This is a genomic window from Liquorilactobacillus aquaticus DSM 21051, assembly GCF_001436755.1.
In the GTDB taxonomy this organism is placed as follows: domain Bacteria; phylum Bacillota; class Bacilli; order Lactobacillales; family Lactobacillaceae; genus Liquorilactobacillus; species Liquorilactobacillus aquaticus.
In genome coordinates, this window is sequence record NZ_AYZD01000001.1 from 57,672 (window position 1) to 173,014 (window position 115,343).

Below are 115,343 nucleotides of genomic sequence, written 5' to 3' on the forward strand. Positions count from 1 at the left end.
AGATAGCCGCTCCGCCCAAGACCCAAACACTATGAACCTTTGTCATTGCCAAAACACCGATATTTTCACCATATGAAGTCGTAGGCGGCCCACCAACAAAACCAGCGATAACAGAAGACAAACCATCGCCGAACAAAGTCCGATGCAAGCCAGGGTTTTTGAAGAAGTTTCGTTTAGTTAACTTATTCAAAACCATCACATGGCCCATATGTTCCGTCATCGTTACAAAAGCGATCGGTGCCATCGCGATGATAGCGCCAGGGTACAATTTGAAATCATAATTAACAAACATCACTTTGAACGCTGGCAGCGAAAACCACTTTGCAGCTGCAACACTTTGAAAGTCAACAATTCCAGCAACAATAGCACCGATATACCCGCATACAATTCCAAGCAACACAGGTATCATGCTCGCAAATCCCTTTAAAAACATGTTGAAAATAATTGTAATAACCAGTGTGAAAATTGCTACCGCAAAATATTTTAAATCATAATGAGAATTATTCATCATCGCGTCATTTGCAGCCGTTGTCGCAAGCGATAGTCCGATAACAATAATAATTGGCCCAACAACAACTGGCGGCAAGAGACTGTCAACCCAGTTTGAACCGAAACGGCTGATGAAAAGCGATACAATCACATAAACTAAACCAGCTGAAATTGCTCCTTGCCCAACTGCAGGATATCCATAAGTTTTCATTAACACCTGCATCGTCCCTACAAATGCAAAGCTCGAACCTAAATATGCCGGGATTTTAGCTTTTGTACAGAAGATATAGACAAGCGTTCCTACTCCCGAACTGAATAAAGCAATACTTGGGTTAATTCCTACTAGCAGCGGGACCAAAACCGTTGCTCCGAACATTGTGAATAGATGTTGGATCGATAAGACCAGCCAGTGTCCAAATGCTGGCTTATCCTGAATGTCCAAGATTGCTTCTTCATTTCTAAATTCTTCTTTTTTCTTCTTGCTCACAAAAAATCTTCCCTTCTATACAAAAAAACCTGAATCTTTTTGATCCAGGTCAGCATAAGGTTTGCCTTGAAGTTTTTTGTCTCTTCAAAGTATTTCATCAACCTTTTTGCCCTCTCTGGAGTCAATTAAAATGGTTGTACCAATTAAATTTCTTTGATCTCAATTGCATCTTTATTGTCGATTTCTTCGACAGAGACTGAGATCTGTTCGTCAAGCGATGTTGGAATGTTCTTGCCGACAAAGTCTGCTCTGATCGGTAATTCACGATGCCCACGATCAACTAAAACAGCGACATTGATTTTTTGGGGTCTCCCATGATCCATCAAAGCATCCAGTGCTGCACGGATTGTTCTTCCTGTAAACAAGACATCATCAACTAAAATAACTTGTTTATCCGTGATATCAACATCTAATTTAGAAGAATTAACCACTGGTTCGCTCTTTTGTGATAAATCATGGCGATCATCGCGATAAAGTGAAATATCTAATTCAGCTACTGGAACATCAGCTGCTTCTAATTGTTTCAATCGATCTGCAATCCGATGCGCTAAATAGATTCCACGTGTTTTGATTCCAACTAAGACTAAATCATCAATACCTTTGTTCTTTTCAATAATTTCATAAGTCATTCTTGTCAAGGCCCGTTTCATTGCCATTGAATCAATAACTTCTTTTGCCATTTTTTTCTCCCCTTTTGTCCAATAAAAAACCACTTAGCCGTAGACTAAGTGGGTAGACTAATGTCTTCATTCCGAACTCAAACGAGACGCTGCCTTCTTAGCCTCACTGGACTATCTTTAAAGGACCTTAATTGTCTTAAATTTACTAGACCATATTGTTTTTGTCAAGTACATTCAGTGTTTTTATAAAAATACTTGGTAATGGAACTTCAAAGATCATTTTTTCATGTGTTGTCGGGTGTTCAAACCCCAACTTCCCTGCATGCAAGAATTGTCCCTTGCCCTTGATTGTTTTATTAGGACCATAGATCGGATCTCCTACCAACGGGTGACCAATATATTTCATATGCACTCGAATCTGGTGAGTGCGGCCCGTTTCTAAAATACATCTCACAAACGTATAATCACGATAGCGTTTTAGAACCTCAAAACGAGTTACAGCGTGCCGCCCACCCGCAACGACCGCCTGTTTCTTACGATCTTTAGGAGAACGTCCTAAAGGCGCATCTATCTTTCCTTTATCTGGCTTAATCTTGCCATGAACAAGCGCCACGTACTCGCGCACATTCGTTTTGTTTTTTAACTGTGCCGCCAAACTGCGGTGGGCCAGATCATTCTTAGCAATCATCAACAGTCCTGATGTATCCTTATCAATTCGATGAACGATACCGGGGCGATACTCGCCATTTATCGTAGACAGCGGGCAATGATACAACAGTGCGTTCACCAATGTATGCGCAGGATGTCCAGGAGCAGGATGAACAACCATTCCTTGCGGTTTGTTGACAACAAGCACATCGTCATCTTCATACACAATGTCCAATGGAATATTTTCCGGCTCAACTGAAATACTCTGAACAGCTGGTCGCTCAAGTTCCAACAGATCACCAAACTTCACTTGATACTTTGGTTTGGCAATCTTACCATTTACCAATATATTTCCTGCTAAAAGCCATTGTTTGATTTGCGAACGCGAATGATCAGGAAAAAGTTCTGCAGCAACTTTGTCTAATCTTCCTTTTTGCGAGGTAATTCTGGTCGTCTCAGTCATTATTATCATCTCGTAGCAATGCGATTATGAAAATCACTACACCAATATTCAATGCAATATCAGCAACATTAAAAATAGGAAAATTAATAAACAATAGCTGAAACATGTCGACAACATACCCTAGGCGAATCCGGTCGATAAAATTACCGATTGTTCCCCCGATAATAAAACTTATCCCTAATGCATACATCCAATTTGTCCACATTTTTTTAAAAAGATAGCCCAAAACTCCAAGCGCAATAATTGTTATGATGTATAATAGCCATCTTTGACCTGTAAAAATATTCCAAGCTGCTCCATAATTTCGAATATGTGCGATCCCAAGAACATGATGAATGAAATCATAACTTGTATCAAGCGGAACATTATGCACAACATAGAATTTTACTAACTGATCGAGTAAAATGATTGCTCCTATCAGTAGAAAGTAAATCACCATTACTGGAGGGCACCTCTTTTCTTTTTTATCCAGTTATCTGGACTTGAATACTTATTATACAACAATTAATTAGAAGTCTCCAAAATTTTTTTTTCAAACTATCGCAGCCTTTTTAGCTAAGTAAAAAGGTTCTTTCCCCCACCTGATTTGATGGTCTACTACCCTATGCTATTAAAAACATAACATCAAGGTTTTCAAATCTGTCTTTCAGATCACTTTCGATTTCTTTTTTAAATTTTGTAAGTCCTTCGACTTGCACCGATGCAGATATTTTATGCAAAACAATCTTAACATCCCACCTCATACCTATCTTGACAACCTCAAAATTAAAATCCTGTAATACGCCTGCTAATCTCTTCTTTAAAATCCTGCTTATGTCATCGTTAATTTTTTCATCTGTTACAGTTCCATGTGAAAATTCGATAAAACTTCGATACAAAAGCTTAATCGGTTCTTTTATTGTCAAAGCCACCAGAAGAAGTGTAAGCAACGAATCACCGATTATCGTTATAAAATGAAATCCTGGCATTGTTCCTAAAAAATAGGCCAGCACAATTCCCAAGCCTACACCAACGGATAAGATACCATCCATGAATGCTATCTTGCTCTCAGCTAGCAACATTGTACTGGCATTCATCATTTTTTGATTGTTTCTACGACAGTAGTAAGACAAGGCAAAACTCATCGCAATCATGACTAGCGTATAGGGCAGCACGGGCCCCAATTCGAGATGTCTGCCAATCTTCAGTGTCACATAAACGATAATAGCCTGGATACTCCCGAGCATTGCGATTACCGTTATGACAAGAGAAAACAATGCCTTAAATATTCCATACAGGGGTTCAAGTATATATAGTCCATGCGGAAAACGAGCGGTTTTTTTGCCGCTAAAATGTGAAATAAAAATAGCTGCAACACTGGACAACATCGCAATTACTGAAAAGTACGCATCAAGAAAAATAGCCTGAATATGTGTACTGTGAAAAGCAACTACACCCGAAACAGCCATTATTAGATTTGTAAGAGCACTGAATATTAATGCATTTTGTTCGACTTTCTTCAAACGATCAGTCATAAGGATTCCTCCATTTTTCCAAACAATTTCAGCAGCAGCAAGACCTCTTCGGGTTGCAGCTTTGATTCCAGTTTTTGAAATATATCATCAAAAATCTGATAACTCTTTTGATAGTAAGTAAGAAGTTTCTCATTTAGTTCCAAATAATAAACACGTTTATCAGAAGTTGAATGATTTTTATACACTGCGCCTAATTTCTCAAATTTTCCGACAATATGGGTCGCACCTGGTTTTGTGACCTTTGCCAGCCTAGCAAATTCAGATAAAGTTATACCTTTATGGCGATACAAAATATCCAAATAAAATTCCTCATTTGGTGTGATATTCTCAAAAGGCAGAGTCAAAACTTTTTCCCGTCGGAGCTGCTCGGCCACTATTTTGTCATACAGTTTATAATAAGCTTCTTTCAACTGGGGCATAAGGATCCCTCCATCTTTATAAATTATTTTAGTTAACTTACTAAACTATATTACTTGAATCGTTGTCATCTGTCAAATTTCTGTTCCTAAATAATTGGTTATATATCAAAAAGATCAGCCAAACAAAAAACTGGTCCCAAAATTTGGGCCCAGCCTCTGCAGTATTATCTTGTGCTATCCATCCTTTAAAATGTGGCGCTTCAGCAGCGAATTTTTTCAACTGCCAGCACCGTGCTTCATTGACATTATTACAATCTCGGCAAAAAATTTTAGCCTAGCCGTAAAGTTTTAACCTTGCTCAACTAATCGTTGTAAAACATCAATGAATCCAGCATCATCATTCAATGCAGGCAGCATTCTAAATTCACCTCCGCCATTATTCAAGAAATAATCACGGTTCTCAATGTCTAATTCATGGAGTGTCTCTAAACAATCAGAAACAAAACTCGGTGATACCACTAGAACTCTTTTAACGCCTAACGCCGGTAATTCTTTTAACGTTGTGTCTGTAGAAGGAGTTAACCATTCGTCTGGTCCAAAACGAGATTGGAAGGTTTGCAAGTAAGGAACACCTTCTAAGCGCTGAGTAAGGAGTTTGGTTGTCAGATCACAACGTGCTCGATAAGGATCACCCTTAGCAACATAACTGACAGGAATGCCATGATATGAAAAGAGTACTTTGTCAGGTTTAAATTTGTTATATTCCCTTTTTATTTTTTCTGACAGCACACGAATATATGCCTCAGAATCACAAAAGTCAGTGATAATATGTAATGCAGGTATGCGCGCCCGTTTATAATAGAATTGATTGATATCATCAACAACTGACCCGACAGTCGTTGTCGAATATTGAGGATAAAGTGGGATAATTGTTAAAGAATCTATTCCAGCGACTTCAAATAACTCCAGTACGTCTGCAATAAATGGCGCGCTATAACTCATAGCGTATTTTACAATATAGTCAGGCAATCGTTCTTGGAGCAGTTTTGTCTGTCGTTCAGTGTAATACTGGAGGGGCGATCCATGCTCATCCGACCAAATCTGCTGGTATAATTTGGCTGACTTAGCTGGGCGATGTGGTAAAATCATTAAATTCAGAATCGGTTTCCACTTCCATCTGGGCATATCTATAACCCGAGGATCACTCAAAAATTTTTTTAGATAAGCACGTACATCCTTCTCTGTTGGTGTTTTGGGAGTTCCCAAATTAATTAATAAAACCCCTTTTTTCACATCCATCACCTCTTCTAACATTAATCAATGTTCAACTAAAAATACACGCAACATCTTATGCGGTGTTGCCTGTCTTCAAGCAATAATATTTTTTAAAAAGATCTTTTAGCCCAGCGAATACATCGTCAGACGAAATGGCACAAGTTTTTTATTGGTCATTTTTATTAATTAATGCCGCGTGCATGCAACACTTCTTGACCACGATCAGTTTCTTCGAACTTTGCTAGTAAATCCTTTAACTCATTTTCGTTAACATTGGCTCCAAATACCGCACTTCCTGGCTCCATTCGAATTCCTTCAGCTAAAGAACCAACATGAACCGGATCAAAACCAAGCTTGTCGATGACCTCTGCTGCTTTCTTAACGTATTCACGCTCATTGCCAGCGATCGCAATCGCCTTTCTCCCAGCTTGACCATGCGAACGGGTCTCATCAAACAAATCATGATAACCCATATGATTAAAAGCTTTGACAACATGACTTTCTTTGAGGAAGCTTTGAACCAGTTCACTTGAAGAGTAACGCGGATCTGTTAAATCAGGTCTTGGTCCATCGACTTCCCACCAATAATTCATGGCATCAATAACCAATTTTTTAGCCAAGGCTGAAGGTGATAAAGTCTGATACTTACCTAACGGAATCGCTAAAATGACAATATCAGCTTGCTGGCAAACCTCGATCGCAGTTGCCGGAACCGCGTCTGGCACAAGTGTTTCAATTGTTAATTCAATTTTTGTCGGGCTTCCTGAACCTGCTATCAAAACACGATATCCCGCAGCTGTCGCTAACTGCCCCAAAACCGTTCCCAATTTCCCAGCACCCAAGATTCCAAGCATTTCCTTCATTCCTTCACTCCTCAGCTATAATTTCACGCACACGTGGAATTACTTTATTTGCATATAACTCAATCATGTGCAGACGAGCTTGGGCTGATAATTCTCCAGCCCCGTATGCTAATTCGAAACGTCCTGCACCTAGTAATTTAATCGTTGCTGCCAGTCTTTGTGCGACTGTCTCCGGTGAACCTGCATAAATAGAGCCCTGCTTAACCTCACGTTCGAACTGTTCACGCGACATTGGAACCCACCCACGTTCGTTTCCAATGCGCACAAGACTTTTGCGCGTGTGCTTCCAAGCAAGCTCGACAGCCTCACCATCACTATCCGCAATCACTCCATGTGAATGAATTCCAACAGGGTAAGCATGTGTTTTAAACTTTTTGGACGCCTTCTGATAAAGCTTGACATAAGGTACGAAACGTCTAGGTGAACCGCCGATTATAGCCAGAATCATCGGAAAACCATAGCGAGCTGCGCGCACAACTGAATCAGGTGAACCACCAACAGCAACGTGCGTATCTAAGCTCCCCTTCTCGGTTTTTGGGAAAATTTCAACCTTCTTGAGCGCCGCGCGCGTTTTGCCTGACCAAGTGACTGGCTTTTCATCTAACAATTTCGAAAAAAGCTCAATTTTTTCTTCAAAAAGCAAGTCATAGTCACTCAAATCATAGCCATATAAAGGAAATGATTCTGTAAATGATCCACGTCCAATCACAACCTGCGCACGACCATTAGAAAGTGCATCGAGTGTTGCAAAACGTTCATAAACTCTTACTGGGTCATCAGAGCTAAGCACTGTCACGCCTGAAGCTAACGTAATATGCTTTGTTCGTGTTGCAATTCCTGCAAGCACAGTTTCAGGGCTGGAAATTGCATATTCTGGACGATGATGTTCCCCTAACGCAATTACGTCAACACCCAGACGATCGGCTAATTCAGCTTCTGTAACAACTTGTCGAATGGCTTGCGCTTGGTTCATCAGTTTCCCGGTCTCATCGGTTGGAAGATCACCAAATGAATCAAGGCCAAAAACTATTTTTTGCGGATCAATCACTATAAATCACCCTCAATTCTACTCAATTACTTTTTGTAAGTATAATTACTTTATTATTTTCCTTTGCAGATGTCAATTTATCGCGCTTATCATCTGAGCGGATGATCAATAGATTAAAAGTAATCTAATACCAAAAAAGGACTGCAGCCAAAAAATTGCTGCAATCCTTTAATTAACTTGCTCTGGGCATATCAGCAAGTCCGACAAATCAGTTTTCTCCGACCAAATACTAATTGCATAATATCAGAACTGGACTATTCGCATACCAGTCCGTAGAATTCAAAAATTCATGGTTTTGTGCCATCTACCTTTTAATATAATCCCGCGATCGTTCCATCATCACTAAGTTCCATACCATTTGCAGCAGGAACTTTAGGCAACCCAGGCATTGTCAACACATTACCCGTCAATGCTACAATAAATTGCGCACCAAGTTTGGGCATGAACTCACGAACATGAATCGTAAAGTCTTTAGGTGCCCCCAACGCTTTAGGATTGTCCGAAAGCGAATACTGTGTTTTGGCCATACATACCGGCAAATGCTCCCAACCAAGCTCTTTGAAACGTTTTAATTGACGTTTTGCCTTGACCCCATATTCAACCTTGGCACCACCATAAATTTCGGTGACAATTTTTTCGATCTTGACTTCAATTGCATCTTCTGGATTGTACAGTGGCTGAAACTTGCTTTCATGTTCACAATTTTCAAGTACCTTTTCAGCTAGCTCAAGCGCACCTTTTCCACCTTGTCCCCAAACGTTAGCAACAACTGCTGTTGTTCCATCATTTTTACATAGTCTTTTGAGCTCCATAAGCTCTGCTTCCGTATCTGAGACAAACTGGTTGATCGCGACAACAACTGGAACGTTGTATCGTTTCATACTTGCAATATGTTTTTGCAAGTTGACATAGCCCTTCTGCAACGCATCAATATTTTCTTCTTCAAGTTCATTTTTGCTGACACCACCATGCATCTTAAGCGCGCGGACAGTTGCAACAATCACGACCGTATCCGGTGTTTTGCCAAGAACTGGTGTTTTAATATCCATGAATTTTTCAGCACCTAGGTCAGCTCCAAAACCAGATTCAGTCAATGTGTAATCAGCCAATTTTAATGCGGTCTGAGTTGCAAGAACACTATTGCAACCATGCGCAATATTTGCAAAGGGACCGCCATGAATAATTGCAGGAGTATGTGCTAACGTTTGAACAAGATTTGGTTTAATTGCATCTTTCAGTAAAAGTGCGATGGCACCTGTTACACCTAATTGATCAACCGTCACAGGCTCTTTAGCACTTGTATAGCCAACAACAATCTGGCCAATACGTTTTTTTAGATCAGCGATATCTTTCGCCAGACAAAGGATTGCCATTAATTCACTTGCGACAGTTATATCGAAACCATCTTCGCGCGGAATTCCTTGGGTTACACCACCTATACCTATCACAACGTGGCGTAATGCACGATCATTGATGTCCAAAACACGTTTCCAAATAACCCGGCGCTGGTCAATATGTAACTTGTTGCCTTGATAAATGTGATTATCAATCAGTGCAGCCAGGGTGTTGTTAGCTGTGGTCAATGCATGCATATCACCTGTAAAATGTAAATTGATGTCTTCCATTGGAACAACCTGCGAATATCCACCGCCTGTTGCGCCGCCCTTCATTCCCATCACTGGTCCTAGAGAAGGCTCACGCAATGCGATCATGACCTTCTTTTTCAAAAGACTGAAAGCATCTCCAAGTCCGACCGTGACGGTTGATTTTCCTTCACCAGCTGGAGTCGGATTAATTGCTGTAACTAAAATCAGTTTTCCTTTTGTCTTTTGTTTAGCTGTCACCGGTAATTTAATTTTTGCCTTGTATGTACCATATTGCTCGATATCATCTGGACCTAACCCGATTTTCTCTGCAACATCGGTTATTTTATTCATTTTATTTTGTTGTGCAATTTCAATATCTTTCACTTTTTAGTGGCCTCCTGAGAAGAAAATTAGTAAAAGCACGATTCACAACTAACAGTATAGACTAAACATATCTCAAAGTCATCATTCTAGCCTGTTTTTGTTTATATTTTTAGTTAATAAGACCGTTATTCAGTTAAAAAGCGAACATTAAATCAATTTCATTATGCTATCGTACAGTTTTTTAGCTGACTTAGAGCGCAAAAAAAAGCTGTATTTCTGATATTTTGTCTGAATTGTTAATTTAGATTTTTTTATTGAAACACTTTTGATATCATTAAATTTAAGCCTTTTTGCATTTTGTGGGATAACCGTATGAAAAAGCAAGCCATCCTGACTCAACTCGACCCTTCTTAATAGGCACTGCAAACCAGCTGTGATTAAAAAAAGCGTCAATGCAATCAATGTCCAGATTTGAAATACTGTTATCTCAAGCCACAAAATAAAACCAAAAAGTAGTATTATGAAAGTGTGTGACCAGCAAATAACACTTGTTGGAAAATCAGGTTGGTAAAAAAACTTTTCTTTCATTATTATTGAGAAACCTCCCAAGGATGTGATTTTAACGATTAAACTATATACAGATGCTGCCACACGAGGAAATCCAGGTCCAAGTTCCGCAGGCGTGCTTATCGTGACAGAAGTCGGTCAACAGCAACTTTTTTATAAATTACCACCAACTTCAAACCACCATGCGGAATTTCTGGCAGCCATCAAGGGGTTTGAGGCTATTATCAACCTTTACGGAACCACTGAAACAATTCTTTTTCACTCTGACAGCAAAATTGTAATTTCGAGTATTGAAAAAAACTACAGCAAATCATATCCAGAAGCACTTGCTACGCTGGTATCGCTCCAAGAACAGTGTGAACTTGTGATTAATCGCTGGATTTCTGAAAAAAATAACAAAGGTGCACATGCCTTAGCCCTTCAAGGGTTGCACAAATTCTATTCCGCATGAAGCCTATTATATACTATATAATAAAAAAACAGGTATTCTCTTTACGAGATCTTCTGTTTTTTTAGTTTAGCTTAATGTTTATTTCGTTGTCCCCAATATTGGAATAGATCCGTCCGCAAGGATCCATTGTACAGCTTGCGACGTTTGCTAGCACGTTGTCCATAAAAAGTCTCAAACTGAAGATCACTTGTCAGTATATACTTACTCCATGTCTTTAATGGGCGGTAGGTATCTCCCATCTGGCGATAAAGTTTCCGCACTTCCTCTTGATCACTTAGACGCTCTCCGTAAGGCGGATTAGCAACGATAATACCATTTTCTTTAGTTGTTTTGAAATCCTTTAAGGCCATCTGTTTAAATTTTATACTGTGCAACAGCCCCGCTTCTTGCGCGTTCAGCTTGGCAATGTCAACCATTCGTTCATTGATATCATACCCACAAATATCGAGCTCGATATCGTAATCGGCTTGAGCATCGGCCTCAGCCCGTACACTTTTTGAAATATCGGCCGGTATCCATTCCCAGTTTTCACATACAAAGCTGCGATTAAACCCTGGCGCAATCTTGTGTCCAATCATTGCGGCTTCAATCGGAATTGTCCCTGAACCACATACAGGATCGACAAAGGGCTTTTCTGGATACCAATGAGCTAGCAGCACTAATGCTGCAGCCATATTCTCTTTAAGCGGCGCCGGGCCTTTTTCAATTCGATAACCGCGCTTAAAAAGGCTTGAGCCCGTAGTATCCAAGGTCAAAAGCACACGGTTCTTATTGATCGCTACTTCTAATGGAAACTTTGCGCCGGTTTCTGGCAAACGTGTCCGTCTATGATAGACTTCACTCATCTTATCAACAATCGCCTTTTTGACGATCGCTTGAACATCTGGCACACTGTGCAGAACTGACTTCTGTGATTTACCCGCAACTGGAAATGCTGCATCCAAAGCCAGATATTCATCCCAAGGCAAAGCTTTCGTCTGTTCAAAAAGCTCATCAAATGTCAGCGCTGTAAATTCAGCAACAACAATTTTGACACGATCCGCCGTACGAAGCCACAGATTGGTCTTAATAATATCCTCAACTGTTCCTTGATAGCGAACGCGGCTATTCTCAACTTGAACATCATCGTAGCCTAAATGCCGTAATTCATTTCCAACTAATCCTTCAATTCCAGCAGCAGCTGTCGCTATTAAATTAAATTTTTTCATAATTGATCCATTCTTTCACTTTTATTTACGAAAATAAAAATACATTTTCGCCTTAATTTTTGTCTTAATATCTCTCTAACAATCAAAAAAAGAGGTTAAGGCAAAACAATGTTTTGTCCTAACCCCCCTGATATGTAGGCCTCTATAAGCCACGTTCCGTACGTCATCCAACTCAGGAGTTGGAATCGGTGGTAATCATCTATCTCCGAATCTAAAAGATTCGCCCCCATGATTTGTTCATTTCCGTCATGAAGCGCCCCTACCAAAGTTTGGGTTACCTGCTCGTGGGGTTTACCGCGTTCCACCAATGCCGTTTCCAACATTGCTTCGTCACTGTGGCACTTTCAAGACTACTCGGACATAACCTAAGCCTTAGCCCTTTTATCTGCCGTTATCCCAATTAGAATACCTTGCCTTATTTTTTCAGCAAGCACGATCACTACAAGCATCTCAGCCTGTGCAAGCTTGGACTTTCCTCAGCCTACTAAAATGTAGACCGCGATTACCAGAAACCTACATAAAAATCAAATCATTTTACTAAAAACGATTATCTTGATTCATATCATCATTCAACTGTGCGCCAAAAACATGACGTTCGAGATTGGATAAACGTTTCAAGATATCCATATTAGTGACACTAGCACTCGGTCTTGCCGCCTGCCCGCTCTTACCAACAGCAAGCTGTTTTGTCAGTTCATCAACTTTGCTGACAAGGCGATCATTTTCCATTTCCAAGCGTTGCGTTTCTTTAGAATACGTTTCATAATCCTTGATAACGTCATCAAGAAATTCATCCACATCTGCTGGATCATAGCCACGCATCTTTGGTTTAAAATGCTTATTAACAATGTCTTTTGGCGTAAAATTTATCTTCTCCACAGAAATGCACCTCATATCCTATTCGAAACTTTCTCAATAACCTTCCTTATTATATCAAATATCATTTCTAATGCAAATCATTTTCACTTTTTCTTTCAAAATAATCATTTGCACTGGTTTGTAACTGATCCATATCAATCATATCAATTGCGTAATCATGGGATTCTTGGTATTTTTTTGCCATTCCATAATCATATTTTGTCTTTCCTTCAAATTCAGGATCATAAATCAATGCCATCTGATCAGTATGTTTCAACATAAACTGCTGCCAGTTTTTCAACTGACGCGGCGTTTTATACTGCTCAGAACTTGTATTTGCAGAAAAATCCACTTTCTCTTTCAATAAATTGAAAGCCAATTGTTTTTCTTCCTGCCAATTTTTTTCAAAATCGCTATAAGGAAGTATCATTGCTATTTTCAGTTCTGGATACTCTTTTTTCAATTCAAGCGCGACTTCAATACTCCATTGTTCAATTCCTAACTGTCCACCGGAAAGGACCCACTCTAGCCCTTCTTCTAGTTTTTGGGTCAGCACGCCTTTCAATACATTTTTCAAAACCTCTATCTTAGGATCATCTTTTTTGAAAACATTCAATTCATAACTGCGATATCCAGTAATCCACAAACGCATGTTCAGACCTCTTTTTTATTTATAATAAAAAGTTTAAACCACTTGATTATCCTACCACTTAGCATATAATAACAAGATTAATATATAGTAGCATATCTGTTTTTTTAGTATGTTCTTTATTTTTTTATACAATTCCTAAACTTGCAAAGAACCTTATACAAAGCATTTTTGCCAAGTTTCTTTGTTGTTGGTATAATAAGTCGAATGGGAGTGTGATGCAAGTATGGTCCTCCATTATCCGAATGGTCAAACGTACCATCAGTCTTCCTCTTCTAATATGTTGCCTCGCCGCAAGCATCCTGATGTCATTTTTGGGAATCGCGGCATGTCATTAGAAGAGGAAATAAATCAAAGCAATACCTATTATCTTCAAAATGAAATTGCAGTAATCCACAAAAAACCTGTGCCGATTCAAATTGTTCAAGTGAGCTATCCTAAAAGAAGTGCCGCCGTAATTAAAGAGGCTTACTTCAAACAATCATCGACAACTGATTATAATGGAGTCTACAAAGGATGTTACCTTGATTTTGAAGCAAAGGAAACTAAAAATAAGAATTCCTTTCCTTTAAGCAACTTTCACGAACATCAAGTTGAGCACATGAAAGCATGTACACGACAAGGTGGGATTTGTTTCGCAATTATTAAATTTTCGGTTACACAACAGCTTTTTTTATTGCCAGCAGCTATTTTATTTGACTACTGGGACAATCAAACCAAAGGACGAAAATCAATTGAAAAGAAAGTTATTGCAAGCTCTGGCTATGCAATCAATTACCATGTCCAACCGCTTATCCCGTACTTAAAATATGTTGACAAGCTGATCAATAAATAATATTCGTTCTGTAAAAGGAGAAAATCATGAGCAATCAAGATCCTAAATATTCACGTGTTGCACAAAAAAATAAAAAAACAAAGAAACGTCGTTCGGTTAAGCAAGAAGATGGCAAGTTTAAAAAGTTTTTTAAGCGTTCGATCATCGCTTTGATTCTTTTTTTGGAGGTTGCTATTGCCGTGGGCGCTACTGCATTCTTTTTGTATGCTAAAAATGCTCCAACACTTTCTGAGTCTAAATTATCGAGCACTGGTTCGACAGTGATCTATGATGCTAATGGCAAAAAAATCACTTCTTTAGGAACACAGAATCGCTTAAAGGTCGAAAGCCAAAATGTTCCACAACAATTAAAAGATGCCATCGTTTCAATCGAAGATCGGCGTTTTTACAAACATCATGGTGTTGATCCCGTTCGTATCCTTGGAGCAGCTCTATCCAATATTAAGAGCCCTTCTGAAGGCCTTCAAGGTGGTAGTACCTTAGATCAGCAGCTGATTAAATTATCGTTCTATTCAACGAAACGTTCCGATCAAACGTTTAAACGAAAAGCCCAAGAAGCATGGCTTGCACTTAAAATGGACAATACTTACAGCAAAGATCAAATTCTCAATTTTTATATCAACAAAGTATTTATGGGCTATGGAACTTTTGGGATGCAAACCGCTGCACATTACTACTACGGTAAATCTTTAAAAAATCTCACGTTGGCACAAACAGCTCTGATAGCCGGCATTCCAAATGCACCTTCCGATTATAATCCCTACTCTAATCCTCAGCTTGCAACAAAACGAAGAAATGAAGTTCTTTCAGCGATGGTCGCGAATAAAAAGATTACTTCTGCGCAAGCTGAACAGGCTGAAAATGAAAACATCAAAAATGGTTTAGTTACAACACATCAAACTCAGAAGACATCGCAAAAGGCTAAAATTGCTGACGCATATATTAAGGAAGTTATCACTGACGCTAAGAATAAGGGTTACGATCCATATAAAGACTCATTGAAGATCTACACAAACCTTGATATGAATGCGCAAAAGAATTTATATAATTTAGCTAATTCCAATAGCGAGATTTCTTATCCTGATGATAAGCTTCAAGTAGCATCGACAATTGTTAATCCTAATAATGGTAAAGTAGTCGCAATGATTGGTGGGCGAAAAACCGGAGATGTAACATATGGTCTAAATCGAGCGGTTCAAACGGATAGAACAAACGGTTCAACTGCTAAGCCTTTAATGGATTATGGTCCCGCAATTGAATATCTCAGTTGGGCAACATACCACCATTTAAAAGATACTGCATATATATATCCTGGTTCGAATATTTCTCTTTATGATTTTGACCGCAGCTACAAAGGCTCAATGACAATGCGAAATGCGATTATCCAATCACGGAATATCCCTGCTATTCGTGCACTAGAAGCCGTTGGTATTACCAAAGCACAAAACTTCCTTAGCAAGTTAGGGCTTAAATATTCTAAGACACTTGAGTTTCAGAATGGAATTGGCTTGCCTTCTTCAACATTGCAGAATGCGGCTGCCTACGCAGCATTCGCAAATGGCGGGACTTACTACAAGCCTAGCTATATCAACAGCATCGAAACTAATGACGGCGAAGTTAAAAACTACTCCAGCAGTGGTAAGCAAGTTATGCAGTCATCAACTGCTTATATGCTGACCGATATGATGAAAGATGTCATCACAAACAGCTCTGGAACTGGACGCTATGCTAATATTAGTGGGCTCTATCAAGCTGGAAAAACAGGAACTAACAGCTATCCTTCAGATGTAGCAAGCAAGTTTCCGAGCTCTGCTGATATGGATTCTTGGTTCAACGGTTATACAAAGCATTACTCAATCTCAGTCTGGGTCGGTTATGATCATCCATATGAGGCTAATAATTACTTAGATACTGCCTCTGCACGAATTGCTTCTTACTTCTATAAGTACGCAATGGAAAACATATCTCAAGGCAAAACCAATACTGATTGGGAACGCCCAAGTAATGTTCTTGTTAAAACGGTCAATGGCGTGCGTGAATTGTATCTTGCAGGTTCTTCCGAATCAACTGTGGCTGACAGCTCATCTGAAAAGAAAAGCTCCAGTTCATCCTCGGACAGTATCAGCTCAATAACATCAAGTTCGTCATTCTTTAGTGATAGTTCGTCTGAAGAAAGCTCATCCAGTGAAGACAGCAGCAGTTCAAGTTCTTCATCAAGCAGTAGTTCGAGTTCTTCATCTTCTTCATCTGAACCTTCTACAACTACTTCTTCATCTTCGACGACTTCTGAACAGCAGTCATCATCAAGCAATAGTTCAAATCCTTCGTCAAGCAGCAGTAGTTCAAGCAGCAACAATAATAACAACGGTCAGTAATTAGTAATTAAAGGCTGATTACACGCTAGCTACAAATATTGTAAAAATCTTAAAAGTGGCTGGGTCAAAATGAAGTGCTCCATAATAGTTAGACAAAAATCTAATTATTATGGAGCGCTTTTTTATGACCAAATACACATATGAATTCAAAGTTAAATTAATTCAAGAGTACTGGAATGGAGATATTTCTTATTCTGATTTAATGCGTAAATATAATATTTCAAGTATGACAACTATTCGAAGATGGGTTATGCAAAGTTGTGGCAAAATACACTCATTGGTATAACAATGAACGAATCTCCATGAACAAAAATGGTCTGACACCTGTTGAATACAAGAATCAGACCATCGTTGCATAACACAATTCAAATTTGTCTAACTTTTTTATGGCACTTCAAAACATATGTTTTGATCCAGCCACTTTTTATTTTTAAAAAGAAAATAGTTTAAAAATTGTATTTTTTAAAACAAACTTCTTTGCCCAAAAATCTAAGCACCAAGTTCCCAGAGTGAATTTTTACAGTACCCGTTTCTGCCCTTCCGCACACATTAAAAGTAGCGGGCACTCCTCACAAAGAGGCTTACGAGCCATACATTGATAACGGCCCCAGAAAATCATGCAATGATGTGCTTTTATCCATAAATCTTCAGGTAACTTTTTCATTAGTATTTTTTCAATCGTAAGCACATCTGCTTTTTGAGGAACAATATGCAAGCGTTTAGAAACACGGGTTACATGCGTATCGACAGCTATCGTCGGGATATTAAAACATTCTGCTAAAACAACATCCGCGGTTTTACGTCCAACGCCCGAAAGCTGCATTAATTCTCTTCTTGTTTGGGGAACCTGACCATTAAACTTGGCAACAATATCTGCCGCACAAGCAATAATATACTTACCTTTGTTTCGATACAGACCAATCGATCTAAGAAATGGAATAACTTCTTCAAGGTTAGCAGCAGCTAGGTCTTCCGGCAAGGGGTAGCGTGCAAACAAGCGTGGAGTAAGTAGATTGACTGCCTTGTCAGTTGTCTGCGCACTTAAAATAACTGCTAAAAGAAAATGAAAATCAGTGTCAGCTTTAAGCGATGTTCGTGCGTCAGGAAACTTTTCACCCATAACTTCAATTGCTTTAACAGTATCCTTGTTACTCAACATCAATTTTCATCTCCATCCTTTGGATCATCTGACCAATGATAAAGGGGAATATCAGGTTTATCTTTTTCTTGTTTGCTTTGGTTATTCTTAAAACCTTCATTCTCTTTGCGTTGTCGCATCTTTTGCTTCTCACGCTGGACATCTTGCGCGGTTTTGATATGCTGTCTTTCCCAGTTCAGCAACACCCGATCAATATACTTCAAACTATATGCTTGATTCAAAACCGCTTCGCGTAAAGCAAGTAAAATCAGTGCTGGATCATAATGGTCTTCGTTAAGCCACAGATTGATCGTCTCCAATTCAATTGGGGATAATGATCTGCCAAACTCGACCTCAATGCTGCTGAAAACTTTATCTCGATTAACTTCACTTTTGCTATTAAGTTGAATCTCTTCTTCTTGATGTTTTTTTGTTAGCAGCTTTTCAAATAAAAGATCGAATTGGTAGACATCTTGTTTTTTCCCAGCATCATCTGAAACTGTTTTAATTTCCATTAGTTTTTTCTCAATTAGGCGATGCAACATCTGATAAACAGCTGCTGGACTCTTTCCCATTTTCTCGGCTATTTTTTCAATAGCTGGAAACGGCTCACCCTTTTGGATAAAACTATCTATTTGGAGGTATAAAACAAATTCACTGTCATCCATTCCCAAAGAATGGTAATTATGAAGAATTAAATTTGAAACAGTCATTTGCCCTTCGTGCAAATATGCTTGAAATATTTTATCCATCTTTGTTTCCATCCTTTTTGTTAGAAAAATTATGACTATAAAAAAAGCAGCCAGGATATTTTTTATCATAGCCACTTTTTGTCCCTTATTATGGATAAATACGGTTCAACAAACGTGGGAACGGAATCGCTTCACGAATATGTTCCTCGCCTGTAATCCACGTAACGGCACGCTCCAAGCCGAGGCCAAAGCCAGAATGAGGAACACTACCATAACGCCGCAAATCCAAATACCATTGATAATCTTCTTTATTAAGCCCTGCTTTTTTTATTTGTTCTTCTAAATAAACAAGATCTGTTGCTCTTTCAGAACCGCCTATAATCTCTCCATAACCTTCTGGCGCTAGAAGATCAGCGCAAATAACAACGTCATCCCGAGTTGGGTGCGGCTTCATATAAAATGGTTTAATAGCTTTAGGGTAATTCAAAACAAACACCGGCTTGCTAAAATGCTCTGCCAAATATGTTTCCTCCGGTGAACCAAAATCTTTTCCCCATTCAACATCTGGAAAATCACCAGATTTTTGCAATAACTTCACTGCCTCATCGTATGAAATCCGTGGATAGGGAAGTTCTGTATACCGCTGCAAGACCTGAGGATCGCGCCCCAGAAGTTTCAATTCGTACTGACAATTATCAAGAACAGTCTGCACAAGGTTGGCAATATAACGTTCTTGCAGCTCTAAGCTTTCTTCTTGATGCATAAAGGCCATCTCTGGTTCGATCATCCAGAATTCAATTAAGTGTCTTCTTGTTTTTGATTTCTCAGCCCTAAAAGTCGGTCCAAATGAGAAAACCTTACCATAGGCCATTGCTCCGGCTTCTTCATACAGTTGGCCAGACTGAGACAGATAAGCGTCCTTATCAAAATATTCTGTATGGAACAATTCTGTTGTCCCTTCTGGTGCTGATCCAGTCAATATCGGTGCATCAAATTTAACAAAACCTTCTTTATGGAAGAATTCATATGTCGCTCTGATTAGTTCACTGCGAATCTTCATAACGGCAAATTGACGCTTCGAGCGCAACCACAGATGGCGATGATCCATCAAGAAATCGGTCCCATGTTCCTTAGGTGAGATTGGATAGTCCTTGCTTGTTCCAACCAGCTCAATTTCATCAATCTCTATCTCATATCCAAAATGCGAACGCGAATCTTCATGAATCGTTCCGATTACGTACATGCTTTCTTCTTGTCTAACTTCTTTTGCCAATGTGAAAATTTCTTCACTGACATTATTCTTCACAACAACTCCTTGAAAGAATGCTGTCCCATCCCTCAACTGCAGAAATGCAATCTTTCCACTGGAACGTTTATTCGTCAGCCAAACACCAATTTTGACTTTTTTATCAACATAATTTTTAGCATCAACAATACTAATTGTTTCCAAAAGAAACAGCCCCCTACAGATGTTTTTCAATAAATGTTTTCATTCGTTTTAAAGCTTCATTCAAGCTATTCATATCTGTTGCATAGCTTAGTCGGATATGCTCAGGCATTCCAAAAGCCGCACCAGCTACGACTGCAACATGTGCTTCTTCAAGCAGAGCAGAAGCAAAATCTTCCGTTGAGGAGAAACCAGTCATTTTAACTGTTTCTGCAATATTCGGGAAGAGATAAAAAGCTCCTTCAGGTTTATTGGCGAGCTTTACGCCCGGAAGAGCTATAAGCTGCGGATAAACTGTGTTCAATCGTTTCTCAAATTGAACACGCATTTTTTCTACGACGTTCTGATCTCCTGTCAGTGCCTCCAAGGCAGCATACTGACTTACGGCTGCTAGATTACTGGTCGCATGACTGATGACAACATTCATTTTCTGGATAATTTCTTTTGGTGCAACTGTATATCCAACACGCCAACCTGTCATCGCATATGCCTTAGATAAACCGCTCACTAAAATAGTCTGGTCCTTGATCTCTTGGCTAAACCCAATCAAAGAAACAAATTTATGCCCATTATAGACAAGCTTGCCATACATATCATCCGCAATCAGAATAATATCATTTTTGACTGCCCATTCACCGATTTGAAGTAGTTCATCCTGACCATAAATCAAACCTGAAGGATTCTGAGGTGAATTAATGATCACAGCGCGCGTCTTAGATGTACGAGCTTTTTCCAATTCATCAACTGTTACTTTAGCTCCATCAGCTGGCATAACAAAAACAGGCTTCCCTCCAGCCAATTTAACCTGTTCACCATAACTAACCCAATATGGTAAGGGAATCAGGACCTCGTCATTATTATCAAGAAGTGTCTGTGCCAGAACATATAGAGAAAATTTGCCACCGACAGTAACCGCAACTTGATCAACGGTATATTCAGTGTCGAAGTCTGCTTTTAAACGATCACAGATTGCTTGTTTTAATTCTGGAATTCCTGTCGCAGGAGTATAGAAATCGGATTTTCCCGTTTTTATCGCATCAATAGCAGCTTCTTTGATTTTTTGCGGTGTGTTAAAGTCTGGTTCACCGACACCGAGATTAATAACATCTATTCCTTTAGCCATCATCTTTTTTGCTTTTGCTGAAAGAGCTAACGTTGCTGATGGTTGGACCTGCATAACTCTGCTTGCTATTTTCATTTTCTACACCTTCATTATTCTAGATATTTTGAATCGTTTTAAGCATTGAACCATTCTTAAATGAAACCAAGTCATAACACAAACGGTTACTCTTGTTAAGATATGTTATTTCCCAGACTGGTTTATTCTTCCACATTCCCATCGCGATTTTAGTTATTTTTTTTGGTTGATGCTCTTTTCGCACAATTGATCGCGCCTGTGAATCGCTGATTCCCTTATCATGAGAATAAATATTTATCTGACCGCCTTTTTGGGCAATAACTACATAAATATTCTGCCCACTGTTATTTTGGCCGTCGACTGTAAAATAAGTCTTTTGACGGTTATACCAGTAAAAGTTCTTCACCGTTTTCAGCTTCGCATATTTTTGTGCCAGCTTAGTAGCCTCTGCTCTAGCCTCTCTCCTGGGTGACGTTAACTGCGAATAAATAACAAAGGCCCCAAATGCAACAATAATCACTGTTGCGAGGACTATTATTCTTTTCAAATTATTTCGATAATACTTTGTTCTTCTCATAGACCCCTCTCATCTCTTTTGCGATTATTGCTAAGAAACTATATGCCCGTTTCATTATAGCAATAATCAATTTTTTTTTGAAGTCACGGTCGTTGATTTTCCCAAAAATTCAATAAATGTTTTTTTATCTCATCCGTTTTAATTATTTTGAGCGGCATCGTTGTTGGAAAGACTTTCCGCATCTGTTCACCATAATTTTTTGTAACTACCCGACTATCAAGTAAAATTATGATCCCGCGGTCAGTTGGTGTTCGTATCAGACGTCCTAATCCTTGTTTCAAGCGCATCATTGCTTCTGGTAAAGCAATGTTTTGGAATGGATCCTGTCCTTCAAGTGTCAGATTACGATATTTAACACGATTAATCAGAGTATCCGGCGCTTGAAACGGGAGACGCGTAATCACTAGCAGCTCCAACCGATCTTTAGGCAGATCTATCCCTTCCCAAAAAGTCCCTGCCCCTAATAGAATTGCCTTTTTAGACAATTTGAAACGTTTCATGATCTTTTCGTTACTACCGGTCACTCCTTGAGCCAAAATTTCACGCTGCAGTGTAATCCCACTCTCACTTAGAAGGTGGTACACCTTCTCGATCATCGCTAAAGAATTAAACAAAACTAACGTCTGGCGTTCACTATCCATAATTATTTTTTTTAAGGTTTCTGCCAAATATTCAATGTAATTATCCAGTTCGTGTGTGACATCAGGCGCATCCGCTGTCACCAACGCCAATGCTTGCTTATGGTAATCAAATGCTCCAGGAAGTTGCAAAATTTGCGTTTCATGCGGAAGATCTAGTTGGTCAAGCGTATAATCTGCTGCATTCGGAAGTAATAGACTTGCACCCACAAAAAGAACGTGCCGAAATTTATCATAAATATAGGGACGCAAGAAATTCCTAGCTTCCAGCAAGCCAAATTGCAGTCTTAGATGTGCATTGGGATTACCCCGAGGAATTGAAATCCAAACGATAGTTTCCTCTTCTTGTCTTTCAAGCCGAGCCAATTCCATTCGCATCCAGTACTTTCGATAATCGGCTAATTTTCGTGAAAGCTCAAAAAAATCGTTCAAAAATCGAACCGCTTTTTTGTCTAAGCGATCTTCATTTCTAAACTGTTCGAAGCGTCGCACTAATTCTTGCTGCGTGTGTTCAAAATTTCTAAAAGCATTACTGACATGTTTAATGCTTGCATAGTTCTCTTTAATAAAACCTTTGAGACGATTTATTGGAATAATATTCTCAAAAAAATCCTGTTTCTTTGAACTTTTTGGAACAAAACGATACATCATATTATCCCTTATTTCAGGGACACACTGATCGATAACACGAATATTCGTAGCTATTTCATGATTTTCAGCATGTGTAATAAATTTTTGTTCTTCAAGTTGTTCAAAAGCAAACGAAATGTGTGATTCAATCTTCACTAGTAGCGAGTCACAAAGAATCTTTAGCTCATCAAAATCGATTTCATCACGATTACTTGCAAGTGCCATGCTAGAAAGATGCTGAGCTTCATCAATAATCAGACTGTTCTTTGTACTACCTAAAAGGTCCACATGATTTAGCAAATATGAATGGTTTGTGATCAGTAGATCGGCATTCTCTTGATACGCACGCTGCCGGCGAACAAAATCATAAGTATAAAAAGCACTCCCAGTCTCAAGGCTATCTATCCCATGATGCCTTATTTCACTGAATAAGGGGTTTTGATATTTTGTCAAGTGTAGTTCAGAAAGATCCCCTGTTTTTGTAATAGTTAACCACACAAGCAAGCGCAGCTGCAATAATCGCGTCTGCTTGCCTTGAGGCTGATGCAGCGATTGGCTAAATTTCTCTAAATCAAGGTAGTGCTGACTTCCCTTAAGAACTGCCGCTTCGATCTCAAACGGTAAAATTTGCTGCAGAAGAGGTAAAACCTGTTCTCTCATCTGGGTTTGCAAGGCTGTGGTCGCAGTACTGATTACTACTTTTTTCCCTTTGCCAACAGAATAAGATGACGGTATTAAATAGCCGAGTGTTTTACCTAAACCTGTTGGCGCTTCGAGCACCAAGCGTGCTTGCTCTTTGCTTTTAAGTAGTTTATGCACATGATCCATCATTTCTATCTGTGCTGGACGCCATTCAAGTACGTCCGCAAAAAGCTTTTTTTTCGCAGCAGTCGATTGAGGATAAGGTTTCTCTTCCTGCGGTCTCGTTGACAGTTCAAAACGACGCAGTATGATCCCACCGACTTCCTGGAGATGCGTTGGTAAAATATTATTTTCATGTTGCTTTTTCTCAAACACTTCCTTAAAACATAGTCCCGTTTGCATTAATAAGCTATTTTGATATGATGCAATCAATTCAAGGCAGCGAAGCGGCAGATTTTCAATCGCCTTCAATAAGAAAATCAGCAGCTGTGCTGTTGCTTCGGCATCACTGTCAGCATGATGCGGATGGCGATGGCTCAAATTAAGGTATTCACTCAAATAACTCAACTTAAAACTCGGTAGTGTCGGCAACAATATTTGACTCAGTTGAACTGTATCAATTCCCTGAAGTTCACATGCGGGATAACCTACACGTTCAAATTCAGCGTTTAAAAAACGATAGTCGAAGTTTATGTTATGTGCTACGAATGTTGTTCCCTGCAAAAGAGCAAAAAGCGTTCCCGCCACATCCTCAAACAAAGGGGCTTTTTGAACATCTTTATTTGTAATCCCGGTTAAATGCTGAACCTCTTTTGGAATCGGCATTAAAGGATTGATCATCGTGCTGAAATCATTGATTATTTTTCCGCCCTTAACAAAAACACAGCTAAACTGGATCATCCGATTAGTCCCGTCTATACTGGTTCCGGTTGTTTCGATATCAACAACTGCATACATGCCTGCCAAGCTCATTGTTCCACCGACTTTCTTAGCATAATCTACTCGCCATTTTAGCACATATCCAACCTCTTAAGCGTTCTAAATTAAAATCTATTAATCAATTAAGAAAACGAAAAGTCATTAAAATTGATCAGCTCCAAAAAACACTAATATAAAAAATCAAGTTAAAGCTATTCTATAAGCTTCTACTTTAGCCAATATTTAACACCTTTAGAGATTGTTATATTGTCAGAATGTTAATAAATATGTATAATCTTATTTGTTTGCAGCAAAGCAATATTTAGAATAATTTAAGGATCTTTGTAGTATGATATTAATGTTAGCAACCATTCATAGTAGAAAGGAAGCATTGATTTGACCCAAGTTATGCGTTCCGGAAATGGAGAAAGCCACGCTAAAATTATCCTGATCGGAGAGCATTCGGTTGTTTACGAGCAACCGGCAATTGCTCTGCCTCTGTCAAAAGTAAAAACCAAAGTACATATAAAAGAATCCAATGAAGGTCGCCAAATTTTGCATAGTCGCTACTTTGATGGTGAGCTTTTGCGTTCCCCAGCTTCTCTATCTGGGATAAAACATCTGATCAATTATATCCTAGATGCCCACTCTGTGGCTAATAGTTCTTTCGTCATGACAATTACAAGTGATCTTCCTGCTGAAAGGGGGATGGGTTCCTCAGCTGCAGCCGCTATTGCTGTAGTTAGAGCCCTCTATGCTTACTTTGGATGGCATCTCACACATTCTAAGCTTTTACAACTTGCCAATATAGCTGAAAAAGATATTCACGGCAATCCAAGCGGTCTTGATGCAGCTACTTCTGCAAGCTCACAACCAGTTTGGATGATTAAAAATAAAGAACTTTTTACACTGCCGCTTAAACTAAACGCCTGCCTTTTAATTTGCGACAGCGGCATAAAGGGGCGCACGGGTGAAGCAGTTGCTAGTGTAAAAAAACGGATGGAGATCGATCCCGAAACTACACAAACTTTGATCGATAGACTTGGAAAGCTGGCTTTCGCGGCACGCACTCAAATTGCCAACGATGATTCACTTGGACTAGGTAAAACCTTTAATCTCGCTCAAGCACAGCTTGCCACACTTGGCGTCAGTAATAAACAACTAGACGAGCTTATCAAAACAAGTCTTGCTCTTGGTGCATTAGGCAGCAAACTGACCGGTGGAGGACGTGGAGGTTGTTTCATTTCGTTGGTTAAAAATCAAAAAACAGCGAATAAAATAGCCCAACAGTTACGAAAAAAAGGCGTCACCGAAACATGGATCCAGCCATTAGGAAACCACTGAGGAAGGAAAAAAGTTAATGATTTCAAAAGCATTCACAGCTCGCGCCCATACTAATATTGCTTTAATAAAATACTGGGGCAAAAAAGATCAACAACTGATAATTCCAATGAACAATAGCCTCTCACTGACGCTGGACCATTTTTATACGGATACCACGGTATATTTTGATTCATCTTTAAAGCATGATGTTTTTTATTTGAATGATGAAGAACAAGATGCTTCAAAAATTTCACGTTTTATGGATCTTGTTCGTGCACAGGCTGAACTAAAAACATTTGCGCATATCGAGTCAGTCAATCATGTACCAACGACAGCTGGCTTAGCCTCCTCCGCTTCAGCATATGCCGCATTGGCACTGGCAGCCAGCAAAGCGGCGGGGATGCAATTAGCTCGCCAAGATCTCTCGCGTCTTGCACGCAGAGGTTCTGGTTCTGCTAGCCGTTCAGTATATGGTGGTTTTGTCGAATGGAAGCGTGGAAATGATGATTTAAGTTCATTTGCCGTTCCAATTGAAGAGAATACTGATTGGAACATTTGTATGATTGCAGTCGTAATTGATAAGAACAGAAAGAAAATTTCAAGCCGCGTTGGAATGCAGCGAGTTGTTGAAACCTCGCCTTTTTATCCTGCTTGGATCAAGAGTTCCGAACATGACCTTGCAACTATTAAAAAAGCAATTAAAGAGCGCAACTTAAAAAAAGTTGGCGCAATTGCTGAAGAAAATGCAATGAAGATGCATGCACTAAATATGAGCGCCAGCCCTCACTTCAGCTACTTTGAACCCGCAACTATCGAAGTACTGCATCTAGTGGAATTGTTGCGTTCAGAGGGTATTTGTTGTTATTATACATTGGATGCAGGTCCAAACGTTAAAATACTCTGTTCTGCTGAAGACAGCGAGCAAATTTTAAAAAGACTTGCAGTTAAATTCGATAAAAAACAATTATTGGTTGCACATCCGGGACCGGGTGTTGAACTAATCAGTAAAAAATAAAATTATATTTAATTCGTTGAAGGGGCATGATTTTTTGATTACGGTCAAAGCACCAGGAAAACTTTATATTGCAGGTGAATATGCAGTCGTTGAGACAGGATTCCCTGCAATTCTTGTGGCTCTTAATCAGTTTGTAACTGTTACGGTCACAGAAAGTAATGACTACGGGTCAATTTACTCACAACAATACCAAGAGAATTCACTTCTTTGGAAACGCGAAGGAAATCACATGGTTTTCGATAATCGTGACAATCCGTTCCATTATATTCTTTCTGCCATTAAACTGACAGAAGCATATGCGCAAGAATTGGGCAAAAAAATGAAATGTTATCACTTGAGAATCGACAGTGATTTAGACAGTCCGGATGGCAAAAAATACGGTCTAGGAAGTTCAGCCGCAGTTACAGTTGCCACCGTCAAGGCCTTATGCCGCTTTTATAATCTTACCATGACTAAAAGCAGGCTCTTCAAGCTATCTGCAATTGCACATTTAGACATTCAAGGAAATGGATCACTTGGTGATATTGCAGCAAGCGTTTATGGAGGATGGATCGCATATAACTCCTTTGATCGTGCTTGGCTAAAAAAAGCCCGGTATCGTTATTCACTGACTGAGTTAATTGATTTAAAATGGCCACAATTAAAAGTTGAATTATTAACCCCGCCTAAAGAACTTTCTTTGTTGATCGGCTGGACTGGTTCGCCAGCATCAACATCACATTTAGTTGATGCCGTCGGACTCAAAAAAGCTGAACGCATTAAGAGCTATCAAAGCTTTTTGAATGAAAGCAAGCAATGTTTAAAGCGAATGATCAAAGGTTTTCGAACCAAAAGTTTTGATGTTATAAAGAAAGAAATCCGCTACAATCGTAAATTACTTCAATCCTTAGGTGAGCTGAGCGATGTTCAGATTGAAACACCGCTCCTGCACCTATTGTGTGAAACTGCAGAGAAATTGAACGGTGCTTCCAAAACCTCGGGTGCTGGCGGCGGTGACTGCGGTATCGTTTTGATCGATAACTCCGTCAATATTCAACAGCTTTTGAATAATTGGAAAAAAATTGGAATTGAACCTCTTAATCTTCATGTCCATCGCGTTAATGATTGATAAATTGAATTGAAAGGAAGGTCAAATCAGTGAATTCACACTCTCATCGAAAAGACGAACATGTTTTTATTGCGGAAAAGCTCTATCAGCCTGAATGTGCAAATGGTTTAGAACAAATCAAACTTTTTCCGAATAACCTTCCTGAAATTGCGTGGGACGAGGTTGATATGACAACTACGTTAGCTGGAATACCAATTCCAGCTCCTTTTTTTATCAATGCTATGTCTGGTGGGAGTCCAGCAACGGCTAAATTAAATGAAAAATTAGCTGTTGCTGCTGCAGCGACCGGCATTCCAATGGCAACTGGTTCTGAGAGCATTGCGCTTAAGCTTCCAGAAGTTGAAAAAAGTTTCAGTATTGTTAGAGAAAAAATACCCAATGGGATCGTTTTGGGTAATTTAGGAGCTGACCACGATCTTCAAGATGCTAAAAAAGCTGTCTCGCTTTTAAAAGCCAATGTACTTGAAATTCATCTGAATGCTGCGCAAGAAATTGTTATGCCCGAAGGTGAACGTGATCTTAAATGGCGTGAAAATATAACGAAAATCATAGAAGAGCTTGAGGTCCCAGTCTTAGTTAAAGAAGTCGGCTTCGGGATCAGCCCACGTTCACTGCAGCAATTGGCAAATATAGGGATTAAATATGTTGATCTCTCAGGGCGAGGTGGCACAAATTTCGCTAAAATTGAAAATCAGCGCCGACATGCTAAAGAATTCCCGCTGCTTGACAGCTTTGGCCTTTCAACTGCTGAGACACTGATAGCTAGTAAGCCATTCCAAAAAGAATTCTCCTTCACGGCCTCTGGAGGCATTAGAGATGCACTTGATATTATTAAGTGCTTAGTTCTTGGAGCTGACAATGTCGGCATATCGGGCTTGTTTCTCCACACTGTTCTTAAACAGAACAGTGCTGGCTTGATTGAACTAATCGAAAAGCTTAAAGATCAAGTAAAGGCTCTGATGGTCCTCCTTGGCTGCCACAATATTGCAGAGCTTCGTCATGTTGACTTTAGTTTGTCTTCCGAATTATATGCTTTTCAAAAACAATTGAAAAAATAAAACAAGAGAAAATAACATATTTTAGATCGAATATGTCATTTTCTCTTGTTTTATTTTTTTAAAATCGGATGAAGTCGAAGTCCCTTTGGAAAGAAGTTTTTAACTGTTCCATTCACAAGTTTTCCAAAACAAAAGCTTTTATTTTCACAACAAAGTAAATACCAACCATTCGCGTGTTTTTCGCTGCTATAAGCAATAGTGTTTCCTTGGACATAGCTCGCCCACTGTTCATGACTAAAGGTCAGCACACGCTCAACACATTGTGGACTTAAATAAAGAGCTAATGCATAACTCGGTTCAAACCTTTTCTTCTTAAAGGTCCCCAGTTCTAGACCAGGCCTCATAAAACGCAAACCACTTAAATCAGGACTATTTTCAGGAACCCAGTACAAGTGCTCATTCCAACAACGTAAATCGACTTCTGGGAAAAAATCATTTTTGGCGAACATTTTTTGCAAGAAATCATTCCATAAAACGCGCTCGCTACTCGTTATCTTTCTAAGAATACGAGCGCTATTCTTTTTTTTCTTGTTATTTTTAACCGGTTCTTGTGAACGACGGTCCTGCAATTTAGCAATAAAGTGGCCTTCTCCATTAAAATGGTGTGGAAACAGACGGACAGTTCCCAATAAACGCTGATCATTGTCTGCAAAAACAGGCATCCCAGCATCCATGCCCTTCCATTTTTTTAATGGTACAACGTCAAAATACTCATACTGTTCCAGCAACCATGCAATAATTTGCTCATCCTCTTCAGGAGCAAAAGTACATGTCGAGTAAATCAACTGTCCTCCTGGGCGCAGCATTTTAACCGCATCTTCTAGGATTTTGCGTTGCCTTTGCGCGCATTCATCCGCATACTCCGGATGCCAATAATTCTTTGCTTGCGGATTCTTGCGAAACATTCCTTCTCCCGAGCAAGGAGCATCAACCAATATCTTATCGAAAAAACCTGGTAATTTTTTAACGAGATTTCGTGGATCCTCATTTAGTACAACTACATTCGATGCCCCTACACGTTCAATATTTTCAGACAAAATACCTGCTCGTTTGCGATCTATTTCATTTGCGACTAAAAGCCCCTTTCCGCCAAGCTTAGCAGCAACTTGAGTTGATTTTCCTCCTGGAGCTGCACAGAGGTCAAGAATACGCTCGCCAGGAACAACAGCAGCAACTTCCCCTACATACATTGCACTTGGTTCCTGACTGTAAACATAGCCTGCCTGATGTTCTAAGGAGCGTCCTGAAACTTCGCCATAATAACCCGTTGGCACATATTTAATCGGATTAGTGAGGTCAAGTGCAACATCATCAGGATTGTCCTTTAATGTGTTAAGTCTGAATCCCTTCTTAACTTCGCCGGCCAAACTCAAGAAAAAAGCCGGTGCTTCATCTCCCAATATCTTTTGATATTTAGAGACAAAACCTTCTGGTAAATCCATTTAATTAATCCCCTTTGTTCAACTTTTTGATTTGTCTTTTCAATAAGACAATATACAAGCAGTTGGTCAATAGATATACTGCAAAATTATAAACAAAAATAGCAATATATTCGGTAATATCAAAAGCCAATAAACCAATTATGATTCCAAAAATAGTTCCTAATCCATTAAAAAGTGCGAAAAACTGCCAGTCATCAAAAATAAATTTTTTGATATCCCGCTTTAAGAAAATAGCCTCTAAATACCTCCTGCGCGCAAAAAGTATACAAAGTAGTGCTCCACTCAAAAAAGCAAGTGTAACAACGGCAAGCCCCAAAAATTCACTTAAATGCGATACAACCCATGAATCTTGCTGGATCAAGAAATGTTTGCGATTAATATGACGAACGCTCGATGCACTCAAAACCTTTTTGACGCTTTTTTTGTCTAAAGCGCGCTTACCATCAATCACAATTCGAAAATTATTAGCTAGTACTTTGGCACGCTGCTGTTCGCTTATCGAAATAAAAATCTGATTATCCAGATCTGATCCTTGATGGTTACCCATCACGCCTAACACTGGAATGTATTTATTATCAATTTTTAAATAACTTTGATCCTTAGGTGTATATAATTTATTTTCAAGATTTTTTCCAACAACTGCAACGTTAACTTCCGACTTAAAATCAGCGAGTGCAAAAAAACTGCCACTAATCATTGGCGGTACTGCAAAATTACCTACACCGTAAAAATATGTGATGTTCTTGCTTTTTTTATCCTGATAGTGTACCTGAACATCCTCCAGCTTGGAGGAATTTTGTAACTTATTATCAAGCTGCGCGATTGTCATTCTATCTTTCAATTTGATTAAATAGGCATCTGCAGAGAGATTATGGTTGTTCAGCTTAATCGTCAGATTTCGTTCCTGAATCTTCAAAAATAGCGAAACGCTGAGGAAAGCCAGCAGGGTTGCATAGAGCACCAACCAAACATTTTTCTTTATCACAGCATTCTCTCCTTACTAACCAACTTAATGAATGCCAAGTGCCATCTTAGCATACCTTGTCATTTTATCAATTGACCATGCCGGTTCCCATACAAATTTAACATCAACCTTCTCTATTTCGGGAACTGAAACAAGTGCTCGATCCACCATATCTGCTAAAACATCCGTCAGCGGGCAGCCCATTGTTGTCAAAGTCATTTTTATTTCACACAGGCCGGCTTCATTCAAATTTATTTCATACACAAGCCCTAAATTAACAATATCGACGCCTAGTTCAGGGTCGATCACGTCTTCTAGTTTTTCAAGTATTTCATTTTTTATTGTCTCTTGATCTCTTTGATTCTCCATAAGAAATCCTCCTAAGATATATCACTTATATTTATGCCAGATAATCTGCAAATTTATCTGCCATTTCAACTGTTGTTTCATATGATACCTTATGTGCCGCACCTTGGGTAGTGGTAAACGTCACATTTTCTGCATACGAATGATTTTTTATTTGGTCAAAAAAAGCTTTTGTCGGCTGATAGGGTACCATTTCATCTGCAGTTCCATGCCAGAAATGAACTGGACGCGAAGCAATTTTTTGAGGATTCAAGGAAAGATCCACAACTTCCAAAGCCTTGACCTGCTCTTCTACGTAATTCGGATCGATATCTTCCATCCCTGGTATCGCATGCAGAAGCTGCCGCGCAAATGAACATGGCGCTGGAGAACCCATTAAACATACGCCTGCTGTTATCTGTGGATAGGTCCGCAGTAACGCACATGTGGTGATTCCTCCCATTGAAAGTCCACTGACACCAACTTTCTCATCCTTAATTCCGAAGTTTTCTCGATAATAAGCAAGCAAGTCTGGAAATTCTTTAATCGAATTTACAATTATTTTCCAAAACTCAAGCTTATGCTCTGAAGCTTTGCCTGAAACCAGCCGATCCCCATGATAAAGGGCATCTGGCAAGACAACCCTAAAACCTCTTTTAGCTATCTCATAACCTTGCGTTAGCACTTTCTCCTTGCATCCTGTCCAACCGTGATAGAAAAACACCAGCGGCAACACATCCTCTTTCTTATCAGACTGGACAAGTTCCAGTACAGGAATTTTTTTAATTTCTTTTGATGTAATTGTAATCATGCTGTCGCCCCCATAGTAGTATGCTCATATTATACAACGACAGTAAAGGCAAACTCTAGTAAATAAGTTGCTTTTATGGTATCTTAAATCCTATGAATCTTCCTAATATGAGGTGAATGACGTGCAACAGAAATTAATAGCATTAGATTTAGACGGAACAACTTTAAATGGACAGTCGATGATTAGTCCGAAAACAAAAGCAGTTTTACAAAAAGCCAGCCGTGCCGGACACATTGTCTCAATTGTTACGGGACGCCCTTACCGCATATCAAAACAAATCTATGATGATCTAAACATAAAGACTCCTATGATTAATTTTAATGGTGGACTCGGGCACATTCCACATCAAAATTGGGATAAAGAATATCAAAAAACTTTTTCGCGTGAGATCGCTTTTGACTTATTGAAAAATATGGATACTTTCGGGATCAAGCTAATGGCTGCTGAAAAGAAGTCGATGATTTTGGCCAGCAATCCGCATGCTATCGTAGACGACTTCTTTCCAGTGCCTCTCAACTCAGAACAGATTTTAAACCAGCAAAACTTAAAATCTGATCCAACTTCATTGACGATCTTAATTGACGATAAAAAGAAAGATAAAATTATTCAGCATTTAGAGCAAGTTTACGGTTCAAATGTTGAAGTAGGTGTTTGGGGAGGCGTTAACCCTGTTCTGGAGCTCGAACCGAAAGGTGTGAATAAAGCTGTTGGGATCAAACATTTGGCTGATAACTTCAAAATTGACCGCAGTAACATCATCGCTTTTGGGGATGAACATAATGATCGTGAAATGATCGATTATGCTGGCTGGGGAGTTGTAATGAGCAATGGGACAGACGAGCTGAAAAAGTTAGCAAACGATATCACAGCTAAAGATAATACTCAAGATGGTTTAGCAACTTATCTTGAAAATTACCTCAAATTAGCTGAATAGCAATAAACTGCCTGTTGTTCTCAGTATCCATATCATAAAAAGCAGTTTAAGAACGAGATTGTTTCTGCCCCGTTCTTAAGCTGCTTTTTTTGTTTTCCTGCCATCTAAGCTTTAAAGTTGATCCAAGCTACATGCCCAAGTCGCATTCCAACATATCCTCATAGGTCTCACGTCGTATGATCAGTTTATCCTTGCCATCTTCACAGAACACAACAGCTGGCCGCGGGTTACGATTATAGTTGCTGGCCATTGTGTAACCGTACGCTCCAGTTGACGGAATTGCTAAGATATCTCCCGGATGAGTAATTGGCAATTGTGCATCTCGTACAAGAATGTCTCCAGATTCACAATACTTACCAACTACTGTTACAATCTGTTCCTGCAAAGCTTGAGGTTTATTAGCCAGCCATGCTTCATATTTTGCCTGATATAATGCAGGGCGAATGTTATCGCCCATCCCACCATCCACAGAAACAAAATGACACACACCTTCAACATCCTTGCGTGAACCGACCGTGTAAAGGGTAGCTGCAGATTCACCAGCTAAAGAACGTCCTGGTTCAATCCAAATTTCTGGCATTTTTAGGCTAAATTCAGCTATCCTTTTCTTAACAGCTGCAATGATTTTTTCAGCAAAAATCTCTGGCGGAAGTGGTTGGTCTTGTTCCGTGTATCGAGTTCCAAAACCGCCTCCTAGATTAAGTACCTCAGCCACAAAAGCATATTTTTCGTGCCAATCGTTCAATAGTGAGACCATCTTTTCAACAGCCATGACAAAACCTTTGGCAGAAAAAATCTGTGAACCGATATGACAGTGAACCCCTTTAACCTTCATTCGCGGATTTTCAATAAGCTTCTTAAGAGCTTTCTCTGCTTGCCCACTATGCACATCAAAACCAAACTTAGAATTTTCTTGTCCTGTTGAAATATATTTGTGCGTTTCCGCCTCAATTCCAGGTGCAACACGCAACACAACTGAAATTGAAGTTTTCTTTTTCCGCAAAATAGCGTCCAGAAATTCTATTTCCTGGAAATTGTCAACAACAATACATCCTATCTTGGCATCAACCGCCATTTCCAATTCGGCTGGTAATTTATTATTACCATGAAACTCGATGCGCTCGGGGGGCATTCCACCTTTTAATGCGGTAAAAAGCTCACCACCAGAAACCACATCACATCCAAGGCCTTCTTGCGCAACCAACTGATACATTGCCATCGCTGAAAAAGCTTTACTTGCATAAACTACGCGATAAGGGACCCCGGCATCAACAAAGGCCTGTTTGAAGTGTTTTATCTTGGACTTTATCTTGGCAACATCATATGCGATCAGAGGGGTTCCGTATTTTTGCGCTAATTTAAGCGTATCAACCCCGCCAATCGCTAAATGTCCAGCTTGATTAACTTCGAATGAATCTGATAAATTTGCCAACTTCAAACATCCTCTCTCATCTTATAAGTAGTCTTAAATAATAAAAAAAGCCAGGTATATCGCCCAGCTTAAAATCAAAACAATTACTTCTCGTCACTCTTAAGAACTCCGCCCACACTATAGCGGTTCTTTTGCATCTCACTTAGAATAACGTGGACATGTTCAGCCGGTGCCCCTGTATTTTTAGAAACAGCTTTTGTAACATCCTCCACTAAGTGTTTAAGTTGTTCTTGCGAGCGCCCCGCAATTAAGTCAATATGCACAATTGGCATTTCTTACTCCTCTTTCCAAGTCAACACTACTATTAAACATACTCTTTAAGTATACTTCGACTCTAATTACTCTATGTATATTAAACCAGATATGCGATTAGAAAGCAATTAAATTTCCAACAAATAATTCGACTATACAGAGACTCGTATTTTGCTCCGAAATTCAAATTTTCATAGGCTCCTCTGTTCTTTTATTCAATTTTTTTGCTTGTTTAACTGTGCGGCACGTGCACTAAGTTTTGCCTGCTGATCTTCATCGAAAAAGTTCCCCGCAATATCAGATGTGTTTACAAAATTAACAAAAGCAGTTGGATCTTCTTGGATGATGATCTGCTTGAATCGGTAGAGCTCGTAACGAGTAATGACAATCATTAAAACTTGACTGTCCTTCCCCGAATATCCCCCTTTAGATGGCATAATTGTCACACCTCTAACTAATGACTGACGTAAAACTGGGATAATGTTCTTGGCCCTATTCGTCACAACGAATGCTGTCAGCTTTTGGTGTGAGGTGTGAATCCCATCAATCACCCGCGTCATAGCATAATTGGAAATAATCGTATAGAGTGCACTTTGCCAACCAAATAAAAACCCGGCTGTTAAAATGATCAGCATATTAATCACTAACATGACAAAACCGACGGATTTGCCTGTCGTCTTATTCAAAATGACCGCGATAATATCCATACCACCCGTCGAAAAACCATAACGCAAGGCAGCACCGACCCCAAAACCAGTCATCACACCACCAAACAATCCACTCATTAAAGGATCTGGAGTGAAACGCTGCACTGGAATTATAATAGCAAAAAATGTTGTTGAGATAATCGTAACCACACTATAGTACGTAAAGTTTCGCCCGACTTTCAGCCAGCCTAAGATACCTACAGGAATATTCAGCAGCAGAATGAAGTAGCCAGTATCAATTCGAATGTGGAACATTTTGTTAAGAACTGACGACAAAAGTTGCGCAATCCCATTGAAACCTGAAGCAAAAATATTACCAGGTATTAAGAAAAAGTTTAAGCTAGCAGCCAAGACAACCCCAGCAAAAATCGCAATAGCAACTCGTTTTAATTCATCGGAAATTTTAAAATTCATATTTAACACCTTATTCCTACTTCCCATCAAACATGGGCAGATTTTATTCAAAGTATTTCAACATAAATAAGTATAAACCAATCTGTTAAAATACAACATTAGAAAAAAATTAAACGCATTGTTATGATAAAATCATTTTAACGAACAAAAATCAAAAAAGAAAGAGGTTTTACTTTGACTTTCAAACAAAAAAAATTATCCGCATGCACAAGTATTTTAGTCGGCAAAAAAGCAACAGCAGATGGTTCAACTCTCATTGCTCGCAACGAAGATTTCAATGCAACATGTCCAAAACATTTCATTGTTCACCCACACAAAGAATTTGAACAGCAACAAACTTTTGTATCGCCGGATAACGGTTTTACCATTGGGCTTCCCAAAACTAGAGGAAAATACACTGCAACACCTGAGTGGACTCCAAAATTTGGTATTTTTGAAGAAGACGGGATCAACGAGTATGGCGTTGCCATGAGTGCGACTGAAAGTGCGTATGCGAATGAACGTGTTCTCGGTGCAGATCCGCTAGTTGAAAATGGTATTGGCGAAGAAGCTATGGTAACCGTTACACTCCCTTATATCCATTCTGCGCGCGAAGGTGTAGCCCGTTTGGGAGCTATCGTTGAAAAGTACGGCGCCAGTGAAACTAACGGCATTTTATTCTCTGACAAAGATGATGTCTGGTACATGGAAATTGCTACTGGACATCATTGGGTTGCTCAGCGAATCCCTGAGGATGCATATGCGGTTGTCGCTAATCAACTGGCTATTCAGAATATTGATTTTGATGATTCCAAAAACTTTATGTATGCACCCAGAATAGCCACTTTCGTCCAAGAAAACAAACTAAATGTTTCTCGCACCGAATTCAACTTCAGAAAAATTTTTGGAACTCAGGAATTAAGTGATGAGATTTACAGCACACCACGTGTCTGGTATGGTCAAAAATATTTAACTCCATCGCTAAAACAAGATCCTATGAGCGAGGAGCTCCCTTTCATACAGCGAGCAGATCGTCTGCTGCATAATGACGATCTTGAATACATTTTAGGTTCACATTTTCAAGGAACAGCTTATGATCCTCTGGGAAATGCAGATTCTAGCACCTCAAAGAAGTTCAGGCCAATCAGCCTTGCTAAGACCCAAGAATCACATATTCTGCAAATACGCCCAGATCTTCCACTTGAAATCAGTGGTTTGCACTGGCTTGCGTTGGGGGTTACAGCTCAAAGTGTCTTCATTCCTTTCTACGCCTCCATAACAGATACACATCCAGCCTATCAAAAGGGCAACGGAACTTATAGCTTTGATTCCGCTTACTGGCGCTATAAACTGCTTGGTATTCTCGTTGACGCACATTACAAAAAATTCGGTGAGAAACTTCATTCCTTACAAAAGGAGTTGCGCGCCCATCTTAAAACACGTGTGCATCAGACTGACAACAAGGCTCAAAAACTCACCCATCAAAAACAGATAACCTTTTTGACGGAAGCAAGTTATGCTAATGCACAACTCGGACTCGATAAAATAGACAAACTAACAGCCCAGCTAATAACCGAATCAGCTGATCTTTCTCCACTTAATTTCCAAATTGATGAAAATCTTTAAGCAGTTCGAATAGCCTGCAAATTAAGACTATGTTCTGCTTTTAATTACCGATAATTCACAAAAAAGTGATCATGCTTTTGGACCGCTATATATTAATAAAAGTGGGCTTCATGACAGAAAGTTCTTCTTGTCATGAAGCCCGCTTTTATTAAAAAATTATAGTAAATTCCTTCATACCAGTCCCTGTGTCAAGTTTTTATGCCTTTTCTTTCTCAATTCGTTCAATGCGGACAGCGGCGGTCAACTCACCTGAATTAGCACCTGTCAATCGTAACATCTGATTAGTTTCGTTAACATCTAATTTCATTTCTTCGTCCATATACATCTCGCTATAACCCTTAATTCTAAATGGTCCGATATCAGAATCAACTTTCTTATCATAATCGTGCGAATCAATATCATCAGAAACAATTAAAATACGGAAAACGGAATCAAGTGAACAAACACCCACACGTGAGAGCGAGCCCACACCATCGTCAAAGTCCAATAAAAGTTCATCATTAGAATCTTCGAGATAAGACATGATCTTTTTCCGCGCTTCCTGCGTAATTGTTAAATACATGCGAATCCCTCCATTTCTAAGCATATTGTACACGATGTAAGTCTGTATGCCAAAATATATGTTTGAGTCCATTCGCAAATAATAGGCAGCTAGTTTATAATTTAGCACAGAGATACCTATAAGAAATGAGGAATAACAAGTGACTGATACTGACAAAAAAATCAATAATTCATTTTCTCTGAATAAAAGCTTAGTTGCACAAAAAGACAATACTTGCATTTTATTTGATCCTGCTGTTTCGACTTTTAAAAAGTTTTCTGTCTTCCAGGATGACTTCGTTCTTCAAGTAGTGATCCTTACCCAGCTATCTGAAAACAATTTGCAGCTTCTGTATTCTGCTCCGTCCAAAGTTTTATTCTACATGTCACAAGAACTCTTTTTACTGCTTCAGAAAATGCAGCGCTTTGGCTTGGTCCCTAAAATTACGAACATGGGGAAAATTATTCCATATGACTTTCCCCAGAAAATCGGTCCTTTTAAAGTGACAGCATATAAAAATGATGACTCACTATACGGTTCGCTAGCACTTGTTATTCGTGATACACAAACTGCCATTGGTTACGTTAACGCCTTCGTACTTTATGGTGGGCATAAAAAAAGAACGAAAAAATGGCTCAAAAAAATGGCTGGCTCAAACTTAACAGCATTTATTACAAGCAGTACCATGTTCACTGACAAGTCCGCGCAACTTCCAAAAAGTGAAAATGGTATTCAAAAATACTTCAGCAAACAACTCAAAAGTATTCAGCCAACTGAACCGTTTAAAGTTTTACTTTCACCTTGGAACCCAGAACGTTTACACCGTTTTAATGAGACCTGTACGGAACTCAATAAAAAATTAGTTCTGCCAGTTTCGATTGCCGAGTTTCTTCATTTCTTCTTTCCTGATGATACGATCTATTGCTACTCTACATCGGAAACCGTACAAGAACAAGAAGTTCAAAATAAGATGCACTATATCAGTGAACGTCAATTAAAAGAAAGACCGAGTGACTTCGTTTTACAAGATGATGCCAACCCACTTTTCGTTGACCCTAGTATTCAAAATAGCCAGGCCTGTCAAAAAAAATCTTGGTTAAACAAAAGTAATTTTAACCGTACGATTGAACCGCTAGACGAAAAAATGCTTGCTGATTTAGAAAACAGATTAAACACCACTAACATTCTGCAATGTTAGCTCTCTCACCTTACTTAAGCCATTGCTTAAAAAAGTTTCCAACCTTCTGCCGATATACTTTAGGATACTCGTAATAAGCCATTGCATGCCCTGTCTTAGGCGCAACCCAAAGCTCTTTATATGCTGTAGTCGCACGATAATTCTGATAAACCATCTTGGTCGGTACAAATTTATCAGCTCCCCCATGGATAAAAAAAATGGGGAGCTTATTTTTTTTCAACTGTTTAACTGAGCTGCCTTTTTTAAAGTCAAACCCGGCCTTCATTTGCGTAAACCAACTTGCGGTGGTGATTAACGGCTGCTTGGGTATTCCAAAACGCTGTTTTAGTTCATAAGTCAGTTCTTCCTCAATACTAGAATAGCCACTGTCTTCAACAATCGCTTTGACTTGATGGGGCAGTTGCTCACCACTAGTCATCATAACTGTGGCACCACCCATGCTGACACCGAATAAACCGATCTGCGAATCAGACCCACCTTTTTTAACAACCTGTTTAATCCACTTAACATAGTCAAGTCGGTCAGGCCAACCAAAACCAATATATTTGCCCTGACTCTTTCCTGCCCCACGGTCGTCTGGTGCTAAAACATTGTAACCCATTTGATGAAACATGTGCAGATAACTCGCCATCTGAGTATGTTCCTCCTGATAACCATGCGCCACAATGATCGTTTTATTTGTTTTGTGTGCTGCTGGAATATATACTGCTTTCAGCCTTAAGTTTTGACCAGCAGAATTTTCCTGCCATCGCTGCTTGTCAACCTCAGCAAGCCATTTTTTGTCATGTTTCAGCGGGGTCTTCTTTTTGGAACTCATTCCACTATTCAAAGGCTTTTGCGGTTCGAAGGCAAAATAGTATAAATAAGCACTTGCACCTGTAAGCCCAAGTATTATGGCAATTATCAACGTAAGTAAACTGTAAGCAAAAATTTTTTTCTTTCTTTTAAACAAACTACATTCTCCTATACTATTACTTAAAAGAGGGATTGCGACAAAATAATATTTGCCACAATCCCATAACTGCTACTAAAATATTTCTTTGCGTAAGAATATATCCGTTTCCTATTTTTTGCCTTACTCAATTTTAAGCAAGTGAAGTATTTATAATTTACATTTTATAGAATTGGAGATAGCAAACGTGAAAAGTATTGCTTAAATTTAAGCCAGAGCGATTGATCTTTGAAATATTCAGGTGTAAGTTTTGTAGATTCTTTTTTATCTTTTTCAAAAATCTCCGTTAACTGTTCACTAACTTCTGTATCATATATAAATGCATTCGATTCAAAATTCAATTTAAAACTACGGTAATCCATATTGGCGGAACCTACTGCGGCTATTTTTCCATCAACAACCAGTGTTTTTGAATGCAAGAAGCCTTTATTGTATTTATAAATTTCCACTCCAGCTTCAATTAATGATTTTGCATAAAACTGAGTAGCACGGTACACGAAAGCATGATCCGGCATTGAAGGAATCATCACCTTAACCTTAATCCCAGAAAAAGCTGCAATACTGAGCGCCTCTAGTAAAGAATCATCAGGTATCAGATATGGTGTTTGAATCAGCACATAATCTGTTGCATTGTTGATCATTTTAATGTAACCGAGTTTAATATTCTCGACCTCACTGTCAGGTCCACTCGAAACAATCTGAATACTTGCTTTTCCTTGCTTAGATGCAAGCGGAAAATAATTCTCCTTATAACCAATATGCTCTTCCTTGACAGTTGCATTCCAATCCATGAAGAAACGTGACTGAAGAGCAATTACCGCATTGCCAGTGATCTTGATATGTGTATCTCTCCAATAACCAAACTTCGGACTGCGTCCGAGGTACTGGTCTCCAACATTGAACCCTCCGATATAACCTATTCGACCATCAATTATCACCAACTTGCGGTGATCACGGTAATTCAGACGAAAGTTAGGAAAAGATCTACGTGATCCAAAGAAAGGCTCTGCGTGGCCTCCGAGGGCTTCTAGTCGTGCAAAAAAGCGGTGTGTTGTCCCGCGCGAACCAAAACTATCGTAAATAACCCGGACTTCAACACCCTCAGCAGCTTTTTTTTCTAATATAGTCCGCAATTCGTTACCAATCCGATCATTGTAAAATGTATAATATTCAACATGGACGTGATTTTTAGCTGCCCTAATATCATCGAAAAGTGCTTTGAACTTCGCATGGCCATCATCAAATATTTCAATATGATTATGCTTCGTCAAAATCGCATTGTCCGTCTCCAGAAAAAGATGCACCATTTCCCTGGCAGTATCAGTTATTTGATCTGCCGGCAGCAGCTCCTTTTCACGCCACTGCTCTTTCTGGAGAGAAACCAACTGTTCAATCCCCATACGTTCTTGCGTTTTAATATCATAGATTTTATCCCGCGATATTTTTTTACCCACGAAAAGATATAGGATAAAACCAATAATTGGAAGAAAGGTAAGCACTAACAACCATGCCCATGTTGCAGAAATATCCCTTTTTTCCTTAAAAACTGTAAAAACAGCCGCGATAATATTGATCAACCAAATTACCCTGATTATCCAACCTACTACATCCAAAAACGACACCACCTTCTTGTTAATTACTGTGATCTAATGCTTAATTGAACACTCAACAAGAAGTGTACACTTTCTTTTATCATTTGTCATCGACTGAATTATCAACTCCAAACCATTTTTCACTTATTCTTCTCATAGTTTTATCTTGATAAAGTTCGTGTAAAGCACTATTGACCTTTTTTTGCAGAGTTTTATCACCTTTACGCATTCCCACTGCAAAATCTTCTTTTGGGAACCCAATTGGCATCTTGCGATAGTCTGAAGCATCCGCTTGATGTTTAATGTAATAATTGGCATAGACACTGTCAATCAGCAATCCCTGTATCCGTCCAGCGTTCAAATCTAAAAAGGCATTATTGAAAGTATCGTATTGGACCGAACTCTTCACATACTGTTTTAAAAGCTTAGGCGTGTCCATATAGGACTGGTAACCCGATGACCCACTTTGTAGCCCCAGTGTCTTCCCCTGCATATTTGCAGCTTGCTGAATATTATCGGCTTTTCTCGTTACCAGTATTTGCTCATTTTTGAGGTATGTGTTACTGAAAGCAACCGTTTTAGCTCGTGCTGGTGATTTCGTATAACCATTCCAAATCAAATCAATTGTTCCATTGCGCAATTCCGTTTCCTTCATTGACCAGTCAATAGTCTGAAAATCGACACTGATTCCATATTTTTTAAAAACTGCACGTGCCAGATCTATATCGTAACCGACAAGTTTCCCATTTTTTTCACGGAAACCCATTGGAACAAAACTATCATCCAATCCCACAATAACTTTATTGCGTTTTTTTATCGTCGACCAAGTATCAGTAGTATTAGCTCTCTTTTTAACATTCGTACAGCCAGATAGTATTATAGTGGTTGTCAATAGAAACATTATACTGAGCAAAGTTAACCTAACCATGTTTTTTTTCACAGTAACCTCTCCTTGTATATGGCTTTCTTTAACCGCGCGAAGGCTTAACCTTCAAAATACTATCAGCAATTTGTTTAGCAAAATCCATATCGTGTGTTACAACAATTTGTGTCATCCCACTCTTTTTAAGATCCAAGATTATGTTTTTGACCGTATCGCGTAAACCCGGATCTAGAGCTGAGGTCGGTTCATCATAACAAAGAATTCGAGGTTTCATTGCCATCGCGCGTGCAATAGCGACCCGTTGCTTTTGACCACCTGATAATTGATATGGATACAACTTGGCTTTGTCTGCTAATGATAATCCTTCTAGCAGTTGCATTGCCTCTTGCCTTGCCTCAGCTTCTTTCTTTTTTAAAACCATGATGGGAGCCAAAGTAATGTTTTCAAGTACTTTTAAGTGCGGGAAAAGCTGATATTCCTGAAAAACAACTCCAATAACCGAATCATTATTTTGATTACTGTATGGGTCAAATTCTTTACCATCAATCAAGATCTGCCCACCATCAATTCTCTCAAGCCCGCTAATGCATCTCAATAACGTTGTTTTCCCGGCACCTGATTCACCCACGATGCACATGATTTCTCCGTCCTCGACAGTCATATTAACATGGTCCAAAATCACACGTTTATTATATTCTTTCGAAATGTTTTTTAATTCTAACATATGATCCCCCTCTTATTTCCAGTAACTGTAATGCTGTTCAAGTTTGCGCAAAATAAATGTTAAAACAGCTGTCATTAGAAGATAAATTACTCCGACCAAAATCAATGGAACCAATGTAACGTCACGACTTGTTGCAACATTCCCAGCGCGAAGAAGATCGCCTAATCCGATAACGTATACTAAACTCGAATCTTTAACTAAATTAATAACTTCATTCCCGATCGATGGGAGGACAATTTTCAAAACTTGAGGTGTTATTACCTTCCGAACGGTTTGCAAGTAAGATAAACGCAAAACTTTAGCACTTTCATACTGTCCATGATCGATCGATTGAAGACCGCCGCGAAAAATTTCAGCAAAATACGCGGTATAGTTGAGAATAAAAGCAAACAAAGCTGCATCGTAACGCTGCAGAGTCAAAGCCCCACTTCCTATTAGAGGAAGTCCATAAAATACAAAAATCAATTGCAATAATAGCGGTGTTCCACGCATCAACCAAACATAAAACTTCAAAATAGCTTTTAATGGAACAAAATGCGATGTTAGACCTAATCCCACGATCAGGCCTAATGGGATCGAGCCAACAACAGTCCATAAAAATATTTTTAAGGTCAACTGAGCTCCTTCGAGCAGCGAAGGAAGTATTTCTAAAATATATGACATTTCATTACCACTCCTTTTTCAAAATGTGACACAAAAACGCCCTCTTAGACTTTATCTTGTCTAAGAGGGCGTATATTACGCGGTTCCACCTCATATGTGCCAGTTCTTCACAAAACTGACCTTATTGAGTTCTTTTCAGAACTCGGAAGACAACGGCTTCCTCCGAACAAACCTAATAATCAATTCAGTTTGCCAACTCACAGATGTGATTCACATATAGCTGCCTTACCTTCTCACCAACCAGGTAATCTCTTATATCAGACTATAAGTTACTCTTCTGTTCCTCGTTATTATGCTATAACTAACCATTTTAAAAAATAACATCAAACTCTAATTCTGTCAATATGGTTACTTTTTCTTAAACCACGAACTAATTCGTTGAATAAAGCCTTTCTTTTCTTCCGCATCAAGATTCATCAGCGGAACTGTTTCTCCTTGAAGACGCCGCGCAATATTTCGATATCCTTGCGCTGCTAAATTCTTTTCATTGAGAACTATCGGCTCACCTTTATTTGAAGTGCTAATAACTTGATCATCATCAAAAACGATTCCAAGAAGTTTTATCGAAAGATGACGAGTTATCTCATCAACATCCATTACCTGTCCGTCATTCATCATATGCGTCCTTATACGGTTAATAATCAACATGGGTGGTTCATCAAGTCCTTCTTTTTCTAAGAGACCGATTACACGATCTGCATCGCGCACTGCCGATATTTCAGGAGTTGAAACGACAATCGCAATATCTGCACCGGCAACTGCATTGATAAATCCTTGTTCAATTCCAGCTGGGCAATCGATCAAAACGTAATCAAAATCAGGCTTCAACTCATCCACGATGTCCTTCACCTCTTCAGGTTTCAAGACAGATTTATCTGCATTCTGCGCCGCGGGGAGCAGGAAAAGTTTTTCATCAAAACGCTTGTCTTTAATCAACGCTTGATGTAATTTCGCTCTTCCTTGAACCACATCCACAATATCGTAAATAATACGATTATCAAGCCCCAGGATGACATCCAAGTTTCGCAAACCAATATCCAGATCCAACAAACATACTTTTTTGTCAGACAATGCTAACGCTGTGCCCAAATTAGCTGAAGTCGTTGTTTTACCAACTCCGCCTTTTCCTGAAGTAATAACAATTGCTTTACCCATCTTAGTATCCCCCCATTCGTGTAAATAATTTTGGCCTGATCATCTTTACTTTCTCACGTTCGGTATATTCTAAGACGTGGAGGTCATTTACAAAAACGACTGTTTCAGAACTATCTTCAAGCTGATCTTCTTCAAGAATATCAACTACATCAGCTATCCGAACTTGTTGTGTTGCATGAATATTGCCTACAATGATCGCTTCCGCATCATTTGGATAGCCCGCATGGATAATGCCTTCATTTTTTCCAAAGGTAAACACATTCCCGCTTGCCCTTAAAATTCCTCCTTGATGCAATTCACCGACAAACAACACGTCTCCCTTCACATTCTCAACCTGACCATTTCTGATCGTGCTGGCATTCAAATGCACCGTGCGACTTTCAATCATATCTAACGCATCCTGGATCTGCATCACACTGGACGTAAATCTATGTATTGAAAACAGAGGATACCGACTCACAATTTTTTCAACTTGTTGTTTTTGTTCCGCATCCAGCAAACGTGTGCCAGTACTGATATCGAAAGAGATTGATTTAGCTTCAACCTTTTCTTTTTCTAGCTGCAACTCTGCAAATAACTTAGTCAGGTCAGTCAAGATAACCTTAAAATCAGCCTCAGCATTTAAAGTTATTTCATAGCCGTCTTTATATCCCTTCAACACAACATTCTGCATTAGTCAGACTCCCCTTATCTTGAGAAGGATTCAAAAAAACGCTGTAAAGGAAAATACAACAACACGAACACTGCAAGATTGTAAGCAAGCGTCGAGCCTAATGATAGTCCAATAAATCCAGCCATTGAAACATTAGTGAATCCTATCAACAAATTAATCCAGTAAGATATAACAGTCGCAACTGTTATATCTATTAGATATATTAATAGTACCACAATAAATGACGGTGTAAAAAATCTATACATCAGTTTTGTCAAATACACGATCAATGGCAGTATTACGACAAAAGCACCAATAATTCCCGTATAATACAGGTCAAAAACCAAGCCTGCAAGAGTCGTCCATAACAAAATATGGTCAATTTTACCGAAACAGGCAGCCATAACGACCCATAGTAAAACCAGTCTGCTTTCGATTGCCAAGGTCGAGGTGAACATCACTCCAGCAAACACTTGACTAAGTGCACCATCAAGAAAAAGGGCAATAAACAAACCTAATGGAAAAAAATACCGCATTCTTGAAATCCGCATTTACATCATCCTCTAATCAACTCTTTTTGCAACAGTAACGACATCTAAATCTGTAAAATCAGCAGCTGGTTTCACGTAAACCTTGGAAGCCAAACCATAATCGTCTTCTTCTACTTTAGCAACAGTTCCAACATACAAGCCCTTCGGTGAATTTCCACCGAGACCAGATGTAATGACTTTATCGCCCTTTTCCATCCCTGTTTTAACAGTTATCTGTCCCATGACCAAATAGTTTGAGGTCGCATTATATCCAGTAATCAACCCGTTAACCACTTTGTTGTTTTTGGTCATCACCTGTGTCGCAAAACGATTAGCAGAATCGTTGGTCGTACTCAGTAACTCAACCTTACTATTAGTCTTGTTGACCTCAGTAATGCGTCCTACCAATCCTTTTTTTGACATGACAGCTGCATTTTTCTTGACTCCTGAAAGAGAGCCTTTACTGATAACGACCTGGTTTTGCCATGCTGAAGGGCTTCGCGTCAAAACAGAAGCTGAAATTTTTTCGTAATCAGTCAACGTTTTGTTGAGTTTAAGTTGTTCTTTCAACTTCTTGTTTTCTCTTTTCAGAGTCTGATCTTTGACTTTTTCAGTTGCTAGGCTATCAACTTGACCTTTCAATCGCTGGTTTTCACTGTAGGTGTTCATGAGATCTGAAAATGAACCCATCGCACCTTTTAATCCGTTCACTGGGTAAGCCACCACCCGATCAACCATTCCGGCTGCATCGTTTCCCATCTGCTGAACCAATGGAGGTGTCGCTTTATTATTACGCACAGTAATTGAGAAAGCTACCAAGACAAAACTAATTATCAATACAACCAATACAATAATAAGTCTTTTGTTAAAAAAGAATCTTTGCATAATTTCCTCCATAAAAACGAAAGCCGCATCATAACCAAAAGGCTGGACGACTAAATCCCAACCTCTCAATACGATACGCCTTTAATCGTCTGTATTATCTTTTCTTCATTACATCAATACTTTTCAATGATTCGCCAGTACCGATAGCAACACAATCTAACGGTTCAGACGCGATGAATACAGGTACCTTTGTTGCTTCTGAAATCACTTCAGTTAAATGACGCAGCTGTGCGCCACCACCTGTAAGAACAATCCCGTGATCAATGACATCAGCAGCAATTTCGGGTGAGGTTTCTTCTAACGTTTCTTTAATCGCTGAAATAATTTCATCTACGACTTCTTGAATTGCTTTTGCGACATCCGTTGCCTTAATATCAATTGTTTTAGGTAATCCTGTTACCAAATCACGTCCTCGGATTGTTTGATCATCCAATTCTTGTGCAAGTTCAATTGAAGCTGACGCAACATCGATTTTCAACTGTTCAGCCGTTCTCTCCCCAATTAACAGGTTATGATGCTGGCGAACATAATAGATGATTGATTCGTCGATTTTGTCTCCAGCCATCCTTATCGAGCGGCTCGATACAATACCACCTAAAGAAATCGTAGCGACATCTGTCGTTCCGCCACCAATATCAACCACCATGCTACCTGTAGGATCCATCACCGGCAAACCTGCACCAATTGCAGCAGCAAAAGGCTCTTCGATCACATAAGCATCCTTCGCTCCAGCGACGCGTGTAGCGTCAATCACTGCTCTTTTTTCAACTTCTGTGACACCACTTGGAACACATACCATAACGTACGGTTTCCCTGTCTTGTGACCTAACGCTTTGTCAATGTAATACTTCATCATTGCGACAGTAGTATCATAATCCGCAATAACACCGTCTTTCATTGGTCGAATAGCAACAATGCTCGCGGGTGTACGCCCGATCATAGCACGCGCCTCTGAACCAACAGAAACGATTTCTCCAGTTTTTGTGTTTTTAGCTACGACTGATGGTTCACGTAATACGATTCCTTTGCCGTCAGCATAGACAATCGTATTTGCAGTTCCCAAGTCGATTCCAATATTTTTCGTCCCGATTCCGAACACTTTTTTTCATCCCTTCACTTTTGCCTCAGTAAAATGACGCTTTAATCCGCAATACCCGTATTATATCATAATTATGCAGTGCCGTTTAGACAAATTGCAATACGTCTTTTAGGATACAAGACTAGCTCCAAAAAAACTCGCATATTTGTAATTCTTAATTAATTATTAATTAAGAGCTAACTTACAGGAACAACATTGACCGCTTGCGGTCCACGTTTTCCTTGCGCAACCATAAAACTTACCTTTTGACCAACTTCTAAAGCCTTGTAACCGCTGATCTTAATCGCAGTATAATGGACAAAAATATCCTCTTTTCCTGTTTCAGGTGTAATAAATCCATAACCATTTTTACTATCAAAAAAATGGACTTTCCCCATGAGCATAGCGGTACATCTCCTATAAATTTCAACTAAAATGAGTGTATCATAAAATTTAAAGCAACGAAAGGAACTAAAAAGCTGTTCGGCTTTTTAACGAATGATTTTTTCTTCGCGCATACTGTAATACGATGTAGAACCAACAATAATATGATCTAAAAATCCGATTCCAAGAAGTGTACTGCCGTGCTCTATTCGCCTTGTCAACTTTAAATCATTCTCCGAAGGCGTCGTTACACCACTGGGATGATTGTGGGCAATCATCAAGCATGCAGCTGAATAACGTAACGCAAATTTAAAAATCTCGCGGGGATGAACTGTCGCTGCATCAAGCGTGCCTTTAAAAATAATCTTCCGCGCCAATACCTGATTCTTCGTATCCAACAAAATCACCACTAAGACCTCTTGTTCAAACATTCCGATCTCGTCAATCATCTCTTCGCCAATACCTTGACTCGAATAAATTTTTCCCAGAATCAATTTAGGCCTGCGCTCCAAACGTTGCGCAAATTCACACAACACTTTAGCAAGGGGGATACTGTCTTTATTTTTCAATAGGCAGCCCCACTCTTCGTCCGAAAAGTATTTTAGCTGACGCAGATCGGAATACTTCTCCAATCCTGCAGCCTTAAAGTTTATATTTTCGTTTCCGTTTACTTTTCCAAAAATTATCGTCAGCAATTCATGATCACTCAACGATTCCGCTCCAAATTTTTTTGCTCTCTTCAGTAGTTCCTGTCCTGTAATTCTGTTCGTTAACTTCATCCATATCCCTCCTGTCATAAAATACGCCAGTTAGAGATCAGGATACTCATTACTGGATAAAGGTTCGAACTTTTGCAAGATCATCTAAGACCGCAAGCGGCTTCTTTCTGAACTTTTTCGGTGGATCTATCAAATCAGGAATCATGATTGCAGGAATGTCAGCACTGGCAGCTGCATTGATCCCATTGATCGAGTCTTCCAAAACCAGTGTCTTTTTCTTATCTGGCTCATCTGCAACCGACCAAGCTTTATTAAAAATATCAGGTGCAGGTTTCGCGTGTGCAACATCATCTGTCGAAACTATGAAATCGAATTGGCTTTGCAAATTAGATTTACTCAAAAAATAATCAATAGCACTTTTATTGTTACTGGAAGCTAGCGCCTTATTGATGTGACTATCATGCAAATATCGGCTGAGTTCCATAAATCCCCTCTTCAATGGCAATCCATTTTGTTCAACTAAACTGTATACATTTTCACGACTTAATTTAATAAATTCATCAACAAGTTCCTGACTTCCATAGTCATGACTCATTTTTTTTAGCATTTCTTCAGTTCCAGCCCCAATATACTGCCGATAATATTCAAAGGAATATGGCATTTTAAGAGCCTCAGCCGCAAGCTTATTAGCTTTAAAATAAACTTTTTCTGAATCAAAAACCAAACCATCCATATCAAAAATAACTAAATCTAAATTCATATCATTTTCTCCTCATCAAAGATTGACTTACGTTGTGAAATATCCACGTACTTCCGAAATAAAATAAAGAGATCCTGTAATTAGCAAAATATCTGTTGCTGACATCTGATGCAGTGTCTTAACGAGCGCACGCTGCCACTGCTCTTCATAATCAAGCTGTCTGGTAGTTCTCACAAGCGAAGTGACTTGAGCCACTTTGCGAGGAGCATTGAAAGTTGTTACAACAATTTGAATATCTGGAATCTCAGCTAATGTTTTGATCATTGTCTGTGGCTGCTTGTCCGCTAAAATCGCGATGATCACAAAAATTTTTTGGCTTTTGAAATGTGTCTGCAATGTCTTCTTGATCTCTTCAATTGCCGCTTCATTATGTGCCCCATCAAGGATAATCATCGGTTCGTGATTAATCAACTCAAATCTACCAGGCCAACTTGTTTGCCCCAAAGCACTACAAATCTCCGCCTCTCTAACTGGCCATCCCTGTTTTTGAGCCACCAGCAAAAAAGCAGTGAGTGCGGTCGCCGCGTTATCTATCTGGTACCCTCCTAAAAGTGATTCATGTAATTTAGAGAAGTGTCTGCCCATCCCAGTATAATCAAAATTTTCTCCCCAACGGTTCGATCTGCCGACAGGAGTTGCTTGATACTCGTCACCTAGAGCATAGAGTGGCGCTTTCTTCACGACTGCTGTTTCAGCAACAACCTTTTTTGTTTCTGGTGTCAATCTGCCAATCACAATTGGACGATTAGCTTTGATAATACCTGCTTTGTGCGCAGCAATTGAGGTCAAAGTATTACCAAGCAACTTAGCATGATCCAAAGCGACTGTAGTTATGACCGAAACCATTGGCATTATAACATTTGTCGAGTCGTATGTTCCACCGATACCAACCTCTATAACTGCAATATCAACTTTTTGTTCCAAAAAATAGATAAACATTAATGCTGTAATCAGTTCAAATTCTGTTGGTCCACCTTCTTGACCCCTTAATTCTACATCCATTTTCTCGACTGTTGGAAGAATGTCGTTTACAAGTCTTACCAGCTCATCATCTGGGATCATTTGTCCATTAATTGCGATTCTTTCATTAAATTTGACGATAAACGGTGATGTGAACGTCCCCACGCGCAGACCCTGCGACATAAATAAATTCCGCAAAAAAGCTGTTGTTGATCCCTTTCCGTTTGTTCCTGTCACATGTACTGATTTAAACTTTTTTTCAGGATGCCCCAAGTAAGCAACAAATTTCCGCATCCTATTCAGTGAAGGGCTTTTTTTAAATTTAGTCCGCCCGTGGATAAAGGCAAGTGCTTCCGCATAATCTTTAACACTCATTTCAACCAACCTTTCATTGGATAAACTGCTATAAGATTTAACTCAAAATAAACGAGGTCAGGACAAATATTATTTGGCCCAGCCCCGTTTTTTTTAAAACTATCAGTAATTATTTTCTACTAAGGTGCTTAATATCCTTACTACAAACCAGATATAGATTTCTATTTATGAAATGTAAAACTTCTCGATTTGTCTAGAGCTCTTTTTCCAACTCTTTGATTCTTTCATTTGTTGCTGTCAGTTTTTCCTTATATCCACTCAGCTTTTCACGTTCCTGCTCAACTATTTCAGTCGGAGCATTTGTAACAAAGCGTTGATTAGACAGCTTAGATTCAGCTCGTTTAACTTCAGATGTCAATTTCTTCACATCTTTTTGAAGCCGTTTAATTTCTTCATTGAGATCGACTAAATCAGCAAGTGGCAGATAAACTTCAGCCCCCGTAATTACAGATGTCATCGCAAGTGCAGGAGCATCGATCGTCGCTGCAATTTCAAGTTTTTTAGAATGACAGAATCGTTCAATATAATCTTTGTTGGCTTCAAAAACTTGTTTTGTCTGATCATCTTTAGTTTTGATTAAAATATCAACAGCGCTTGAAAGTGGCGCATTAACCTCAGCACGGCTGTTTCGAACGGCTTTAATCAACTCAATTAAATTGTCCATCTCACGTTCTGCCTGCGGATCGTCGTAATCAGCAACAACAGTTGGGTAACTTGCAGTTACTAATGAAGTACCCGTATGCGGCATTGACAGCCATATTTTTTCAGTGACAAATGGCATAATTGGATGTAACAAACGCACAGTCTGGTCGAGAACAAAGCATAAAATATTTTGAGTGTTCTTTTTGGCTGCCTGATCATCACCATTAAGATCCTCTTTAGCCATTTCAATATACCAATCACAGAAATCATTCCAAATAAAGTTGTACAACGCTCTCCCTGCTTCACCGAATTCAAAACCATCAAACAAGCGAGTAACTTCAGCAATCGTATGGTTCAAACGACTAATAATCCACTTATCGGATAACTTCCATACCGCCTTTTCAGGAAGCTCTGCACGCGTATCATCATCCAGATTCATAATAACAAAACGACTTGCATTCCAAATTTTGTTGATAAAGTTCCAAGCAGCATCCATCTTTGTGTAACTGAAACGAACATCTTGACCAGGAGCAGAACCATTGGATAGGAACCATCTCAGTGCATCAGCACCATACTTGTCGATTACATCCATCGGATCGATTCCGTTCCCTAGTGATTTACTCATTTTCCGTCCTTGCTCATCACGAATCAACCCGTGGATCAAAACGTGCTCAAAGGGACGTCTTTCAGTAAACTCAACACTCTGGAAGATCATTCTTGATACCCAGAAGAAAATAATGTCATACCCTGTAACCAAAGTATCTGTTGGGAAATAGCGCTTGAAATCTGCAGCATTTTCGTCAGGCCAGCCCATTGTTGAGAATGGCCATAAAGCACTTGAGAACCAGGTATCCAAAACATCAGGGTCTTGTTCCCAGTTTTCAATATCCTTTGGTGCTTCCTCGCCAACATAAACTTCACCAGTTTCCTTATGATACCAAGCTGGAATTTGATGTCCCCACCACAACTGACGTGAAATAACCCAGTCATGAATATTATTCATCCATTGTTCAAAAGTATTTTCGAAACGTTCTGGAACAAACTTAACAGGATCATCTGTCTTTTGGTTAGCTAAAGCAGCTTTGGCTAGTGGTTCCATCTTGACAAACCATTGCGTTGATAAGCGTGCCTCAACCTGCACACCCGTTCTTTCTGAATGCCCAACGCTGTGAACAATTGGTTCAATCCGTAACATATAATCCTGGTCTTCAAGATCTTTAACAATCGCCTTGCGTGCTTCAAAGCGATCCATTCCTTCATACTTGCCAGCGTTGGCGTTCATGCTGGCATCTTCATTCATCGTATTAATACGCTTCAAATCGTGGCGATTTCCCACACCAAAGTCATTAGGGTCATGAGCTGGGGTAATCTTAACCATCCCTGTTCCGAATTGAGGATCAACATATTCATCAGCTATGATTGGAATATGGCGACCTTGTAATGGAAGAATCAGTGTCTTGCCAACGATATCCTTGTATCGTTCATCACTTGGATGAACAGCCACAGCTACATCACCCATCATTGTCTCAGGACGCGTCGTCGCAATCTCAATGTAGTTTTTACCATTAAATGTTGTCCCGTCAGCAAAAGGATATTTAACATGATAAAATGCACCCTTAACATCTTTATGAATAACTTCAATATCCGAAAGCGCTGTTCGTGCTTTTGGATCCCAATTAATGATGTATTCGCCACGATAGATCAGGCCCTTTTGATAAAGCTTAACAAAAACCTTGCGGACAGCTTGAGACAAACCTTCGTCGAGAGTGAAACGTTCACGATCGTAATCAAGTGATAAGCCTAATTTTGCCCACTGTTTATGGATAATATCAGCATATTCATCCTTCCATTTCCACACTGTGTCAATAAACTTTTCACGCCCTAAATCATAGCGCGAGACACCTTGTTCAGCAAGACGAGCCTCAACTTTAGACTGAGTTGCAATTCCTGCATGGTCCATTCCCGGCAGCCACAAAGTATCAAAGCCTTGCATTCTCTTTTGCCGAATGATCATGTCCTGCAGCGTTGTATCCCATGCATGACCTAAATGCAGTTTTCCTGTGACATTTGGAGGTGGGATAACAATCGAATACGGTTTAGCTTTCTTATCCCCACTTGGTTTAAACAATCCTTGATCCAGCCATTCTTGATAGCGGCCGGGTTCAACTTGTTTTGGATCATACTTAGTTGACATTGCTACATCCTTTGTCATTAAAATCATCCTCTCAAAATTTTTTGAACAAAAAAAGCCCTAGTAATTAAACTAGGACGACATTGCCGTGGTACCACCTAAATTGGGTTTCAACCCCACTCAATTCCATGTTAACGAACAGGTTCCGGTTGGCCCTACTGAAAAAGATTTCAAACCAACAGCTCACAAGCTACTATCTAAATCAGGGCCGCGAGATATCTCAACTTACTATCTCTTCTCTGTCGTACTCTTTCGTTTAGATCCTCTTGCTCATTGCTTATAAAGCTTATAATATCGTTGTTCAAACTGCTAGTCAACCCTAAAATTACAACAATTCCGCAAAATTATCTTCCTGTTGATTTAAGAAGATTTCACCATTCTTGATTTCCGAAATCTTTATCCCAGCCATTGCTCGTTCAATCAGTTCATCAATATCTAAACGGGCTTCATACTCGCGTGCTTTGTCAAGACGTGGCTTGGTTTTAGGAGATGGTGGTGCAAAAATTGTGCAGCAGTCCTCAAATGGCTTAATTGACAAGTCAAAAGTATCAATTTGTTGTGCAATTTTGATAATCTCGTTTTTATCCATTGAAACAACTGGTCGTAAAACAGGCAGTGTGGTCACATCATTGATAGCCACCATACTCTCCAATGTTTGCGAAGCAACTTGGCCTAAGGATTCACCATTAAAAATTGCAAGTCCCTCTCTTCTCTTAGCTAAAAGAGCAGCAATACGCAGCATGAAGCGGCGCTGAACCGTCATCAAATATCCAGATGGCACATCGTGCTTGACCGTTTCTTGAATCTCGGTAAAGGGGACTTCAATAAACTTGATATGTCCTCCATAAGGTGTTAGTTTTGCGGTTAATTCCTTAGCTTTTTTCAAAGCTTGCTCACTCGTATATGGTGGACTGAAGAAGTGAACCATTTCAATTTCGACTCCGCGTTTCATTGCAAGATACGCTGCAACTGGAGAGTCTATTCCGCCAGAGAGCATCATCATACCCTTTCCCGCAGTTCCAACTGGCATTCCACCTGCACCATCGATCGTCTGACTAGACAAGAAGATCCCATTTTTACGTACCTCGACTCTTAATATGAGATCTGGGTTCTTCATCTTGACGCTAATCCCTGGAAGATTTTTTAAGATGCACCCTCCCAGCATATCATTTATTTCGTTAGTGTCGAATTCAAAATCATGATCTGAACGACGGGTATTTATTTTAAATGTCATTCCCTCATGAAATTGTTCTTTCACAATTGCTAATGCACTCTCTTTGACTGCTTCAATCTCTCGCTCAACTTTTATTGATGGAGAAAAGTTTTGAATTCCAAAAACTTTTTTCAAGCTAGACATTACAGCCTCGCTGTCTTCACCATGAAGCTGAAGATGCATCCGATCTCGATGCGCCTTAACTACTAAATTTGGAAATTGGTGCAAGCTGTTACGCACATTATGCGCCAAGCGGTCAATAAAACTCCGTCGATTTTTACCTTTTGTTGATAGTTCACCGTAACGAACCATTATTTCAGAATATTGCACGTTTTTTTTCCTTTCTAAACAAAATCACGAATTAATTTTTTCAAAGCGACTGTACAAATTATCAAATACCTTTATAAATTCTTCAGCTTCCGCAAGTGTGTTGTTCTCATCAAGACTTACTCGAATTGCAGATGTCGCAATTTTAGCAGGAATAGCCATTGAACTCAGTGTTCCAGAAATCTCATGTTTCTTCGACGAACAAGCACTGGTCGTTGAAAGATAAATATCATGTCCCTCAAAAGCATGTACGATGGTCTCTCCTCTGACACCATTGATCGTAAAACAGAGAATGTGCGGTGCAAATTCAGCAGTCATTTCCGAAAAAATCGTCACCTTAGGAAATTGACTGATATGATCGTAGATAAATTGTTTAATTTTTAACTGATTTTGCACTTTTTTATTTTCAGACTCAAGCAGCAAACGCAACGCCTTTGCCATCGCAACAATTGCAGGCAGATTTTCAGTCCCACTTCTTAGATTTTTTTCCTGACCACCACCGCTCATTAATGGTGCAATCTTGCGTCCATGCCTTTTAAACATAAAACCGATGCCACGAGGCGCATGGAACTTATGTCCAGAAAAAGTTACAAAGTCAACACGGTCATTCATAATTAGTGATTGAAGTCCCTTGCCAATTCCCTGAACCGCATCCACATGGAAATGAATTTTGGGGTATGCACGTAAAACATCTGCGATTTTATTAAGGGGTTGAATGGCCCCGATCTCGTTATTGACCGCCATAATCGAGACCAAGATCGTATCAGGCCTAATCGCATTTTTGAGATCATCCACTGAAACATGCCCATGTTCATCTACCGGCAAATAAGTAACTTCAAATCCAAGTTTTTCTAGTTGCGCCATCGCATTTAAAACAGCTGGATGCTCGATACTTGATGTAATCAAGTGTTTCCCGTAGCCCATTTTTTCAATTGCAGTCCCCTTAAGGACCCAATTATCGCCCTCGGTTCCACCGCTAGTAAAAAAAATCTCCTCAGATTCAACACCAAGCAGGCCTGCAATTTGTTTTCGAGCTTGCTCAAGCAGACTATAAGCGGTCTCACCTAAAGCATGCAGTGATGAAGGATTGCCCCAAATCTTTTGGCTCACTTTCATATAAGTTTCCAACACTTCTGGAGCAACCTTTGTAGTCGCACTATTATCTAAATATATCATTATTAATTCTTCTGCCCCTTAAGAAAAAGTCTTCTATATCAATTCTCAATTCTTACCAAAGATTACTACACGCAAACTTTATTCTACAACACCAAAAACAAAAAACAAACCTCAGTTTACTAATAAAGTATTCTACCAAAATTCTTAGTCTGGTTACAATAGTTTTACTTATTTATTCAGTCTTAAAAAAGTTAAAATTTGATAAATCAACTATTTTAACTTGCTTGTAAAATGAAAGAACGAGGCCAGGGCATCAATAAATCACGCCCTAGCCTGCTTTCTTTTTCAATTAAATTTTCTAATTAGAGGTGTACACTTTACTCCCACTCATCTGATCACTAAAGCTATGTTCACAAAAAATGAATAATTCTAACTTTTTGCTGGGTTAGTCGCATAATATTCGTCTTCAATTCGTTTATATGCACCCGGTTCAACTTTATTGACCGCCGTTGCAATTTTTTCTAAACTGGCAGCATAGTCGAATTTATGATTAAACAATTCATATGCTTCAGCACTTGCATGTGCCACTTCTGGATAACGTACACGATAACGGTTAGCGTACTGCAATAGAAGTTCCGCAAGCGAGGAACTGGCAACAATATCATTTGTTTTCTCACTTAGAACATCCATATCTGCTTGAATGTTTATCATCGATTTAGTTATCTCGTCCATATTGATCTGAATTTTATTAATATCTCGATCAAGTTTCTCTATTTCGTCGCTGACTTTATAAAAATAATCTAAATATTCCTTGGTTAGACCGGGCAAATTAAGTTTTTCAATTTCTCGTTTCAGACGGTGAATCTCTGAATCGAACTCTAAGAGTGCTTCTTTTGCCTCTTGCTCTTCACGCCATAGGCCTTGAACACTATTACTTATATCGGTTTGCTTTTCTTCAATATCTTTCAAGTCAGATGCCTGTTTGTTTTGCTGCTTTAAGATTTCCGAATAAACAACCTCACCCTTTTTAGCATTTTCCTGATATTGTTTGAACTGACTGATTATACCTTTAAGTTGTCCATCTAGTTTATGCCCATTTTCCAACTCATTGTGATTAAAAGTATAGTTTTGATTGAGCCTATCTAACTCAATCAATAGATCACGCTGCTGTTTTTCAGCATGATCGATAAATTTTTTCAAATTTGGGGTATCCTTCTCAACAGTTACGCGTGCTTTCAGCTCTCGCTCAAGTTCGTCATAAAGTTCATTTATTCCAGAATCCAGCTGCTCATCACATTTAATCGCTTCTGGCAGCTGAAGTTTTTTCAAATTGATAACATTTTCACCTAATGCAGCCCGCAGCTCAGACACATGCTTGTCAATGTCTGATTTAAAAGCATATTTCTGCTCACGCAACTGTTTATAACCTTCACTGATCTCATCAAGCTGTTCAGGGAAAATATTCTTCAAATTACGATATAGAGGTGGAATCTGTTCCAGATTTTTTTCTAAAGCTGCCGTCTTATTTTCAAGGCCAACCAATAGTTCACTAGCTTTAACGTAATCTCCTTGGTTGGCAATCTCAGAATAATGGTCAAAGTCAGTTTCGATTTGCGCTAAATTTTCCTCCAACTGGTCAACACTCGGACCATAAGAAAAGTTTTTAGCTAACAAAGTCTTGCGAAGTTCCTGATATTTTCCTTCTAATTCTTTTAACTTTTTCTGATGTTCTTCATTATCTTTTTTTACATCGTTGATCTCAAGTTTGGTTTTCTCTTCTAACTTTCTTGCTTCCTGCATCTTCAATCTGATATTTTTGAGTTCGCTGCCAACTTGAAAAAAGTTATAATGCATATTAGCTTCTGCGATTTCATCCAAATGCTCAGAGATTTCTGGCAATTGATGATTGACCATATAAAGGTAACCTTGCTTTGTTTCTTCAAACAACGACAGACTCTCCCCTGCCAACTTTATCTGTTCAGCACTTGCAATGCCGGCATGTAACGGAGAATTCACAAGCTCGCTTATCTGTTTTTGAATATTTGCTATTTCTCTGCTATTCTTGCGCTGTATGTAAAAAAAAGAAAAATATGCTATTATTGCAACTATAACGATTATGCTCAAAACTAGTGTCATACGATCCCACACTCCTAATTATCACCATTGATTCTCTCTAGTTATTAATGCTTCAATTTGTATCCGACCCCTATACTATGGTAACTCAATTTTGATTATAGCATAGTCATCTCATTGATACACATGATAATACAACAATAATCACATTTCTCGGAGGTTTTTAGCGGTGAAAAATTCATTATTAAGTCAACAACTGAATGCTTTATTAGAAAATGAAAAAAATCTGACAGCCAATCTTGCCAACGCTTCTGCTTTGCTGGCCGAATCTTTAGATGAAATCAACTGGGTCGGCTTCTATCTATACGATGAAAAGCAAAATGAACTGGTCCTTGGACCTTTCCAAGGAAAAGTCGCTTGTATGCATATTGAGATCGGCAAAGGAGTTTGCGGTACAGCATTTGCCTTGCAGAAGACGCAACGTATCAAAAATGTCCACGACTTTCCTGGACATATTGCCTGTGACTCGGCCAGTATGTCCGAACTTGTAATCCCCCTATCAAGTAGCACCCAAAAATGGGGAGTGCTCGATATCGACTCACCTATTGTTGGCCGTTTTACAAATGATGATGCAATTCTCATTAACGATTTTGCAGAAATTTTAATCAAACATCTGCCATCTTAAGCTTTGTGTTACTTGACTAATTAATATAAATCGGCTATAATCACCTTTGTGTAAAATAATGCAGCAGTATGCGGTAAGCTCGTCAACAGTTCGTTGCCAATATTATTGGTCAATCAGTACCTCTTCGGCTGCAAGAGTGAACATTGCAGAACGAAATGCACGAATACAAAGTATATATCGGATTATTTTACTCCAAAATAAATTATTGGAGGATTTCTTATGTCTCGTTATACAGGTTCAAGTTGGAAAGTTTCTCGTCGCTTGGGTATTTCACTCAGCGGTACAGGTAAAGAATTGGCTCGTCGTCCATATGCACCAGGTGAACATGGACAAAACAATCGTCGTAAATTATCTGAATACGGTTTGCAATTACGTGAAAAACAAAAGCTGCGTATGATTTACGGCCTTTCAGAACGTCAATTCTCAAACTTATTCCAAAAAGCTGGTAAGATCCGCGAAGGTCGTCATGGTGATAACTTCATGATCTTACTTGAACGTCGTCTTGATAATGTTGTTTATCGTTTAGGTTTGGCAACAACGCGTCGCCAAGCTCGCCAATTGGTAAACCATGGTCACATTACCGTTGATGGAAAACGTGTTGACATTCCTTCTTACGAAGTTAAAGTTGGACAAGTCATTTCATTACGTGAAAAATCAAAAAATCTTCAAATCGTAAAAGACGCTATGGAAGCTATCGTTGGTCGCCCACAATTTGTTTCATTTGATGAAGACAAATTGGAAGGTTCATTAGTTCGTTTACCTGAACGTGAAGAACTTGAAGGCGAAGTTGATGAAGCTCTTATCGTTGAATACTATAACAAACTGTAATTAAACATTTTGTTGTTAGAAGTCAGGTCCTTTTGGATCTGGCTTTTTTGAATTCTTGAACATTTTATCAGTCAAAACGCTTTAACTTCAATATCGCAAAAAAATCTAGTTAGAAATTGATTTTCGGTCCATTTCTAACTAGATTTTTTTTAGACTATTTATAAATTTAACTTTTTTATGCTGCTGCTGTGCACCTCACCCAAGGTTCCCTACTTACCTGCGAAATAACCGTATCCAAACCGAACTAGCTTGACAGCCATGAATATTGGACACGTCCAAATTTACTTAAAAAATTAGCTTGTCGTTCTAACACTTCAGCTTGTTTGTTCGCTCAAATTTACAGCGTTTCTTACGATACTATCCGCAATGTGCTGTGTTCTATTCAACAATGTAATTTCGTGCGCACTCAAGCACGGAAATGCATGTGCATTTAAAAAGACAAATTGATTTTCTTCGCCTGCTCCAACCAATGGCTGATAAATATTTGAAATGATGACATCTATCCCTCCATCACTCATTTTCAATATTTTAGCAAGTTCTTCAATCTTTTTCAGATAAGAATTATCCACTTCATCTAAAACTTCAAGGTGATCCGCTCCGGTTCCTCGGCTTGCATCATAACGAAGATACAATTGAACACCTCTTGGTAAGATATCACTGCTAGTCCGCCCCTGTTCTTTCAACGTTTCCTCTTGGAGTTTTCCAAGATCAAAGCTACTTTGCAAATTCTCACGCTTAGCTTTTTTATTTTTGACTAATTGTTCTATGCTTGAATGCCCATCCCCAACAATATTTTGCGGAATACGCTCTACCAGACTGACAACTCTTCCCCCAACAAGTAACGCCGTATAATTCGAGCCCACTATCGCTTGTTCAACCAGACAAGGAAATTTTGGAGTAAGGTATTTTTTAACTGCATGAATAAACATACTGCGAGTTGGAGGAATCCTGAAAACACGAGTTCCCTCGAAATGAGTATTCTTCATTGCAATAATCAGCCCCTGAACCTCCTGATATACAGCTTCTGTTTCAGCTATATTTGTTATCGTCCACCCTGTCGGAACATTGAAACCAGCTGCCGCGGCTAATTTCTTAGTTAATTCCCGATCTGCCCATAATTTTTGCATAATTGCACTACTAGCTTCAGTCTGAATTCCTGCATCCAGTATCGTGTTCCCAACTTTAATCAAGTTATCAGACAGAGAAATAATCTCAAACGGAACTCCCAGTTTGAAAGCAGAATCCAATACTAAACGGCTATTGAGATCTACTGTGTTTAAAGCAGTCTTAGAGAGAATGTTCGTATTGCTTATTTTGTTGTTCAGTGCCAACTGTCGCGCATTTTCAGCTAAGTCGCTGCCTTGCGCTCTAAGTAATTTAGTACTCGAAGTTTCAGCTGACGAATTACATAGTATAGCTAACTTATTCAAAGACGGTTCTAATCCACCAAGACTGACGACTTCCTTTACAAAACGCTTCAGTTTATTAATAAGTTTCTGTGCTTGCAACTGACATACGCTGGTTGCAAATGGGTTTTCGCGTGCAACTTGTTGATTCAACTGTCGACTTTCTTTCAAAACATCCTGCAAATTTTCGTTTTTAATCCCTGGTGATGCGATAAAAAATGCTGTCAGCGCTTCTAATAAATCCATGATTTCATCACTGACCCCCAACGTACTAAACGGATCTAAATCAAAATGGCTGATTTCCAGATAATGAATCCCCTTTTCAAGCATTTCACTTTCTGTTTTCAGCGAAGATCCCACTTTTATCCCATCAACTAATCCTGCTTGTTCGTGCTGAACATTTTTTAGATAATCTTTCAGAGAACCGTACGCGACTTGATCTGCTAGATTCATAGTTTCTGACATATGGCATTCACTTTGTGAACGGGTCGGTCTTGTCTTTGCTCCATCGACAAAGGGAGTTGCTCCTGTTAAATAAGTCAGCAACCAACGATGACTGGCAAACTGCTGCAACAGTTTCATATATACTTGATTACGAAAGACAATATAATCAATTTTTAACTGTTTAAATTTGTTTTTATATAACCCTATCAACAGATCTTCGGGCAATTGAATGCGTATCTTTAAGCCACCCAAGCAATTCAAATTAGATTCTTTTTTCACAATGCTCAAGGGCCACAACGCATCCTCAGGAGCCATATTCTCTTGTAGCAGGTATTGATTTAAAATCATTTTTTCGCGAAGGCTTTTTTTACTATACCATTTTTCTGAAGACAAACTAACACTACTATTTATAGCATTAAATTCAAAGTACTCACTTGATTTAATATTTTCAAGTCTTTTTTTATCTATTCCATTACTACCCGCGAGCATAGATGAAACTTTCCATGTTCTGTCAATCTGCCATCCCACTGCCTTAAAAGCGGCACTAAAATTATTTTTTACTATTTGCTTTCCAATCTCATCAAGTTCTACCATATAATATCATTCACCTTTTCATTATTAACTCTCGACAGCCATTATAACAAATATAAAAAAAACATTCATTTGAATCTAACAACTACATCCTAAAATTTTCTTTAGATAATGTTATAATAAACGCAGCAAAGGAGAAAAAATATGATACAACCATTAGCCTTTCGTATGCGGCCGCAACATATAAATGAAGTTGTCGGTCAACAACATCTTGTTGGGCCTGGAAAAATCATTCGAAGAATGGTAGATGCTCGCTTACTCTCGTCAATGATTCTCTATGGCCCGCCTGGAACAGGTAAAACCAGCATTGCAAGTGCTATTGCTGGTTCTACCAAGTATGCATTCCGCACATTAAACGCTGCGACAGATTCGAAACATGATCTAGAAATTGTTGCTGAAGAAGCTAAAATGAGTGGAACTGTTATCTTAATGTTGGATGAAATCCATCGTTTAACCAAGCCCAAACAAGATTTTCTTTTACCTCATTTGGAGAATGGGCATATTATTTTAATCGGCGCAACAACTGAAAATCCATATATTGCGATTAATCCTGCTATTAGAAGCCGCACACAAATTTTTGAAGTAAAACCATTGAGTGAATCGGATATTGCTCATGCTGTTCAACGCGCTCTAACAGATAAGCAAAACGGTCTCGGAAAAATGCAGATCAAATTAACTGATGAGGCCTTAAAACATCTTTGTAGTGCAACCAGCGGTGATTTACGCAGTGCACTTAATGGCCTTGAACTTGCTGCAAAATCAACGGTTCCCAATAAAAAAGGAACGATCTTGATTGATCTGCAAGTGATTGAGGAATGTATCCAACGCAAATCACTAGTTCAAGATAAAGATGGTGATGCACATTATGATGTCATCTCAGCTTTTCAAAAATCAATTCGCGGCTCAGATGTTGATGCTGCCTTACATTACATGGGACGACTTATCGAATCTGGCGATTTGATAAGCATCAATCGTCGACTGCTAACGATTGCTTATGAAGATATCGGACTAGCTAATCCACGTGCCGCAGCACAAACAGTTCAAGCTGTTACTGCTGCTGAAAAAATTGGTCTGCCGGAAGCACGTATTCCATTAGCGGTCGCTGTTATCGATCTTTGTCTGTCTCCTAAATCTAATTCAGCCATAACAGCTATCGATAACGTTCTCACTGATATCCGCAAGGGCGGTTACGGAGAGGTTCCTCTACATTTGAAAGATGCACACTATGCTGGTGCTGCTAAATTAGGCAGGGGTGCCGATTATAAATATCCGCACAATTATCCGCATGATTGGACACAACAGCAATATTTGCCAAACAGACTTGTCGGAAAGCAATATTATCATCCAAAAACCAATGGACGCTATGAGCAAGCTTTGAAAGATCAATATAATCGGCTCAAAAAAGCTCAGCAAAAAAAACAAACGGCTAAAAACGATAATTCTAAGAATTGATAATCATTTTGCCCTATGCTAAAATGAAGTTGGATCTGAGATGTACGCGTTGTCTCATAATGTAAGGTTGACCGAACACCTATAACTACGGCTTTTGGGATAATCAGCGGCTAACATGCCAAGATCTTGTTTGGACGTTAAAAGCTGGTTGATCGAAAACCACCTGCTTGAGAGCGGGTTCAACTACAGAGACGATTAACGGCATCAAGCGGATTTTCAAAGTATCTTTACTTTGTTTAGGGGCTGCGACAAAACTAACGTTTTGTCGCAGCCTCGTATTGTTTTCACAAAAGCTTTCCGTTTGATTACACCGTCATTGACAAAATACCAGTACGTTCTCAAACCAATGCTTAAAAATCTTTACTTGTGGAATTGTTTCTTAATGCAACAACTAATTATCTCTACCTAAATGAAATACTTAAAGGAGTTCTACATATGACTATCATCAAAATCTTAACGCTGCTTCTTGCAGGTATAATTTTTTTCTTGGGTTATTATCTGTGGGCACATCGTCAAAAAGCTTTTCTAATATTTCATCCAGAAAAAAATCATGCTTTATCAACCATCGTAAAAATATACAGCTTGATATTAATTATCTCATCTCTTATTACACTTTTCGCAGGCTTCTTTTTTGCACCTTGGATTCTTGCGCTCACCTTAATTTGCAATGTCACAATTATAGCCACACTTCCAATCATGATGCTAATTTTTCTTCAATAATATTTATTATGTAATTGTTTTCACTTTTTTTTTAGTCAAAAATAACGTAGAATGAAGATATGGTAAACAGAAAGGGTGATTCCAATGTTACAACAATACAAAAACATTCTTGTACCTGTCGATGGATCTAAAGAAGCTGAACTTGCTTTCAAAAAAGCTGTTCAGGTTGCAAAACGAAATGGTCCTGAAACCAAATTACATTTGATTCACGTGGTAGACACACGTGCTTTTCAGAATATTTCGAGTTTTGACACTGCAATGGTCGAGCAGATTACTGATACTGCACGCAAAACAATCGAAGGCTATGTTGCAGAAGCAAAAGAAGCAGGCTTGGAAAACACCGACTATTCAATCGAATATGGAGCACCAAAAGTGATCATTGCGAAAGAAGTTCCTGAAGAAGAAAACGTTGATCTTATTATGATCGGTGCGACTGGTTTAAATGCAGTTGAACGTTTACTGATCGGTTCAGTGACTGAATACGTAACACGAACAGCTGCATGCGATGTTTTAGTTGTTAGAACTGACTTGGAAAATAACCCTGTTCTTGGAAAAGACAAAGATAGAAAAAAGAAATAGATAATAATAAGCACTCATCGCTGATACAAACATCTGATGGGTGTTTTTTTGTTACTCTTTAGTTTTTAAACTCACAGTAAGAAAGGTGATCATTAATAATTCCAATCGCTTGCAAGAAAGAATAAGTAATCGTTGGACCAACAAATTTGAAACCCTTTTTTTGTAATTCAGAAGCTATTTTTTTAGAAAATGAAGTTTCAGATGGCACCTGTTCAGGATGATCCCAATTATTCATAACTGTCTTATTATCCGAAAATTTCCAGACAAATTCAGCCAATCCGATTCCTTCGGATCTTAACCGAATTACTGCTTGGGCATTGTTGATTGTAGCCGTTATCTTGCGTTTATTTCGAATAATTGCAACATTATGGCAAAGCTCATCCATTTTAGCCGTATCGTATGCAGCTACTTTATCAACCTCAAAATTATCAAAAGCCTTTCTGAAATTTTGACGTTTTTTTAAAACCAGATCCCAATTCAAACCAGCTTGCATAATTTCAAGACTCAGCATTTCAAAAACCTCTTGCTCATCGGTAGTCTTCTTTCCCCACTCATTATCGTGGTAATCACGCAAAAAATTGCTTCCAGTCAGTGCCCAATCACATCTTTGTTCCATCTTTGCTCCTCCTGAATATTAAAATATTTACCTACTATTTTCTTTAATAATACGCTACTCACACATTTCTAATATAAAAAAGAGAGGCTGGGTCAAAAGTTAAACCTTAACCTAGCTCCTCTATTTATTTCGTATAAACATGCTGCAGAACCTGCTAGTAATTCGTCATCATTGAGTAGAGTAAAATCGATTCTGTTAAATTTTATCCTTTAAAAATTCTAATCTATTTTGAAAGCTTTTCTTCACCAAGTTCAACAAAATCATAATGCAACTTAGCATTGTCATCAAATTCATCGATAGCTAATTGAACCAACTGATCAATCAGATCACTGTAGCTGATACCTGAAACTTGCCATAGCTGGGGATATAGTGAAATATTGGTAAATCCTGGCAAGGTATTAGCTTCTCCGAAATAAGGAACATTATTTTTGTCGACAAGGAAATCCATTCTTGCCAAACCGCGATTCCCCAAAACACGGAACGCGTCTAGCGACATTTGTGTAATCTCTTTTGCTAATTTTTCAGGCAGTTCAACCGGTAAGTCAAAAACAACACCCGAAGCATCAACAAATTTATTATTGTAATCATAAAAAGTATCTGTTTCAGGAATTCTGATAGCCCCTAACTTTGAAGCTTTTATATCACGATTACCCAGAACTGAACATTCAACTTCACGCGGGCCTTCAATTGATTCCTCAACTAAAAGTTTAAAGTCATAATGAAAACCATCTTTAACTGCACGATCAAATTCATCCTTATTTTCAACTTTAAAAATACCGACAGATGAACCTTGACGAGCAGGTTTGACAAAAAGCGTTTTACCTAATTCTGCACTACATTTTTCGTATGAAAATTGGTTTTGATTCTGTTTTGTAACTACCAAGTACTTCGTATTACGTACACCGTTATGTGTCAATAGCTGCTTAGTCCAATCTTTGTCAAAGGAAACAGCTGATGACCCTACTCCACTTCCGACCCAAGGTTTATTTAATAATCTAAACAGTCCTTGGATAGTTCCGTCTTCTCCCATGTTACCATGGATAACCGGGTAAAAGACATCAATGTCCTTTACCTCAGAGATATTCTGAATGTTGGCTAACGGATTGGAGAAATCAACTTTTGGTAAAATTTCCGCAACAACTTTGTCCTCTTCTTCGCCATTAAAGATGCGCATCGAATCCTTATTTCCTAGCAGATATCCATCTTTAGTAAACATAAAAACAGAAACATCATACTTGTTCTTATCCATAGCATCATAGATGTTATGTGCCGAACGTTTTGAAACATCATGTTCCGATGAATTTCCTCCGAAAAACAGTGCAACGTGCAATTTCTTTTTATCCATAAATATATCTCATTCCTATTCCCTAATCTTATTATACGGTTTTACCTATTATACGATAATTTTTAACTTAATGTGCAAAAAAAGCATCGGGCATATTTTCATATATATCCTCTAGAATGATAACACGTAGAATAGATATTGTCAGTTAAAATATATTAATTGGCTTCTGGCGGCCTTTTAATAACCTTTTTTGTTCTTCAAAAACAAAGAAGGTCAAAATTTACATAATCTTTTCTTTATAAATTTTAATATGGTTGTTAAAATTAAGTACAGAAGAAAGAGTGGGGTGATTCTTGTGCCAATGAAACTTTTCGGTATTATATACATGACACCTAGACGTATTCAACTATCAATCATTGATTTAAAAAAGCTAACGAAAATCGAAGATGTTTTTTCAAATAATTTTTCTAATAAAAATTTTCAATATGATCAGAATGTTGAAGAAATTGCCAGTGCCATCAATGGTTATCTTCAAATAGCAAAAGATTACGGTGTTAAAAATGTTAAGCTGTGGGGTAATCAGCAACAACTTAACACTATTAGTGCGCGTTACTTGGGTGAACAAATTTATATTCGAACTGGTCTGCACATCGAATGGTTGAGTACAAGCCAATTGACCTATTATAAAGCTACGGCTGTGACCGTACACCTAGACAACTTTGAGAAACTCAGTTTGATGTCGACGTATCTGTTGAGCCTAGGGATTGAGCGTGCCTCTTTATCCCATTTCAACGAACAGAAATTCATCTCCACATGGAACATTGATCTTGGTTCTTCGCATGTTGGTGAAATTTCAAAAGCTTTGAAGTTAAGTACAAATGATCCTGTTGAGGTTATCGAAGATTATATTGGCAGCAAACTAGAACATTTGCATCATGTTTTTCCGTATAATAAAGAAGGCTCGAATCTTGTTCTTCAAGACGCTTATGCACTTGCCCAAAAATTCATTCCCGCCAATCGTTCTTCATACACGATGAACATTGATGAATTTGAAGGAATTTATGCAACTGTCATCAAATCATCCGATCAATATCTCATGGACTTCTTTGATGTTGGTGAAAATGATATTGGGCGCATCATTCCCTACTTTATACTCATCAACAAAATCATAAAAATGATCAATGCTCAAAAAATAATAATCACAAATATTGCAGTCTCAGATGGACTTGCAATTGAACGAGCTGCCAAGATCGGGCTCATGCACCTAGATTTAGATGGAATGATTCTGACCTCAGCCGAAAATCTAGCCTCACGCTATCTAACAAGCCATACGCATCGGCAAACAGTTTCCAAGCTGGCGTTACACTTGTTCGATCAACTTAAACGAATTCATCATCTCGGAAAACGTGAACGTTTGCTGCTTAATGTTGCCTGTATCGTTGATGATATCGGGAATTATATCAATCAACAACAGCATTATCGACATTCTGCATACATTCTTGAAGCGACAAGGCTGATTGGCCTCTCAAATGATGAAAACCAGATTATCGCCGAAGTTTCACGTTATCATAGCAATGAATCGCCTGAAACAGATCAACCCCATTTTCAGAAACTTGAACCGACAATTCAGATGAATGTCGCAAAACTTTCAGCTATCCTGCGCTTAGCTGATGCTTTGGATGATTCGCGCGAACAAAAAATTAAAAGAATCTCAGTTTCTCTGCGCGGTTCAACTATGTTTATCTATGCTTACTCAAATCAAAATATTGCTTTAGAAGCGTGGTCATTCGAAAATAAATCAGCTTTATTCAAAGAAGTCTTCGGTATCCACCCAATTTTAAAGCAAAGGAGACGTCAAAAATGACAAAATCAGAATTCAATAAACATAAGTATTTCAAAAATCGTGAATTGAGTTGGCTCGACTTTAATGGACGTGTCCTAGAAGAAGCGCGTGATCTGGATAACCCTCTATTGGAAAGAGTGAATTTTCTCGGCATTACACAAAGCAATGTGGATGAATTCTTCATGGTACGCGTTGCATCCCTTAATAAAATGTATTCTGTTAATATTCAATCAACAGACGCTTCTGGAATGACCCCTAAACAGCAAATCGATGCTATTAATGAGCAGGAACAGGAAATGGTCACAAAACGCTATACGACCTATAATCGTTCCATTCTTCCACAGCTCGAAAAGAATAATATTAAAATCATCATACCGCAAGAAGCTAATGAGGAACAATACAAGTTCATTAAACGTTATTTTAATGATGAGTTGTACCCTGTTCTCACACCATTAGCCGACGATTCATCACGACCTTTTCCTTTTATCAGCAATAATTCGCTGAATCTTGCAGTCCGAATACATGAAAAAGATAACAAAAATAATAAAAGATTTGCGACAATTAGAATCCCTGAAGTTTTCGGAAGAATCATCAAATTGCCTAACAGTGACAACACTTTTATTCTCATTGAGGAAATTGTCAAAGAATTTATTGAAAATTTGTTTGCTGGTTATAAAGTTAGTGAAGTTGCAGCCTTCCGCGTTATTCGAGACATGGATCTTGATGTTGCCGAGGAAGATACTTCCGACTTACTTCGAGAAGTTCAAAAACAGCTAAAAAAGCGAGAACACGGCGGAATCATGCGGCTTGAAATTGAAAACAATATGAGCAAGCACCTCGGAGAGCGTTTAATCAAGACGCTTGATGCAGACAAAAAAGCCGTTTATCGCATTAACGGGCCTGTAGATTTATCTTTTTTGAAAAAACTCCCTGGATTGGTCACTGGACATCAGGAATTACGTTATTCACCGTATACAGCATATATTGATCCTAAATTGGCACCAGAAAAAAATATCTTCACAGCCATCCGACAACAAGACTATTTTATGCAACATCCCTATGACTCTTTTAACTCTGTTGTCCAATTCATTGCTCAAGCCGCCTCAGACCCGAATACTTTGGCAATCAAGATGACCTTGTATCGTGTTTCTGGCAATTCTCCTATTATCAAGTATCTTGGTTTAGCTGCACAGCACGGAAAACAGGTAACTGTGTTGGTTGAAGTTAAAGCACGCTTCGACGAAGAAAACAATGTTCGCTGGGCCAAACAGCTTGAAAAAATGGGATGCCATGTTATTTACGGCTTAGTTGGATTGAAAACACATTGTAAGCTCACACTTGTTATCCGGCGGGATGAAGATGGTGTTAGACGCTATATGCATCTAGGTACTGGCAACTATAATGACGTAACTGCAAACTTTTATACAGATATGGGAATTTTAACTGCTAATCCAGATATGGGTGTTGATGCATCAAACATTTTCAACATGCTATCTGGATATGCTAAGCCGCCCTATTTCCATAAACTGCATATTTCGCCTAAAAAAATTCGTTCATTTATCAATAAAAAAATTGATGATGAAATCACAGCAGCTAAAAATGGACAACCAGCAATAATAAAGATGAAGATGAATTCGCTCTCTGACCAGAAAATCATTGAGAAGCTTTACGAAGCTTCCGCTGCAGGCGTTAAGATAGATTTGATCATTCGCGGCATTTGCTGCTTAAAAACCCTGATTCCTGGCATCAGCGAAAACATCCATGTTCATTCAATCATTGGTCGTTTCCTAGAACACAGTCGTATTTATTATTTTTATAACGGAGGCAACGAAGATGTTTACCTTTCAAGTGCGGACATGATGACACGTAATTTAAATCGCCGAGTTGAACTTTTATTCCCGATCCTCCAAGATAATATTCGCCAAAAAGTTATTTCAATTTTCTCAACAATGTGGCAGGACAACATTAAAACTCGTGTTTTGCGCGGCGAAACATTCAAAAAATTGGATCGACGCGGCTTGACACCATTAAATTCACAAGAATACTTCATCAAGGAAGCTCAACACAAAAACAAAGTTCTGCTAAGACAAGAACATGCTGCAAAAAAGGATGCGTCTGTTTTCCATCCCATGACACATCACGAAAGTATGGTACACTTATCTAATAACGAGGAGGAAGAGTAGAAATGGAAAATTTTGTAGTCATCGATCTCGGTTCAAACTCAATCCGAATGACTATTTCTCAGATAAAAGACGGAAATAAAATCAATGTTACCCATCAATTAAAGGAAATGGTTCGTTTATCCGAGAACATGGGTTCCAAAAAAGTTCTCCAAAAAGAGCCGATTGAACGTACACTCCATGCCCTAACCTCATTCAAAGATATTTATTCAAAACTTGAAAATGTTAAAATAGAAGCTCTGGCAACAGCAGCCGTCCGACAGGCAAAAAATCAAGCAGAATTTTTGAAACTTGTCAAAAAACGGATCGGCATTGACTTTGAAGTTATTACCGGTGACCGAGAAGCATATCTCGATTTCTTGGCAGTTTCTCGAACACTGCCGATTGAAGATAATTGCATCATTATGGATACTGGCGGAGCTAGTACAGAATTGATATTAGTAAAAGAAAAAAAAGTCAGCGACCTAATCAGTCTTCCTATCGGTTCAGTAAATATCTCGCAGGATTTTTCCTTAAGTGATGATATTGCTGCTTCTGATTTATTCAAAGCTATGACCTTCGTTGAGAAAAAAATAACTGACATCAATTGGCTCTTCGATGCACATAAGGCTCAACTTGTCGTGCTTGGTGGGAGCAATCGAACTTTAGCTAAGATCGCCAGAAGAAAACAAACTTCCACTAAATTACCAAGTTTGCATGGTTATAAGCTTAAAAGTGAAAATGCCTTTGATATTTTTGCAGATCTAGTTGATTTGAATCAAAATCAGCGTGAAAAAGTTCCAGGGCTTGCTAAAGCACGTGCAGATGTCATCATAGGTGGCTTAATTCCTCTTTCATTGATTCTGAGGACACTGCATATTCCTGAAATTTTATTTTCAAATAATGGATTACGCGAAGGCGCTCTGCTCGACTATATTGACTCGCTTCGCTAGTTTCGTATTCTTATCTTGAAGCAAGCAACCGAGCTTCAAAGATTTCAAATGGTTGTAAAACAACTCGAATTAATCACCTTTTGATTTTTTTGCCTACAAATCAAGAATCATCATGTTTTCCTGCTCATGGATAACCAACAACTCTTTGAAGAATTCTGTGCTGGATCGTAAATTACTCTGTAGAGGTGTTGCTACACAAAGATATTTCCAACTAAAAAGCACTACCAGAAAACAAATACTTTTCTGGTAGTGCTTTTTAGTTGGAAACTGATTTAATCTCAACAGCCAACAGCTGCTTTCATAACAGTAACGAGGCTGGGGCTTTGATACCTTTCACCACAAGTCTTCTTTTAGCACGGTAAACTATTTAAATTTTATTGGATCCTTACTCACTAATATCAAAGCGCTAAAACTGCATCGTTCTTCTTAATAGTTTCAAGCATAGCATTCGGCATTTCACCGAATTTGCGTTTAGGATGTGTGGCATTATATTCACATATATCCAATGCACATAAAAAGAGGAGGCAACGCTGCACCGCTTTTCTAGGAATCTCAAAATCATACATCGTTTCATATCCCTTAATAAACTCGTTGCGCAATGCTGGCTCTCTTACTTCATTGTAAAAGAACTTGATAAAATCTTGATATGGCGTTCCCATATGTGAACGTTCAAAATCAATCAGGATATCTTTTCCCCGGTAATCCATAATGTTACGAATACTAAAATCACCATGCAGCACCACTTTTGGCAGTTGCGCATACTCCATATCAGCATGTTCAAAATCAGATTTCAACATTTGCTGAACATTGGTGACCGTTGCCTCATATTCTGTTTCCTGCAGTCTTTTGACGTGAAACTGAATTTGCTCTGAGAGCTGTTTATTACTTTGATGAACAGTGGCTTTCCCCGTTAATTTTTTATGGAAATCACCTAGTAGTTGCCCAAATGCGTATGCTCTTTCTGGACTAATTTTCTTAACTGAAACATCCTTTAATTTTCTATCTTTAAGAGTTACAACATAATTGTCCCCAAAAATTACACTATCCAGATAGACTTCCGGATAATAAACTTGATTAACATGTTGCTCCGCATAAAACATATCACGTTCCTTGAAAATTTTAACGAACAATGGGCTTTTGAAAACTTTACTGTAGCCAATTAAATGTTGATTACCAGCTACGTCATGAATGCTTTTTAAATTGGCCTGATAATAATCATTTAAGAACTCGACTAGCATGTGTCTTCCTCCCCTATCATATACTTGTTTTAATTGTACTTAACAATATTATAAATAGCAAGAAGGCTCGCTATTTATAATAAAAAGATTTAAAAGTTTTGGTCAATCATCAAATTTTTATTATTAGTAAAACTATCAAAAATATTTTTTTGTTACTAGTCATCTTGGCAACTTCATCCTAGCAAGCTTTAACAAGGAATATTTTCTTTACCAATGTTATAGTTTAATTGAAGATGTTCTTGGAATGGAGGGAATGGAATGGGGCTCTTTAATAACGATAAAATCAAAGGTATTTTAACCGACCGTGGTCTTGCTGAAGTATCAAATGAAACTTCAGAACAAGTTGAGGCAATTCTGGGCGAACTTGATAAAAAAAATCTCTTACGTAATGACAAACGTCTTCTGATTAAAGATCGCAATGACGACTCCAAAATTTCCTACTTACGTGCAATAGTAGAACAAAACTGGATTTTAATTGCTCAAAACGATAAAATGATTAAACTTCTTAGCCAACAAGATGAAGTTTCTCGACATCGAGAAAAAGAACTTTGAACTTCTTATTTTTTTACCCAAACCATACGGTGAGTCTCCTTGTACTTTTTCAATTTAAATTGTTCAAAATTTCACCCATAAAAAAGCCATTAGACTCTGAAAAGGCATCTTAAGAAACTACGGACCTTTGAACTTTCTAATGGCTTTTTTATTCATTTACATTCCTACATCTCATTTATTAAAGTGCTAATTATCTTTTGAATGACGTTCTCCCACTTGAAATTCGTTCTGATGTTCGAACATATACCTCACCGTCATTGCACTTTCCCCGGTCAATTCTGTAAAATCATTTGTAAATTGATCCATCTTGCCCTCTCGAATAGCCTGGCCAAATGTTACCATTCCATCGGATGAAAAAGGTGCTTCAGAATTTTTTTTAAACCTACCCTCGGTTGTACGCGGGACACCCATTGTATCAAAAAGCTGATAGTTCTCTTCATCACTAATTTGCTGATACCTAACAGTCTTTCCGGTCACATCGTTACCTATTTTAATGAATTCTTCAATTGTTAAAAGCTCTGGACCATTAACATTAAATATTTTTTTCCCATATTTTTCTGAGACTAAAGCATAAGCAGCTGCTTTAGCGCAGTCTTTACGCGAAATATAGGCCATTTTTCCTTTTCCTTGGTTGTTTTTTAAGATGCTATCCCCCTTGACGTAAGTGAAATAGTTTGTAATCATCGCTTCTGCATACTGGGAATTTCTTAAAAAAATGTAATCTAAACCTGATTCCTTCAAATATTCTTCAGTATATGCATGATCCTTTTTTTCAACACTCGGATTTTTAGGATCGGCGGCATTTACCAATGACGTATAAACGATCTGTCTAACTCCCGCTTTTTTAGCTGCATCAATGACATTCTTATGCGCTGTTTGTCTCTTTTCTCCAACAAATGGCATCGAAATAAGTAAAAGCTTTTTACCAGCAGCAAAAGCTTCATCAAGCCCGACGCTGCTATTAAAATTTGTAACGTGTGTTTCTATTCCTTGCATGCTATATTGTTCAAGTACAGCGGGATCAAAACTACAAAAAATTAATTTTTCTTTAGGTACAAGTTTTTGAATTACCTTTGCTGTTTCCCTGCCAAAGTTGCCATCAACACCTGTTACAATCAATTTATCCATAATAAATATAAACCACCTTTTTAACTACAAAACCCTTCTGAAAGCATTGTATGCTCTGGTGCAGTTCTGTATTTGTTTTTTATTTTTGAATAGATCTTTGTTAATTTGCAGCTTTACATTCGAAATAATCCTTGTTACGCTTTTACATGTTGAAAGGATGTGCTCATTATTAATCAAACAGAACTAAAACTCAGTTCAAAAAGACTGCTTAATCAAAACTATCCATATTTTTTTAAGTTATTTCTTTTGGTTTTTGTTGTATACTTTATCAATACTTTTACCAGCCGTAATTTTGTGAAGGTGGAACAAAGTATTAATATCGATCAATTAGACTACTCTGTCATTTGGAATGTCTGGTCTATTGCTAACATCGCATTTTCACTCATTTTATCTATTTTGACTATTAGCGTTATGTTTTCTTGTATCGATATCTATCGCCTAACACAAAAATTGGATGATCCCTTCGTTGATTGCTTAAAACTATTTCAACGACGTGAATACGTGATCGGAACGATCATCATTTCGCTCTTACAGACACTATTAATTTTTCTGTGGACATTACTCTTGATCATACCTGGAATAATCAAATCAATTTCCTATTCACAGGCAATCTATATCTATCGTGATCAACTTGATGCAGGGAACAAAATTAAATATCGTGATGCAATTACTCAAAGTCGGATGTTAATGACCAATCACAAAATGGAATATTTCCTCCTTCAATTAAGTTTTATTGGTTATTGGTTCCTAACTTTTATCACGGGTGGTCTTGCCGGTCTTTGGACAATGCCCTACTACCAACTAACAATGGCAAATTACTACGTGAACCTAACAAAGTAAAATTTACCTTTTTTCTAAACCTGCCCCCTTTAAAATAGGTGCAGGTTTTTTGAACACAATATTTGCAACACTGCCACGTAAAACAAACCCAATCATTTTTCAGTCGGATGTCTTTCGCCCAATTGAAAGTCATTAATATGGCTAAACATATATTCGACCGAAAGCGGCAAATGTCCCGTCAATTTAGAAAAATCACTAACTGGTACGTCAAGATAGCCTTCTCTAACAGTTGTTCCAAAAGAAACCATGCCCTCAGAAGTAGCCTTTATTGGACTTTTAGAAAAATCACCGTCAGTTGTGCGTGGAACTCCAAGATTATCAAAATATTCATAAAGTTCTTCATCTGTTTGAGTCCGATATTCGATTTTATTTCCAGTAATGTTGTTCCCAATATTCAAGAAAGCAGCAAAAGTCAGAGCATCACGTCCATTGATGTTTAGAATTTCCCGATGCAATAAGTCATTGTTTAATGCGGCTGCGGCTGCCAAAGCTGCATCGCGACGCGAAATAAAAGCCACTCGACCATTCCCCATATTTTTCACGGCCAGATGCTCCCCAGCGGCAACAATTCGGAGGTAATCAGTAATGAAAGCTTCGGCAAATAAAGAATTTCTTAAAATAATATAGTCTAGCGGTGAATTTTGAATCAGTGCTTCTGTATATCCGTGATCAATGTTTTCAATACTCGGATTCAGAGGATTAGAAGCCGATAGGACCGAGGTATAAATAATTTGCTTTACATTGGCAGCCACACAAGCTTCGACTACATTTCTATGTGCTGCCCTCCTTTCCTCCCCAACAAAGGGCATTGAAATCAATAACACCTTATCAGCATTTTTAAAAACTGTCGTTAAATTTTCTTTCGAATTAAAGTCCGCGAGTTCTATCCGAACATCGCTCTGCGAAAATTTTTTCATTTTTTCCATTGATGGTACAGTAAAAACAAGGTGCTCCTTTGCAACTAATTTCTGAATATATTTTGCAACAAGCATTCCGAAGTTACCATCTATACCATTAACAATAATTTTTTGCATGAGATCCCCCTTTTGTGAAATCGCTAACATCTAAATTGTAAGCTATTCAACACAAAAACACAAAAGAACTCCTCATAAAAATTCTTCGAATCCATTACAATCAATAAACAAAATGAACTCCTTCTTTTAGAATAATTTGTATAACAAAAACATTTAATTTCAATTTAATATTATTTAGTATTCTGCATAAAATAATGCGTATATTGCTAACTTTTTAAAAAATTCAATAATTTATTCCCTATATAACAAGCATCATTTGACCTTAAATAGTGTATGCTTGTTATTAAAGTGCTAATTATTCGCATACCTTGAATAAATAACGATTAATGAAAAAAAACATAATTCATGATTCTTGACCTGTATAACAGGATGGTTGTAGAATACCCTTGTGTTGTATAATGAGAAAAAGGCCTTACCTCAGCTTCGCTAAACTGGGATAAAGCCTTCAAGAAGTAGTAAGGCAGCCAAACGTTTGCGACATCGTTTATTAGAAACGCTACCTTAATTATTATGATAATACAATGCGCATTTTATTACAACACTTTAATATACAGGGATCCGCTCCGTAAATTGAACAGATCCCTGTATTAGTGTCTGCCCCTTTCTGAATTTAGCAGCAGAATTAGCTATCTTTTTAAGTCGACAAAAAAAGCTTAATTCTAAAAGAATTAAGCTTCATAAGATCAATTAGCAGTATTGCTGGTAATTGATCTTTAATAATCAAGCATTATTGTGAAACAACATTGACAGCTTGAGGACCACGGTCACCGTTTTCTTCGTCAAAAGTAACTTTTTCGCCATCATCTAATGTCTTGAAACCATCTTTTTGGATAGCTGAGAAATGAACAAAAACATCATTTCCGTCTTCACCAGTGATGAAACCAAAACCTTTATCTGCATTGAACCATTTTACTGTACCATTTTTCATATATCTAAATCCTCCTAGGATTAAAACTAAAGCGACTATCGACTATCAACACCTGAAAGAATTTTAGAAATAACATAAAAATGATACTTTTAATCTCCGAGCAAATGCTAACTTGATTTCTAGTATAACACAGATATAAGAAAATGCAAATATTATCTTTTAAAAAATACTTATATAAAAGCCAAAAGGCAATTAATCTGAAACTTAATTCTATTTTTTTAATTTTAAGTTTAAATCATACTCTAGGATCATCTTTATTAAGTTCAGTTACGCTTCACTAAGAGGCTTGTTTTGAGATTGTAAATATAAAGAGCTATCAGAAAAATTAAAATTTCTGACAGCCCTTTTATAAAAAAGCATCGCTCTGCGAAACATCAGCATTTATCGAATATTAATTGGAATTTACACTCTATATTGAATATGGGAAAAGATTACCTTTACCCCCTCCATATCTTACAAAGGCAAGTCACCTACTTGCTAGGAGATATGTGGATCACTTCCTTTCAGTAATTTCTACCAAACTTATTAGGAAATGCATTCAATATTTTCACCTCCTTAAAATTAAAGAAGTTTAACTCCAATGCTATTGTAACACCTACATACTAATTTTATCTAACTTCAACCCCTCATCATCCTGTAAATTCTTTTGATTTTACTTAGCTGTTACACAGAGATATACTGGACCGTAGGGGGTAATAATATGATCGGTTGCAGTAGCCTTACTTTAGGTTCCAAAGATAACAAACATTTTTTAGCACGTACGATGGACTTTACGATAGAGATGGCTGAAAATGTAATTTTTGTACCTCATAATAAGGAGTTCCAAGCTAATTATTCAGACACCAATCCAATTGTTCCAAAATACGCATTTGCGGGTATTGGTCAGCTTGATGAACACGGTCCTATTTTATATGATGGTATTAATGAAAAGGGATTGATGGGCGCTACACTTTACTTTCCACGCTATGCTTTTTACCAAAATAGTATTGAAAAGAATAAACTTAATGTTTCACCTGATAGAGTAATTTCGACAATATTAGCAAATGCTCAAAACCTAGCAGAAGTAATTACTTTATTCAAGACAAAGATTAATATTATTAATCAGTCAAATCCGACAATTAATACCGTTCCGCCTTTGCATTTTATTTTCAGTGACAGGAGTGGACAAAGCTTAATCATTGAGCCTAAAAAAGATGGTATTGATATTATAGAAGACTCTATCGGAGTTATGACAAACAGCCCTGATTATTCTTGGCATGAAACAAATTTACGAAATTACATTACACTTACTCCTAAACAACACGAGAATATCACTTTTATAAATAAGAAACTTGCTCCTTTCAGTCAAGGCTCTGGAACATTTGGACTTCCTGGGGACTACACTCCACCTTCTCGCTTTGTTCGAACAGCATTTTTAAAAAATGCAACTGAACAAGCTGAAGATGAAACATCTGCTGTTTCACTGCTTCATCACGTTTTAGAATCCGTAAGTATCCCTAAGGGCGCTGTAATAAATGAACTAGGTGCGCAAGACTATACTTGTTATACAGCATATATGTGCTCAGAATCACTTGCATTTTATTATTCTACTTACTATAATCAGCGAATTAACAAACTATCTCTAAAATCTTTGTTAACTTCTGATGATTATAAAATTTTTAAGATCAACAATAACGAAGATATCAATCAATTAAATTAGTGAAAACCAAAGTGCTTTTTCAGGGACTTTTTTTGCTGCTTTAATATAGAGCATTTTTGTTTACAATTGAATTTAAAAGAATTAGCATTGTTTTTAGTAGCAATTAGCTATTTCTCCATTCTCTATAATGATGTACAACCCACAGGGAACTAGATCAAAAGTTAACTTTTGATCTAGTTCCCTTGTTGATTTCACATAGATGTATTACACAAGTTGACCCAAAAATTCGCCAATTATATTAAAAATTAATATTTCGCGGTCATTTCGTGGGTAAACTCAAATGTTCATGTAAACAAACAGCCTACAAATACCGTTTTGTCAACGTTTGTAGGCTGCAAATTTAGTTTAACCGACAGAACCTTCCATTTGATATTCAATCAGGCGGTTAAGTTCAACCGCATATTCCATTGGCAACTCTTTAGTAAAGGGTTCCACAAATCCCATGATAATCATTTCTGTAGCTTTTTCTTCCGTGATACCTCGGCTCATTAAATAATAGAGCTGTTCCTCAGAAATTTTGGAAACTTTAGCCTCATGCTCCATCGAAACATTTCCATTTTTAATCTCATTAAATGGAATTGTATCGCTAGCACTCTTCTCATCCAAAATAATCGTGTCACACTCAACATGTGAAAATGAGCCATCGCTATTACGGCCGAAGCGAACCTTCCCGCGATAGTCAACTCGACCGCCATCCTTGCATAAGGATTTCGAAACAATTGAACTTGAAGTATCTTTAGCGTTATGGATCATCCGTGCTCCTGTATCAGAAACAATATTCTTCCCCGCAAAAGCTATTGAGAGCATTGTTCCTCGAGCTCCTCGGCCGTTTAGGTAAACACTTGGGTACTTCATCGTCACTTTAGATCCCAAGTTACCATCAACCCATTCCATTGTCCCATTTTCTAATGCTTGGGCGCGTTTAGTTTCAAGACTATACACATTATCTGACCAGTTTTGAATCGTCGTATAGCGGCAATATGCGTCCTTCAAGACATTAACTTCAACAACAGCGGCATGTAAACTATCTTCAGAATAGTTTGGAGCTGTACAACCCTCAACGTAGTTCACGCTTGCACCTTCGTCAACGATTATCAGCGTCCTTTCAAATTGTCCGCTATTACCAGCATTGATCCGGAAATAACTTTGAATAGGAACTTCTGTCTTAACACCTTTTGGAACATAGATAAACGTACCTCCCGACCAAACAGCAGAATTAAGGGCTGCAAATTTATTATCAGAAGGTGGAATAAGCTTTCCAAAGTATTTGCGCACCAGTTCTGGATATTTTTGAACCGCTGAGTCTGTATCCATAAAGACAATGCCCAATTTTTCAAAATCTTCACGCATATTATGATAAACAACTTCAGATTCATATTGTGCAGATGATCCTGCTAAATATTTTCGTTCCGCTTCAGGAACTCCTAAGCGATCGAACGTATTCTTGATATCATCAGGAACATCTTCCCACTTACGCGCCACCCGGTCGCTGTCACGTCTGAAATAATTGATTCGATCCAGATCAATTCCCGACAAATCTGGTCCAAAATCCGGCATTTTCATTTCTTTATAACGTTTAAAAGACTTTAAGCGAAAATCGAGCATCCATTCTGGTTCTTTTTTTGCTTTTGAAATTTGACGAACAATATCTTCGTTCAGACCTTCACCGGTTGTCAAAATGGGTTTGATATCATCTTTAAAACCATATTTATATTCTCCGCCCAAACCGAGCATATCTGTATCTGACATTCAGAGAACCTCCTTCATTTCTATTCATCGTGACGTAAAAAACCGACCGTTGATTTTTTGTCATCTGCTTTAACAGCTTGATAGATTGCCTTCCATGCTAAAGTTGCACATTTAATTCGTGCTGGGAATTGTGCAACTCCAGCTAAAATAGCTGCATCTCCCAAAAGTTCGTCAACATCATCCGATTCATTTCCAGTTACCATTTCTGAAAAAGCAACTACCATCTTGCCAATTTGCTCTGGTGTTTTACCTACCACTTCATCAGTCATCATACTTGCAGAAGCTTGACTGATCGTACAACCAGAACCTGAAAAAGCAATATCAGCTACCTTCCCATCTTTCAATTCAACTTGAAGTGTCAAAACATCTCCACAGGTCGGATTCCGTAATTCAATGTCTTGGTCAGCCTTTTTTAACGATCCATGATGATGAGGATGAGTTGCATGTTCCAAAATCATTTGCCGATACAAATTTTCCAATTTAGATAGTGCCATTCTTGAAAAACTCCTTTGTGGCCTTAATTGCCTCAACTAAACGCTGACCATCTTCTATCGTGTTGTACAAGTAAAAACTAGCCCTAGCAGTCGCTGGAACATTTAAATACTCCATCAACGGTTGCGCACAATGATGCCCTGCACGAATTGCAACACCTTCCATATCAAGGGCAGTTGCAACATCATGCGGATGAAGATTATCAAGATTAAAAGATATAACCCCTGTCCGTTTCTGCGCATCTTGCGGTCCATAAATAGTTAAACCTTCAATTTGCTGCAATTCAGGGAGAACCGCTTGGACAACGGCACGCTCTTGTTTTTGAACATTATCCATCCCAATTTTTTCTAAATAATCAATTGCAGCACCTAGGCCGACTACTCCAGCAATATTTTGCGTGCCGCCCTCAAATTTCCAAGGTGCCTTTTTAAAGGTCGTTTCCTGCAGCTGAACCCAATCAATCATTTCACCACCGAATTCCAGGGGCGGCATTTCATCTAAAAGCTCACTTTTGCCCCAGAGAATACCGATCCCTGTTGGTGCCATTAATTTATGACCTGAAAACGCGAAAAAATCGACTCCCAACTCCTGAACATCAATTTTCATATGTGGTGTTGATTGTGCACCATCAGCAACCATTATCGCACCGTGTTCATGTGCTATTCTTGAAATCTCAGCCAGCGGGTTAACTACACCTAAAACATTTGAAGCATGTGCCAATGCAACAATTGCAGTTTTATCAGTAATCTCTTGTCGTACACTACTCATATCAAGCTGACCATCAGGCTGAAGACTAATGTACTTAAGTTTAGCCCCTGTCCGATGTGCCAGCTGCTGCCACGGAACTAAATTACTATGATGTTCCATGTATGATATAACAATTTCATCTCCAGCTTTAACATGAGTCTGTCCATAACTGGCAGCCACCCAGTTCAATCCTTCAGTTGTGCCTTTGGTATAAATAACTTCATCTTTACTTGGAGCATTAATGAAGTGTGCAACTTTGGAGCGTACATCTTCAAAGTCTTTTGTTGCACGTTCAGCTAATGTGTGCACTCCACGGTGGACATTAGCATTATCATGATAATAATAATCTGTAATTGCCTCAATCACTGCACGTGGCTTTTGTGCTGTTGCCGCATTGTCTAGGTAGACTAACTGTTCATCGTTCACTTTTTGCTTTAATATAGGAAAATCTTCAGCATAACTATTCATCTTTTTGCCCATCGATAAGCTTCCTTTCAATGGTTGTTTTTAGTTGTTCACGAATCAGCTTCGATGGAATGGCTGCTAAAACAGGTCCCAAGAATCCTATAATAACCAAACGTTCAGCTATTTTTTTAGGTAACCCCCGGCTCATCAGGTAGTATAACTGTTCTTGATTAACACGTCCGATACTTGCTGCATGACCAGCGGTAACATCATTATCATCTATCAGCAAAATAGGATTAGCATCACCCTTTGCCTTGTTCGAAAGCATTAATACACGGCTTTCTTGTTGTGCATCCGAACCTTTAGCACCTTTAATGATATGACCGATTCCATTAAATACCAGAGAAGAACGTGAAAGAATGACTCCATGCTGTAAGATATGTCCAATTGTGTGTTTGCCAATATTGGTAACACGTGTATCGATTCCTTGAATCTGTCTTCCAGTTGAGATCGCAACAATTTTAACTTCAGAGTGAGAACCATCTCCAACTAAATCAGAATCGAAATCACCAACAATGTTACCATCGTTCATCATCCCCATTGACCAGTCAATCTTAGCATTCTTTTCTAAATAACCTCTTCGATTGAGGTATGCAGTCGTTTTAGCACCTAGACGGTCAACACTTGCAAACTTAATATGACTGTTTTCTTGTGCAATAACCTCAACGATAATGTTAGCTGTTGTCGCTTGTTCACCAACTGTTTTCAGATTTTCAAGATATGAGAACTCACTATTTTCGCCTACCACAAGAATCACATGGTGAACGTAATCATTTTCCACAGTTGCATCTTGAACAAAATAACTTGTCAGTGCTTTTTTCAGAACTACGTTTTTTGGAACATAAATAAATAATCCGCTCGTTAAATATGCAACATGCTGTGCTGTAAGCAAATCCTCATCCGTTTTAACAGCTTTTTGCATAAAATACTTCTGCACTAAATCACTGTGTTCCTGCAAAGCAGTTTGCCAATCGCAAACAATTACTCCTTTTTCTCGCATTTCATCACTAATTTTTAATTCGAGTGTCTCCTGACCCAATTGAACAACCATGTTATCTGTTTGTTCTACATCAATCTTTTCAATCAAATTTTTTTGAGAGTTCTTTTCCCCTAATGGCTGCTTCAATTGAATCGGCCAACGTTGGTAACGAATTTTCTCAAAAGACGGAAGCGCAAGTGAAACTGCTTTTTCTAACGACTTGGTCCTTAACTCAGTAAACCAAGCTGGTTCCGCTGTTTTCTCCGCATATGCAGCAATAGTTGGATATTTTTTCAAATCAACCGTCATAAACTCACATCTCCCCTTACGCTTCTTCGTCTACTAATTTGATATCTAAGCCAAGCTCATCCCGCAAACCAGCGTATCCCTCGTCCTCAAGGCGTTTAGCTAATTCCGGTCCACCTTGTTTTACGATTCGTCCGCCCATCATAACATGTACAACATCTGGAACGATATAGTTTAATAAACGCTGATAGTGCGTAATAATCAAAGAACCGAATTCTGGTCCACGCATTTGATTAACACCACGTGAAACAACTTTCAATGCGTCAATGTCTAGCCCAGAATCAATTTCATCCAAAATAGCAAACTTAGGTTTAATCATCATTAACTGCAAAATTTCATTCCGTTTCTTTTCGCCACCAGAGAATCCTTCATTCAAGTAGCGATCCGCCATTTCTTCAGTCATATCCAAAACGTTCATCGTTTTATCTAATCTCTTCAAGAAATCGCGAACTGAAAGAGGCTTATCTTCTGGAAGACGTGCATTAATTGCCCCTCGGATAAATTCAGCATTGGTTACACCGGGAATTTCTGCCGGGTATTGCATAGCTAAAAACAAACCTGCACGAGCACGTTCATCGACTGGAAGCTCAAGAATATTTTCACCATTCAGCAAAACTTCTCCTTGAGTAACTTTATATGCAGGGTGACCCATGATGGCTTCCGAAAGAGTTGATTTACCAGTTCCGTTTGGCCCCATAATAGCATGGATCTCACCTGTTTTCATTTTCAAATTAACGCCTTTTAAAATATTTTTTCCATCGATCGATACATGTAAATCTTTTACTTCAAGTGTTGACATTGACGATTCCCCCAATTAATGTATGCTAACATTCTATCCTAGTTGCGAATCATTTTCAATTGATAAAGTTTATCATAACGCTTGTATATCCGCCCGTCCAAGCGATTTTTAGATATTTTATGAAACTTATTTTTTTAATTAAAAAACAAGCTCGTTATTTCCATTCGTTCTCATAAGTATCGACTTTAAATCCACAAGTCACATGGTCTCCTTCAACCATGAGAGGACGTTTAATCAATTTCCCATCACTAGCAAGAATTTTACTTGCTTCAGTAATATTCATTGTAGGAACCTTATCCTTGAGTTTCAATTCGCGATACTTTATACCACTAGTATTAAAAAAATACTTAAGCGGTTGCTTGCTTTTCTTTATCCATTCAGCTAACCGCTCAGCCGTAGGGGGGTCTTTCACAATATCAATTTTTTCATATTCAACAGAATTTTCATCTAACCACTTCTTTGTTTTGTGACATGTACTGCACTTGCTGTAACAATAAAACTGTTTCATTTAAAACACCCCTTTTATTAGCCTTTCACTTCACTCCATTATACAAAAAAAGATCAACTATAAAAATAGCTAATCTTAATCTAACTTTATTTTAATGGAATTCCTTACTACTACTGAACATATAACTCTTATTATGGAAGCGCATCGACATAATCAATCCAATTCCAATCATATTCCCAATCAACGCTGAACCCCCTTGACTTATGAATGGTAATGGAATACCAGTCAGAGGTAAAAGTCCAATGCTCATCCCAACGTTTTCAAAAACATGGAACAAAATCATCATAATAACGCCAGTTGAAATGTAAGCATAAAATTCGTTCTTTGTATCAAAAGTTACTTGAATCATCTGGAAAATCAATAGTAAATAGATAAAGATCAAAAGGCAACCGCCAATAAAACCAAAGTTTTCTCCAATAACTGAAAAAATCATATCCGACTCACGAACTGGAACATAAACTTTCGAGACATCAAAGCCTCTTCCAAGTAACTTACCTGAACCAATCGCTTTCATGCTCTGCCACAATTGGTAACTACTACCCGAAGTGCTCGCTGACGGATCCAACCACGCCTCAATACGTTGAAACTGATACGACTTAAATCCCAAACCCATCAAAATATTTCGTCCGTAAATAACCAAAATGATAGCTGTTCCACCAACAAGCGTCGCAACTGTTGCAACCGGTAAGATAATTTTCCAGGTAATACCTGAAACTAAAATAACTCCGCCAAGTATTGCAAAGAAAACCAGCATTGTTCCCAAATCATTTTGCAATTTTAACAAAACTGCAATTGGGAGCGTCCACGCAAACATCTTCCCCAGCAAACGCCAGTCTGAATTAGCGTTATGTACAGGATACTCACTATTGTGCTGTGAAACGACCCGCCCCAGTATTAATATATATGCGGGCTTCATTATTTCTGATGGCTGAAAAGTTAATCCTGCTATTGAAAACCAACTTTTAGCCCCTGTGCTTGCAAAATAAGAACGACTATAAAAGACTAGCACAAGCAGAAGAAGTGTGATCCCGACTCCGTATGCAACGGGAGCCAGCTTCCATAACTGTTCAGCGTCGAACTGCATAATTACGACTACAGCAGTCGTTCCAAGACCATACCATACAACTTGCATAAGTAATGCCTTTGTGATGCTTGTTGTACTGGTATCATGTTTAGCAGCAACGTAAATTGATGCCATTCCGATTACGGCCAGAATCAGCACTGAAAAAACAATACCGTAATCGATCCTTGAATCGTCATTATCTGCCCTTGTCAGCTGTTTTTCTGCCAAAGCTGATCCTCCTTTATAAAAAATTTACTTTTTTTGTTTATAAACAAATTGTCGACTAATATACAAATTTAGCCGACAAAAAACTACTTAATTGACTCGATGCAGATGGTAGTCCCGAATCAAAATATTGACTGCTTCTTTTTGAGAACTTGCCTTAAATGTCTCGCCATTTGGCAATAACACTACAAACCTGTTCCCATCTTGTTCAACAGCCCCAATCTTATCTTGCTCCGTTTTCAATTCCAGAACAACATTGCCATTGACCATCTTCTCTTCCTCAAAGATCTCAATATTTTTCTCTTTTCTTGCCACAGTGCTCCTCCTAATAATACTTTACTTTTTACCTTTTCGATTTCGTTTTAAACTGAAGTACCCTGGAACCGGGTCATATCCGCCGCGCACAAATGGATGACACCTCAAAAGACGTGCGATCCCCATCAAAGTTCCCTTCAACGCTCCATGTTTTTTGAGAGCTTGCAGCATATACTGCGAACATGTAGGGTAATAACGACAACTTGGAGGAAAAAAAGGCGAAATGAATTTCTGATAAGCACGAACTAACATTATTAATAGAAACCTCATGCTATACCCTTCTTTCAAATTCACCTTTTATCCAATTATTTTACTTTTTTGTCTTCTTACTCTTTGCAATGTGATTCAACAAATTGCCCGTTCCTAAAGCAACATCGTCTAAAGGTGTAGAAGCCACTGTCACAGGAACTTTCAAGTGATCCGAAAATAATTGATCAATTCCATCTAATAATGCACCGCCACCAGTTAAGATCAATCCACGATCAATAATATCTGCAGCCAGCTCAGGTGGAGTCTGTTCTAAAACTTCTTTAGCAGCGGCAATTACTGAGAGCATTGTATCACGCAGAGCTTGCTCAATCTCATCTGAAGATAACTGTATCGTCCGTGGCAACCCGTTCACAATGTCACGTCCCCTGATCTCCATTTCCTTCTTTCGATGTCCTGCAACAACCGTTCCAATTTCAATTTTCGCTTTTTCAGCAGTACGTTCCCCAATCTGAAGAGAATGCCTCTTTTTAACGTAAGATGAAATGTCATTGCTCAAACGATCACCCGCAATGCGTAAAGAACGACTGACCACAATATCGCCTAAAGAAATGACCGCAATATCGCTTGTTCCACCCCCAATATCAATAACCATACTACCGTGAGGTTGAAAAATATCTAATCCTGCGCCAATAGCGGCAACTTTAGGCTCTTCTTCAAGGTAAACTGCACCCCCGCCAGATTTTTCAGCAGCCTGACGAATCGCTTTACGTTCAATTGAAGTTGTATTGGTCGGACAACAAATCAAAATGTTTGGCTTAGACATAAAACCCTTAACATTTAATTTCTTTATGAAATAAGACAGCATCTGTTCTGTTATGTCAAAATCAGCAATCACACCATCTTTAAGTGGTCGAATTGCGCGAATGTTGCTAGGTGTACGACCAACCATCTTGTATGCTTCTGATCCGACCGCTAAGACGCGTCCTGTATGTGTATCGATCGCGACCACTGAAGGCTCGTTTAAAACAATGCCTTTGCCCTGCACATTGATTAAAACGTTAGCAGTGCCTAAATCAATACCAATATCTTTAGCCATAATTACTCTCCTTCAACAAATTAGATGTATTGCTGCACAATTAATTAATACCAGCATAGTTCATATGCAAAAAATCATTACCATTATAGCACAAATAAGCTTGCACAAAAATACACAATCACCTCTGCCGATAAACAATATAAAAATTTAAGATTAGCCGTTTCTTATAAACAATAACTAATAGAGCTTATTGCCCTTCATCATAACTTAGTAATTTGTTGTAACGGATGAGTTTCGAGAACTTCGTCATCAATACGTTTTATTTCAGCACCCAAATTTGCAAGCTTTTTATGAAAATTGTAGTATCCACGATCTAAGTATTTAAGTTGTGATACCTGTGTATACCCTTTTGCAACAAGGCCAGCTAAAATCAAAGCAGCGGCGGCACGCAAATCAGTTGCCTCAACTTCAGCCCCATGAAATTCTGTTGGACCTTCTAAAGCAACCGACTTGCCCTCAATATTGAACTTAGCATTCATTCGGCGTAGCTCTTCAAGGTGCATAAACCGATTCTCAAAAACTGTCTCTGTCAACATGCTTGTTCCAGCAGCCAATAATTGCAATACCGATAGTTGTGGCTGCATATCAGTTGGAAAGCCTGGATGCGGCAGAGTTTTTACAGAAACTGGTTTTAAATTTGACGTTCCAATGATTCTGATACCATCATCACCTTCAATGACAGTTACACCCATTTCTTCTAATTTTGAAATTAGTGGCTTGTTATGTTCTGCAATAGCATTTTTGACTAAAACATTACCATTTGTAATCGCAGCAGCAACCATGAAGGTTCCAGCTTCAATTCGATCCTGGATAACAGTATGCTGCACACCATGCAGATGGTTGACTCCCGTAATTTTAATCGTTTCTGTTCCCGCTCCCGAGACTTTTGCTCCCATTTGATTGAGATAATTTGCTAAATCAACAATTTCAGGTTCACGTGCAACATTCTCAATAATAGTTGTCCCTTTGGCCAACGTTGCAGCCATCATGATGTTCTGTGTTGCGCCAACGCTTGGAAAATCAAGATAAATATTAGCACCCACTAAACCGCTTGTAAAAGCTTCAATATACCCGTCATGCTGTTCAACTTTCGCGCCCATCGCAGCCAGACCTTTCAGATGTAAATCAATTGGACGCGAGCCAATGGCACAACCACCTGGCATTGCGACCTTCGCATGCTTTAATCTAGCTAACAAAGGACCAAACACAACGATCGAAGCGCGCATTTTAGAAACATACTTGAATGGAGCTTCATACGAAGGCTGATCAGTTGCATCAAGCAAGACCGTTTTCTTTTCTTCATCCATATCGACCTTAACGTTCAAGAATCTTAACATGTTATTCATCATATGAACATCCGACAAGACCGGAACATTGTCTAAGTAGCTTTTACCTTCACTTGCTAATAAACTAGCAGCTAAAATAGGTAAAACAGCATTTTTTGCTCCTTCAATTCCAACTTCACCTTTTAGTGGATTTCCACCATGAACAATAATCTTTTCCAATACAATTCCTCCAAAACGTCTCATTATTCAACAAATAATTAAGCTACAGCCAAAAAACACTATCAAATAACATATGCTCGATCAGAATGACAGCAAGTATGTAAGATTGCGAACATTATCAATAAAACTAAGAAAGAAGGAGCTACAAGTATAGCCAATTGCAATCGACACCATCACTAACAAAATATTGAAATACCTTTGCCTTGTGGGAGTTATCCATCGATCAAAACGCAAAGATTGAAGACTAACAAAAGCAAGTGTGATGAAAGCAAAGTGACTTACCAATGTTAACAAAGCTAGAAAACCATAATACTTCATTAAAAACAACCCCTTAATTGTTTCAGATTAATAATAGCATAAAAAAAAACGTCCGTCTTCAAAAATGTAACTAATTTGTAATATTTTAATTATTTATCCATATTAAAAACGTTTTAAACTCACATTTAACAAAAAATACCTTTTCTATTAAATAAGGGATAAAAAACACACAAAAAGGCTGAAACATTGAGTAAAATCCTCTGTCTCAGCCTTTTTTCAAAATATTAATTTGATATGCTGTATGAAGTGTCTAAAAACTGTTACTTTTCACACACATAAATACTAATTACACTATCTAATGTTTTGAGATATTCAAACGATTAACTGCCCGTCGTAACGAAACTTCTGCCCGACGAAGTGTATCAACATCATGTTCTTGTTTTGCACGTGCCAGTTTCTCTTCTGCACGTTTTCGAGCTCGCTCAGCACGTTCTAAATCAATATTCTCTTTGAGCTCAGCGCTATTAGCTACAACAGTCGCAATGTTGTTAGAAAATTCAACAAAACCGCCACTAACAGCAATTTCCTCAAATTTATCATCAGTTCCATCGATCTTTACGCGAACCTCGTCAATTTGAAGTGAGGCAAGAACTGGAACATGATTCGGCAAAACACCAATTTCACCAACAGTCGTTTTAAAGATAGCCATTGTAGTTTGTTCTTCATAGACACTACCATCAGGAGTAACAATATTAACTGTCAAAACAGATTGCTCAGCCATTAAACGTTACCTCCTTATTATTTGCTAGCCATTTTCTTTGCCTTTTCAACGACTTCTTCAATACGCCCAACTGAACGGAAAGCATCTTCTGGAAGATCATCATACTTACCTTCTAAAATTTCTCTAAATCCTTTAACTGTCTCTTCAACTGGGACGTATGATCCTGGAACACCCGTAAACTGTTCAGCAACTGAAAAGTTTTGGGATAAGAAGAATTGAATACGGCGTGCACGTGAAACAATTACTTTTTCTTCATCGGAAAGTTCATCCATTCCCAAAATAGAAATGATATCTTGCAATTCACGATATCTTTGCAACACATGCTGCACTTCCACCGCAACCTTATAATGTTCTTCTCCAACAATCTCAGGTTCCAAGGCACTAGATGTTGACGCTAACGGATCAACAGCTGGATAGATTCCTTGCTGTGTCAAACTACGCTCCAAATTAGTCGTAGCATCCAAATGGGCAAAGGTTGTTGCTGGAGCCGGATCAGTATAATCATCCGCTGGAACATAAACAGCTTGGATAGATGTAACCGATCCCTTCTTAGTTGATGTAATACGTTCTTGCAGTTGTCCCATTTCAGTAGCCAAAGTTGGTTGGTACCCAACGGCTGATGGAATACGGCCAAGCAAAGCTGATACTTCAGAACCCGCTTGTGTAAAGCGGAAAATGTTATCGATAAACAACAGCACATCCTGGCCCTCAACATCACGGAAGTACTCAGCAATTGTTAACCCGGTCAAGGCAACACGCATACGTGCACCAGGCGGCTCATTCATTTGACCAAACACCATGGCCGTCTTTTCAAGAACACCGGAATCTTTCATTTCAAAGTAAAGGTCATTACCTTCACGTGTTCGTTCTCCAACGCCAGTGAAAACCGAAATACCATTATGTTCTTGAGCAATATTATGGATCAACTCTTGAATCAAAACAGTCTTACCAACACCGGCACCACCAAAGAGTCCGATTTTTCCACCTCTGACGTAAGGTGCAAGAAGGTCAATAACCTTGATACCTGTTTCAAGGATTTCAACCCCAGTATTCAGTTGATCATAGGCTGGAACATCACGATGGATTGGATCGCGACGCGCATCCTTATCAAATTTCGGACCATTATCAATGGTATCTCCTAAAACGTTAAATACTCTTCCTAATGTATCTTTACCAACGGGAACACTAATTGAAGAACCTGTGTCTTCAACATTCGCTCCACGCTTTACACCATCCGTTGAATCCATAGCGATTGTACGCATAACACCATCGCCTAATTCAAGCGCAACTTCGATGACTAATTTTGAGCCATCTTCACGCTCCACATGAAGTGCATTATTAATGTCAGGTAAAGATTCACTAAGAGGAAATTGAACATCAATAACAGGTCCGATAACTTGGACTACTTTACCAGAACTCATCTTGTTAATTCCTCCTGTCATCCTAATCTAGGGCAGCTTGTGCACCCGTGATCTCTGTAATTTCTGTTGTAATTGCACTTTGACGCGCACGGTTGAATTGTAATTCCAATGAGGAAATAATATCCTTCGCATTATCCGTTGCAGACTTCATTGCAGTTGAACTAGAAGCATGTTCTGAGGTTTTGGCATCCAAAATAGCTCCATAAACCAAGCTCTCTGCATATTGCGGTAGCACAACTTCTAATATTGCATCTTGTGAAGGTTCCATTTCATACACTGGGGCATACCCTTCCTCTGGTTTCTGTGCTAAATTGTCACTTCCAATATTGATTGCCGAGATCGGAAGCATCTGTTCAGCACGGAACTCTGAAGTCAACGAATTGACAAAATGGTTATAACAAACAAACAATTCATCATATGTTTCATCATCATACATTCCAACAATTTTTTTGACTAATTGTTGAGTATCTCTAAATTTAGGTATGTCATCAATGCCGCGATATTCAAAAGCAACATTATAACCGCGCTTTTTAAAGAAATCGGCACCAGTTCCACCTAAAGCAATAATTACCGTGTCGTCAGCAGTATGACCTGCATTCTTTATTAATTCCATCGTCTGTTTGATCACGTTGCTGTTGTAACTTCCAACAAGACCTCGATCAGATGTTATAACGACAATCCCAGTGTGTTTGACATTTCTTTTAGTTAACATATCAAGCCCACTGACTTGATTTTTATCTTTTTTAGGTGTGCTGGCCGAGTCGCTGACTACTTTTCCATCCAGAAGATGCGATTGTGCCAAATGTGTAATCACGCTACGAATTTTATTCGCATAGACTTGATAGCTAGTCGTATGACGTTGTATCTGACTCAACTTGGCAGTTGAGACCATCTGCATTGCACCAGTAATCTGTTCTGTCTTTTTAGTTGAAGAGATACGCCGCTTAACTTCTTGTAAAGAAGCCCCCATTAACTCTCACCAACCTTTCTTATTTTGCGGTTGCTTGAAAAGAATCTGCAAAATCCTTAAGGGCAGAATCAAGTTTAGCCGTATCAGGTAAATTACCAGTTTCTTTAATAGAATCCAATAAATCTTTATTGTTATTATCAAAGAAATCAAACAATTCATCCTGATAACGCATGATGTCATCCACAGGAACTGAATCTAAGAAACCATGTGTTAATGCATAAAGGATTAAGACTTGCTTTTCAACAGCCAATGGCTTATGCAATGGTTGCTTCAAGACCTCAACTGTTCTACGCCCACGGTTAAGTTTAGATTGTGTTGCTTCATCCAAGTCAGAACCAAATTGTGCAAATGATTCAAGTTCGCGATAAGAAGCAAGATCCAAACGTAAAGTCCCAGAAACTTTCTTCATAGCCTTGATTTGTGCAGAACCACCCACACGGGAAACAGAAGTTCCGGCATCAATCGCAGGACGAACCCCAGAATAGAAATTATCACTATCAAGGAAGATCTGTCCATCAGTAATTGAAATTACGTTAGTTGGGATGTAAGCAGAAACATCACCAGCTTTAGTTTCGATAAATGGCAGAGCAGTCATAGAACCGCCGCCTAGTTCATCACTCAATTTAGCTGCACGTTCCAATAAACGTGAATGCAAATAGAAAACATCACCGGGATATGCTTCACGACCAGGTGGACGTCTCAAAATCAAAGAAAGTTCACGATAAGCGTCAGCTTGTTTTGACAGATCATCATACACGATCAAAACATGCTTGCCATTATACATGAACTCCTCACCCATTGCTGCACCGGCATAAGGAGCTAACCACAGTAAAGGCGCAGGTGACGAAGGACCAGCAGAAACAACGATTGTGTAATCCATTGCACCATACTTGCGTAACGTTTCAACCTGTGCGCGAACTGTCGATTCCTTTTGACCAATCGCAACATAAATACAAATCATATCTTCATTTTTTTGGTTAATAATAGTATCGATCGCAACTGAAGTTTTACCAGTTTTACGATCACCAATAACCAATTCACGTTGTCCACGTCCAATTGGAACTAAAGCATCAATAGCTTTAAGTCCTGTTTGAAGAGGTTCCTTAACTGACTGACGTTCCATAACGCCAGGGGCCTTCTTCTCAACAGGTCGTGTCTTCGTGGTTTTCATTTCGCCTAAACCATCAATGGCTTGTCCCAAGGGATTAACAACTCTTCCTATTAGAGCTTCTCCAACTGGAACTTCCATAATACGTCCTGTACGTTTAACATTATCGCCTTCACGAATTCCCTTGAATGAACCCAGAATAACGATACCAACATCATTTGACTCCAAGTTTTGAGCCATTCCATATGTGCCATCATCAAATTCTAATAATTCACCAGCTAAGGCGTTATCGAGTCCATTGGCACGAGCAATACCATCACCAACATAAGTAACGGTACCGACCTCATCCACACTGAGCTCATCTTGATAATTCGCTAATTGTTGCTTAATCAGAGCACTGATTTCCTCAGCCTTAATGCTCATAGAAGTTTCACCTCTTTATAATTCATTTCAATAACAGACGCTTGATGCGTGCAATTTTTGTCTTGATCGAACCATCATAAATATAACTATTCGACTTAAGAATGACCCCACCGATAATCTCGGGATCAACCTTTTCATCAAGATAAACCTTTTTAGCACCAACTACGCCTGCAAATGAAGATGCAAGTCTTTCTTTTTGAGCATCTTCTAATTTGATGGCAGTAACAACAGATGCCCGAACTGTCTTTTCAAATTCATCATTTAATCTAATATATTCATCAATGATCGCATCTAAATTACAGATACGCCCATAGTCAAAAGTCATATTTAATAAATTAGTAACTATTTGTGATGCTGTCTTCGTTAGAAACTTGACCATTTTTACCTTATCTAAATATGAAATTTGTTTACTAGTTAAAAATACGTTCAACTCCGGTTGTTCTTCGAAAACTTTCTTCAATTCTGTCAATTCTTCTAACAAAGATTGACGGCTATCTTGTTCTTCGGCTAAATCGAACAAAGCCTTTCCATAACGATGGGCAACCATTTCTCTATTTAGCTTCATTTTGCTTCCCCAACCCTTCGATATAAGAATCAATTAAGGCCTTCTGATCATTTGCATTTAAATCTTTGCGAATGATTTTCGAAGCAATTTCAATAGATAATTCTGCAACATCATTTTTTACACTGTCTAAAGCATCTTGACGTTCACGTGAAATATCTTCCTTAGCATTCACCTTTAACGTCTGCGCTTTTTCTTGTGCATCGCTAACGATTGTAGCCTTTTGTTGTTCACCATTCTTTTTTGCTCGCTCAATTATTTTAGAAGCTTCAAAATGGGAATCCTTTAAAGCATCCTGGCGCTGTTCAGCTAGATCCTCTGCCTTCTTGCGGGCTGATTCCGCAGAATCAAGATCACCAGAAATTTTATCGGCACGCTTGTCCATCATTTCGCTTACTGGTCCCCAAGCAAAATGTTTCAGTAAAGCCATTAAAACTATGAAAAGGACAAGATAAAAAATCGTGTCACCCCATTGAACCCCATTTGCAGCTCCTAACAAAAATGTTGAACTCATCTATTGACACCTCCTCCATACTCAACTAAATATTGACAAAAGAATTTGTTAGCCCTGAGCCAATAATAAGAATGAAATAACGATTGAGATGATAGGAACAGCTTCAACTAAACCAACACCGATAAACATGTTTGTACGAAGTTGACCTGATAATTCTGGCTGACGAGCCATACCTTCCAACATTTTAGAAATAACAAGACCGTTACCTATAGCACCACCAATAGCAGCACCAGCTGCAGCTAAACCTGCACCAATTAAAGCTAATGAACTCATAATTAGAAATCCTCCTTGTTTACTCTTTTTCAACTTTTTGAGAAATATAAACCATTGTCAATGTAACAAAGACGTAGGCTTGGATGCTTCCAATAAAGACAGAGAACCCCTGCCAGATCAATTCTAACGGTATTGCCGGAATAAATGATGCGATACCAAAAGAAGTTGCAAGCTTGTAAATCAATTTCAACAAAACTTCACCGGAATAAATATTCCCGTACAAACGAAGAGCTAACGTCAAAAAATTCGTAAATTCTTCGAGTACGCTTAGTGGGAATAAAAATGGAATGGGGCTTAAATAAGTATTCTTAAAATACCCCTTAAAACCAAATTTCTTCACACCGAGAAAATGCGCAAGCATAAGAACCATAAACGCAAACGACAGCGTAGTCATGGCATTGGACGTCGGACTGGAAATATAACTTGTCCCGTTTGCAGTCAACTGAAGCATTAGTCCCAATTGGTTGGATACAAATATGAATACAAACAACGTAAATGCCAATAGTCCGAATTTCTTGCCTTCTTCATCCGGCATTATGCCCTTAATGATTCCATTAGTAAAATCGATTATCCATTCAATAAAGTTTTGTCTTTTATTAGGTCTTAATTGAATGTTTCTTGACAACCAAAACAATAAAAAAAAGACGATTACTGCCGCTATTAGTCCTGGAATATCGTTACTAAGGTTAAAGGGAATACCAAAAAGCTTCTGAACATAAGCTCCTTCATTCACCAAGTCTCACCTCTTTTCACAGTTGGATGTACGACCCAACAATTATGGGAAAAAGCATGGTACAAAAGGTTCCAAAGAAATTGAATCTTTGAATACACAAGAAATCATACCACCATTTTACAAAAAACACAAAACGTCTTTGAAAACTAAAGAAAGCGTATTCTATGCTAGTTTAATCATGCTTTCAGCTTTATAATAATATTTTGGCAAAAAACAAATTTTCAGGATTTTCCATGTTTTTGTGTAAATGTTCTCAATCATCGAAGAAAAAATTTAATATATAAAAACAGGAAGCTAAACCAAAATGCAATTTTGGCTCAACTCCCTGTTACTATTTTACAATCTCTATACCAAGCCGTCTCAAGCGTTGGCTATTTTCGTCCAACAGCAAATTACTCATAATCGATTCAGATTATGTTCATATCTTAACTGCTACTTCGTTCCAAAAAGACGATCACCAGCATCGCCAAGTCCTGGAACAATATAACCATTTTCGTCTAAATGGTCATCTAACGCAGCAGCAAAAACATCAATATCAGGATGAGCATCGCGCAGAGCTTTTACACCTTCAGGAGCAGCTACCAAACAAACAAACTTAATGTTCACAGCTCCACGTTTTTTCAGCGCATCAACAGCCATGATAGCTGAACCGCCTGTCGCTAGCATAGGATCGACAACAAAGATATCTCGACTTGCTAAATTATCTGGCATTTTAACAAAGTATTCTGTAGGTTTCAAAGTTTTCTCGTCCCGATACATTCCAACATGACCAACTTTGGCTGCCGGAATCAGTTCAAGAATTCCATCAACCATCCCTAAACCAGCGCGGAGAATAGGTACAATAACGACCTTCTTGCCCGCAAGCTGTTTCTGGATCGTTTTAATAATAGGTGTCTTAACTTCACAGTCCTCTAAAGGCATATCACGTGAAACTTCGTATGCCATTAGTTCTGCAATTTCATTTACGACCTGCCTAAACTCTCTCGTTCCACAGTTTTCATTCCGAATAATTGTCAACTTATGCTGTATCAGTGGGTGATTCAATACTTCAAACTTTCCCAATTTAGCCACTCCTTTTTCTTCCTAATATATTTTAGCTGATAACATTGTTTTTTACTAGCTCAATTTTTATTTTTCGAAAAATCGATCTCCAGCTGATTTTCTTAAACGATTCATATAAGCTGCTCCCAAACCTTTTTCAGCAAAACCCGCTGCTAAAATCCACTTCACTGGCTGCTCATTGTCAAAATATCTTAAACCAGCAAAAAGGCGTTGACTTGCAGTGTGAATATCTGACCCCAAGTCATAGGGAATACAATTATCTGGAAGATTCTTTTCAAGATCGGTATTTAAAGCCATAATTCCAATCTTCTTATTACTTTTTTTAGCCCAATCATATGCTACATTCCATTCTTTTTGCTTAACAATCAGGACTTGAGCATCTGGGGCATAGTGCTTGTACTTCATTCCTGGAGCTTTAGGTGTTTCTTTTTCTCCAACCTTATGCCGATCAAAAATAATTTTTTCACCAAGAAGTTGTTCAATCTCTTCACCTAAAACAGCACCTGGACGTAAAATAGTGGGAACTTCAGATGACATGTCTAAAATAGTAGACTCAACTCCGACAGTTGTCGCACCATCATCAACAATACCAGCAATTCTGCCCTCCAGATCATGAAAAACATGTTGCGCCGTCGTCGGACTTGGCTTACCAGATGAGTTGGCTGAGGGGCCTACTATTGGCACCCCTGCAAGATTAATAAGTTTACGTGTTACAGCATTATCTGGCATTCGGAACGCTGCTGTTTCCAGTCCTCCTGTTACAGCCCTTGATAAAGAACCTGGTTTGATTTTAAATATCAAGGTCAAAGATCCTGGCCAAAAATGTTCAATTAGCTTTTGTGCATTCTGGCTAATATTATCGACATATTTTTCCATCATTTCAAATGATGCAACTGTAACGATCAAGGGATTGTCAGATGGACGACCCTTAGCCATATAAACTCTTTTAACGGCTTGCTCATTTGTTGCATCAGCGCCCAAACCATATACAGTTTCAGTTGGAAAAGCTATCAGTTCGCCCTTTTTCAGCTCATCGGCTGCTTCAGTAATTTCATCAGTTTTATATATTTTCGTGATTAACATTCTTTCACCTTCTCATTGTTTGTTATTAAAAACAACTTTAACCATCCTATCATGTCCTGTAATATCACTTTTTAAAATAACATCTGCATCGGGGAACTCTTGCTGGAAGATTTGTTTGACTGCTTTTCCTTGCTGAAAACCGATTTCTAAATACAAAACTGCTTCATTTTCAAGATAAGCATTGATTTCAGCTGCAATTCTCCGATAAATAAACAAACCTTCAGCCGGAGCAAAGAGCGCCATGTGAGGCTCGTGTTCGATAACACTCTGATCCATCAAACTCTTTTCTGTCTCGGCAATGTAAGGTGGGTTGGACACAATAACGTTATACTTTTCTTTCAATGACGAAAATAAGTCACTACAGGAATTTTTAATTTTGAGTCCGTATCTCTGAGCATTTATCTCTGCCACTGAAAGTGCTGCCTGCGAAATATCCGTCAATGTTACATCCCATGATGGTCTCTCAATTTTAAGTGAAATTCCGATAATACCAGTACCCGTGCCAATGTCAGCTATTTTTAAATCAGTTTTATCATTTTTAAAATCCTGCAGCACCCATTCAACTAATTCCTCCGTCTCTTGTCTAGGAATCAGAGTGTCTTCTGTAACTTTGAATTCACGTCCAAAAAATGACGCTTCACCGAGCAGATACTGTGGAGGCCATCCCTGACAGACTTTATTTAACATCTCTTTGAACTTTGTAAGCTCAGCTTGAGGCATCTGCTGTTGATAATTCACTAACAGGTCTGTCAAGTTCCAATCCTTCATCCCTAGCAAGAGTAAATCGACCACACTCTTATCAATTTTATGTTCGGACACAAAAGAAGAAGCCCATTTTTGGGCTTCAAAATACGTTAAGCTACTCATTTTGCAAGTTCTCCAAAGCCCTTGTTTGATCATACAAAATCAAAGCATCGATCACTTGCTCAAGATCGCCGTTCATAATTCGATCTAACTTATTCAACGTAAGGCCAATACGATGATCCGTTACACGGTTTTGCGGATAATTATAGGTTCTAATCCGCTCTGAACGGTCACCTGTTCCAATAGCAGATTTACGATTCTTATCATATTCACTTTGCTCTTTGGATGAATAGTAATCATAAACACGTGCTTTCAGGATTTTCATTGCTTTTTCACGATTTTGTTGCTGTGAACGCTGGTCCTGCATTGCAACAACAATTCCAGTTGGCAGATGCGTCATTCGAACAGCTGACGATGTCTTATTAATATGTTGCCCACCAGCACCGGATGAACGATAAACATCAACTCGAATATCTTTCGGATCGATTTCAATCTCAACATCTTCTTCCTCGGGCATGACCACTACGGTTGCTGTCGAGGTGTGAACCCGCCCAGCGGATTCCGTAACAGGCACACGCTGAACACGATGAGCACCACTTTCGTACTTCAATTTTGAATAAACACTGTCACCATTGATAAGCAACGCAATTTCCTTAAAGCCTCCGACTTCGGTAACATTCTTGTCCAATACCTCTATCGACCACTTTTGCTTCTCAGCATATTTAGCGTACATATCGAAAAGATCACTAGCAAAGAGACTGGCTTCATCGCCCCCAGCAGCTCCACGAATTTCCATGATAATATTCTTATCATCATTAGGATCCTTGGGAAGCAATAGAACTTTGATCTCTTCTTCCAGTTTTTCACGCTCGTGTTTGGCATCTGCCAACTCTTCCTTAGCCATTGCGGCCATTTCGTCATCGAGCTTTTCACGCAGCAGTTCTTCGTCTTCCTTGATTAAATTAGTGACTTTTTTATATTGGTCATATTTTTCGACCGTCTCGCGCAAGTCAGCCATTTCTTTTGACAAACTAGTAAAACGTTTGGTATCAGAAATAACATCTGGATCAGACAATAAACCGCCGAGTTCTTCATAGCGATCTTTAAGTGTCTGCAATCTATCAAACAAATCGTTCATTAACAATTTCCTCCATCAAAAAATTAATTCTTCTATATAATAATAAATAATAATAAAAAGCAAAAAACAGATAACAAAATATGTATCTTTCTAATATTTCTATTGTGCTGAAAAAGGTGGTTTTAAATAATGACGACGACACACTGGATAGTATGACTCATTTCCACCGAACATTATCTGTTTTCCAGTATAAACAGGTTTTCCATTATTTATGCGCAAGTTCATAATAGCTTTTTTCTGGCAAAACCAACAAATTGTTTTCATCTCTTCTATCTTGTCTGCGTACAGTAAAAGATATTTCGAGCCCTCAAATAATTCATTGCGAAAATCGTTTTTTAAACCAAAAGCCATCACTGGTATGTTTAGCTTATCAACGATCATTGCTAATTCGATTATATGATGCTTGCTTAAAAACTGTGCTTCATCTACGAGTACACAAGCCGTTTGCGAATCCTGCTCGCTAAGTGTCTGGAAAATATTTGTCTTTTCATAAATTGGAACAGCCTTTCGCTCTAGGCCGATCCGACTTGAAATATACCCGACCTGTTCCCGCTTATCAACTGCACTGGTCATCAGAACAACACTTTTATGCTGTTCCTCATAGTTATGCGCAACCTTCAATATTTCAATACTCTTCCCACTATTCATTGCACCGTAACGAAAAAACAATTGCGCCAAAATGATTCACTCCAAATCAAGACTCTCCAGATAAGTATATATGATTTTCAGCAAAATTTCACTACACATGATTGAAAATAAAAATATTCTAGTTGTAAATAATAATTTTCATAGGAAAAAACAGCAAAAAACATACACACACTGGTATTTATGATATGATACAAAATGATATTATCAAACAAAGCGATTTTTTAACATCTCAATATATCGCTTTGAAACGGAGGAAAAAGCATGTCGTTTAAAAGCTCAGTCGCAATTGCAGCTGGTCGTGCATCGTACTGGTTCTTGCATAATTTTCTACATGGAGGAACAGCATTACCTGGTAAAGTAACCCTTGCACTTGATCCTGAGGTTTTACAGACTTTATCCAAGAACTATGATGTAGTTATTATCACTGGCACGAATGGCAAAACACTAACAACAGCCCTAACTGTCAAAGTGCTGCGGACCAAGTATGCTAATGTTCTAACTAATCCAAGTGGTTCAAACATGAAACAAGGCATCGTAACAGCTTTTTTGACTGCACAACGAACAAAATCTGGCAAACCTTTAGCAGTTTTAGAAACAGATGAGGCAAATGTCGCTCTGATTACGCGTTATGTTAGTCCAAGTGCTTTCGTGCTAACCAATATTTTTAGAGACCAAATGGATCGTTATGGTGAAATATATACAACTTATGACAAAATACTCGCTGGAATACGCTTAGCTCCTAAGGCAACGATCATTGCTAATGGGGATGCTCCGATCTTCAACAGCAAAAAGTTGCCTAATCCTATTGTTTATTATGGTTTCAATGCTGGAAAAGATCGCGAACAGATGGCTGCACCAAACACCGACGGTCTCTTATGTCCAAATTGTCAGAATATTTTACATTACTATCAACTCACTTACAGCAACTTAGGAAAGTATTATTGTCCAAATTGTGATTTCAAGCGACCACAACTGACACATCAAGTAAACACGATCAAAAAACAAACTCCAACTTCATCAACTTTTGAAATTGATGGGCATCCGACAACTCTCCATATCGGTGGTACCTATAATATTTACAACGCTTTAGCAGCTTACAGCGTCGGATATCATTTTGACATTGAACCTGAATTGATTACTCAAGCATTGAACAGTAAAGATGAAAAAATATTCGGTCGGCAAGAAGTTATCTCCATCGACGATAAAGAAGTTACCTTGATTCTGGTTAAAAACCCGGTTGGCCTTGATCAAGTACTAAGTATGATCAAAACAGATCAAGCCCCTTTTTCATTAGCTGTTTTACTAAACGCAAATTATGCTGATGGTATTGATACAAGTTGGATTTGGGATGGGCGTTTCGAGGAGCTGCCGTTTGAAAGAATTCCGAGTGTACTTGTAGGCGGCGAAAGATATCGCGATATTGCATTTCGACTTAAAGTTGCTGGTGTCCCAGCAGAGCATTTTGAAGAACATGAAAATCTGAATGCAGTTCTCGAATCTATCAAAAAAATGCCAACAAAACATGTTTATGTTTTAGCTACTTACACGGCTGTTCTACAATTGCGTAAAGCCATGGCTTCACAAGACTATATTAAGGAAGGAATGGAGTAATGATGCCTTATACATTAAATATTGCTCATTTATATGGCGATCTGATGAATACTTATGGTGACATTGGAAACATTCTTGTGCTTAACTACTATGCAAAGCAAATGAATGTCACCTTAACATCTGAAATCGTTAGTTTAAATCAGCCATTTGATCCTGAAAAATTTGACCTCGCTTTTTTCGGCGGGGGTCAGGACTATGAGCAGGTTATTGTTTCTAAGGACATCCAAGGCAAGAAAAAAGCTTTGACTGACTTCATTGAAGACAATGGCCCTGTGCTTGCTATCTGCGGCGGCTATCAATTGCTCGGCCAATATTACATCGGAGCCCAGGGTGAACGAATAGAAGGAATCAATGCCTTGCCACATTATACAAAAAGTCAAGACAATAATCGGTTCATTGGTGACATTATCATTAAAAATGCTGAAACCAACCAAACTTATCACGGTTTTGAAAACCACAATGGTGTTACCTTTCTAGGTGAAGGCGAGCGCCCCTTAGGAACCGTTGTCAGTGGTCATGGTAATAACGGTCAAGACAAATCAGAAGGCGCTATTTATAAAAATGTTTTCTGTTCCTATTTCCACGGTCCTATTCTTGCGCGCAATGGTGAGCTTGCCAAAAGATTGCTGTTAATTGCCTTAAAACGAAAATACCCTGATGCTGATCTAAGTGCACAAGAAAAGTTGCGTATTAAACCAACCTACTGATAGATTGCGGAACCTGATAAAAAATCTGTTCTTGCTTAAACTTCTCCTACAAGAACATAAAGTAATTTTTTTGAATATTAAGTGTGATTGTACTGTTTTCCAATACAGAAGGCTGAGTCAAAGATTCTCTTGACCCAGCCTTTTATTTTTATCTTTTATTATTCGAACTAAATTGTTTCAATAGTCATTTTTTTGAACACTAAAATTTTACTGAAGCAAACCTTCTCTTCCTCAGGCAAGTCATTAGAAAATATTAGGCTTCCGTTAATACCCAAAATCATGCCTTAGCACCTGGTTCAGAGGCAATAATGGATAAACTGCCTTCGATTGTCCACTCTTTAACATCAAAAGGAAGTATAAAATGCTGACCTTTAGCCAAAGTATAGCTTTCACCCGCAACTTCTATTTTTCCTTGACCATCAAGTACAGAAACCAATGTATATGGAGCTTCACGTCTTTTAAAAGAAGCTTTGCCAAGAGGAAGCTCCCACTTATAGACACTGAAAAAATCTGTAGCAATATAGTTTGTAATCGTGGCATCACCTTGCTTATGGGTAGTAATATCAAGTTTTGGATCGTTGTGCGGAACATTCGTCACATCTATAGATTGTTTAATGTGTAATTTGCGTTTTTCGCCAGTTTTCTTATCTACACGGTCAAAGTCATAAACACGGTAGGTCGTGTCGCTGCTTTGCTGAGTTTCCAGAACCATCACACCCTTACCGATCGCATGAATGGTTCCACTCGGTACATAAAGGAAATCACCCGGTTTAACTGGTATACGGCGTAAAAGCTTATCCCATTGACCTGCTTCAATCATTTCAGCCAATTCTGCCTTCGTTCTAGCATGGTGTCCGTAAATCATTTCTGAATCTTTGTCTGCAGCAATTACATACCAGCACTCTGTTTTACCAAGCTCGTGTTCATGTTTCATTGCATAAACATCATCCGGATGAACTTGAACAGATAGCTCTTCTCGCGCATCAAGAATTTTAGTTAATAATGGAAAAACTTCACCAGTTACATTGCCGAACACTTCGCGGTGATCATGCCAAAGTTCATCCAGAGTCTGCCCCTTATACTGTCCATTCAAAATTGTCGCTGGCCCGTGTGCATGTGCCGAAATGGCCCAGCATTCACCAGTCTTACTACTTGGTATTGAATAACCAAACTTTATTTTTAGGCGTTGTCCACCCCAAATCTTTTCTTGAAAAAACGGTTTCAAAAAAATTGGTTGTTTCAATGTCATTCCTCCTAAATGTTTTTAAATACCTTAATCTTTTTCATCGAGATATTGTGCAATTATTTTATCGCGTTTCTCTAAAAAAAGCTCGTTTGTCGCATGCGGATGAACTCTATTCGTCAAAACAATTAAAGCATCTTGTTTCTTCTTATCCAAAAGAATGAATGTCCCTGTAAACCCAGTATGATAGAGACACGCTTCTTTTTGTTTGTTATACCGCAGATCCCAACCTAATGATCTTCCTAAATTTTCATTAGGCGTTTGGTCTCTAAATAAGTCATTGATCGTCTGCTCTTGCAAGACTTTTTTTCTGGGTTTATTCTCTAATACCCAAGCTGAAAATTTAATCAAATCATGAAGAGAGGTAAAAAGACCAGCCGACCCACAACGTTCACCAATAATATTAGCCTTAGGATCGTGGACCTGTCCACAAATAAGCCCACGTTTTTTCGACAATTCAGTTGGCACACATTCAGTGGGATTCGGTTCAAATGTACTCTCATTCATCCCCAAAGGCCGCAACACCTCTGAAACTATTACCCTTTGCACCGGTTTTTGATATAGCTTTTCAATAATCAAACCCAGAAAAATCATTCCAATATCTGTATATACAACCTTTTGTTCAAAACATTCTCCTATATGCAGCGTATAAAGTGCTTCTATTAAGTCATTTGCGTCCAAAGAATCACGGTTTTTTATATAACCTGTGATTGCCGAAGTATGTGTCAAAAAATGTCTAATCGTAACACGCTGATCAGAAAATTTCGGCAAAAACTTTTTGACTGGGTCTTCAAGCTTAACCTTGCCGTTTTCGATTAATTTTAAAATAACTGTTGTTGTTCCAATAACCTTCGTCAAAGATGCAACATCGTATAACAAATCAGGGCTCATCTCTTTTTCAGCTGGAACAATCTGACGCCTTCCAAAAACTTCAGCTTGAAGACTACCACAGTGCAGCATTGCATACGAAACCCCAGGTACAACGTTCTCGTCTACAAGTTCATGGAGCATCTTCACTGTTCGCTTATTCATCATCATTTTCACTTCGTTTACTGTTTAATTTTTTTTGATTAATACTAACAATATTAAAATTGCCGTTCTCAAAATCAACCTTGCTCACACGCGCATTCTTTAACAGAAGCAGTGGGACATCTCCTTTTAATCCCTCAATAAAGACCGAAAGTACGATTGCATGTGCAACAACCAAAATATTAACCTCACTTTGCTCATCATTGTATTTATGTGCAATTTCCAATAAAGTGCGGGTGATGCGCTGATTAAGTTGCTGAGCGGTTTCAATTTGAGTTGCTGTATCCATGATCTTAAACAAATTGGTTACTGCCATAACATGTTGCTGTTCCCGAAAGGCTGCAATAATTTTGCGCAAACCTATTTTTCTTAAAACTGTTGGAACAAGCTTTCTGTTTTTCATTTCTTCATAATTTCCAAAATTAAGTTCACGCAAACCTGGAGCTATTTCTATTGGCGGCTTTTTTTTAGTGTTTTGTGCCAAAATATACTGGGCTGTTTTCTGCGTACGTTTAAGATCACTTGTATAAACTGCCGTAAATTCTACATCATACAGATCATCACCTAGTCTTTTCGCCATAGCTATCCCCTTCTTAGTCAGTGGCGAATCGGTAATACCTTGAAGTCGACGACGTCGATTAACTTCCGTTTGACCATGTCTTACTAAATAAAAATGAACAATCATTCGTTCCACTTCCTTACAAGCAGCTGTTTTCTTTGTCTAATTTTACATATCGGCGATCAGATAGTACAATTATACCAAATAAACTCTAATTGAGTTAAATATAAGGGATTGATCAACGTGGCAAGCAACTCAGATTCTATTTTTAATTTACTGTCCTTTTTAAAACGTCATCCAGATCATTATACAGAACTAGGGACCTCATACAATAATGTCCTTCGTTTAGCCATTCCTGATAGTGTTCAAGTTTCGGATCAAGAAATATACTTTCCCGATAATAAGCTGATGGTGAATAGAATGCAGACTAATTTCATTGCACAACACGGAGAATTACTCAATCACTATCAGACAAAAACTAAGCAGCCTGACTCATATTTTAAAGAGGTTTGGATCACAACCACACATATCACACATGCAAAAAGCTATTTGCTTGAAATATCTTATGAATAATTAATTCCAATAAACTAGTTAAGAAAATAACAAAAAGGCTGAAGTGAAAAACTAGACTTGCTCTAGATTCTTATCTTCAGTCTTTTTTCAGCTATACGTTGAATAAATACAACACTAGTTTTTTCTAGCAACACGAATGACTATCAACAAATCAATTGCAATGAACATCGCTGTTACGAGAAAGACTGCTTCATAACTAAATAAACTCGAAACAAGTGATCCGACCATTGGACCCACCACTCCACCAGCAGCTTGAAACGACTGATTATAACTAAAAATACGTCCAAATGCTTCACTAGGAACATCAAGGGTCAAAATTGTCTGAACTGCAGGTAGCATTGCTGCACTGGAGAGACCTAGTAAGAAGCGAAGTAGTCCCAGCTGCCACGGCGCCGTCACAAAAAACATTGGCACAAAAATAATTGCAGTAGCTAATAATCCTGTTAGCAAGATTCTTTCCGGTCCAATTTTATCCATCAGATGTCCAACTTTTGAAGCAAGAAGCAATGTTCCAAAGCCTGGCATAGCCGCAACAAAACCACTAACTAGGGAAACATTACCGTGACCGTTCATTAATTGACGTACTAACAAACTGATAATTGGTGAAATTGACATCAATGAAGATTGCACAAATAGAGTTGTTAAAAACATTACGATAATAAGCTTCGGTTGCCTTAGCTCATGAAAAATCCTGCCCATTGGTTTGATTTTTTTAGCAGAAATTGGGGTGAAATGTTCTGTAACATACAAGAAAGTCAGTGCAAAGACTAATCCCATTAAAATGCCTGTGATGAAAAAGGTCATTCGGTAACCAACAGCCCCAGCAATAAATCCACCAAAAAGAGGACCTAGTAGCGTTCCTGTCACATTAGCAGTCATCAAATTTCCCATTACTTGACCGCTTTTCTTATGTGGTGTTTCACCTGCCATTAATGCAGTCGCGTTATTAATGTATCCTGAGAATGCTCCTTGAAGCAAACGTAAAACAATAACCATTAAAACGCTCTGTGCCATTCCTACAAAAAAAATGGTGAATGCCATAACTCCAGACGCTCGCAAACACATCAACTTTCTACCTTTGCGATCTGCCAAGTTCCCCCAAAAGGGAGAGACAATTGCTTGTGACAAATATGTAATAGAAAATGCAATTCCGGAGTAAAGATTAAGTTCCCATTTGTTAAAATGGCCCAAAGTGTCCAAGTACAGCGAGATAAACGGCATTGTCATTGAATATCCTAATGCCGTGATGAAACACCCGATCCACAGGATCAGAAAACTCTTCTTCCAGACAGCCTGTCGCTTTTCTTCTACCTCTTTAGTCACACGAAAACAATCCTTTCTTTTAAGCAATATTCTAATAATAACATTACCGATGTCTAATAGTATAGTCTTCTTTTTATTTTTTCCTTGTATCACATTTTGATTATCCTAGAAAAAAGGTTGCCCGTCCATAAAAAAAACCCGATCTAGGCATCGCGTAATCTTGCTGAGCACACTGCGACCGCACAAAGTTCGGGTTTTTTAACACTATTCATTTTTATACTTCAAATTAAATACAAACTTAATTAATCATCTAAGTCGCGCTCGATATCCAAACCATACAAATTGCTCACGGGCTCATTCTTATCGACCGGATGCACAACTAAAATCGTTGTCGCTCCCTTGCTGCTGACGTACCCTGCAAACTCCGCAACCTCTTCGACTCGATAAGCTAATCCGTCAGAATTATAAATATATTGACCAGCGATTGGCATACTTTCGAAATATGTTTTATTCATTCGATAGTAGTCATTTGAAGAAGGTTCATGCATAACCAAAACAACTTTAAACATGTAAAATCACCCCTGTAATCCCAATAGATAAGAAAGCAACTCGACGTAGTAAGTATTAAATCACAACAACAGAAGAGACCAAGGTATCACACACATATCTTAAACATTGATAACCTTCTCCAAGAAAGTTTTAGTACGTTCATTTTGAGGATTATCAAAGACATCTTCAGGCTTTCCTTCTTCCATTACTTTACCATCAGCCATGAAGACTACGCGATCAGCAACTTCTTTAGCAAAACCCATTTCATGTGTAACAACAACCATTGTCATTCCCTTCTTAGCAAGATCCTTCATTACGGCAAGAACATCTCCAACCATTTCAGGATCAAGTGCAGAAGTTGGTTCGTCAAACAGCATGATATCTGGATTCATTGCAAGTGCACGTGCAATTGCAACACGCTGTTTCTGTCCACCAGACAAAGACTGTGGCATCGCATCGTACTTATCATCCAAACCAACTGTATTCAAAAGTTTCTTTGCTGCTACAACCGCTTCTTCTTTAGACATTTTACCAAGTTCAACTGGAGCAAGTTCAACATTTTGTCCCACTGTTAAATTATTGAAAAGATTGAAATGCTGGAACACCATACCAATATTTTCGCGTGCTTGGTCAATATTTGTTTTCGGGTCACTAATGTTGTTGCCATCAATAACAACTTTACCAGACGTTGGCTCTTCTAACCTGTTTAAACACCTGAGCAAAGTACTCTTTCCAGAACCAGAAGGGCCGATCAGGACAACTACTTCGTTTGTAGCGACCTTAAAATCAATTCCCTTTAGAACATGATTATCGCCAAAATTCTTTTTTAAATCTGTTACATCAACTTTTAAATTCTTCATTAATCATTGATCCTCCGTTCTACCCATTTGGACAACAGTGTCAAAACTGTAATAATTATTAAATAAATTAAAGCTATAATTGTCCAAATTTTAAAGCCCTCTAAATTACGTGCAATAATAATTTTACCAGTTTGTGTCAATTCGAGTATCCCGATAATTGACAAAATCGAAGTATCTTTCAGAGTGATAATAAACTGATTAATAAACGATGGGATCATGATCTTGATTCCTTGAGGCAAGATAATTTTGCGCATTGACCTTCCAAATGGTAGTCCTAAACTTCGAGCAGCTTCCATCTGTCCGGGATCAACAGCCTGTATTCCACCTTTTACAAAGGCAGCTGTATACGCCCCCTCATTCAAAGTCAATGTAATAATACCTGCGATAAAGGCTGGCACTTTAGATCCAGTCAGACTTGGTACACCATTATAGATAAACAGAGCTAAAACAAGCAATGGTAAACCACGGAATATATAAATAATTGTTGTTGATGCTCCACGGGCAAATTTACTTGGCAGCACCCCGAGCAACCCTATCAAAACACCAAAAACTGTAGCACAAATTATTGATACGACCGTTAACTTAATCGTTTCAAAGATACCACTGAGAATAGCGGACTTGTTTTGCTTTATTAAACCTATAAAAGTATGCCCTTCGCTATCAGCCTTATCATTCGCTTTTTTCTGAGATGCGGTTGCTGACTCACCAGTGTACTTTTTAATGATTTTATCATATTGACCATTAGCCTTTAACTTTTTCAGGCCAGAATTAAACTTGGATAACAATTCTTTGTTCTTGCCTTTTTCAACAGCAAAGCCATAACTGCCAATATCAGTCGGTTTGGTAACAACTTTAAGTCCTAAACCAGTTTTAACACCATAATTCAAGACCGCACTATCATCAAAACATGCAGCCGAGTTTCCATTTTTAACGTCATTGTACACGTTATCCGAATCATCAAAAGTTACAGTTTTAAAACCATAGCGATCTTTGATGGAGTTAGCATATGTAGCACCAGCTGTTCCTGTTTTAACAGCAACTTTTTTTCCTTTAAGGTCCTTAAGGCTTTTAACATCACCTTTGGGAGCAACTGCCATAACAATTCCAGACTTATAATAAGGAGTCGAAAAATCAAATTTTTGACGGCGCTCATCGGTAATTGTCATTCCTGCAATCACACCATCAATCTGTCCAGAACTCAAGGATTGAACTGCAGCATTGAAACCAATCGGCTTAATGTCTACCTTGAATCCTTCTTTCTTAGCAATCGAACGTATTAATTCCATATCAATTCCAACATACTTATTGTTGGAGTTAGCATACACAAACGGGGGAAACGTTACATCAGTTCCAATTGTATATGTCTTCTCTGCAGCATTTACCTGCGGTTCATGATAATTCATAAATACAAATAAGCCAAACATACAACTTATCAGAGCAATAATTTTTTTCATTCTATCTTCCCCTATACCTTTTGATTTTAATAAGTATATCATACTTCTGTTATAAAATGGCACATCACTAATTTGATAGCGTTTTACAAGGAGAAATACTTTATTTTTCAAAGTGGAATCGACTTTTAGCTTTGTTTTGCAAAACGTTTTGAAAGATCACACGTTACGTTTGTTTGTTTGTTTGTTTGTTTGTTTTTCTTTCAATCGTCTTCAGTGATGATCTCAAAACCATAATTTCGAATATGCCGCTTTAAGATTTTCAGATATTGAACTGCAGTCAAGCTCAAATCGATTTGTTTGTGTTTCACTAACCCAAGTATCATTGAATCCTCAACTTCAAGTGGGATAGCAACAATTTTGTCATCGTTTAAATCACTGCTGATAATTCCAGAACTAATCGTATAACCGTTGACTCCTGCCATAAGATTAAAAATCGTAGCACGATCACTAACTTTAATATTCTTTTTATGCACGATCGTACTCAAGATCTCCTCAGCGAAAAAGAATGAATTTGCATCTCCTTGTTCATATGAAAGATAAGGATATTCTTCAAGATCCTTCAATTTAACACTTTTTTTTTGAGTCAAAGGATTGCAATAACCGACAAAAATGTGCGGTTTAGCGACAAATAGAGGCTGAAATTCCAAATTATTTTCCTTCATAATTTTTTGCATAACTTTTTTATTAAAATCATTTAAATACAATATTCCAATTTCGCTCTTAAATTCGTTTAAGTCATCAAAAATATTCTGTGTCTCTGTTTCACGTAAGGTAAAATTGTACTCGTCAACATCCAAGCCCTTTAATAGTTCAACAAATGCATTCACTACAAACGCATAATGCTGAGCGGAAACAGAAAATGACTTTTTACGTGGTTCATGTTTTTTATATCGCTCCTTCAGTAAACTGACTTGATCAGTTACTTGACGAGAATAACTCATGAATTCTCTACCATCATCTGTTAGCGAAACACCAGTTTTTGTTCGCAGCAAAAGCTTAACTTTTAATTCTTCCTCTAAATTTTTAATTGCATTAGAAAGACTGGGTTGCGTCAAAAAAAGTCTTTTAGCAGCCTCATTAAAAGAACCAGTTTTAACGATCATTTCTAAATATTCAAGCTGTTCTAAACGCATCCCTTGCCTCCTGTTGAAAATTATATTTTAATTTTACCACAACCTTATAGTTTTAAACTATAACAAATAATCAATTCTATCACTTATCCAATAAGCAAATATAATGTTACCTTATTCGTAACAGTATAAGGAGGAGAATTCTATGGTCACATCTGTCATTGGATTCCCGCGTATCGGCGAGAATCGCGAACTAAAGTTTAATACCGAAAAGTACTTTCGTAACGAAATCACTCAAAAAGAACTATTTGCTAAAGCAGCTCAACTACGTCTAAAACATTGGAAACTTCTGCAAAAAGCTGGTATCAATTATATCCCTAGCAATGATTTTTCATTCTACGATACGATACTTGACACAGCATTTTTATTTAATATTCTTCCACAAGAAGCCGAAAACTTAGGATTAGATACTCTTGACGAATATTTTGCCCTTGCTCGCGGCTATCAAGGGAAGCAAGGTGACATCAAGGCTTTACCGATGAAAAAATGGTTTAACACTAACTATCACTATCTCGTGCCTCAATTCGATAAAAAAACACGGATTAAATTAGTGGGTAACAAAATTTTTTCTGAATTCATGGAAGCAAAAACTGCTGGAATCAATACTCACCCCACGCTGGTTGGTCCTTACACGCTGCTTAAACTGAGTGACTTTGCTGAAGACGTCAAAGCCGAAGATTTTGTCACACAAATTACTGTTGCTTATGCAGAAGTAACCTCAAAGTTTAATGAACTAGGCGCAACTTGGTTGCAATTTGATGAACCATCTCTCGTAAAGGATATGTCTACAGAGGATCGAACTTTATTCAACAAAATATACGAGAAGTTACTAACTAAAAAGGGTAATTTAAAAATTTTGCTTCAAACCTATTTCGGTGATGTACGTGATAACTATTCCGATTTAGTCAACCTTGATTTCGATGGCCTTGGTCTTGATTTTATCGAAGGTCGAAAAAACCTGGAACTTGTAAAAAATGGTTTCCCTGATGAAAAGATTTTGTTTGCAGGAGTTGTCAATGGCAAGAATATCTGGCGTAATAATTATCAGCAAACACTGAAAATTATTCGTCAAATACCTGCAAAAAATACTGTTCTTTCAACTTCATGTTCATTACTGCATGTTCCGTTCAGTGTAGCCAATGAAGATTTCAAGCCTGAAATAAAAAAACATTTTGCATTCGCAAAAGAAAAGCTTGGTGAACTTGGCGAACTTTCTTCTATCTTGGAAGGCCAATCTAGTGGAGCACTCGTCAAAAATCAACAACTGTTTACTGGAAATCGTATTAAGAGCCATCTAGCGCTAAAAGAAAAAATTGCAAATTTAACTGAAGATTCATTTGTTCGTACCCCAGAATTTTCAAAACGAGAAGCTATCCAGAAAAAAGAATTCAAACTGCCAATTCTGCCGACCACTACGATCGGCTCGTTTCCACAAACCCGTGAAGTTAAAAAAATGCGTGCACAGTTTAAACGTCATGAACTAGAACAAAAAGAATATGACACGTTCATTGCTGCAAAAATCAACGAGTGGCTTAAATGGCAAGAAGAGATTGGACTTAACATCCTAGTACACGGTGAATTCGAACGTAATGATATGGTCGAATATTTTGGGCAAAATTTGAGCGGTTACCTTTTCAGTAAAAATGGCTGGGTTCAATCCTATGGGACACGAGGCGTTAAACCACC

The 115,343-nt window shown here is 38.4% G+C and carries 113 protein-coding genes, 2 other RNA genes and 2 other annotated features (2 of these 117 cut by a window edge); of the genes, 28 read left to right on the forward strand and 87 right to left on the reverse strand.

Going from position 1 to position 115,343, the window contains the following annotated elements:
• The 11 genes from FC19_RS00235 to FC19_RS00290 all read right to left on the reverse strand — a co-directional run.
• Window positions 1-976: the 5' portion of a solute carrier family 23 protein gene (locus FC19_RS00235; RefSeq protein ID WP_057874988.1), read on the reverse strand. It extends 311 nt beyond the left edge of the window; 976 of the gene's 1,287 nt are visible here — the first part of the coding sequence; its start codon is at window positions 974-976; its stop codon lies beyond the left edge, outside the window.
• A gap of 143 nt (window positions 977-1,119) precedes the next feature.
• Complete coding sequence (gene pyrR / locus FC19_RS00240) at window positions 1,120-1,656, reverse strand: bifunctional pyr operon transcriptional regulator/uracil phosphoribosyltransferase PyrR (protein WP_057874989.1); 537 nt, start codon at window positions 1,654-1,656, stop codon at window positions 1,120-1,122.
• 145 nt (window positions 1,657-1,801) lie between these two features.
• Window positions 1,802-2,707 carry an RluA family pseudouridine synthase gene (locus FC19_RS00245; protein ID WP_057874990.1) on the reverse strand — a complete coding sequence of 302 codons (906 nt, stop codon included), beginning with the start codon at window positions 2,705-2,707 and terminating at the stop codon, window positions 1,802-1,804.
• Window positions 2,700-3,146, reverse strand: coding sequence for a signal peptidase II (gene lspA / locus FC19_RS00250; RefSeq protein ID WP_057874991.1), 447 nt, complete (start codon window positions 3,144-3,146; stop codon window positions 2,700-2,702). The genes FC19_RS00245 and lspA overlap by 8 nt, the downstream gene beginning before the upstream one ends.
• 163 nt (window positions 3,147-3,309) lie before the next feature.
• Entirely contained in the window at window positions 3,310-4,221 is a 912-nt protein-coding gene (locus tag FC19_RS00255) for a cation transporter (protein ID WP_057874992.1), read from the reverse strand.
• The gene (locus FC19_RS00260; protein ID WP_057874993.1) at window positions 4,218-4,640 is read right to left on the reverse strand and encodes a MarR family winged helix-turn-helix transcriptional regulator; all 423 of its coding nucleotides are present in this window, start codon (window positions 4,638-4,640) and stop codon (window positions 4,218-4,220) included. The genes FC19_RS00255 and FC19_RS00260 overlap by 4 nt, the downstream gene beginning before the upstream one ends.
• Before the next feature lie 288 nt (window positions 4,641-4,928).
• On the reverse strand, window positions 4,929-5,894 hold the full coding sequence (gene hemH, locus FC19_RS00270; RefSeq protein WP_235809287.1) for a ferrochelatase: 966 nt from the start codon (window positions 5,892-5,894) through the stop codon (window positions 4,929-4,931).
• Window positions 5,895-6,037: 143 nt separating this feature from the next.
• Window positions 6,038-6,718 (reverse strand): NADPH-dependent F420 reductase, encoded by a 681-nt coding sequence (locus tag FC19_RS00275; protein ID WP_057874996.1) that lies wholly within the window; start codon window positions 6,716-6,718, stop codon window positions 6,038-6,040.
• A gap of 4 nt (window positions 6,719-6,722) precedes the next feature.
• On the reverse strand, window positions 6,723-7,766 hold the full coding sequence (locus FC19_RS00280) for an LLM class flavin-dependent oxidoreductase (protein WP_057874997.1): 1,044 nt from the start codon (window positions 7,764-7,766) through the stop codon (window positions 6,723-6,725).
• Window positions 7,767-8,077: 311 nt separating this feature from the next.
• Window positions 8,078-9,736 carry a formate--tetrahydrofolate ligase gene (locus FC19_RS00285; RefSeq protein ID WP_057874998.1) on the reverse strand — a complete coding sequence of 553 codons (1,659 nt, stop codon included), beginning with the start codon at window positions 9,734-9,736 and terminating at the stop codon, window positions 8,078-8,080.
• A 147-nt stretch (window positions 9,737-9,883) separates the two neighbouring features.
• Window positions 9,884-10,264 (reverse strand): EbsA family protein, encoded by a 381-nt coding sequence (locus FC19_RS00290; RefSeq protein ID WP_057874999.1) that lies wholly within the window; start codon window positions 10,262-10,264, stop codon window positions 9,884-9,886.
• A 25-nt stretch (window positions 10,265-10,289) separates the two neighbouring features.
• On the opposite strand from FC19_RS00290, the gene FC19_RS00295 reads away from it, so the two are divergent.
• Window positions 10,290-10,694: a ribonuclease HI family protein gene (locus tag FC19_RS00295; RefSeq protein WP_338037330.1), complete on the forward strand. Its 405-nt coding sequence runs from the start codon at window positions 10,290-10,292 to the stop codon at window positions 10,692-10,694.
• Window positions 10,695-10,765: 71 nt separating this feature from the next.
• Here the strand turns inward: FC19_RS00295 and FC19_RS00300 are convergent, their stop codons facing one another.
• From FC19_RS00300 to FC19_RS00315, 4 genes are all read right to left on the reverse strand, one after another.
• On the reverse strand, window positions 10,766-11,902 hold the full coding sequence (locus FC19_RS00300) for a THUMP domain-containing class I SAM-dependent RNA methyltransferase (RefSeq protein ID WP_057875000.1): 1,137 nt from the start codon (window positions 11,900-11,902) through the stop codon (window positions 10,766-10,768).
• A gap of 140 nt (window positions 11,903-12,042) precedes the next feature.
• Window positions 12,043-12,416: RNase P RNA component class B (rnpB, locus tag FC19_RS11240), an RNA gene on the reverse strand.
• A gap of 23 nt (window positions 12,417-12,439) precedes the next feature.
• Window positions 12,440-12,781 carry a cell division regulator GpsB gene (gpsB, locus tag FC19_RS00310; RefSeq protein WP_057875002.1) on the reverse strand — a complete coding sequence of 114 codons (342 nt, stop codon included), beginning with the start codon at window positions 12,779-12,781 and terminating at the stop codon, window positions 12,440-12,442.
• Window positions 12,782-12,848: 67 nt separating this feature from the next.
• On the reverse strand, window positions 12,849-13,412 hold the full coding sequence (locus FC19_RS00315; RefSeq protein ID WP_057875003.1) for an SLOG family protein: 564 nt from the start codon (window positions 13,410-13,412) through the stop codon (window positions 12,849-12,851).
• Window positions 13,413-13,635: 223 nt separating this feature from the next.
• Here FC19_RS00315 and recU point away from each other — a divergent pair, with 223 nt between their 5' ends.
• The 4 genes from recU (at window position 13,636) to FC19_RS11965 (ending at window position 16,978) form a co-directional block, all read left to right on the forward strand.
• Window positions 13,636-14,244 carry a Holliday junction resolvase RecU gene (gene recU / locus FC19_RS00320; protein ID WP_057875004.1) on the forward strand — a complete coding sequence of 203 codons (609 nt, stop codon included), beginning with the start codon at window positions 13,636-13,638 and terminating at the stop codon, window positions 14,242-14,244.
• Window positions 14,245-14,267: 23 nt separating this feature from the next.
• Window positions 14,268-16,619 carry a transglycosylase domain-containing protein gene (locus tag FC19_RS00325; RefSeq protein ID WP_057875005.1) on the forward strand — a complete coding sequence of 784 codons (2,352 nt, stop codon included), beginning with the start codon at window positions 14,268-14,270 and terminating at the stop codon, window positions 16,617-16,619.
• A 124-nt stretch (window positions 16,620-16,743) separates the two neighbouring features.
• Window positions 16,744-16,905 carry a helix-turn-helix domain-containing protein gene (locus FC19_RS11400; protein WP_162261171.1) on the forward strand — a complete coding sequence of 54 codons (162 nt, stop codon included), beginning with the start codon at window positions 16,744-16,746 and terminating at the stop codon, window positions 16,903-16,905.
• Window positions 16,880-16,978 carry an IS3 family transposase gene (locus FC19_RS11965; protein ID WP_083488245.1) on the forward strand — a complete coding sequence of 33 codons (99 nt, stop codon included), beginning with the start codon at window positions 16,880-16,882 and terminating at the stop codon, window positions 16,976-16,978. Before FC19_RS11400 ends, FC19_RS11965 begins: the two co-directional genes overlap by 26 nt.
• A gap of 158 nt (window positions 16,979-17,136) precedes the next feature.
• Here the strand turns inward: FC19_RS11965 and nth are convergent, their stop codons facing one another.
• The 6 genes from nth to FC19_RS00355 form a co-directional block, all read right to left on the reverse strand.
• Window positions 17,137-17,778: an endonuclease III gene (gene nth / locus FC19_RS00330; RefSeq protein ID WP_057875006.1), complete on the reverse strand. Its 642-nt coding sequence runs from the start codon at window positions 17,776-17,778 to the stop codon at window positions 17,137-17,139.
• The gene (locus tag FC19_RS00335; protein ID WP_057875110.1) at window positions 17,778-18,509 is read right to left on the reverse strand and encodes a DnaD domain protein; all 732 of its coding nucleotides are present in this window, start codon (window positions 18,507-18,509) and stop codon (window positions 17,778-17,780) included. The genes nth and FC19_RS00335 overlap by 1 nt, the downstream gene beginning before the upstream one ends.
• An 88-nt stretch (window positions 18,510-18,597) precedes the next feature.
• Window positions 18,598-19,899 carry an asparagine--tRNA ligase gene (gene asnS, locus FC19_RS00340; RefSeq protein WP_057875007.1) on the reverse strand — a complete coding sequence of 434 codons (1,302 nt, stop codon included), beginning with the start codon at window positions 19,897-19,899 and terminating at the stop codon, window positions 18,598-18,600.
• Between the two features lie 13 nt (window positions 19,900-19,912).
• The gene (locus tag FC19_RS00345; protein WP_057875008.1) at window positions 19,913-21,094 is read right to left on the reverse strand and encodes a pyridoxal phosphate-dependent aminotransferase; all 1,182 of its coding nucleotides are present in this window, start codon (window positions 21,092-21,094) and stop codon (window positions 19,913-19,915) included.
• Window positions 21,095-21,113: 19 nt separating this feature from the next.
• Window positions 21,114-21,611, reverse strand: coding sequence for a cell wall elongation regulator TseB-like domain-containing protein (locus FC19_RS00350; RefSeq protein WP_057875009.1), 498 nt, complete (start codon window positions 21,609-21,611; stop codon window positions 21,114-21,116).
• Between the two features lie 83 nt (window positions 21,612-21,694).
• Window positions 21,695-24,538 (reverse strand): helicase C-terminal domain-containing protein, encoded by a 2,844-nt coding sequence (locus FC19_RS00355; protein WP_235809288.1) that lies wholly within the window; start codon window positions 24,536-24,538, stop codon window positions 21,695-21,697.
• Between the two features lie 309 nt (window positions 24,539-24,847).
• Here FC19_RS00355 and mvk point away from each other — a divergent pair, with 309 nt between their 5' ends.
• From mvk to fni, 4 genes are read left to right on the forward strand one after another with little or no spacing between them, the layout of a single operon-like run.
• Window positions 24,848-25,783 (forward strand): mevalonate kinase, encoded by a 936-nt coding sequence (gene mvk, locus FC19_RS00360; protein WP_057875112.1) that lies wholly within the window; start codon window positions 24,848-24,850, stop codon window positions 25,781-25,783.
• Window positions 25,784-25,799: 16 nt separating this feature from the next.
• The gene (gene mvaD, locus FC19_RS00365; RefSeq protein ID WP_057875010.1) at window positions 25,800-26,777 is read left to right on the forward strand and encodes a diphosphomevalonate decarboxylase; all 978 of its coding nucleotides are present in this window, start codon (window positions 25,800-25,802) and stop codon (window positions 26,775-26,777) included.
• 34 nt (window positions 26,778-26,811) lie between these two features.
• Window positions 26,812-27,885 carry a phosphomevalonate kinase gene (locus FC19_RS00370; protein ID WP_057875011.1) on the forward strand — a complete coding sequence of 358 codons (1,074 nt, stop codon included), beginning with the start codon at window positions 26,812-26,814 and terminating at the stop codon, window positions 27,883-27,885.
• Between the two features lie 29 nt (window positions 27,886-27,914).
• Complete coding sequence (fni, locus tag FC19_RS00375) at window positions 27,915-28,943, forward strand: type 2 isopentenyl-diphosphate Delta-isomerase (RefSeq protein WP_057875012.1); 1,029 nt, start codon at window positions 27,915-27,917, stop codon at window positions 28,941-28,943.
• A gap of 50 nt (window positions 28,944-28,993) precedes the next feature.
• Here the strand turns inward: fni and FC19_RS00380 are convergent, their stop codons facing one another.
• The 4 genes from FC19_RS00380 to FC19_RS00395 are packed head-to-tail and all read right to left on the reverse strand — an operon-like array spanning window position 28,994 to window position 32,505.
• Window positions 28,994-30,385, reverse strand: a complete 1,392-nt coding sequence (locus tag FC19_RS00380) for an RsmB/NOP family class I SAM-dependent RNA methyltransferase (protein WP_057875013.1) — start codon at window positions 30,383-30,385, stop codon at window positions 28,994-28,996.
• Window positions 30,386-30,389: 4 nt separating this feature from the next.
• On the reverse strand, window positions 30,390-31,370 hold the full coding sequence (locus tag FC19_RS00385; protein ID WP_057875014.1) for an ABC transporter permease: 981 nt from the start codon (window positions 31,368-31,370) through the stop codon (window positions 30,390-30,392).
• Window positions 31,371-31,394: 24 nt separating this feature from the next.
• Window positions 31,395-31,718: a metal-sulfur cluster assembly factor gene (locus FC19_RS00390; protein WP_057875015.1), complete on the reverse strand. Its 324-nt coding sequence runs from the start codon at window positions 31,716-31,718 to the stop codon at window positions 31,395-31,397.
• 31 nt (window positions 31,719-31,749) lie between these two features.
• Window positions 31,750-32,505 (reverse strand): alpha/beta fold hydrolase, encoded by a 756-nt coding sequence (locus FC19_RS00395; protein WP_057875016.1) that lies wholly within the window; start codon window positions 32,503-32,505, stop codon window positions 31,750-31,752.
• Between the two features lie 121 nt (window positions 32,506-32,626).
• Between FC19_RS00395 and FC19_RS00400 the strand changes: the two genes are divergently transcribed.
• On the forward strand, window positions 32,627-33,439 hold the full coding sequence (locus FC19_RS00400) for a Cof-type HAD-IIB family hydrolase (protein WP_057875017.1): 813 nt from the start codon (window positions 32,627-32,629) through the stop codon (window positions 33,437-33,439).
• Window positions 33,440-33,566: 127 nt separating this feature from the next.
• On the opposite strand, the gene lysA is transcribed toward FC19_RS00400, so the two are convergent.
• The 3 genes from lysA to FC19_RS00415 form a co-directional block, all read right to left on the reverse strand.
• Window positions 33,567-34,871 (reverse strand): diaminopimelate decarboxylase, encoded by a 1,305-nt coding sequence (lysA, locus tag FC19_RS00405; RefSeq protein WP_057875018.1) that lies wholly within the window; start codon window positions 34,869-34,871, stop codon window positions 33,567-33,569.
• Window positions 34,872-34,954: 83 nt separating this feature from the next.
• Window positions 34,955-35,143 carry a 2-hydroxymuconate tautomerase gene (locus tag FC19_RS00410; protein WP_057735555.1) on the reverse strand — a complete coding sequence of 63 codons (189 nt, stop codon included), beginning with the start codon at window positions 35,141-35,143 and terminating at the stop codon, window positions 34,955-34,957.
• 195 nt (window positions 35,144-35,338) lie between these two features.
• Window positions 35,339-36,244 (reverse strand): YitT family protein, encoded by a 906-nt coding sequence (locus FC19_RS00415; protein ID WP_083488247.1) that lies wholly within the window; start codon window positions 36,242-36,244, stop codon window positions 35,339-35,341.
• 174 nt (window positions 36,245-36,418) lie between these two features.
• Between FC19_RS00415 and FC19_RS00420 the strand changes: the two genes are divergently transcribed.
• Window positions 36,419-37,849, forward strand: coding sequence for a C69 family dipeptidase (locus FC19_RS00420; protein WP_057875019.1), 1,431 nt, complete (start codon window positions 36,419-36,421; stop codon window positions 37,847-37,849).
• Window positions 37,850-38,045: 196 nt separating this feature from the next.
• Here FC19_RS00420 and FC19_RS00425 read toward each other — a convergent pair whose 3' ends face one another.
• On the reverse strand, window positions 38,046-38,411 hold the full coding sequence (locus FC19_RS00425) for an iron-sulfur cluster biosynthesis family protein (protein ID WP_057875020.1): 366 nt from the start codon (window positions 38,409-38,411) through the stop codon (window positions 38,046-38,048).
• 139 nt (window positions 38,412-38,550) lie between these two features.
• Between FC19_RS00425 and FC19_RS00430 the strand changes: the two genes are divergently transcribed.
• Window positions 38,551-39,588 (forward strand): MBL fold metallo-hydrolase, encoded by a 1,038-nt coding sequence (locus FC19_RS00430; RefSeq protein WP_057875021.1) that lies wholly within the window; start codon window positions 38,551-38,553, stop codon window positions 39,586-39,588.
• 10 nt (window positions 39,589-39,598) lie between these two features.
• Here FC19_RS00430 and FC19_RS00435 read toward each other — a convergent pair whose 3' ends face one another.
• The 18 genes from FC19_RS00435 to ezrA form a co-directional block, all read right to left on the reverse strand.
• On the reverse strand, window positions 39,599-40,540 hold the full coding sequence (locus FC19_RS00435) for an alpha/beta hydrolase (RefSeq protein WP_057875022.1): 942 nt from the start codon (window positions 40,538-40,540) through the stop codon (window positions 39,599-39,601).
• 164 nt (window positions 40,541-40,704) lie between these two features.
• Window positions 40,705-42,153 carry a cardiolipin synthase gene (cls, locus tag FC19_RS00440; RefSeq protein ID WP_057875023.1) on the reverse strand — a complete coding sequence of 483 codons (1,449 nt, stop codon included), beginning with the start codon at window positions 42,151-42,153 and terminating at the stop codon, window positions 40,705-40,707.
• Window positions 42,154-42,232: 79 nt separating this feature from the next.
• Entirely contained in the window at window positions 42,233-43,072 is an 840-nt protein-coding gene (locus FC19_RS00445) for an amino acid ABC transporter substrate-binding protein (RefSeq protein WP_420805479.1), read from the reverse strand.
• A 28-nt stretch (window positions 43,073-43,100) separates the two neighbouring features.
• The gene (locus FC19_RS00450) at window positions 43,101-43,739 is read right to left on the reverse strand and encodes an amino acid ABC transporter ATP-binding protein (RefSeq protein WP_057875024.1); all 639 of its coding nucleotides are present in this window, start codon (window positions 43,737-43,739) and stop codon (window positions 43,101-43,103) included.
• 12 nt (window positions 43,740-43,751) lie between these two features.
• Entirely contained in the window at window positions 43,752-44,402 is a 651-nt protein-coding gene (locus tag FC19_RS00455; protein ID WP_057875025.1) for an amino acid ABC transporter permease, read from the reverse strand.
• 61 nt (window positions 44,403-44,463) lie between these two features.
• Window positions 44,464-44,696 (reverse strand) — a binding site (T-box leader).
• A 54-nt stretch (window positions 44,697-44,750) separates the two neighbouring features.
• Window positions 44,751-45,557, reverse strand: a complete 807-nt coding sequence (minD, locus tag FC19_RS00460) for a septum site-determining protein MinD (RefSeq protein ID WP_057875026.1) — start codon at window positions 45,555-45,557, stop codon at window positions 44,751-44,753.
• 1 nt (window position 45,558) lies between these two features.
• On the reverse strand, window positions 45,559-46,230 hold the full coding sequence (locus FC19_RS00465) for a septum site-determining protein MinC (RefSeq protein ID WP_057875027.1): 672 nt from the start codon (window positions 46,228-46,230) through the stop codon (window positions 45,559-45,561).
• A gap of 14 nt (window positions 46,231-46,244) precedes the next feature.
• On the reverse strand, window positions 46,245-46,760 hold the full coding sequence (mreD, locus tag FC19_RS00470; protein WP_057875028.1) for a rod shape-determining protein MreD: 516 nt from the start codon (window positions 46,758-46,760) through the stop codon (window positions 46,245-46,247).
• 12 nt (window positions 46,761-46,772) lie between these two features.
• Complete coding sequence (gene mreC / locus FC19_RS00475; RefSeq protein WP_057875115.1) at window positions 46,773-47,624, reverse strand: rod shape-determining protein MreC; 852 nt, start codon at window positions 47,622-47,624, stop codon at window positions 46,773-46,775.
• Window positions 47,625-47,718: 94 nt separating this feature from the next.
• Window positions 47,719-48,723, reverse strand: coding sequence for a rod shape-determining protein (locus tag FC19_RS00480; RefSeq protein ID WP_057875029.1), 1,005 nt, complete (start codon window positions 48,721-48,723; stop codon window positions 47,719-47,721).
• Window positions 48,724-48,899: 176 nt separating this feature from the next.
• A complete protein-coding gene (locus FC19_RS00485; protein ID WP_057875030.1) occupies window positions 48,900-49,106 on the reverse strand; it encodes a cold-shock protein in 207 nt (68 codons plus the stop codon).
• 87 nt (window positions 49,107-49,193) lie between these two features.
• Entirely contained in the window at window positions 49,194-49,865 is a 672-nt protein-coding gene (locus FC19_RS00490; RefSeq protein WP_057875031.1) for a JAB domain-containing protein, read from the reverse strand.
• A gap of 49 nt (window positions 49,866-49,914) precedes the next feature.
• Entirely contained in the window at window positions 49,915-50,565 is a 651-nt protein-coding gene (locus FC19_RS00495; RefSeq protein ID WP_057875032.1) for an HAD family hydrolase, read from the reverse strand.
• Window positions 50,566-50,592: 27 nt separating this feature from the next.
• Window positions 50,593-51,900 (reverse strand): bifunctional folylpolyglutamate synthase/dihydrofolate synthase, encoded by a 1,308-nt coding sequence (locus FC19_RS00500; RefSeq protein WP_057875033.1) that lies wholly within the window; start codon window positions 51,898-51,900, stop codon window positions 50,593-50,595.
• Window positions 51,901-52,093: 193 nt separating this feature from the next.
• Window positions 52,094-54,754: a valine--tRNA ligase gene (locus tag FC19_RS00505; protein ID WP_057875034.1), complete on the reverse strand. Its 2,661-nt coding sequence runs from the start codon at window positions 54,752-54,754 to the stop codon at window positions 52,094-52,096.
• Window positions 54,755-54,803: 49 nt separating this feature from the next.
• Window positions 54,804-55,016, reverse strand: a binding site (T-box leader).
• Between the two features lie 42 nt (window positions 55,017-55,058).
• Complete coding sequence (gene thiI / locus FC19_RS00510; protein WP_057875035.1) at window positions 55,059-56,276, reverse strand: tRNA uracil 4-sulfurtransferase ThiI; 1,218 nt, start codon at window positions 56,274-56,276, stop codon at window positions 55,059-55,061.
• A gap of 24 nt (window positions 56,277-56,300) precedes the next feature.
• Entirely contained in the window at window positions 56,301-57,449 is a 1,149-nt protein-coding gene (locus tag FC19_RS00515) for a cysteine desulfurase family protein (RefSeq protein ID WP_057875036.1), read from the reverse strand.
• A 369-nt stretch (window positions 57,450-57,818) separates the two neighbouring features.
• Complete coding sequence (gene ezrA, locus FC19_RS00520) at window positions 57,819-59,525, reverse strand: septation ring formation regulator EzrA (protein ID WP_057875037.1); 1,707 nt, start codon at window positions 59,523-59,525, stop codon at window positions 57,819-57,821.
• Between the two features lie 166 nt (window positions 59,526-59,691).
• On the opposite strand from ezrA, the gene FC19_RS00525 reads away from it, so the two are divergent.
• Both FC19_RS00525 and rpsD read left to right on the forward strand, forming a co-directional pair.
• Window positions 59,692-60,147 carry a GAF domain-containing protein gene (locus FC19_RS00525; protein WP_057875038.1) on the forward strand — a complete coding sequence of 152 codons (456 nt, stop codon included), beginning with the start codon at window positions 59,692-59,694 and terminating at the stop codon, window positions 60,145-60,147.
• A 219-nt stretch (window positions 60,148-60,366) separates the two neighbouring features.
• On the forward strand, window positions 60,367-60,975 hold the full coding sequence (gene rpsD / locus FC19_RS00530; RefSeq protein ID WP_057735579.1) for a 30S ribosomal protein S4: 609 nt from the start codon (window positions 60,367-60,369) through the stop codon (window positions 60,973-60,975).
• Between the two features lie 314 nt (window positions 60,976-61,289).
• On the opposite strand, the gene FC19_RS00535 is transcribed toward rpsD, so the two are convergent.
• A complete protein-coding gene (locus FC19_RS00535; RefSeq protein WP_057875039.1) occupies window positions 61,290-63,419 on the reverse strand; it encodes a hypothetical protein in 2,130 nt (709 codons plus the stop codon).
• A 144-nt stretch (window positions 63,420-63,563) separates the two neighbouring features.
• Here FC19_RS00535 and FC19_RS00540 point away from each other — a divergent pair, with 144 nt between their 5' ends.
• The 4 genes from FC19_RS00540 to FC19_RS00550 all read left to right on the forward strand — a co-directional run bounded on the left by FC19_RS00540 (window position 63,564) and on the right by FC19_RS00550 (window position 66,167).
• Window positions 63,564-64,868, forward strand: coding sequence for a replication-associated recombination protein A (locus tag FC19_RS00540; RefSeq protein WP_157061226.1), 1,305 nt, complete (start codon window positions 63,564-63,566; stop codon window positions 64,866-64,868).
• Window positions 64,869-64,897: 29 nt separating this feature from the next.
• Window positions 64,898-65,087, forward strand: a non-coding RNA gene (gene ssrS / locus FC19_RS11250) — 6S RNA.
• A 216-nt stretch (window positions 65,088-65,303) separates the two neighbouring features.
• Window positions 65,304-65,588: a hypothetical protein gene (locus FC19_RS00545; RefSeq protein WP_057875041.1), complete on the forward strand. Its 285-nt coding sequence runs from the start codon at window positions 65,304-65,306 to the stop codon at window positions 65,586-65,588.
• Between the two features lie 84 nt (window positions 65,589-65,672).
• Window positions 65,673-66,167, forward strand: a complete 495-nt coding sequence (locus FC19_RS00550; RefSeq protein ID WP_057875042.1) for a universal stress protein — start codon at window positions 65,673-65,675, stop codon at window positions 66,165-66,167.
• Between the two features lie 58 nt (window positions 66,168-66,225).
• Here FC19_RS00550 and FC19_RS00555 read toward each other — a convergent pair whose 3' ends face one another.
• A complete protein-coding gene (locus FC19_RS00555) occupies window positions 66,226-66,783 on the reverse strand; it encodes a DNA-3-methyladenine glycosylase I (RefSeq protein ID WP_057875043.1) in 558 nt (185 codons plus the stop codon).
• A gap of 223 nt (window positions 66,784-67,006) precedes the next feature.
• Window positions 67,007-68,128 (reverse strand): D-alanine--D-alanine ligase family protein, encoded by a 1,122-nt coding sequence (locus FC19_RS00560; protein ID WP_057875044.1) that lies wholly within the window; start codon window positions 68,126-68,128, stop codon window positions 67,007-67,009.
• Between the two features lie 250 nt (window positions 68,129-68,378).
• Here FC19_RS00560 and FC19_RS00565 point away from each other — a divergent pair, with 250 nt between their 5' ends.
• The 3 genes from FC19_RS00565 to FC19_RS00575 are packed head-to-tail and all read left to right on the forward strand — an operon-like array spanning window position 68,379 to window position 73,023.
• The gene (locus tag FC19_RS00565) at window positions 68,379-69,932 is read left to right on the forward strand and encodes an exopolyphosphatase (protein WP_235809289.1); all 1,554 of its coding nucleotides are present in this window, start codon (window positions 68,379-68,381) and stop codon (window positions 69,930-69,932) included.
• The gene (locus FC19_RS00570) at window positions 69,929-72,094 is read left to right on the forward strand and encodes an RNA degradosome polyphosphate kinase (protein ID WP_057875045.1); all 2,166 of its coding nucleotides are present in this window, start codon (window positions 69,929-69,931) and stop codon (window positions 72,092-72,094) included. Before FC19_RS00565 ends, FC19_RS00570 begins: the two co-directional genes overlap by 4 nt.
• Window positions 72,095-72,096: 2 nt before the next feature.
• Window positions 72,097-73,023, forward strand: a complete 927-nt coding sequence (locus tag FC19_RS00575; protein ID WP_057875046.1) for a Ppx/GppA family phosphatase — start codon at window positions 72,097-72,099, stop codon at window positions 73,021-73,023.
• Window positions 73,024-73,421: 398 nt separating this feature from the next.
• Here the strand turns inward: FC19_RS00575 and FC19_RS00580 are convergent, their stop codons facing one another.
• On the reverse strand, window positions 73,422-74,261 hold the full coding sequence (locus FC19_RS00580) for an aminoglycoside phosphotransferase family protein (protein WP_057875047.1): 840 nt from the start codon (window positions 74,259-74,261) through the stop codon (window positions 73,422-73,424).
• A 258-nt stretch (window positions 74,262-74,519) separates the two neighbouring features.
• Here FC19_RS00580 and FC19_RS00585 point away from each other — a divergent pair, with 258 nt between their 5' ends.
• Complete coding sequence (locus tag FC19_RS00585) at window positions 74,520-74,813, forward strand: hypothetical protein (RefSeq protein WP_057875048.1); 294 nt, start codon at window positions 74,520-74,522, stop codon at window positions 74,811-74,813.
• Window positions 74,814-74,999: 186 nt separating this feature from the next.
• On the opposite strand, the gene FC19_RS00590 is transcribed toward FC19_RS00585, so the two are convergent.
• Window positions 75,000-75,941, reverse strand: coding sequence for an NAD(P)H-binding protein (locus FC19_RS00590; protein ID WP_057875049.1), 942 nt, complete (start codon window positions 75,939-75,941; stop codon window positions 75,000-75,002).
• 294 nt (window positions 75,942-76,235) lie between these two features.
• Between FC19_RS00590 and FC19_RS00595 the strand changes: the two genes are divergently transcribed.
• Window positions 76,236-76,781, forward strand: coding sequence for a DUF975 family protein (locus tag FC19_RS00595; protein ID WP_162261172.1), 546 nt, complete (start codon window positions 76,236-76,238; stop codon window positions 76,779-76,781).
• Between the two features lie 92 nt (window positions 76,782-76,873).
• On the opposite strand, the gene FC19_RS00600 is transcribed toward FC19_RS00595, so the two are convergent.
• On the reverse strand, window positions 76,874-77,815 hold the full coding sequence (locus FC19_RS00600) for an NAD(P)H-binding protein (protein WP_057875051.1): 942 nt from the start codon (window positions 77,813-77,815) through the stop codon (window positions 76,874-76,876).
• Window positions 77,816-78,542: 727 nt separating this feature from the next.
• A complete protein-coding gene (locus tag FC19_RS00605) occupies window positions 78,543-78,743 on the reverse strand; it encodes a cold-shock protein (RefSeq protein WP_034988066.1) in 201 nt (66 codons plus the stop codon).
• A gap of 700 nt (window positions 78,744-79,443) precedes the next feature.
• On the opposite strand from FC19_RS00605, the gene FC19_RS00610 reads away from it, so the two are divergent.
• Window positions 79,444-80,442 (forward strand): choloylglycine hydrolase family protein, encoded by a 999-nt coding sequence (locus FC19_RS00610; RefSeq protein ID WP_057875052.1) that lies wholly within the window; start codon window positions 79,444-79,446, stop codon window positions 80,440-80,442.
• Between the two features lie 345 nt (window positions 80,443-80,787).
• On the opposite strand, the gene sufB is transcribed toward FC19_RS00610, so the two are convergent.
• The 25 genes from sufB to FC19_RS00730 form a co-directional block, all read right to left on the reverse strand.
• Complete coding sequence (gene sufB / locus FC19_RS00615) at window positions 80,788-82,191, reverse strand: Fe-S cluster assembly protein SufB (RefSeq protein WP_057875053.1); 1,404 nt, start codon at window positions 82,189-82,191, stop codon at window positions 80,788-80,790.
• Window positions 82,192-82,211: 20 nt separating this feature from the next.
• The gene (gene sufU / locus FC19_RS00620; RefSeq protein ID WP_057875054.1) at window positions 82,212-82,685 is read right to left on the reverse strand and encodes a Fe-S cluster assembly sulfur transfer protein SufU; all 474 of its coding nucleotides are present in this window, start codon (window positions 82,683-82,685) and stop codon (window positions 82,212-82,214) included.
• A complete protein-coding gene (locus tag FC19_RS00625) occupies window positions 82,672-83,910 on the reverse strand; it encodes a cysteine desulfurase (RefSeq protein WP_057875055.1) in 1,239 nt (412 codons plus the stop codon). The genes sufU and FC19_RS00625 overlap by 14 nt, the downstream gene beginning before the upstream one ends.
• Window positions 83,891-85,183, reverse strand: coding sequence for a Fe-S cluster assembly protein SufD (gene sufD, locus FC19_RS00630; RefSeq protein WP_057875056.1), 1,293 nt, complete (start codon window positions 85,181-85,183; stop codon window positions 83,891-83,893). The genes FC19_RS00625 and sufD overlap by 20 nt, the downstream gene beginning before the upstream one ends.
• A gap of 16 nt (window positions 85,184-85,199) precedes the next feature.
• A complete protein-coding gene (gene sufC / locus FC19_RS00635) occupies window positions 85,200-85,979 on the reverse strand; it encodes a Fe-S cluster assembly ATPase SufC (protein ID WP_057875057.1) in 780 nt (259 codons plus the stop codon).
• 154 nt (window positions 85,980-86,133) lie between these two features.
• The gene (locus tag FC19_RS00640; protein ID WP_057875058.1) at window positions 86,134-86,487 is read right to left on the reverse strand and encodes an arsenate reductase family protein; all 354 of its coding nucleotides are present in this window, start codon (window positions 86,485-86,487) and stop codon (window positions 86,134-86,136) included.
• Window positions 86,488-86,578: 91 nt separating this feature from the next.
• Entirely contained in the window at window positions 86,579-87,778 is a 1,200-nt protein-coding gene (locus tag FC19_RS00645) for an FtsW/RodA/SpoVE family cell cycle protein (RefSeq protein ID WP_057875059.1), read from the reverse strand.
• A gap of 87 nt (window positions 87,779-87,865) precedes the next feature.
• A complete protein-coding gene (locus FC19_RS00650; protein ID WP_057875060.1) occupies window positions 87,866-88,090 on the reverse strand; it encodes a DUF2969 domain-containing protein in 225 nt (74 codons plus the stop codon).
• Window positions 88,091-88,111: 21 nt separating this feature from the next.
• Entirely contained in the window at window positions 88,112-88,360 is a 249-nt protein-coding gene (gene yidD, locus FC19_RS00655; RefSeq protein WP_057875061.1) for a membrane protein insertion efficiency factor YidD, read from the reverse strand.
• A 40-nt stretch (window positions 88,361-88,400) separates the two neighbouring features.
• Window positions 88,401-89,396, reverse strand: coding sequence for a rod shape-determining protein (gene mreB / locus FC19_RS00660; protein WP_057875062.1), 996 nt, complete (start codon window positions 89,394-89,396; stop codon window positions 88,401-88,403).
• A gap of 200 nt (window positions 89,397-89,596) precedes the next feature.
• Window positions 89,597-90,901 (reverse strand): UDP-N-acetylglucosamine 1-carboxyvinyltransferase, encoded by a 1,305-nt coding sequence (murA, locus tag FC19_RS00665; protein ID WP_057875063.1) that lies wholly within the window; start codon window positions 90,899-90,901, stop codon window positions 89,597-89,599.
• An 81-nt stretch (window positions 90,902-90,982) separates the two neighbouring features.
• Entirely contained in the window at window positions 90,983-91,219 is a 237-nt protein-coding gene (locus tag FC19_RS11255; protein ID WP_083488249.1) for a DUF1146 family protein, read from the reverse strand.
• A 295-nt stretch (window positions 91,220-91,514) separates the two neighbouring features.
• Complete coding sequence (locus tag FC19_RS00670; protein ID WP_057875064.1) at window positions 91,515-91,940, reverse strand: F0F1 ATP synthase subunit epsilon; 426 nt, start codon at window positions 91,938-91,940, stop codon at window positions 91,515-91,517.
• A 17-nt stretch (window positions 91,941-91,957) separates the two neighbouring features.
• Window positions 91,958-93,361 carry a F0F1 ATP synthase subunit beta gene (gene atpD / locus FC19_RS00675; protein WP_057875065.1) on the reverse strand — a complete coding sequence of 468 codons (1,404 nt, stop codon included), beginning with the start codon at window positions 93,359-93,361 and terminating at the stop codon, window positions 91,958-91,960.
• A 22-nt stretch (window positions 93,362-93,383) separates the two neighbouring features.
• Window positions 93,384-94,331: a F0F1 ATP synthase subunit gamma gene (locus FC19_RS00680; RefSeq protein WP_057875066.1), complete on the reverse strand. Its 948-nt coding sequence runs from the start codon at window positions 94,329-94,331 to the stop codon at window positions 93,384-93,386.
• Window positions 94,332-94,350: 19 nt separating this feature from the next.
• Window positions 94,351-95,862 (reverse strand): F0F1 ATP synthase subunit alpha, encoded by a 1,512-nt coding sequence (gene atpA / locus FC19_RS00685; RefSeq protein ID WP_057875067.1) that lies wholly within the window; start codon window positions 95,860-95,862, stop codon window positions 94,351-94,353.
• Window positions 95,863-95,884: 22 nt separating this feature from the next.
• A complete protein-coding gene (atpH, locus tag FC19_RS00690; RefSeq protein ID WP_057875068.1) occupies window positions 95,885-96,427 on the reverse strand; it encodes an ATP synthase F1 subunit delta in 543 nt (180 codons plus the stop codon).
• On the reverse strand, window positions 96,414-96,938 hold the full coding sequence (gene atpF / locus FC19_RS00695; protein ID WP_057875069.1) for a F0F1 ATP synthase subunit B: 525 nt from the start codon (window positions 96,936-96,938) through the stop codon (window positions 96,414-96,416). The genes atpH and atpF overlap by 14 nt, the downstream gene beginning before the upstream one ends.
• 48 nt (window positions 96,939-96,986) lie before the next feature.
• The gene (gene atpE, locus FC19_RS00700; protein ID WP_057735614.1) at window positions 96,987-97,211 is read right to left on the reverse strand and encodes a F0F1 ATP synthase subunit C; all 225 of its coding nucleotides are present in this window, start codon (window positions 97,209-97,211) and stop codon (window positions 96,987-96,989) included.
• A 19-nt stretch (window positions 97,212-97,230) separates the two neighbouring features.
• A complete protein-coding gene (gene atpB, locus FC19_RS00705; RefSeq protein WP_057875070.1) occupies window positions 97,231-97,944 on the reverse strand; it encodes a F0F1 ATP synthase subunit A in 714 nt (237 codons plus the stop codon).
• A 432-nt stretch (window positions 97,945-98,376) separates the two neighbouring features.
• The gene (gene upp / locus FC19_RS00710) at window positions 98,377-99,006 is read right to left on the reverse strand and encodes a uracil phosphoribosyltransferase (RefSeq protein ID WP_057875117.1); all 630 of its coding nucleotides are present in this window, start codon (window positions 99,004-99,006) and stop codon (window positions 98,377-98,379) included.
• 66 nt (window positions 99,007-99,072) lie between these two features.
• Window positions 99,073-100,089 (reverse strand): L-threonylcarbamoyladenylate synthase, encoded by a 1,017-nt coding sequence (locus FC19_RS00715; protein WP_057875071.1) that lies wholly within the window; start codon window positions 100,087-100,089, stop codon window positions 99,073-99,075.
• Between the two features lie 12 nt (window positions 100,090-100,101).
• Window positions 100,102-100,956 carry a peptide chain release factor N(5)-glutamine methyltransferase gene (gene prmC / locus FC19_RS00720; protein ID WP_057875072.1) on the reverse strand — a complete coding sequence of 285 codons (855 nt, stop codon included), beginning with the start codon at window positions 100,954-100,956 and terminating at the stop codon, window positions 100,102-100,104.
• Entirely contained in the window at window positions 100,949-102,031 is a 1,083-nt protein-coding gene (gene prfA, locus FC19_RS00725) for a peptide chain release factor 1 (RefSeq protein WP_057875073.1), read from the reverse strand. Before prfA ends, prmC begins: the two co-directional genes overlap by 8 nt.
• A gap of 99 nt (window positions 102,032-102,130) precedes the next feature.
• A complete protein-coding gene (locus tag FC19_RS00730) occupies window positions 102,131-102,709 on the reverse strand; it encodes a thymidine kinase (protein WP_057875074.1) in 579 nt (192 codons plus the stop codon).
• A 231-nt stretch (window positions 102,710-102,940) separates the two neighbouring features.
• Between FC19_RS00730 and FC19_RS00735 the strand changes: the two genes are divergently transcribed.
• Complete coding sequence (locus tag FC19_RS00735) at window positions 102,941-104,290, forward strand: Mur ligase family protein (RefSeq protein WP_057875075.1); 1,350 nt, start codon at window positions 102,941-102,943, stop codon at window positions 104,288-104,290.
• A 2-nt stretch (window positions 104,291-104,292) separates the two neighbouring features.
• Window positions 104,293-104,997 (forward strand): type 1 glutamine amidotransferase, encoded by a 705-nt coding sequence (locus FC19_RS00740; RefSeq protein WP_057875118.1) that lies wholly within the window; start codon window positions 104,293-104,295, stop codon window positions 104,995-104,997.
• A gap of 277 nt (window positions 104,998-105,274) precedes the next feature.
• Here FC19_RS00740 and manA read toward each other — a convergent pair whose 3' ends face one another.
• Genes manA through FC19_RS00755 form a run of 3 tightly spaced genes read right to left on the reverse strand, consistent with a single transcriptional unit; the run spans window position 105,275 to window position 107,954 of the window.
• Window positions 105,275-106,240 (reverse strand): mannose-6-phosphate isomerase, class I, encoded by a 966-nt coding sequence (gene manA, locus FC19_RS00745; RefSeq protein ID WP_057875076.1) that lies wholly within the window; start codon window positions 106,238-106,240, stop codon window positions 105,275-105,277.
• A gap of 30 nt (window positions 106,241-106,270) precedes the next feature.
• Entirely contained in the window at window positions 106,271-107,272 is a 1,002-nt protein-coding gene (locus FC19_RS00750) for a serine hydrolase domain-containing protein (RefSeq protein WP_057875119.1), read from the reverse strand.
• Entirely contained in the window at window positions 107,265-107,954 is a 690-nt protein-coding gene (locus tag FC19_RS00755; RefSeq protein WP_057875077.1) for a histidine phosphatase family protein, read from the reverse strand. Before FC19_RS00755 ends, FC19_RS00750 begins: the two co-directional genes overlap by 8 nt.
• A gap of 117 nt (window positions 107,955-108,071) precedes the next feature.
• Between FC19_RS00755 and FC19_RS00760 the strand changes: the two genes are divergently transcribed.
• Window positions 108,072-108,401, forward strand: a complete 330-nt coding sequence (locus FC19_RS00760; RefSeq protein ID WP_057875078.1) for a hypothetical protein — start codon at window positions 108,072-108,074, stop codon at window positions 108,399-108,401.
• 114 nt (window positions 108,402-108,515) lie between these two features.
• Here the strand turns inward: FC19_RS00760 and FC19_RS00765 are convergent, their stop codons facing one another.
• The 5 genes from FC19_RS00765 to FC19_RS00785 all read right to left on the reverse strand — a co-directional run bounded on the left by FC19_RS00765 (window position 108,516) and on the right by FC19_RS00785 (window position 113,660).
• Window positions 108,516-109,724, reverse strand: a complete 1,209-nt coding sequence (locus FC19_RS00765) for an MFS transporter (RefSeq protein ID WP_057875120.1) — start codon at window positions 109,722-109,724, stop codon at window positions 108,516-108,518.
• A 242-nt stretch (window positions 109,725-109,966) separates the two neighbouring features.
• Window positions 109,967-110,233: a hypothetical protein gene (locus FC19_RS00770; RefSeq protein ID WP_057875079.1), complete on the reverse strand. Its 267-nt coding sequence runs from the start codon at window positions 110,231-110,233 to the stop codon at window positions 109,967-109,969.
• A 99-nt stretch (window positions 110,234-110,332) separates the two neighbouring features.
• Window positions 110,333-111,073, reverse strand: coding sequence for an amino acid ABC transporter ATP-binding protein (locus FC19_RS00775; protein WP_057875080.1), 741 nt, complete (start codon window positions 111,071-111,073; stop codon window positions 110,333-110,335).
• The gene (locus FC19_RS00780) at window positions 111,073-112,497 is read right to left on the reverse strand and encodes an amino acid ABC transporter substrate-binding protein/permease (RefSeq protein WP_338037332.1); all 1,425 of its coding nucleotides are present in this window, start codon (window positions 112,495-112,497) and stop codon (window positions 111,073-111,075) included. The genes FC19_RS00775 and FC19_RS00780 overlap by 1 nt, the downstream gene beginning before the upstream one ends.
• 230 nt (window positions 112,498-112,727) lie before the next feature.
• A complete protein-coding gene (locus tag FC19_RS00785; RefSeq protein WP_057875082.1) occupies window positions 112,728-113,660 on the reverse strand; it encodes a LysR family transcriptional regulator in 933 nt (310 codons plus the stop codon).
• Window positions 113,661-113,802: 142 nt separating this feature from the next.
• Between FC19_RS00785 and metE the strand changes: the two genes are divergently transcribed.
• Window positions 113,803-115,343, forward strand: partial view of a 5-methyltetrahydropteroyltriglutamate--homocysteine S-methyltransferase gene (metE, locus tag FC19_RS00790; RefSeq protein ID WP_057875083.1) — the 5' portion only. It continues 724 nt past the right edge of the window; 1,541 of the gene's 2,265 nt are visible here — the first part of the coding sequence; the start codon lies at window positions 113,803-113,805; its stop codon lies off the right edge, out of view.

What these genes read in the sequence shown, in the direction of transcription:
- pyrR (WP_057874989.1), bottom strand. Translation starts at nt 1,656, where the DNA reads ATGGCAAAAGAAGTTATTGATTCAATGGCAATGAAACGGGCCTTGACA.
- FC19_RS00245 (WP_057874990.1), bottom strand. Translation starts at nt 2,707, where the DNA reads ATGACTGAGACGACCAGAATTACCTCGCAAAAAGGAAGATTAGACAAA.
- lspA (WP_057874991.1), bottom strand. Translation starts at nt 3,146, where the DNA reads ATGGTGATTTACTTTCTACTGATAGGAGCAATCATTTTACTCGATCAG.
- FC19_RS00255 (WP_057874992.1), bottom strand. Translation starts at nt 4,221, where the DNA reads ATGACTGATCGTTTGAAGAAAGTCGAACAAAATGCATTAATATTCAGT.
- FC19_RS00260 (WP_057874993.1), bottom strand. Translation starts at nt 4,640, where the DNA reads ATGCCCCAGTTGAAAGAAGCTTATTATAAACTGTATGACAAAATAGTG.
- hemH (WP_235809287.1), bottom strand. Translation starts at nt 5,894, where the DNA reads ATGTTAGAAGAGGTGATGGATGTGAAAAAAGGGGTTTTATTAATTAAT.
- FC19_RS00275 (WP_057874996.1), bottom strand. Translation starts at nt 6,718, where the DNA reads ATGAAGGAAATGCTTGGAATCTTGGGTGCTGGGAAATTGGGAACGGTT.
- FC19_RS00290 (WP_057874999.1), bottom strand. Translation starts at nt 10,264, where the DNA reads ATGAAAGAAAAGTTTTTTTACCAACCTGATTTTCCAACAAGTGTTATT.
- FC19_RS00300 (WP_057875000.1), bottom strand. Translation starts at nt 11,902, where the DNA reads ATGAAAAAATTTAATTTAATAGCGACAGCTGCTGCTGGAATTGAAGGA.
- FC19_RS00315 (WP_057875003.1), bottom strand. Translation starts at nt 13,412, where the DNA reads ATGCGTTTGTGGATTACTGGATATCGCAGTTATGAATTGAATGTTTTC.
- recU (WP_057875004.1), top strand. Translation starts at nt 13,636, where the DNA reads ATGGTCCTCCATTATCCGAATGGTCAAACGTACCATCAGTCTTCCTCT.
- FC19_RS11400 (WP_162261171.1), top strand. Translation starts at nt 16,744, where the DNA reads ATGACCAAATACACATATGAATTCAAAGTTAAATTAATTCAAGAGTAC.
- nth (WP_057875006.1), bottom strand. Translation starts at nt 17,778, where the DNA reads ATGTTGAGTAACAAGGATACTGTTAAAGCAATTGAAGTTATGGGTGAA.
- FC19_RS00335 (WP_057875110.1), bottom strand. Translation starts at nt 18,509, where the DNA reads ATGGATAAAATATTTCAAGCATATTTGCACGAAGGGCAAATGACTGTT.
- FC19_RS00345 (WP_057875008.1), bottom strand. Translation starts at nt 21,094, where the DNA reads ATGAAAATAGCAAGCAGAGTTATGCAGGTCCAACCATCAGCAACGTTA.
- FC19_RS00350 (WP_057875009.1), bottom strand. Translation starts at nt 21,611, where the DNA reads ATGAGAAGAACAAAGTATTATCGAAATAATTTGAAAAGAATAATAGTC.
- mvk (WP_057875112.1), top strand. Translation starts at nt 24,848, where the DNA reads ATGCGTTCCGGAAATGGAGAAAGCCACGCTAAAATTATCCTGATCGGA.
- mvaD (WP_057875010.1), top strand. Translation starts at nt 25,800, where the DNA reads ATGATTTCAAAAGCATTCACAGCTCGCGCCCATACTAATATTGCTTTA.
- FC19_RS00380 (WP_057875013.1), bottom strand. Translation starts at nt 30,385, where the DNA reads ATGGATTTACCAGAAGGTTTTGTCTCTAAATATCAAAAGATATTGGGA.
- FC19_RS00390 (WP_057875015.1), bottom strand. Translation starts at nt 31,718, where the DNA reads ATGGAGAATCAAAGAGATCAAGAGACAATAAAAAATGAAATACTTGAA.
- FC19_RS00395 (WP_057875016.1), bottom strand. Translation starts at nt 32,505, where the DNA reads ATGATTACAATTACATCAAAAGAAATTAAAAAAATTCCTGTACTGGAA.
- FC19_RS00410 (WP_057735555.1), bottom strand. Translation starts at nt 35,143, where the DNA reads ATGCCAATTGTGCATATTGACTTAATTGCGGGGCGCTCGCAAGAACAA.
- FC19_RS00415 (WP_083488247.1), bottom strand. Translation starts at nt 36,244, where the DNA reads ATGAATTTTAAAATTTCCGATGAATTAAAACGAGTTGCTATTGCGATT.
- FC19_RS00425 (WP_057875020.1), bottom strand. Translation starts at nt 38,411, where the DNA reads ATGTATTTAACAATTACGCAGGAAGCGCGGAAAAAGATCATGTCTTAT.
- FC19_RS00450 (WP_057875024.1), bottom strand. Translation starts at nt 43,739, where the DNA reads ATGTTAGAATTAAAAAACATTTCGAAAGAATATAATAAACGTGTGATT.
- FC19_RS00455 (WP_057875025.1), bottom strand. Translation starts at nt 44,402, where the DNA reads ATGTCATATATTTTAGAAATACTTCCTTCGCTGCTCGAAGGAGCTCAG.
- minD (WP_057875026.1), bottom strand. Translation starts at nt 45,557, where the DNA reads ATGGGTAAAGCAATTGTTATTACTTCAGGAAAAGGCGGAGTTGGTAAA.
- FC19_RS00465 (WP_057875027.1), bottom strand. Translation starts at nt 46,230, where the DNA reads ATGCAGAATGTTGTGTTGAAGGGATATAAAGACGGCTATGAAATAACT.
- mreD (WP_057875028.1), bottom strand. Translation starts at nt 46,760, where the DNA reads ATGCGGATTTCAAGAATGCGGTATTTTTTTCCATTAGGTTTGTTTATT.
- mreC (WP_057875115.1), bottom strand. Translation starts at nt 47,624, where the DNA reads ATGCAAAGATTCTTTTTTAACAAAAGACTTATTATTGTATTGGTTGTA.
- FC19_RS00485 (WP_057875030.1), bottom strand. Translation starts at nt 49,106, where the DNA reads ATGCTCATGGGGAAAGTCCATTTTTTTGATAGTAAAAATGGTTATGGA.
- FC19_RS00490 (WP_057875031.1), bottom strand. Translation starts at nt 49,865, where the DNA reads ATGAAGTTAACGAACAGAATTACAGGACAGGAACTACTGAAGAGAGCA.
- FC19_RS00495 (WP_057875032.1), bottom strand. Translation starts at nt 50,565, where the DNA reads ATGAATTTAGATTTAGTTATTTTTGATATGGATGGTTTGGTTTTTGAT.
- FC19_RS00500 (WP_057875033.1), bottom strand. Translation starts at nt 51,900, where the DNA reads ATGAGTGTTAAAGATTATGCGGAAGCACTTGCCTTTATCCACGGGCGG.
- FC19_RS00505 (WP_057875034.1), bottom strand. Translation starts at nt 54,754, where the DNA reads ATGACAAAGGATGTAGCAATGTCAACTAAGTATGATCCAAAACAAGTT.
- FC19_RS00515 (WP_057875036.1), bottom strand. Translation starts at nt 57,449, where the DNA reads ATGATATATTTAGATAATAGTGCGACTACAAAGGTTGCTCCAGAAGTG.
- ezrA (WP_057875037.1), bottom strand. Translation starts at nt 59,525, where the DNA reads ATGACACTAGTTTTGAGCATAATCGTTATAGTTGCAATAATAGCATAT.
- rpsD (WP_057735579.1), top strand. Translation starts at nt 60,367, where the DNA reads ATGTCTCGTTATACAGGTTCAAGTTGGAAAGTTTCTCGTCGCTTGGGT.
- FC19_RS00535 (WP_057875039.1), bottom strand. Translation starts at nt 63,419, where the DNA reads ATGGTAGAACTTGATGAGATTGGAAAGCAAATAGTAAAAAATAATTTT.
- FC19_RS00545 (WP_057875041.1), top strand. Translation starts at nt 65,304, where the DNA reads ATGACTATCATCAAAATCTTAACGCTGCTTCTTGCAGGTATAATTTTT.
- FC19_RS00550 (WP_057875042.1), top strand. Translation starts at nt 65,673, where the DNA reads ATGTTACAACAATACAAAAACATTCTTGTACCTGTCGATGGATCTAAA.
- FC19_RS00555 (WP_057875043.1), bottom strand. Translation starts at nt 66,783, where the DNA reads ATGGAACAAAGATGTGATTGGGCACTGACTGGAAGCAATTTTTTGCGT.
- FC19_RS00560 (WP_057875044.1), bottom strand. Translation starts at nt 68,128, where the DNA reads ATGGATAAAAAGAAATTGCACGTTGCACTGTTTTTCGGAGGAAATTCA.
- FC19_RS00565 (WP_235809289.1), top strand. Translation starts at nt 68,379, where the DNA reads ATGGTTGTTAAAATTAAGTACAGAAGAAAGAGTGGGGTGATTCTTGTG.
- FC19_RS00570 (WP_057875045.1), top strand. Translation starts at nt 69,929, where the DNA reads ATGACAAAATCAGAATTCAATAAACATAAGTATTTCAAAAATCGTGAA.
- FC19_RS00575 (WP_057875046.1), top strand. Translation starts at nt 72,097, where the DNA reads ATGGAAAATTTTGTAGTCATCGATCTCGGTTCAAACTCAATCCGAATG.
- FC19_RS00580 (WP_057875047.1), bottom strand. Translation starts at nt 74,261, where the DNA reads ATGCTAGTCGAGTTCTTAAATGATTATTATCAGGCCAATTTAAAAAGC.
- FC19_RS00585 (WP_057875048.1), top strand. Translation starts at nt 74,520, where the DNA reads ATGGGGCTCTTTAATAACGATAAAATCAAAGGTATTTTAACCGACCGT.
- FC19_RS00590 (WP_057875049.1), bottom strand. Translation starts at nt 75,941, where the DNA reads ATGGATAAATTGATTGTAACAGGTGTTGATGGCAACTTTGGCAGGGAA.
- FC19_RS00600 (WP_057875051.1), bottom strand. Translation starts at nt 77,815, where the DNA reads ATGCAAAAAATTATTGTTAATGGTATAGATGGTAACTTCGGAATGCTT.
- FC19_RS00605 (WP_034988066.1), bottom strand. Translation starts at nt 78,743, where the DNA reads ATGAAAAATGGTACAGTAAAATGGTTCAATGCAGATAAAGGTTTTGGT.
- FC19_RS00610 (WP_057875052.1), top strand. Translation starts at nt 79,444, where the DNA reads ATGATCGGTTGCAGTAGCCTTACTTTAGGTTCCAAAGATAACAAACAT.
- sufB (WP_057875053.1), bottom strand. Translation starts at nt 82,191, where the DNA reads ATGTCAGATACAGATATGCTCGGTTTGGGCGGAGAATATAAATATGGT.
- sufU (WP_057875054.1), bottom strand. Translation starts at nt 82,685, where the DNA reads ATGGCACTATCTAAATTGGAAAATTTGTATCGGCAAATGATTTTGGAA.
- FC19_RS00625 (WP_057875055.1), bottom strand. Translation starts at nt 83,910, where the DNA reads ATGGGCAAAAAGATGAATAGTTATGCTGAAGATTTTCCTATATTAAAG.
- sufD (WP_057875056.1), bottom strand. Translation starts at nt 85,183, where the DNA reads ATGACGGTTGATTTGAAAAAATATCCAACTATTGCTGCATATGCGGAG.
- sufC (WP_057875057.1), bottom strand. Translation starts at nt 85,979, where the DNA reads ATGTCAACACTTGAAGTAAAAGATTTACATGTATCGATCGATGGAAAA.
- FC19_RS00640 (WP_057875058.1), bottom strand. Translation starts at nt 86,487, where the DNA reads ATGAAACAGTTTTATTGTTACAGCAAGTGCAGTACATGTCACAAAACA.
- yidD (WP_057875061.1), bottom strand. Translation starts at nt 88,360, where the DNA reads ATGAGGTTTCTATTAATAATGTTAGTTCGTGCTTATCAGAAATTCATT.
- mreB (WP_057875062.1), bottom strand. Translation starts at nt 89,396, where the DNA reads ATGGCTAAAGATATTGGTATTGATTTAGGCACTGCTAACGTTTTAATC.
- FC19_RS11255 (WP_083488249.1), bottom strand. Translation starts at nt 91,219, where the DNA reads ATGAAGTATTATGGTTTTCTAGCTTTGTTAACATTGGTAAGTCACTTT.
- FC19_RS00670 (WP_057875064.1), bottom strand. Translation starts at nt 91,940, where the DNA reads ATGGCTGAGCAATCTGTTTTGACAGTTAATATTGTTACTCCTGATGGT.
- atpD (WP_057875065.1), bottom strand. Translation starts at nt 93,361, where the DNA reads ATGAGTTCTGGTAAAGTAGTCCAAGTTATCGGACCTGTTATTGATGTT.
- FC19_RS00680 (WP_057875066.1), bottom strand. Translation starts at nt 94,331, where the DNA reads ATGGGGGCTTCTTTACAAGAAGTTAAGCGGCGTATCTCTTCAACTAAA.
- atpA (WP_057875067.1), bottom strand. Translation starts at nt 95,862, where the DNA reads ATGAGCATTAAGGCTGAGGAAATCAGTGCTCTGATTAAGCAACAATTA.
- atpH (WP_057875068.1), bottom strand. Translation starts at nt 96,427, where the DNA reads ATGAAGCTAAATAGAGAAATGGTTGCCCATCGTTATGGAAAGGCTTTG.
- atpF (WP_057875069.1), bottom strand. Translation starts at nt 96,938, where the DNA reads ATGAGTTCAACATTTTTGTTAGGAGCTGCAAATGGGGTTCAATGGGGT.
- atpE (WP_057735614.1), bottom strand. Translation starts at nt 97,211, where the DNA reads ATGAGTTCATTAGCTTTAATTGGTGCAGGTTTAGCTGCAGCTGGTGCT.
- FC19_RS00715 (WP_057875071.1), bottom strand. Translation starts at nt 100,089, where the DNA reads ATGTTAATCACGAAAATATATAAAACTGATGAAATTACTGAAGCAGCC.
- prmC (WP_057875072.1), bottom strand. Translation starts at nt 100,956, where the DNA reads ATGAGTAGCTTAACGTATTTTGAAGCCCAAAAATGGGCTTCTTCTTTT.
- prfA (WP_057875073.1), bottom strand. Translation starts at nt 102,031, where the DNA reads ATGAACGATTTGTTTGATAGATTGCAGACACTTAAAGATCGCTATGAA.
- FC19_RS00735 (WP_057875075.1), top strand. Translation starts at nt 102,941, where the DNA reads ATGTCGTTTAAAAGCTCAGTCGCAATTGCAGCTGGTCGTGCATCGTAC.
- FC19_RS00740 (WP_057875118.1), top strand. Translation starts at nt 104,293, where the DNA reads ATGCCTTATACATTAAATATTGCTCATTTATATGGCGATCTGATGAAT.
- FC19_RS00750 (WP_057875119.1), bottom strand. Translation starts at nt 107,272, where the DNA reads ATGAATAAGCGAACAGTGAAGATGCTCCATGAACTTGTAGACGAGAAC.
- FC19_RS00755 (WP_057875077.1), bottom strand. Translation starts at nt 107,954, where the DNA reads ATGATTGTTCATTTTTATTTAGTAAGACATGGTCAAACGGAAGTTAAT.
- FC19_RS00770 (WP_057875079.1), bottom strand. Translation starts at nt 110,233, where the DNA reads ATGTTTAAAGTTGTTTTGGTTATGCATGAACCTTCTTCAAATGACTAC.
- FC19_RS00775 (WP_057875080.1), bottom strand. Translation starts at nt 111,073, where the DNA reads ATGAAGAATTTAAAAGTTGATGTAACAGATTTAAAAAAGAATTTTGGC.
- FC19_RS00780 (WP_338037332.1), bottom strand. Translation starts at nt 112,497, where the DNA reads ATGTTTGGCTTATTTGTATTTATGAATTATCATGAACCGCAGGTAAAT.
- FC19_RS00785 (WP_057875082.1), bottom strand. Translation starts at nt 113,660, where the DNA reads ATGCGTTTAGAACAGCTTGAATATTTAGAAATGATCGTTAAAACTGGT.